This window comes from Alteromonas sp. KUL106 (genome assembly GCF_009811415.1).
GTDB lineage: Bacteria > Pseudomonadota > Gammaproteobacteria > Enterobacterales > Alteromonadaceae > Alteromonas.
This window is the reverse complement of record NZ_BLIG01000027.1, coordinates 1-115,343: the sequence shown is the minus strand read 5'-3', so window position 1 is coordinate 115,343 and position 115,343 is coordinate 1. Positions and strand designations below refer to the sequence as shown.

Below are 115,343 nucleotides of genomic sequence, written 5' to 3'. Positions count from 1 at the left end.
CCCGACAAAGCATGCAGTACATCATCTCTTTTCGGTTTGCTATTGCTGTGATAAAGCGCAAACATAGACATAATAAAACCGGGAGTGCAAAAGCCACACTGTGAACCATGATGCTCAACCAGCGCCTGTTGTACAGGATGTAAGTGTTTACCATCGCTCAAGTGTTCAACGAATATGAGTTGTTTGCCGTGTATCGCACTCATAAGCGTAATACAGCTATTTACCGTTCGATAATGAAGTTGATACGTCCCATTGACCGAAACTGGCTCTGCAAGTACAACGGTACATGCGCCGCAATCACCTGCCGCGCAGCCTTCCTTCGTGCCTGTTTTTTTACGATGTTCGCGTATAAATTGTAGAAGAGTGAGGTCTGCTCGCGCTTCATTAATCTCAACGATATCGTTATCTATTAGAAAGCGAATCATGCTCACACCTTCTTTTTATGTTCATTCTTGTATCCATTAATATAGCTGTATTTTTTCAATAAAAGTAGACCACATGGTCAATTTTTTGCTTATAAAAAATGGCCGAGTTATAAAAGGCCATGATTTTATGCAATGAGAAAAGGGGTTTTATACGCTTTCGCGGCCCAAACTCTTGCGTCACTAAAAAAGACAAGGCAAGTTTCGTGCAAGCTTTAAATTATTTGTATGAGTAGCGCTTTAGTTTAGGGCGTGTTGACCTTTGCTGCAAAAGTGCACAGCAAAGATCAACACGCCCTAATAAACGCTGAAGCTGAGTGACATGTATACTGTATAGCGTCGCGCTGCCAATAAATGCTAACCTATCACAAATGTATGCAGCATTTGTTGTGCGTGTGCGCTTGCAAAGTCAATTGCAAAGGAATTGAAAGAATAATGATGAAGTTAAAAAGTGTTGACGTTGGCGTTGGCGCTATGAACAGAAGAAAGATACTCCAGGCCGCTGAAAAGTGCTTTGCACAATTTGGTTTTAAAGGCACCGCGGTGCAAAAAATTGCTGACGAAGCAGGGCTGCCAAAAACCAATGTTTTATATTACTTCAAATCCAAACAAGAACTCTACGTTGCCGTTTTGGAAGAAACCCTGTCGCTGTGGAATTCGAGATTTGATAAAGCCACGGTAGAAGACGACCCCGCAGAGGTACTGGCCAATTACATTGCAGAAAAAATGGAAGTATCGCGAACACACCCAATGGCCTCAAAAATTTTCGCAATGGAAATTATTAATGGTGCACAAAATTTAAGTGGGTACTTTGACGAAGAGCATGCGCTGTGGATGAAAGGCAGACTTGCCGTCATTGATGCGTGGATTAGCGCGGGCAAGCTTCCGCCTATAGAAGGTGAATATTTACTTTACACCATTTGGGCGAGCACCCAGCATTATGCTGACTTTTCAGCGCAAATTACCCGTCTTCGCGGCAAAAAAATGACCAAAGCAGACTTTGAAGACGCAACGAAGCAAGTTGTTAAGCTGATATTGGGCGGCTGCGGTTTATCTACGCCTGAAACCTTTGAGGTGTAGCATGGTTGATTCAACGTATCCAAGAGATTTAGTAGGTTACGGACAACACGTACCACATGCAAACTGGCCGGGTAACGCAAAAATCGCGGTTCAGTTTGTATTAAACTACGAGGAAGGCGGTGAGAACTGTGTTCTTCATGGAGATGAAGCATCGGAGATTTTCTTATCGGAAATTATCGGTGCACAGGCCTACAAAGATCGCCATTTAAGTATGGAGTCAATTTATGAGTACGGCAGCCGTGCCGGATTTTGGCGTCTACACCGCCTACTCAATAAATTCGACATTCCCGTTACCGTCTTTGGTGTCACAATGGCCTTGCAAAGGCATCCTGAAGCAGTACAGGCAATGATTGATTCAGGGTGGGAAATTGCGAGTCATGCCATGCGCTGGATACACTATCAAGATATGAGTGAGGAACAAGAGCGCAAGCAAATTGATGATGCGATCATTCTTCACGAGCAACTGACGGGGGCTAAACCCGCTGGTTGGTATACCGGTAGAACAAGTCCAAACACGCTAAAGCTTATCGCCGAAAGAGACGACATTTTATATTGCGCTGATTCTTACGCTGACGATTTACCTTATTATGACTGTCACTACAGTAAGCCATTATTAATGGTGCCTTACACGTTAGATACCAACGATATGCGCTTTGCTACGCCTCAGGGTTTCAATAGTGGCGAACAGTTTTTCACTTATTTAAAAGATGCGTTCGACGTGCTGTATGAAGAAGGACAAGAAGCCCCTAAAATGCTATCGATAGGTCTTCACAATCGCATTATAGGTAGGCCTGCTCGCTTGGCGGCGCTCAAGCGCTTTATTGAATACGTAAAATCCCATGACAAAGTATGGCTAGCCACGCGAGAGCAAATCGCGCGTCATTGGCTCGACAATCATCCTAAAGGGGATGGTGACAAGAGCACTAAATAACATATACATTACAGCAATCGTTAAAACGGTTATGCGGATTGGTCTAAATTCTCGTTCGCTTTTTTGCTAAAGGATACACACTATGAAAACTAAACTCGCTCTACTTGCTCTCGGTGCACTGGCACTGACGGGCTGCTCAAAGTTAACTAAAGAAAACTACGACAAGTTAGAAATGGGCATGACGCAAGATGAAGTTGAAGCAATTTTAGGCTCGGCAGATAACTGCGGAAAAACCATGGGCACCATGGCGTGCACATGGGGAAGTGAAGACAGCAAGTTTGTGAAAATCATGTTTATGGGTGATAAAGCGGTGACGTTTACTTACGATGGCCTTAAATAACGTCACTTTATAACCGATAAAATTTATGCAATAAAAAGGTGGCTTATAAGCCACCTTTTTACGTTTATTTTCCAGCCTAAAGCAGTAGCGCATTATGGATTTATTTTAAGTCCAACAGGTAGCGCAGCAGAAAAATAATGGCGAGTGCGTAGGTGAGTGGCGTGACGTCTTTATATTTTCCCGTCCCCACCTTGATACCGACGTAGGTTATAAAACCAAGCGCGATACCCTCACTAATACTAAACGTAAGCGGCATTGCAATGAGTGTGACCGATGCTGTAGCTAGCGCACCTAAATCATCAAAATCAACTTGTCGTATTGACTCCATCATTAGAATACCCACCATAAGCAACGCGGGCGTGGTCGCCATGAGGGGGATAACTTTCATTAACGGTGTCAAAAAAAGCGACAATAAAAAGCACACAGAAACCACAACGGCTGTAAGGCCGGTTCTGCCGCCAGCAGAAACGCCGGTAGCGGATTCTACATAGCTGGTGACCGGTGAAGTTCCTATCATCGCGCCAGCAACACTTGCTGATGCATCGGCTGTCATAGCTGCGCCAATCTTCGGGAGTGTGCCCTCAGGCGTTAAAAGATTTGCTTTACGAGATACACCAATTAACGTTCCGATGGTATCAAACATATTGACGAACATAAGGGCAAAAATCAGATCCCACGTCTCAGCGAGATGGTCGATGGGGTACCAAAAATCCATTGCCATGAAGGTCTTTGAAATAGACTCTGGCATGCCTACAATCGCTGAAGGTGTTGACGTTAACGTGCCATCTTCTGTGGGTATAAAAGCACCAATGAGGGTAAGCGTGACAATGGAAATTAATATCGCTCCGGTTACGCGCTTCACCATTAATACGATGGTAAATATAATACCTATCAAAGCGAGCATAACAGCAGGCTCAGAAAGATCGCCAAGTTGCACAAAGGTGGCGGGGTTATCAACAATTAACCCAGCATTCTTAAGACCAATAAACGCAATGAATAAGCCTATACCGCACTGAACGCCAATTTTTAACGAGGGCGGTATCGACTCGGCGATTTTTGTTCGAACTCCCGTAAGTGACAGCAGCAAAAACAGTATGCCGTTCCAAAATACAATGCCCAACGCGGCTTCCCATGGCACTTCTCGACCCAAGCAAATAGTAAATGCGAAAAATGCATTTAACCCCATACCCGGTGCAAGAGCGATGGGATAATTTGTCATGAGCGCCATCATTAGCGTGCCAATACACGCTGCCAACGCGGTTACGGTAATCAGTCCTTCCACAGGCATGCCGCTTAGCCCTAAGATACCGGGATTCACGACAAGTATGTATGACATGGCTGCGAACGTTGTAAGCCCTGCAATGATTTCTGTTCTTACTGTGGTTCCATGTTCTTGCAGCTTGAATAGCCGCTCAATAACGTTGTTAGACATCAAGAGTTCTCTGTATATGTTTCACTAAGTGTTTTGGGCATTGAAAGCAATAAACTGACCAGTTAGTCAACTTGTTGGTTCGTTTTGTGCTAACTTACAATGTAGTACAATGATCAAATAGTTATCATTGTGTGATGTAACGTCACTAGCCAAGCAGCACAGGGTGCAGCCAAACGGTTGGTAAACAACATAAACGAAGTTAAAAAAACCGCAAACAAAACCTAAATGAGTAAAAGAACTCGTTTACAGATAGCATTTTAGATACATTAACACGCACCATAATAACGCCAATGCATCATGTTGGTGCGATTAAGAGAGGGGCCATGTCGCTGTCATCAATAATTAAAAACATACCAAAGGCCGAATTGCATCTGCATATAGAAGGAAGCTTAACGCCTGAACTCATGTGGCGCCTAGCTAAGAAACACAGTGTAACACTTCCCTATGCAAACGTGAAAGAGATAGAAGCTGCATACAACTTTCAAGATTTACAGAGCTTCCTCGATTTATATTACGCTGGGGCAGGGGTGTTGAGAGACGAAGAGGATTTCTTCACTTTAATGTGGGAGTATTTGACGCGGTGTTTTGATGACAATATCGTTCATACTGAAATCATGTTCGACCCGCAAACCCACACAGAAAGAGGTATAGGTTTTGACGTGTTCATGTCAGGCTTTTTGCGTGCAATGGAAAAAGCAAAAGAAGAATACGGCATCAGTAGCTATCTCATTATGTCCTTTTTACGTCATCTGTCAGAAGACGCTGCGTTTGAGACATTGGAAGAGGCCAAGCCTTACTATAAACACATAACAGCAGTAGGATTAGACAGTTCTGAACTCGGCCACCCACCGTCGAAATTCGAACGCGTTTTCAAGAGCGCGAAATCCTTGGGTTTCAAAGTTGTGGCCCATGCCGGTGAAGAGGGGCCCGCGTCATATATCTGGGAAGCGATTGAACTGCTTGATGTGGACCGCATAGATCATGGGGTTCGTTGTCAAGAAGACGAAGCCTTGATGGCGCTTTTAAAAGAAAGACAAATACCTCTGACCGTATGCCCGTTAAGTAACCTAAAACTCTGTGTGATTGATGATATGAAGGAGCACAATATTATCGAGCTTTTAAACGCGGGGCTGCTAGTGACAGTAAATTCTGACGACCCGACATACTTCGGTGGGTTCTTAAACGATAATTTTGACGCGCTGCATCAATCACTCAATTTAGATGAGCACACGATCAGGACGCTAGCGGCCAATAGCTTTAAGGCGAGTTTTCTTCCTGAACAGGCAAAAACGGAATTTATTGACAGAGTCTTCAACGGCTAATATGCGTCTTCAATGGCTAATATGCGTCTTTAACGGCTAATATGCGTCTTCAACCGCTAATATTAGCCTTAATAGGCTGAAAAGCGCTTTTATTGGTCAACAAATATTACAAGCGACAATTGCATCGTAAACAAAACGAGCCTCGTTTATCAGGTGAGGCTAAATAAACACTCGGTTGGGGAATGCAACCCGGTTTTTGAACGATTAATTTTCGGGGCGCATTACCTTGATCGTTTGTGAGATAAGCGCATGAAGTTCGCGCATATCTTCATGTAGACTATTGGTGTCATCCTGCTTTGCTTTCATTTCAATCGCCGCCGCTTTCCCACGAATAGCATCCGCACCCACATCGCCAGATGCACCTTTCATGGAGTGACTAGTAAACCTTACCGCTTCGAGGTTCATCTCAGCCACTGCTTTTATAAGCGCGTCATGTTTTTGTTCTATTTGAGCCAAAAACATATCCACAATACGGTTAAGCAGTCCTTCGTTTCCACCAAGCCGACTTATTGCCGCATCTCTATTCCATAATTGTTCTTTTGAAAGCGTCTTGTTGTTATCTAAAGTATGCATTCTCATCACCAAACAAGTTACTTGCCATAATCTTTGGTTATTTGAGCGACCCAGTCAATCTTTGAATAGCCAATATTGTTAGAAACTTATCGAAAATAGACTAAAGATTAACGCACTTTTGAGTATCATTGATAATACGTAACATGACCATGCCTGAATTAGGTCATATTGAAAACTTAAACGACTAACGGTTTATGTTTCCGGTATATTTTTCATTAATTAGTGTTACACTGCTAATCGTTTTCATTCACTCTTCAACAAATACCCAAGGCCAAATCGAATTTCTTCTTCGGCACATACGATCTAAACTAATGAATGTACAAGAAATAAAGCCCTACACGCAATGTTCCGTTCTCATCGTTGATGATGAGCCGATCAGTCGCATGTTGTTAGAGTCTATATTGGAACATGTCTTTTATTGCGAAACGGTAGATTCTGGTCAAGAGGCGCTGTCATACTGTGCTAAAAATGCACCGGATTTGGTGCTGTTAGATATGAATATGCCTGATATGAATGGTTTAGAGGTATGTAAGGCGCTCAAACAGTCACCTGTTACAAGTCAAATACCTGTCATTTTTGTCACCTCGACCATGGATGTCGAAAGCGAAAATGCGTGTTGGGAAGTTGGCGCTTCCGACTTCGTATTAAAGCCTGTCAATGCATCTACGCTAACACATCGCATAAAAACCCATATTCAGAATAAGCTGCGTACCGAGTTTTTTGAAAATATGACGTTTCACGATCAGTTAACGGGCTTATACAATCGTACGTATTTAACGAAAGAAATCCCTTTGCTAATCAAACAAGTCGCAAGAGATCAAGATATGATCGGAGCAATAATGATCGATATCGATTATTTCAAGCTCTTTAATGACAACTACGGGCATTTGGAGGGAGACCTTTGTTTGCAGAAAGTTGCAAAAATTATCGCAGACACCGTAAAACGCCCGAAGGATGCAGTTATTCGTTTTGGTGGCGAAGAATTTCTAGTGATTTTGCCTTATAGCGATTACCAAGGAATTAAGTTAGTCGCACAGCAGATTGTCGAAGCGGTAACAAACGCTGACATTCCGCACGCTAAAGGCATTGATGGACGTGTATCAATCAGCGCTGGATTCGCAGTTTGGAAGGCTAAAGATGTCATCGACGACGATTATTCATCGCTTATTGAGGATGCAGATGTTTCCCTTTTTGAGGCCAAGGAACTGGGTAGAAATCAAGCAAAAGGTTAGCGCTTCAAAGGCCTTTAAGCATATGTCTTCATCTATGTGGATTGGTATTACCTATCCTATTGTTTAATATCCTTCATAGGCAAGCCAAGCTATTATCAATTCACGAGGGTATCTCATGTCAGTGGTCATTTGGCGTTTATTGGCTACTTTGAATAATAAGTGTTAAGCGTAGGAATAGGGCAATGTTTTATTTTGACGAGCAGTCGAGTGTAAATATTAAGCTAGAAGAGCAGCTTAAAATGTCCTTATCTAAACTCGTCCAGCGCGGATGCGATACTTTAGGTGTTTTCCAAGGTTTACTACTGCAAATCGAGGATGATGCCGTTAACATCCTTATTAAGGCGTCGTCTGCTTATCCACCTAATTTCAAGACATTGCCTTCGTTTGCGTCTAGCATTTCAGTTAACAATAGTTTCCCATCTAACAGCGTAAAGGCCACGTCGGTTTTCAAACAGTGGTTCACCACGTATTTTAATGCCGAAAAGTATATTCGCGGCCGCGTTCATCATTTTGATGGACGACAAGTTTTTCTTGTGTTTATTAATGCGTGTCCAGAACAGCCTGCTAACCTTGATAAAGTCATGCTGCTAGACGACTGTTTAGGCGTCACGTTAGAAAAATATCAGATAGAGAGAGGGGAGAGCCATCAAAATACCCTCTACGAGAAGTTACAAAGCGTTGCGAGCATTGGAACGTGGGAAGTCGATGTTCTCAATAATACGCTCTCTTGGTCAACACAAACGCGGCGTATCCATGAGGTGAGTGATGATTTTAAGCCTACGATGGAAGATGCTATTGGTTTCTACAAAGAAGGCTTTAATAGAAATGAGATTTCTCGAATCGTATCCCATACTATTGAGACTGGGGAGCCTTGGAGTGCAACACTCGAGTTAGTGTCTGCTATGGGGAATTCCGTGTGGATTGAGACCCACGGTATGGCGGAGTTCAAAAACGGCAGGTGTACTCGTTTGTTCGGTACTTGTCAGAATGTGAATAAATCAGTTCAGCTTAGGCTGGAACTTGAAGCCCGCCGCAAAGAGGCTGAATTGGCGTCAAAAGAACGCGGTTTGCTGCTTTCGAGAATCAGCCATGAATTGAAGACCCCCCTCAACGGTATTACAGGCATGCTTCAAGCTATTAGGTTTGAAAAGAAAGACAATGTTCGAATTAAAAAGGCTGATATTGCTTTGCACAGCGCCGACCGTCTTTTGTCTTTAATTAACGATGTGCTTGACTACACCTCAATAATAAATGGCGAGTTTTCATTGAGTTATAGTGATTTTTGCGTACGCTCCTTGGCCGAAGATATCGCTGATGTATTTAAAGGTAAATGCGCAGAGAAAGGGATAAGGCTATATGCGGTTCTGTCATTTGAAGAAAAAACCTATGTAAAAGGAGATGCAGCAAGGATAAGCCAAGTGCTCACAAACTTGCTTTCAAACGCTGTTAAGTTTACTTCTAAAGGCTATATCTCTATTCAGGTTACGTTAAAGCAGCAGAGTAATGTTCCTGTTCTGCTGGCGTCAATTGAAGATTCAGGTGTGGGTATGAACGATGAAATATTGTCGCGAATATTTAGACCTTTTCAAAACACTACCGCTAGCGCTTCGGAAGAACTAAATGGCAATGGCCTTGGGCTGTCGATCGTTAACCAGCTTATCGAGAAGATGGGGGGCGAGCTAGAAGTTCGTTCAAAAGTAGGCAAGGGAACATGTTTTGATATAGCAATACCTGTTGAAATGGCGTCGTTAGATAACGAAGCTAAAAACGATGTAGAACTTTCATCTGAACTCTTAAATGTGCCGCTTAATATACTTGTCGTTGACGACAATGATATTAATCGTTTGGTATTGGGTTCTATGCTTGAAAGGTTTAATTACGTTCCCGATGAAGCTGAGAATGGCGAAGTTGCCGTCGAGATGGCGCGCGCTAAACGGTATGATCTTATTTTTATGGACTGTGCAATGCCTGTTCTAGATGGGATGAGCGCGACAAAAATTATTAAGCAAGAGGGGCTACTTTCTCGGTTTGGGCGCGTTGTTGCGGTAACCGCGAATACTACCGCACAAGATAAAATTAGCTGTAGCCAAGCGGGCATGTCAGATTTCCTGTCAAAACCCGTTGTTCAAAATGATGTCACCGCACAACTTAGCATAGCCCTTAAGGCGAAATCTATCACTGCATAGTGACGTCAATTATTCAGCAAAGAAAGCGGTGCTTATTCTCATTGTGCCTTGGGAGTTGAGTGTTGTACTTCTTCCCAATGTTTAACAATGTAGTCGGTTACCTGAGAGCCCACGCGATAGGCGGCTTCAATTGCTGCCCCCATTGCGGCATATCCGTTGCCCGAACTTTCCCGCTTTAAATTGTCGGCGGCGCTCAAACTGGGTGGTTGCATCGTAAAATTGCTCGCAGTACGTAAAATAAGAAGTCGCTCTTTATCAACAAGTCCAGCGTTGTCTAGGTAAGTTAAGCTTTGAAGCGTGGCAGAATCTTCCATTCCCGATGTAACGAAATTTCCTTTCCCGTTCGTCCAGTAAGCTACCCAATCATTCGCCCATGTATTGAGCTTCTCGCCGTGCCAAAACGTTGAGGCAGATAAATGTGAGCCCATAGAGACATTCGGCAACCCCTTAGCTCGTGGAGAGTTTGTATACTTTTCCCTTAACGCATCCATTGCATCATTGTTTAAAAGTTCAGTATCTTTTGTAAGCGTAAAAGCCCATTTTGCGAGGGAAATATTGAGGGCGTACACTTCGCCATTAGGGCTATTGTTTATATCTACAGCGTCCGCGTTTTCATAAGGCGCATGGGTAAATAGGGGAAAGTAGCCGGTGGTCCAATTTGCCGGAATTTCACGTGCGTCAATGTGATGGGCCAAGTCACCATCTACCACGTAATCTGTCCAAATGGCACTGCCAATGGTGTTGTCGGCAGGGTCAACACCTGCAATACCCGCCACCAACCAATACGCTTCGCTGAGATCGAAGCGTTCATCCAAACCCAGCGACATTATAGCTGCAGATGCCCGCGCAATCCCCATGCCTGTTACTATGCCAATTACACCTGTCTCTTTGTTGGCGTAAATGTCATGGTAACCGTGAGGAAGTGCATATTGTGTTGTCAGCGCCTGTCGCGTTTTCCATAATTGAAATTCGCCCGGCGCATCGCCCTCGTCTTCACCAATTTCAAACATACTCACAACAACCACCTTCACTTTCAAAGGGAGCATGTCATGTGACTTAACTTCAGCTGACATTGATGTTAGTGAAAAGCAAAGGAGGGTGGTTAAAATAAGCGAAGTTTTCAGGTTAGTAAGCCATTTTTGTAAAGCAATATGCATGGAGAAATCCTAAATAAAGAACGCCGTATTGAAGTGACCTTCAAGGCGTGAGCAGGGCGCTTAAATGAAAGAGGATAATCGTAATGCTAGGAACTGTAAAAAGTTGTCGTGTTACAGCGTATGCTGTAACACAACAACCTGCTCAGGTCTTGTACCTAGAACGAGTAAGAGAACCTCGCGTTGAAGTGACGGGGTAGTTCAGGAAGCACAATTTGGCTACCGAACAAGTCAGGGAAGTTAGAACGGAAATAACGTTCGTCAGTTAAGTTCTTAACCGTCAGGTTTAACGCCCAGTTTTCAGCTTTGTAAGATAATCCAGCGTTTACAAGCGTGTAAGCTGGAAGTGTAACTGCCGCAGAGTAGCCTGAAGCCACTTCATCCACATCTACCACACTCACGTTTGCAGCATAGCCGTTTTGGAAGTCATACGTTGCGGTTAGCGTGTAGATGTTTTCCGGTATACCAGCCTTTCTTCCGTCAGAATTGGTTTGCCCTTCACCAACTAGGTTTAAACCTACAACATTTCCGCCGAATATTAATGAAGGATCATCGAGCGCAACTAAATCGTCAGCGCCTAAGAAACCGAACTGATTGCCATTGGCTAGTGCCGTTAAGTTAATTACTTCGATATTCGTGTAGCCAGCAGATACAACTAGGTTTTCATTAACCACCCAGCGGAGCTCAAACTCGGTGCCTTGGTTATTTGTTGTATTGTTCGTTACCGTATTTTGCGTATTAAAATCGGTACGCTCTTGCTCGAAGAATGAAAGTGCGAAATAAAGGGTATCATCAACAAGTGAGCCTTTAACCCCGTACTCTATTAATTCAGACGTGTCGAATGCACCGCTACCGCCAGGTTGATTAAGTTGACCAACGCCAATCTCAGCACCTTGGCCTGCAACCAGCGTTGCTTGCTCCGCTGCGGTGAAGTACGGAATAAGACCGAATTCAAATTCATAAGAAATACTTGCATTCCAAGACCAACCATCCACGGTCTCTTCCGCGTAAACAGGTGTTTCATCACCGGTAGCGCCTAAAAGTAAGTCCGTGCGTGACGTGCTTTCGATGTCAATGGTGTCATATCGTAAACCAAGTACTAGGTTCAAACCCCAGTCCCAGGTCAAATCGGTCATTGCAGCAATACCTAGGTCTAGGTAGTTACCTACGTCGTAGTTATCGTAGTTTTTGCCCGAACGGGTCGATAAAAGGCGTCGATCAAGTGCCGATGAAGGCATCGTCAGATCGCGACGATTGAAAAACTCGTAGGTAAAGTCGTCGCCGTGCTCAAATTCGGTGTAGCGAACTGAAGGTGAAAATTGAAACTGCGCTAACAACCCGTCGTTTTCGTATTCTGTAGCAAATATCAGTTTATCTTCTACTACCCAGCTATCGTGGAACTGTGAGAAACCATACGCATTTTCGTTGATATTGTCGTAGGCATCATAGAAAAGCTGGTTGCGAATTTCCCAGTTGTCTGTGTAGTAAATAGTATCAAAATAAAGCGTGATGGCTTCATTACCGAGCTGATCATCGGGCGCTACGAGTGTTTGGCTTCCGCTCAAGGTAGTGATACCAGGGTTCTCTAGAGCCATAAGAGGGTCGAAAAAGTCCCCTGTCACTGAATCCAGTGGAACCGCAGGTGTGAAAATAAAGGGGGAGATTTGACCCGCAACGGCAGCGTACTCTTCGTGACTAATTTGACCATCGTTATCAGTATCAATAGGTTGTGCGGTACCTGTAATGTAAGTGCCATCGTCAACAAGTTCTTGCGTTAAACGGTTCCAGCCAGCGACTTGGTTTCCATCGTAGTCATGGTACATACCGCCGAATTCAAAACGTAGGCTATCATTAATATCAATGTTGAAAGAAGCCTGAAGCACGGACTGATCGGTTTGTGTATTCTCGTAATAGCTATCTGAGTTTTCTAACTCACCATAAATGTAATAACCCATTTCTTTTCCAGAAATGCTCGCAGGACCGCCAACTTCAGCCGTAAGAATACTCTTATTCCACGTGCCCGTTGTATAAGACATCGCACCTGTTGGGGCATCTAGATACTGACCACCCGACGCGCGCGCTGATTTGGGGTTAAAGTTTAGATAGCCGCCGATTTTAGCTGGGCCATAGATAGGAGAAGCTGGACCGCGAACTATATCAATTCGGCTTGAAGCACCAATGGGGGTAGGGTAGTTACCTGGGTTATCTAAACGTCTCATGCCGCGAAAATAGGTTTCACCCGGTGTACCACGGACGTCAAGTGAACCAGCTACACCAAAGAATGATTGGGTAAAAGTACCTGGTGCAAACGCTACCAGTTCGTCAATATCAGAAACGTTAAAGCGCTCCATCTGTTCTTGAGAAATCGTCGATGCAGAACGAGGAGTTTCAAGAATAGATTTACCGAATCCAAAAACAGATTCTACGTCTTGACCCGGTAAACTACCAAGTGAGCCAGTTACCTGGATTTTCTCGACGTCTTTCTCTTTAACCTCTGTCTCTTCTTGCGCAAACGCCTGAGATGACAAGGCTACCGCTGTTGTCATCGCTAAAGCTTTTGCAAGAGGAGATAATACGAATGTAGTGTTTTTCATGGTTTCCTCATTATTTTTAGTTGCTCTTTTTTAGAGCTTTATTCACGCGATATTTCTATTGCGTCTTGCTGTATGCAACAGATTTAGCAGGAAAAGTGCCAACTACTTAACCAGTTGGTCAACTTTTGCGCATGCATTAAGTTGCTGAATTATATGGATTTTAAAATATAATGTTGTTCTTATATTGTTATTTAAATGTTAATAGATAAGGATTTTGCGATATATGCACCTTAGTGGTGATTGCTATCGTACTTTTGCACCATAAAGGGATGGCGATTCCTTAGTTCGTTGCTTCATATCCAACATGACGGTTGTAGGGAGAGGTATCTTTACGGCAGGGCTCGTCTCTTTAACGCTTTTTACATGTTTGCCAGGTAAGGTTAGGTCTAACAAAACGGCCGTTAGTCCTGCTGAAGTCACTGGCGATAGCAGAATGTTTTCAAGCCAGCCAGGAAGCTGCGACAGTGCCTCTGGCACCATCATTACACCAATGGCCATACCTAAAGCACAGGCCGTAACTAAGCTGCTGCGTCTGTCAAGGGCATAGCTAGCCAGTAGTTTTAAGCCACCCACGGCCACCATGGCAAACATGACCAACGTTGCGCCTCCTAACACAGGTTTAGGGATGGCCTGTAAAACACCGCCCACAATAGGAAAGCAGCCAATGAAAACAAACAGCCCAGCGACGAAAAAGCCTACTTTACGACTGGCGATGCCGGTAAGTTGAATCACGCCGTTGTTTTGCCCGAATGTGGTGTTGGGGAAGGTGTTAAACATGCCGGCCAGCAGTGAATTAACACCGTCACCGAGAATGCCGCCTTTGATGCGACGTAAATACACAGGACCACTTACGGGTTGCTTACAAAAAAGGCTGTTTGCCGTAAGATCGCCCGCCGTTTCTATTGCACTAAATAAGTAAATAAGTGCTATAGGAAGAAATAAGTTGATATCAAAAGCAATGCCGAATGCGAATGGGGTGGGAATTGCCACTATAGAAAGTGAAGACAAGTTGCTGAAATCTAGACCTTTAGTTAGAGCGATATAGACCGCGCCCACAGCCATACCAATAAAAATAGCGCTCAATCGAAGCCAGTGATTAGTCGATGCATTTAAAAATACAATAATGAGTAATACGCCCAGGCCCACAAACAAATTGTCAGTACTAGCAAAGTTTGCGGCATTAAAACCGCCTGCAAGATCTGTCATACCCACATTGATTAAGCTTAGACCTATCGCAGTGATCACAATTCCAGTAGTTAGCGGGGTGATAATGCGTTGTAGACGATTAACGAAAAGACTGAACACAATTTCTACCATCGCACCCGCCATCGTTAGCCCAAATAGCAGCGCAAGCACGTCTTCTGACGTGCCGCCATTCGCCTTAACTTGGTTTCCAGCCAAAATCAATGCACTGATAAACGCGAAACTGGTACCTTGAATAGCGACAAGTCCGCTGCCCACTGGGCCAATTCGCTTAGTCTGAATTGCAGTGCCAATGCCGCTTACAAACAATGCCATACTAATGAGATAGGGGGTGTATTCGGTTAAACCTAGTGATGAGGTGACAATGAGCGTGGGCGTTATAACACCAACAAAACTGGCCAACAAATGCTGAAACGCGGCCGTTACAGAAGGCAACAGAGCTGGATTGTCGTGCAAGTCGTAGATTAACTCGCTGTTGCTAGAAGACATGCAAATTCCCTTATTTCATACAAGAGATAAATAATATGAGGAACAGTGCAAGATGTTGACCATTTGGTCTGAGTGATTTATTTACTTTAAGTTATTGATTTATAGGAGTTTAAGGGTCTTTTTTGTAAGAGGTTGATTGCGTGGATGACTTGTAAGCCCAATATTGGTGCTTAAATATAAAAAATGCGCCAATTTAGCGCATTTTTTATGTCATCTATACATCGATATCTTCTGAGTGCTCTATAAGGTCACCCCTTCACCTAAGGTAACAAATATCGAATGGCGCACCTCGTTGTACATGGCACGTGAACAATGGCCTTCACCCTCAGTGTCTTCCAGCAACAAAACGTCGCCCGCACCGAACACGTGGCGCTCGCCATTTGACACGGTAAATTCAGCACGGCCTTTTAAAATAAAAAGTAGCTGACGGGCAGGGGCTGGATGCCATTTAAAGTCGTAGTCTGCGGGGGTTTCACGAAATATTATTTTATCTGCACCAAACTTCTCTGAAAGCATTCCGATAGGGCCGCCGTCTTTGAGCGCGATCTCCACTTCACCAAAGTGACTCTTTCCTGCTTCATCGTTGTAAATCCTTGTTATTTTCATTATTAACCCTCTAAAACTATGGTGGTTCAATATTGAGCAACAGACATCAGAACGTGCCTTCCCCAAAATGCTGATACATGAGGCCTTTGACGGCAGGTGTATGTTTATCCTGTTAAATGGTATCAAACGCTGTCTAACTAACGTGAGAACTACCCATGCTGTAGCTTGCTAATTGTTTTGTGAAGTACAGACAGACTTGCTGCTACATCATCGTGGGTTATCGATTCAGCAGGGTGGTGGCTGATGCCCCCTTTACAGCGAGTGAACAACATGGCAACCGGACAAATATCAGCCATGGCCATGGCGTCGTGCCCCGCACCCGATGCGAGTACCCGTGGTGAGATTTCACTTTCCTGAACGCCGCGCAGCAGCGCGTTTTTTAAGTATTCATCGCAATGTACAGCAGGCGCGCTATGGGTCTGTTCCCGACTTAGCGTTAGTTGTCTTGTTTGTGCAATCTCATCGAATTTTTGCAATATTTCTGCCAATACAGAATCTCGCAAATTATCGTCTTCACTTCGAATATCGAGAGAAAAACGGGTGCGACCCGAAATGACATTGACGCCGTTGGGTGCATTCTCAATTTTTCCCACTGTCGCTACTACACCAGGGCGCTGAAGGCTTATTGTTTCAACAGCGAGTACCATTTCTGCGCTGGCGCAGAGGGCATCTTTTCGCATCGACATTGGCACTGTACCCGCGTGACCAGCCATACCCTCAACGGTAAAATTAAAACGTTTTGCGCCCGCAATTGCACTGACAACGCCCACCGGTAAGTTTTCTTGCTCCAAAACAGGGCCTTGCTCTATGTGAAGCTCTAAATACCCCAAGATATCCGTTCGGGAAATAGCAGCGCTGTTCACGGCATCAAAGTTCAAACCAAAGTTCGCCATGGCTTGTTCCAGGTTTATCCCGTTTTCATCTTTCAAAAAGCGCCATTGATCTTCCCATTTGCCGGTGAGCGCACGACTACCCAAGAGTGTGGTGCCAAACCGTGTACCCTCTTCGTCACAAAAGCCGACGATGTCGATGTGAAAGGGAAACTTGGTTTGTGTTCCATCAAACATAGCAACGAGAGAAATAGCTGCTACTACGCCTAACATTCCGTCGTACTTTCCACCGTTTGGTACGGTATCTAAGTGACTACCTAATATCAGACGAGGGGCATTTGGCACGCTAGATGTATAGCGCCCCCAAATATTACCGACTGCGTCTTGCCACGTTGTCATGCCTGCTTCAATCATCCAGCCCGAGGCTAGCTGATTTGCGAGTCTATGCTGTTCGCTGAGATAACGTCTGTCTAAGCAGGCAGGGTTTTGGCTTAACGTGCCTAATGTTTCACATCTCGCCATAACCTGAATTGCTAATTCAGCAAATTCACCCATTCGTCACTCCTGCCGACTTCGCGTCTGCGTACACGGCTAATGCTGCATCTACGCCTTTCCCTGCAGTGGCATTGAATCCTTGCATGCGCAACACGGTTTCAAGAGATTGAAGGGTATGAAGCACTGCGTCCTCACGGGCGTTGTAGCCCATCGTCCCAATGCGCCATATTTTGCCTTTTAACGGGCCAAAGCTAGTGCCTATTTCAATGTTGAATCGCAAAAGAAGGGTTTCGCGCACCTCTTCGCCTTTTACGCCGTCTGGGATATGAACACCCACAACGTTGTACATTTTGTGCTTTAGGTCGCCAAAGGGCACAAGCCCCATCGCTTGAACACCGGCTAGCATGGCATCACCAGCCACTTTATGTCGCGCAATCACGTTTTGCTGGCCTTCTTCTAGATGAAGGCGAGCGCACTCGCGCGCACAATACAGCATACTGGCTGCTTCGGTATGATGGTTTAAGCGCTCTTCTCCCCAATAGTCCATGATCATGGGTAAATCAAAGTAGTTTGAGCGGATCTTTGGGCCACGGGCCGCTTGGTGATGCGCGTCGCGAATACCGGCTTCAACATGATGGCGAGTACGCACTGTTTTTACGAATTTGTCGCTAAGGGTGATTGGTGCGCTGCCTGAGGGGCCACCCAAACATTTTTGTAGGCCCACCGATACGGCGTCTAACTTCCAGGCATCAACATCAAGAGGGTTTCCGCCAATTGAGGCCGTAGCATCACAATAGAATAAAACGTTGTGCGCCTCACAAATCGCACCAATTTCTGCCAAAGGTTGGAGCATCGTAGTGGAGGTATCACCCTGAACAATAGCCAATAACTTTGGCTGCACCTCTTTAATCGCCGCTTCTATTTGCTCAGCGGTGAATACTTCGCCCCAAGGCACTTCTATGGTGTGTACTTCGGCATCAGCACGTTCGGCGATTTCAGCAAGCAAATGGCCAAAGCGCCCAAAGATAGGCACAAGAACTTTATCTCCCGGTTCTATTGCTGACACCATTACGGCTTCAATACCCGCGCGCGACGTGCCATCAACCAAAAAAGTTTGCTGGTTTTTCGTATTGAAAACATCGCGGTAAAGCTGCATGACTTCATTCATGTAACCTGTCATTACAGGGTCGTATTGCCCCACAAGCTGTGTAGCCATAGCGCTTAAAACACGTGGATAGCAATTGATGGGGCCAGGGCCCATCAATAAACGGGGAGGTGGAGAAAGTGGAGCGAAAGTTTTGTTAGACATTCCAGTAGACATCTGAGTACTCCTAGATAAGCACTTGCGCTAGCATACGCAAGCCAGTAATGATCAAAACAACAGCGAAGATTTTCTTGAGTAATCCTGCATCTAGTTTATTTGCGATACTCGCGCCTACGGGAGCAAACAGCACCGTTAGCGGCACAATGCAAGCAAACCCAAGCAGATTTACGTAACCGTAGGTAGCGTAAGGCGCATCCGCAGGGGTAGTGCCAACAAACAGTAAAGTTAAGGCGGCAGGGAGAGAAATGATCAAGCCCACCGCTGCCGCAGTGCCCACCGCTTTGTGCGCAGGGTAATTACAAAACGTGAGCGTTGGCACAGTGAGTGTTCCGCCGCCAATGCCTACCATAGCGCTAAAGAGTCCTATGCAGGTTGCCATAAGCGACTGTCCTGCGCGGCCCGGTAGCCCCTTAAATAGGGCATCTTTTTTGCCAATGAGCATATTAATGGCTGACAAGGTCGCGATAATGCCAAACAGTAAGGTAAGAAACGTGGGGTTAACGGCCGTAACCGCATAGCTTCCGGCAAGCACGCCAATTAAGATGAACAAGGCCCAGGCTTTTAGTAAAACGAAGTCTACATTGCCTTTGCTGTGGTGAGCACGAATAGAACTCACCGAGGTGGGAACAATAGTAGCAAGCGATGTTGCCGTTGCTATCACCATAGCGCTCTCGGGGGAAACCCCTAACGCTTGAAATAGAAAGAACAGTACCGGCACAATAACAATGCCGCCACCTACACCAAGCATACCTGCTAATAAACCAGCAAATACGCCAGTACCTATTAACGACAATATAACCGTAAGGTTATCCAATAAAAACTGCATGTAATTTATTACTCAATTAAATGTTTAACGAATACCTGTCACTTACGCACATGTAAAAAAAAGTGCGCTAGCGGTAACCTAAATACGCTTTACCGTCGCTGCGTGGGTCGCTGGCACCGCTGACTGTTCCTTCTGTATCGCGAATAATCGCGCCGGCGTGGCCCATAAGTTCGTTGCATGGATCTACGGTTACCATGTCATGGCCCCGTGCAACCAAGCTCTCGCCAACGTATTCAACAAGGTCTCGTTCTGCTTTTAAGTTATGGCTTTGGTCGCCCCAAGTTCTACCGAGCAGCCAGCGGCCAAGCGAAATCGCTTTCGCTATCGGTTGGCCATGGTAAACGTGGCGAGCAAATAAAGCGGCTTGTGTTTGCGGTTGCCCTTCACCCCCCATCGTGCCGTAACTCATTCGACGTCCATCAATCAATTCAGCAAACGCTGGGTTTAACGTATGAAACGGTTTTAAACCGGGTGCTAAATACTGATTACTGTTTGGATCGAGTGAGAAAGACGTGCCGCGGTTGTTCCACACAATACCAGTTTGTGGGCTTACTACGCCTGAGCCAAATTCCCAGTAAAGCGATTGAATGTAGCTCACCATGCGCCCCTGCGAGTCACAGCACCCCATCCATATTGTGTCGCCAGGTTTTGCTTCATAAGGCCATGGCAGCGCCTTATCTAAAGAAATGTGCTTTGCCATCGCGTCTAGCGCATCGTCACTCAAAAGGCTTTGTAAATTGACAGGCGTGCGCGATGGGTCGGTGACGTTTGCGTTACGCGCAATAAAAGCTTGCTTTGTGCACTCAATCAACAAATGCACCATATCTGCATCGGTGCTGCCAAGGTGCTGAACTTTATCGTATAGCGCTAAAATAATTAACGATGCCACACCTTGGGTAGGAGCAGGTAAGTTATACAGTTTGCCTTTGCTGGTAGATACCGACAGGGGCTCTACAATTTTCGCCTCGTACTGCTTAAAATCCTCAAGTCGAATAGGGGAGCCTGCGGCTTCTAAATCATGAGCAAGCTTAGCAGCAAGCTCACCGTGATAAAAATCATCTAAGCCTTTTTCAGCCAGGTGCTTCAACGTTTCAGACAGTTTAGTGAGCTTAAGAATTTTACCTTTTTTGAGGGCTTTGCCCTTTATCAAAAACTGAGCAAAGTTTCCATCAGTACTTAATTCATCGAACGTTTTGTTACTGGCGTCAACCAGGCTCTGTGTTACTTCAATTCCCCAGTTGGCTTGGCTTATAGCGGTATCAAATAGGGTGCTTAACGGCATTGAACTTTGCCAATCTTGGCTTATTTCAAGGGCCTTTTGCCAACCGGCAACGGCACCCGCCATGGTCAGTGCAGACTTACCGCCTCGACTTGGAATGGCATCTAGGCCGTCGTAAAAAGAGGGGGTGGCGCCTTTGGCGGCGACACCTGATGCATCAATACCTATAGGTTTTTTGCCCGGCTCACTGATAAGCCAAAACCCATCGCCGCCCATGCCATTCATATGTGGGTATTCAACCGCGATAGAGGCGGCAGCCGCGACCATCGCTTCAATAGCTGTACCGCCTTTCTCTAGTATGCTTAAACCCACTTGAGATGCTGCAAAGTGGGGCGCGGTAAACGCAATGTTGGGTTTTTCACTCATTGTTATTTCCTTCGAAAATTCAGCAACGACAGCCATCTTTCTAAAAGCGCTGCGATCGAGCCTTCCATCTACACGCTATATTCGTGATAGAGCGCAGTGAATGGGACCAACGCAGGTCTAGCGAGAGGTTAACTTTTCCGCTAACGCGAGAAGTGCAAGATCGTTGCCTTTTTTGCCCACAAGCGATAAACCGCATGGGGCGTTATGTAGGGTGAATAAAGGCAGATGAAGCTGGGGGAGTCCTGCAAGCCCCGCTATTGCTGTCAGCGCAAGAAGCGCATTCCTATCATTCGCCAGTGTTGTTTCATCGGCATCGCAACGAGGTGCAACGCCTGGTGTTGTAGGGATAACCAATACATCTATTTCGTTAAATAGTGTATTTACATGGTTAATCACCACGCTTTGTTGTGCTTTAGCTTGCTGTATATCGTGTGTCGTTATGGTTTTACACCAATCTAAGCGCAACATAATATCTTGGGCAATATCGGGCTGAGTTTTCTCAATCCAATCGCCATGTTGCTGCCAAATCTCAGCGCCCTGCAACGTGCGAAATGTGGCAGCGGTTTGCAATAGTGAAAGATCTAATTGCTCGGCTGATAGCGCAACATGTTTGTGATGCTCTGCAAGCTTATCAAGCCACGGTTTGCAAAGTAAACCATGTGCTGAGCCTGCAAATAAGTGCGTAGCAATACCAAAGCAAGGTTCATTATCAATGGTGTTTTGCATTGCGCTGGTGTTATCTGCATCAGCTAAACACACCTTTGCGACTTTTTGCAGTGTATCCAGATCTCTTGTCATCCATCCAATTGTGTCGAATGAGGGCGCAAGCGGTACCATGGTGTCGCAAGGTATGAGTCCGTGCGTGGTTCGCAGGCCCCAAAGGCCCTGATAACTCGATGGAACGCGAATGGATCCCCCCGTATCAGTTCCAAGTCCAATGTCAGCAAGGTGCGCACTGACGGCCACCGCCGAGCCCGATGATGAGCCGCCTGGAATATGAGCCGGAGCAGCGGGGTTAACCAGCTGAGCGTAATGTTTGTTTTGGCCGTGCAGACTGTAGGCTAGTTCATCGGTGATGGTTTTACCCTTAAACTTGGCGCCAGCAGCAAGCATAGTAGCAACGCAGCTATTCGTCGTTTCTGGTATCGGATGACTGTTTTGCCAATCTGGGTTGCCTGCCGCTGTTGGCAACCCTTTTATATGAAATAAGTCTTTAACAGCAAGGCTGAGCCCGTTCAGTAACCCGTCCTCTGAAAACGCATTCTTTGGGTTATCGCTATCCCCGCGTGACGTCGTTTCTAACGCTTGAATTGCCTGCTTAAATTGATTGTTACAGGGCTTAATGACAAAAGGTGAGCTCACAGCGCTTTCTTATCTATTATTTTATTGTTTATGCATGTCTTTATGAAACATATGTTTCATTGTAATGTCAAGGAGAAACGATCGTTACTTTACAAAATATGACGCTCAGTAAGAGGTTTGAGCGTGAGTGAGAGACAGAACATAAAAAGGGCACCGCGGGCATGCAAGCGGCGATTAAACTCAAAATCCGTTAGGATTATTGGTAAGAAAAGCGATTTCTTCTTGCGTAGACTCACGACCTAACGCCGCGTTTCGGTGAGGATATCGACCAAATTGCTCTATGACCTTCTGATGCCGTTGTTCGAATATGAATTGTTGCTCAAGCCCCTCTTGCGAAAATAGTTCTAATGCAACATCGTGAATTGCAAGTGATTCGCTGTGCATGAAGGGCATGTAGAGAAAGGCACGCTGTTGCGGCGTAAGCACCTTATCGGCTTCAACGCTTACAGCTTCTTGCGCCAAAACCAACGCTATGCTATCCGCGGCGTATGCATCGGCATGACCGCGAAACATATTTCGGGAGAATTGATCAAGAAGAATTAGTTCTGCTAGGCGCCCGGTAGGGGTTGCGCGCCACGGCCATAGCTCACCATTTAACGCTGCAGTTCGCAGTTTAGTGAACCGTGAGGTGATAGTTTTATCCAATGCTGGGTCTTCGCTAAACCATTGCTCGGGTGAAAGTTCTCCGAACCAAAAATCTAACACGCCGCTAGCTTCTTCCATGACCACTTGTGTCTTATCCATATCTACTCCAACAACACGTTCAAAGCAGTAAAATTAGGGGTTGCCCTTTTTATACCTATCTTTTACCTAGAAAGTTCCATCTTTTACCTAGAATGTTCCACTTTCACTTGAAAAATAAAAAATACCTGCTACGAACTCTTATTTGCAACAGTATTGCGCAAAAAATAAACAAAGGGAAGTGTCAGCGTTGAGGATTTTCTAACTCATCCATTTGAATATAGATGTCTGTAATGGCATCGACACGGTCTGCAGCAGCGCTGCCAAGTGCCTCATAGGTTAAGTTACATAGCGAAGCAACAAGGCTCATCGGTGCAGCGTAGCTATCGAAGGGGGCGTCTCCACCGATGTGTGTGACCAACAAGTGGTCAACATCTTGTCGGTAGCCCTGTCCAGTCGGGTCAGTGATAAGCACGGTCCTACAATGTTTTATGCTGTTTAAAACGTACTTAAACTGGCGCGTTCTGCGACGAAATCCAAATAAAACAACAACATCATTTTCCGTCAAGTCGACTATATCTTCACTTAATGTTTGTCCAGGTTGAGGCAATACGCGTACTGAGGTACGAATTTGTTTTAGCTGTTGTCTAAAATGAAGGGCAATAGGGTAGGCGTTACGAAATCCTATTAACGTAACTTGATGAGCGTTAGCAAGAATATCGGCTATTTCATTTAACGCAGCGGGCGTTGTGCCTTCAAACGTATTCGCTAAGTTTTTGCTATCGCTTTCGTGCTGCAAGACCCCACTTGAAGGGCTAACCACAGGTACACCTTGTTCCCTAAGCTGCATCAGTGCGTCTTTAGCTTGCTGATGCGAATCGAAACCTAACTGACGAAAAAAACGACTTACCGTTGCCTTTGATGTACCTGTTTTTTCGGCAATTAACGATATGGATTGGCTTAGGACTGCAATAGGGTTTTGCTGAATATAATGCGCAATCGATTTGCCTGAGGGAGACAGTGAGGCGTAATGTTTTTCAATTTGTTGTAAAACGTCGCTAGGGCTGCTTTTTGTCATTAGATTCGCCTTATACATCTTGTGCAATTATTTCACGACTTTTGTGCGTTGTACAAACACTACGTGAGTTTAGCGACAAGGCTAACCTTTTTTCACAAGACTCAATCGTTTTTTCACTCATCCTCGTCATTGATTAACCTCTATTCTACGCAAAGCTTGAGTTAAAATTCATTGAAATTAAGAGCTTACTTATCTGCTTTGGTATATAGGCTAAAGTCGCAAACAATTAATGCATTGTCGCTTCCATTTTGGCACTACACTTTCATGTGAAGAATATTCATAAAACTGTCATTAATTTGTTGTTCTGAAATTGCCTTTTAAAAAAAGCATATCTTAGATAGGGGGAAGTCATGGCAAAGCTGTGGTCTGAATTGCTCTTGCTTTTTGTAGCGCTTCCCTTGGCTGTGCTTTATTGGATAAAACACTTTGCAAACTACCTCATGCCAATCTTGGGCATTATGGGTCTTTGCTGCTTGGCTATCTTGTTAGCAGATAAACAATTTAAACGCATTAAGTTGTGGCATTGGGACGATTATAAAACTCATTTGAAAAGCACACTCAGGCTATTCTTGCCATGGGCGAGTTTACTTGCGCTAGTGGTTTACTTTTTAAAACCAGAACTGTTTTTGCACTGGCCTATGAATCAGCCCTGGATGTGGGTAGCTACGCTGCTCATTTACCCTATAGTATCTGTTATTCCCCAAGAAATTATCTTTAGAACGTTTTTCTTTCATCGCTACAAGCGCATCCTGCCATCTAAATATGCGAGATGGGCGTTAAGTACTTTTCTTTTCGGATTAGCGCACTTGGTTTACGGCAACTGGGTTGCTGTGGTGGTATCTTGGATTGGCGGTGCCATTTTTGGCTATCGCTATATGCACACGAATTCAACGCCAGTGGTGGTCATTGAGCATACTATCTGGGGAAGTTTTCTTTTTACCATAGGTTTAGGATCTTATCTCGTTATCGCGGCGTAGAACGTTGCATACCGTTTTTTTGCACTTGCATTGGAATTACCTTTTCGCATGCCGCGAAGATGGACTGAACGCGGTTTCCGCCTACGGCTATTTTAAGCCCGAAAAAATATGCTAATGCATTAAGCATCGTACCAAGGAACTAGGTTATGTTATCAACGTTATTATCAAGTCAGTGGCTTTCGCTCTCACGCTTCTCTACATTTGTACAAAATGCTGAAGGGGGCGGCATAACCAGTTTATCTAGCGCCCAGTCTTTACTCGCTGAGCTTTGGAGCAATTTCATCTATCGATTACCCGGGCTAGGCTTGGGAATTGTTGTCATGCTCGTGTTCGTGCTATCTGCACCCTATATAGCGAAGGTGTTAGTGAAGCCACTTACCCGAACAACGACATCGCCGCTCCTGCGATCAGTTATACAGCGAAGCGTTAGCTTAGTTCTCATTTTACTGGGTATTTATTCATTTTTGTTTTTAGCAGGATTAACGGGGTTTGCCATTGCCGTTGTCAGCGGTACAGGCGTCGTTGGGCTTATACTTGGTTTTGCGTTTAGAGATATTGCCGAAAATTTCATTTCAAGCTTGCTTCTGACCATTCAGCGTCCTTTCAAAATCGGTGATATTGTGCAAATTAACGACTTTACGGGCATTGTCCAAAAGGTCACCGCCAGAGCCACAACACTGGTTGATTTTGATGGGAACCATATCCAAATACCTAATGCGACGATTTACAAAGGGGTCATTAAAAACCTAACCGCCAACCCCCTTATGCGGGGACAATTTATTGTTGGTGTGGGCTATGACTCAGATATACAGCATGCACAACACATCGCCCGTCAAATTACGATGGCTCAAGACAATGTGTTACGCGACCCCGAGCCACAGATTCTTATCGATGAGCTTGGACCGTCTACCTACAATGTCAAAGTTTACTTTTGGGTTGATGTAGAAAAAACCAGTGTAGTGAAAATGTCATCGGTATTAATGCGCAATATAACGCTCGCCTTTCTGGATGCCGGTATTAGTATGCCAGACGATGCCAGGGAGATTATCTTTCCTCAGGGCCTTACTATAAAAGGGGGAAACACAGCAAAAATTGAGGGCATTAATGACGAAGATGGCGAATCAGACACGGTAGCGTCTCAACTGTCGGCGCAAAAGAAAACCAACAGAAAGCTCAGCCATGGCGATAAAGATGACAGCGCCATCAACAATCAAACCGAAATCGAAACCGAAAACGTCACAGGCAATGCCAATGCGACGTCAGCTAATTCGAATCAAACCAAGGCTAAAAAGCAGAACAAAGAGCAAGAAAGAACAGCGCCAAGTGCTGCAAAAAATCATGCTAATGCACAGCTAAGCCAAGATGATGTAACCTCAGAAGCACATGAAATTAGAGAGCAGGCAAGAAACGCGAGAGACCCTGAAGCCGGGGAGAATATTCTTTAAGCGATAGCGGTTTTTGCGGATTGGTATTAAAAGCAGCCGTTGTATTAGCCGGGTGCGACAGGTGATAAATTACAACGGCCTAAAAAGGTTTGCCATAGATTCACGTGTGCTTGCATTGCTTCACTGTATTGATCAAAGCCATCTTGGGCTTGCGATTTAATGTAGTCTTTTAGGTCGTTATGCAGCGAAGGGTCATTAAGCCAAGCTTCCCACAGGGGCATTAGCTTGTAGTGGTATTGATTAACTAAGCTGCCAACAGGCTGAATTTGTTCAATAAAAAAGAGATAAAACACATTGCGAAGGATCTCTGCTTGATCACTGGCTCTACCATTTGGGCAGCTGACAGCGGAAAGCCGGGCGCGAAGCATCGGGGTAAGTTCAGACAAAGCAAAGGTCAGCGTCTGCTGGGTTTGCCATAGCGTAGCCGGTAAACGGGCAGAGCGAATTATTTGTAGCTGTTCCTCGAGTTCACTGCTATCGATTGGACTTTTCAGGGTATCTGCATTGTGTAGCGACGTTAGATAAAACAGTGCGTTTATGCTTGATAACGCGTCTTTGTTATTCTCAACAGAAAACACGCGCTCGGGCGTATTAAGGGCTAACCGCAATTCTTGGCTCCCTTGTATTACATTTCCCCAGGTTTTGGCGTAATCAAGGGTTTTCTGCTCCCGCCACAACCCTATCGTATTAGCAAGTTGCGTGTTGGCCTTGTTTTCCTGTTTTTTCAGTGCTGTTTCACACTCTTTCAGTACACTAAGCAATTTACTCTCATGCACTAACCGTTGGGAAGGGAGTTGGCTTTTGCCTAACGATGTATTTCGCTCTGCCACTACCGTTCCTAACTCACAATCTTGCAGCGCGTAGAATTCACGCAAATTAATGCTAATTCCTTCAATGTTATGCTTCAGTGTGGCGGCGTCGGTTAGCTTAGGGAGTGGCGATACCACTCCATCTTCGAATGAGGCAGGAAGTGACATGTCGAGTACCCGCGAAAGACGCTCTGCATAGTCTTCCAGACTGTGTTTAACCGTATTGCCCCCAACACAGCCCATCACTGAAAGCACGATGAGAGTCATTACACTCCAGCGGCAAGCTTTGTTTTTCATTAAGCCATTCATGCAGACGCGCCTGTATAGAGACTTCGTCCACCGTCAACAAAAATAATCTGTCCTGTGACGTAAGACGCTGAAACCAAAAATGACAGGGTTTGAGCAATATCGTCAGGCTTACCTAACTCGCCTAGTGGAATACTCGACAACAATGTGTTTTTCTCTTCGTTTTCCATTTCTCGCTCTGGCCATAGGATGGCGCCAGGGCCTATGCCATTAACGCGAATGTCAGGCGCTAAATCGATGGCGAGCGATTGTGTAAGTGAAGCAAGACCTGACTTTGCCAGCAAATAAACGCTGTGTTTAGGCAAGGGGCGTTCAATGTGCATGTCTACCATGTTGACAATGCAGCCTTTTGATTGTTTAAGCGCAGGGGCAAGAGCCTGAGATAAAAACAAAGGCCCCTTAACGTTACTGCCAACTAACGATTGCCAGTCGTCTTCAGAGATATTGCCAACCGGAGTAGGGTAAAAACTTGACGCATTATTAACAAGCACATTTAGCTGTCCCCACACATTCACCGCATTAGCGCTCAGTGCCTTTACCTCTTCGCTATTGCATAAGTTAGCCTGTAAACAAGTTGCAGAGTCAGGACGGGCGCTATTGAGTCTTTCTACAAGTGCATAAGCGTCACTTTCTGATTGACCATAGTGGATGATTACGCGATAGCCTTCGCTGTGTAACCGCGTTGCCATAGCGGCACCAATACGCTTCGCTGCCCCAGTAATGAGTGCAACAGGGCCTGAGTCTGTCATCATTAAAAATGCTCTCTATTTTAAATCTTGAGTTTGGCGTTTCTACAGAGACTTAGCCCCTGTAGATGTCCTCTATAATCTGTTTTGCTTGGACAATGTAATGCGCGCCGAATAATAACCCGTGATTTAAAATATGGTAAAGCTGGTAGATTGGTTTTCTTAATGCGTAATTTTTTTCTATCGGTGTGTGTTCATGGTAGCCATCAAAGAAAGGTTGGGGAAAGCCACCGAAGAGCTCTGCCATGGCAAGATCGGTTTCTCCATCCCCGACATAAACCGCTGGGTCAAATAAAACGGGCCCTTTACTGTTAAAACCCGCATTTCCAGCCCATAAATCGCCGTGCAAGAGTGATGGGTGAGGTTGATGCAGGCTAAGCAGGTGCCGAATATGCGTAACAATTTCGTCGATGTTGCCGTCTTTCTTACTCCATAGTCCCGCGGTAGCTAGCCGTTCCAGCATACTGCCAATACGCTTTTCAGCGAAAAAATCTGCCCATGAGGCCATACGACCGTTGGTTTGTACGTTCGCACCAATATAATTATCATGAGGCCACCCATAGCTCGTATAAGCGTTAAGGGCGTGAAGGGAAGCTAATTGCTGACCTAAAACAAAATAGTTCTGGGCGCTTGGTTCGATAAAGCGAATGTGAGAGAGCACCAAATATTCCATATTCGGTGTACCGTTAGTGGTAATACCGTGACAAATAACGCGCGGGGTGGCAATGATTTGTGCGTTCGCTATTGCGCCTAGCCCTTCAGCTTCAAGGAACAGTTGCTGCGTATCGTCGTAGCGCCTTGTCTTAACGAAATAGCGGTGTTTACTGTCTTTTATAACAAAGCTTTCGTGAGTATCACCGCCGCTAACGCGCTCCGCCTTCTGGCAGCTAAAAAACTGCTGCGTCTCATTTGAAATATGCTCGCTAATAAAATGCCACATATACAAGGCTCTGTAGTCTTCGTTTTTAAAAAATGACGTCTGTTTCCCATTGTCTGCGACTCAGTGTTTTCTGATATCAACAAATACAAAAAAAAGCATCAAATAAGCATAGCGTCAGAAAGGCTTATCGCATTTATCTGAATTATGGAATAAGAAATCGATAAATGCACAAATACGAAATCAAATTATTCATTTTTAAACGCTAACCGCCATTATTTGGCGAAGAATGTGTTTCGATGATTGAAGTTGTCCGTTCACTAGTTATAATCCACCTCTTGCTTTTGCTAAGAGCAATGTACGAGTGCCATTGCGCACGATTAAATTTTTCAAAAAAATGCATGTGGCGCAGAGTAGGCGTCACCACTGTAAAGGAATTAAAATGCCTGTAATTACCCTTCCTGATGGAAGCCAACGCGCTTTCGATAACGCTGTTTCTGTACTAGATGTTGCAAACGATATTGGCCCTGGTTTAGCCAAAGCAACCATTGCAGGAAAAGTAAACGGTGAGCTGGTTGACGCCGTTGATATGATTGACGCAGACGCACAACTTCAAATTATTACTGCAAAAGACGATGAAGGTTTAGAAATTCTTCGTCATAGTTGCGCGCACTTGTTAGGCCACGCTATCAAACAACTTTGGCCTAACACCAAAATGGCTATCGGCCCAGTAATCGACAACGGTTTCTATTACGACGTTGATATGGAAGAAAGCCTGACCCAGGAAGATTTAGCCAAATTAGAAAAGCGTATGCTTGAATTGGCGAAAACCAATTACAACGTGGTTAAGAATAAAGTGAGCTGGCAAGACGCTCGCGACGCGTTTGAAGCGCGCGGCGAAAGCTACAAAATGGAAATCCTTGATGAAAACATCAGTAAGGACGACCGCCCAGCGCTTTATCATCACGAAGAATACACCGATATGTGTCGTGGCCCGCACGTGCCCAACATGAAGTTCTGCCATCATTTCAAACTGATGAAGGTAGCAGGCGCATACTGGCGTGGCGACAGCGACAACAAAATGCTACAGCGTATCTACGGCACAGCGTGGGCTGACAAGAAGCAGCTCAATTCTTACCTACAGCGCTTAGAAGAAGCTGAGAAGCGTGACCACCGTAAAATCGGTAAAGCGCTTAATCTGTTCCATTGGCAAGAAGAAGCGCCTGGCATGGTGTTTTGGCACAACGATGGCTGGTCAATTTACACCGAGCTAGAAAGCTACGTGCGTAAAAAGCTGCGTGAATATGGCTACGACGAAGTAAAAGGCCCATTAATGATGGACCGCTCGCTGTGGGAAAAATCAGGTCACTGGGACAAGTACGCTGAAAACATGTTCACCACCGAGTCTGAAAAGCGTGAATATGCGGTTAAGCCAATGAACTGTCCGGGCCACGTACAAATATTCAACCAAGGTTTGAAGTCGTACCGCGACCTGCCGCTTCGTATGGCTGAGTTTGGCTGCTGTCACCGCAACGAACCATCGGGTGCGCTTCACGGTCTTATGCGTGTTCGTGGTTTTACCCAAGACGATGCTCATATTTTTTGTACAGAAGAACAGATCCTAGATGAGGTAAGTGGCTGTATTAAAATGGTGTATGAGACATACGCTGCATTTGGTTTCGAAAACATCAAGGTTAAGTTGTCTACTCGCCCAGAAAAGCGTGTAGGTGCTGACGAGATTTGGGACAAATCAGAAGCTGCTCTTGCGGATGCACTTAAAGCCAATAATATTGAATTCGATTATCAACCCGGTGAAGGTGCGTTCTACGGCCCTAAAATTGAATTTACCCTGCACGACTGCCTAGATCGCGCTTGGCAGTGCGGAACGGTACAGCTTGATTTCTCAATGCCAGGCCGTTTGGGGTCAACGTATGTGGCTGAAGACGGTGAACGCAAAGTACCGGTAATGATTCACCGTGCTATCTTAGGTTCTCTTGAGCGTTTCATCGGTATTTTAACCGAAGAATTCGCAGGGTTCTTCCCACTTTGGTTGGCGCCTCAGCAGGTTGTAGTAATGAACATTACTGACAAACAAGCTGAATATGCATCAGATTGTGTAAAAAAACTGCACGATTTAGGGTTTAGAGCAAAGTCTGACTTGCGAAATGAGAAGATCGGCTTTAAAATCCGCGAGCACACATTGAAGCGTATTCCATATATGCTGGTTGTAGGCGATAAAGAAATGGAAGCGGGTGAGGTAGCAGTGCGTTCTCGCCGCGGTGACGACCTAGGCAAAATGCGCCTGGAAGACTTTATTGCCATGGCTCAACAAGAAGTTGTAGAAAAGACAATTAAATAGTTGAGCAATTTGTGTATAATGCACAACAAGGTGTCTGCTTTTGGTCCTATTTTCCGATTCACAAGAATCACCCAAAAGCAGGCAAAAGAATTAAATGTTTGGAGGAATAGCACATTAAAGGCGCTAACAATAAGGCTCAGGGCGACAAAGCCCGCATTAACGATGAGATTAAAGCCAGAGAAGTAAGATTAATTGGCAAAGACGGTGAACAGGTTGGTGTGGTTTCGCTAGCAGATGCTACGCGTGCCGCTGAAGAAGCGAGCCTAGATCTAGTAGAAATCAGTCCGAATGCCGAGCCGCCAGTCTGTAAAGTTATGGACTATGGCAAATTCCTCTTCGAAAAAAGTAAAGCTCAAAAAGAGCAGAAGAAAAAACAGAAGCAAATTCAGGTCAAGGAGATTAAATTTCGCCCTGGCACTGATGAAGGCGATTACCAGGTCAAACTGCGCAACCTGCGTCGCTTTCTTGAAGGTGGTGATAAAGCCAAAGTTACGATCCGTTTCCGCGGACGTGAAATGGCGCACCAAGACATCGGTATCGACCTACTAAACCGTGTTAAAACGGATTTGGAAGAAGTCGCTACATGCGAGTCTTTCCCACGTCGTGTGGAAGGCCGTCAGATGATCATGGTGCTAGCCCCAAATAAGAAGTAGTAACGGTCTAAAGTTTTAAGGAATCTGCACCCTTAAACACCTTGCTGCTAAACATTAACCGGTATGACGTGACTGCAACACAATAAATACCGATATTAACAATGCGGAGTTTTAGCAATGCCTAAAATGAAAACTGTAAGCGGTGCCGCCAAGCGTTTCAAGAAAACGGGTTCTGGCCGCTTTAAAAGCAAACAGTCTCACTTACGTCACATTTTGACTAAGAAGAGCTCTAAGCGTAAACGTCACCTTCGTGGCAAAAAACTGGTTCATGACTCTGATACCAAATTGGTTCAGCGCATGTTGCCTTACGTATAAGACTTAGGAGACTGATTAATGGCTAGAGTAAAACGCGGCACTATCGCACGTGCTCGTCACAAAAAAGTCCTCAAGCAGGCAAAAGGTTATTACGGCGCACGTTCACGTGTTTATCGCGTAGCGGTACAGGCTGTAACTAAAGCTGGTCAATATGCTTACCGTGACCGTCGTCAGCGCAAGCGTCAATTCCGTCAACTATGGATTGCACGTATCAATGCTGCTGCTCGTCAAAATGGTATGTCATACAGCCGTTTCATTAACGGTTTGAAGAAAGCGTCTGTTGAAATCGATCGTAAGATCCTTGCCGACATCGCAGTACATGACAAAGCAGCTTTCAGCGCACTAGTCGAAGCGGCTAAAGGCGCATTAGCTTAATTATTAACTAATTAAGTTTAAGTTCTTTCGGAAAAAGGCGAGCAGGATGCTCGCCTTTTTTCGTTTCTGGGTTTAGATACAAAAAAGCAGAGCCAGAGCTCTGCTTATATTCAATTACCTTGGTGCGTAGTGCTTTTATTTCTTCTCTACGCGGCCGTAGCGGTCTGAAAATCTTACTATGTCATCTTCGCCTAAGTAAGCTCCAGATTGCACCTCTATAAGTCCTAGAGGGATTTTTGCGGAGAGCTGCGTCAACTATAGGAAGTAAACGAACTCGTTCTCTGTTGCCTGCTCAGCGTTAACCGTTAGGCGAGCAGTACTGAAAGGCAGCGAGCGGTTTTTGCTATTTAAGATAAAAGCGAGAGATATTCAGGCATAAAAAAAGCGACGTAACACGTCGCTTCTCTACAGATTTCACAACACTGTCTAATACGCGTTTTTATTAATAAACCCGTTGAATACTGTCATGAACACGATTTTGATATCGAACCACACCGACCATCGGTGAATATAATCCAAGTCATACTCTACGCGCTGCACCATTTTATTCACTGTTTCGGTTTCGCCGCGTAAACCGTTGACCTGAGCCCAACCTGTGATACCCGGTTTAACCTTGTGGCGTAACATGTAACCGGTGATTATCTTTCTATATTGCTCGTTGTGTGCCACTGCGTGTGGGCGAGGGCCAACAATCGACATACGCCCTTGTAGAACGTTAATAAACTGGGGAAGCTCGTCTAAAGAGGTTCTTCTTAAAAAACCACCAATCTTAGTTAAACGGGCATCGTTTTTAGTTGCCTGTTTTACGACAGCGCCATTATCTTGCGTGGTCATAGAGCGGAATTTATAAACGGTGATTTGTTTACCATCTAGCCCATAGCGCTTCTGTTTAAATATAACAGGCCCTTTTGAGGTAAGTTTCACTGCCGCGGCTATGCAAAGCATAGGAATAGATATCAGCATAAGTATCAGCGAGCTTAAAACAATATCTTCAAAACGCTTTAAAATATCGCTTGCGCCTTGAAAGGGCGTATCGTAAACACTAAGTGCTTGTACATTGCCGACAGTCTGCCAGCGAGCGTTTAGTAGGTTGTACATAAAGAAGTTGGGAATAACGTACACATTCGCTGTGGTATCACTACATTGCTCTAAAATTGAGCGAATTCTGTTCTCTGCGCTCATTGGCAGCGCGATATATATGTAGTCAACCTCATTGCGCTTTGCCATCTCAATTGCAGCGTCAATGTTGCCTAAAACTGCGCCTTGCATATCGTGTGGCAGTCGCTCTGGCTCACGGTCATCATAAAGGCCATTGAATTTAATCCCTAAATGTTCATTCTGCTGTATCTGAAGTGCGACATTTGCACCTAGCTGGGTGGCGCCAATGATGATTGAGCGGCGAGAGTTCAAACCACTTTTGCGTATGCGGAAAAGAAATTTACGCATTACAAACCGCCAAACAATAAGGACAACGAACGACGATGCAAACCAAAGTAATATGGCCGGTGGAGGCGTTTTAATTTCCTGAACAAAGAAATAGCCCATAGTCATTGTGCCCAAGATGCTTAGTGCCCATGTTATGGCTGCTGCGCGGAGCATTTCGGGGGTTCGATGGCCACGCCAAGAGCGGTAAAGCTCTACGCCTTCTGCCGAAATTTGAAAGCATATTACGTTCAAGAAAAGAAGAATAAGACTCGTGGTATCTATTTGTGTGCCGTAGTAGGCAGCAGACGAATAATAAAGAATGGTGACGAGCGAAAGGTCAATCAGCCTGTATATGGTTGAGAAACCACTCTGGTTGCGTACTACTAATCCGCCATTGGTATTCGACTCAACCGGATGAGCCTTCAATACTTTGTTAGATTCTACTCTATTGTCCATTTAGGTGATCTCTAGGTGAAAAATGATGTCCGTAGCGAATGTTATTAGCCGATAAAGCAAGCCAATCCGTATGTGTAGAAAACATTAAAGACAATTTCCAACTAAAATGTTACTGCAAAAATAGTGCCCAGATAGCCTGGATACACCCTCAAGAGGGTTATAATCGATAGATTTGATTCTTCCTCGCCCACTTTTTTTGTTAGCGCGGATTAATATAATAACAATATTCGTCTCATATTGTAATTTTATTACAAAATCTAATTTATTTCGTACTAATATGGTGCAAAACGAGTAGAATAGATATCTATCGCTTTTCATTAATATCTCAAATGCGATAGCATATAACACAGTTTAAATTGTAGACATATAGCTGAAACAATACATGGGTATCTTCTTGTATTGCGAGCCAACTAACGAGGCGAGTAGGAATTCACTTTGAAGTCGTCGATAGGGACTGACGTCAAATCAGAGGGCTTTACAGCATTTACAGCAAAGACATTTAAAAACGGCACACCTATTGCTGGCATTAAGTCGCTTTCTAAAGTTTCGGTAATAATTAACAAAATAATGTAAAGAATGCACTCGGTCAGTGAGGCGCGTGCACAACGCGTTCAGTGCATATGAAGAAAACCATATATCCATGTTCGCAGCAATTTTACACACAAGGTCATCGAAGGAAGGAAAAAACATGTTTAAAAGGACCAAAAGCATCATAGCATTGTCGGTTATTTGCGCCGCTCCGAGTCTATATGCCCAAGAGGCCGGTCGAATTCAAGCTGGACAATTCGATTTAATTCCATCGTTTTCATCGTCGATGGCATATGTGGATAATGTTGCCTATGCCAGAGATGGTAATCCGAAAATTTACAGTTGGCGCGCGATGTTCTCACCTGAGTTAATTGCCGCGACAGAAATTGATGGGAATCCTGTCCAAATGGGCTATCGCTTGGAGAGAGGCGTGTTCTTTTCAAGCAGTGCCGATGATTATACCGATCATTTTGCAGAAGCTTCTGGGCAATTCGAACTCAATAGTAGGCACCGAGTTAATGCAATAGCCCAATTTGAAGATGGGCATGAAGAGCGTGGTACTGGATTTTCTCTTGGCCTTGGTACTGCTATAACAAGCCCAGATAGATACATAAGCACGGTGCTTGGAGGCGAATACATGTACGGTGCTGTCACATCTGATGGCATGATCACCTTGAGAGCAAATCGTGAAACGCTTGATTACGACAGAACAGAACAGGCTTACTTGATCCGCGATCGAGTCAAGAATTTAGTGGGCGCTGAATTTGGCTATCGTATTGGTTCAGCAACCACAGCACTCCTCGATGTTTCTCAAACGTTTGTAAGATATGACAACCAAGTAGGAATCGCGACTCGTGACAGTGATGAAATTAGGGTTCTTCTAGGGTTGAGATGGGAATCAACTGCTGCTACAACAGGCTTTGCCAAAGTTGGTTATAAAGAAAAGGACTTTGATGCGCTAGAAAGAAGCACGTTTTATGGTACAGATTGGGAAGTCGGTATCGATTGGCAGCCACTCACATATTCTACATTCCGTTTCTCAACTAGCGCAGATACTAGGGAGACTAACGGTGAAGGTAACTTTATTAGGCACAGAGGTTACGAGTTTTCCTGGAAGCATGATTGGCTAGATCGCCTTAGTTCTTCGATTAGAATTTCCCACGCAACCGACGAATACGTGCTAACCGACGAAGTTCTTGAAAATAGAGATGATGAATTCATGAACTACATGGCATCATTGAATTACCAGGCTCGTCGGTACTTATCTTTTTCACTATTTTATCAGCTAGCAGATAGAGACAGTAACCGAGAGTCTATTGGTTATGATAGAAACATGGTAGGTATTTCAGCAGAGGTTACGTTGTGAAGCTTGGTGTAGTTGTTAGTGTCTTTTTTGTATGTTGCTTGTTGCTTGTTGGGAAGGTAATTGCCCAAGAGGGCAATTTAAGCATGAGCCAATATCAACTGGGCTCTGGCGATAGAATACAAATTAGTGTTTTTGGGCAGGACGATCTTTCGATGGAAGTGCGCTTACCCGATGTTGGCACTATTAATTATCCTTTCTTAGGTGAGATTAAGCTTGTTGGTTTGACTGCGGCCGAAGTTGAGCAGTTGATATATGATGGATTATTAGGTGATTATCTTGTTAATCCGTCAGTGTCTGTGGCAATTGTAGAGTATCGCCCTTTCTTTATAGATGGTGAAGTTAAACGCCCTGGTGGCTATGCATATCAGCCTGGACTTTCTGTAAACAAAGCCGCAGCGCTTGCAGGCGGTTATACAGAACGCGCAGCGCGAGATAAAATTACGATTATTCGTGAAAAAAACGGCCAAACGAACGAGTTCACTGTGACTGTGAGCGACATGATTCAACCGGGCGACATTATCACCATTAATCAACGTTTCTTCTAAATTACGTAGCGTGCAGGAATAAAAATGGCAGTAAATAGCAGGGAAGAGCTTAATGTAGGTGTGTTTGAAAACGAAACCATCGACATTGCTCACTATTTAGGAATTATTAAGCGTTACGCATTTCGTATTGTTTCACTAGCAATCGCGTTCACTATATTGGTCGCGCTATTAGTAATGCGAATGACCCCCATGTTTACATCGACTACCACTATTTTGGTAGAGGCTGACAAAGCAAACGTTGTTTCAATTGAGGAAGTCTATGGCTTAGACACTAAGCGCAAAGACTACATGCAAACACAATATGAAATTTTGCAGTCGCGACAAATTGCGGAACGTACAGTTGAAAGTTTATCGCTTTATAATAACGCAGAATTTATGCCGAAAGACGAAGAACCCACTTTCGTCGATGAGCTAAAAGCAAATATTGTTGAAGCCCTGCCGTTTCTTCCACAAGAAGAGCCTAAAGAGCTAACCGAAGAACAGTTACTCGCTGCTAAAAAGCGTAAAGCAACATCATTATTAATGAGAGCGCTTACTGTTGAGATGGTAGATAACACGCAGTTAATGAGAATTACAGTCACTACAGAATCGCCATCGCTATCAGCTGAGTTGGCTAACGCCGTAGCCGATGTTTACATTGAAAATTATCTGCAAGCAAAGCTGGATATGACGGCAAAAGCGACCTCATTTCTTACTGATAGTCTTGAGGGGCTAAAGAAAAAGCTGGATGTGGCTGAACGCAACTTAGCAAGGTTCTATGAAGAAAATCAGGTCGTGAACATTGATGGCGTGGTAGGCTTGGCTGCTGAAGAACTTGAGCAATTAAGTAAGCAACTACTTGATGCCCAAACGGCGCTTAAGCTCAATGCAGTCATTTATAAGCAAACGCGAAACGATGTTTCCTTAGACGACATTGCTCGATTACCTGAAGTGCTTAATCACCCGACAATACGAGATGTTCGCCGAGACGAGGCTAAAGCGATGACGCGTGTCAGCGAGTTGAGTAACGTGTATGGCCCTAAACATCCGCGTATGATTGCGGCAAACGCAGAGTTGTCTTCTATCAGGGAGACATTGAACGGACAGATACGTGATCTGATCACAAGCATTACAACGCAATACGAAGTATCAGAGGATAGAGTTGCGCAGCTTGAAAAAGAAGTATCCCGTGCAAAAGCTGAGTTTCGCGGTTTATCAGCACTTGATAACCAACGTAGAGCGCTTCAGCGTGAAGTTGATATCAATCAGCAGCTTTATAATTCGTTTTTCACCCGTTTAAAAGAAACCGATGAGTTAGGTGGTTTTGAATCGGCTAACGCACGAGTACTTGATGAAGCGCTTCCTAATTATATCCCTTCAAAACCGAACAAAAAGCTGTTGATTGGCGCAGCGTTTGTATTCAGTGTTGGTTTTGGTGTGTTTTTAGCTATCGCGATGGAAACGCTAAACAGCGGAATACGCTCGGTTGAAGACGTTGAGCGTAAACTCGGGCAACGTATGCTTGGTCTAATACCGTGGTTGCCTCATAAGAAAAAAACCGACCTTCCTGTGCGCTCTTTCTTCGATGGGAAAAAGCACCAGTTTGCAGAGTCAGTTCGAACTCTACGTACCAGCTTGTCTCTATTGAATCTCGATAAAGAGCAACAGGCAATTATGGTTACATCCAGCGTACCTAAAGAGGGTAAAACGACAGTTTCAATTAACCTTGCGTTTGCATTAGGTCAGTTGGACAAAACTATCCTTATTGACGCTGATTTACGCCGTCCTAGTGTAGGAAAGCAATTCAATATTCCAAACTATCAACCTGGTGTGGCAAACCTCATACTGAAATCTCATACATTCGATGAGTGTTTAGTAAGAGATGAAGAATCGAAGATCGATATTTTATCTGCAGGCACAATTCCTTCGAACCCGCAGGAACTATTGTCTGATAAAGGCTTCGTTGAGCTTATCGAAGCGCTCAAAAAAGAATATAAATACGTTGTTGTAGATACTGCACCAACGCAAGCGGTAAGCGATTCTATGGTGATTGCAAACTCTTGTGACTCTGTAATTTACGTTGTACGTGCTGATAGCACCAGTGAAAAACTGATCAACAACGGTCTATCGCGTTTCTTACAAGTAGGTCACCGTCTTGATGGCGTGGTACTAAATCAAGTAGACTTACGCAAATCAGGTGCAGCACAAAGGTACGCGGGTTTTTATGACCAATACGGATACACGAGTCATAAAAACAGCTAACAGTAATTATTGATAGATTTACATAGTCATATTTTGCCTGGCATCGACGATGGTGCCAGGTCTCTTGATATTGCTTTAGAAATGGCCAAGCAGGCCGTTGATTGCGGTGTTAGCCATATGGTGTGTACTCCTCATATTCATAGGGGGTATTTTGACAACACGCTTAGTTCTATTGCAGAGACCTTTCACCACTTCCAACATCACGTTGGTGAGGCGTCTATTCCGCTTTCACTTTCATTTGCTGCTGAAGTACGCGTAAACGAACTTATTCCAGTTTGGTACAAGCAAAACGCGTTACCGTTTTTAGGTAGTTACAACGACAAGCAAGTCTTGCTGTTAGAGATGCCGCATAGCCATGTTCCCCAAGGGCTTGAAGCACTCATAAAATGGTTACTTCGAAACAACGTTCAACCGCTTATTGCACATCCCGAGCGCAACAGAGAGTTACTTGCAGAGCAACATAAATTTAGTTGGTTGCAACGTCAAGGTTGCCTCTTTCAAGTTACTGCGGGTGCTTTAACCGGGCGTTTTGGGGATAAGGTAAATGATTTCGCGCTTTCTCTTATGGAAAAAAGGGCATTTCATGTTGTCGCTTCAGATACTCACGACCTTGAGCGGCGACCCAATGACATGAAAGCGGCGTTCGACGTAGTACAAAAATACGATGTCAATTTTGCACAGGATGTGTTTATTACCAACCCTAGCGAAATTGTTAACGGTACAAGTACTAAGCATGAATAAACATACTTTCAAGGCGCTAAAGCTCCCATCAATTAACGCAATTAATAAAGTCTTGGTACTAAGGGCGATAATCTTCTTTCTAGCCTTGTGGAGTTTTATATGGAGCGCACAGCTTTTTATTGCAGGAAATGCTTATTACAGTGTTAAAAATAGCATATCCGCATGGCAAAGAGCGCCAGAGAAAGCTTCGAAAGAGAAAATTGAACAAGCGCTAGGGAAAATAGATAATGCCCTGCGTTACTTTCCTGAAAACGCGCTTTATCATCAAATGAAAGGGCAGTTACATGAATGGATGGCGTTTTCTCAAGTAGAGTTAACACAAACGACTGGCCAGCAAAGACCTGCTGACGCCAACCTCAGGCAAGCAGCATTTAGTTATCAAAAAAGTTTACAGCTTAGACCAACGTGGAGTGGAAGTTGGATAGGCCTTGCATCAGTCAAATGGAAGCAGGGTGAGGTAGATGAAACGTTTTATCGCTATTTAGAGCAGGCGGTTAGCGCAGGGCCTCAAGATGCGATAGTGCACAAATTTTTTGCGGAATTTGGTTTGGAGATGTTTACAGCCAGGTCGATTCATTACGTTACTATTCAAAAAAAGCTAAAGCACCATCTAGACCTTGGGCTTCAAAACCCACTCAGCAGAGACTTTGTAGTTGAAGCGATTGAAAAAAATCAGGCAAGTGATGTAGTTTGTCGCTGGTTGCGCGCTTCAAGTTATCCAGTACGAAAGCGAATTCCAAACTGCATTTCTTACAAATAACACATTACCGACCTAGTGGTTCGCTTTAATCCAATCCCATAGGCCCAAAGAAAAATCTTCAAAAAGGTTAATGCCAAGCCAGCTCTTTAAAATATATAGCAACATCAACCCCAGCAATAACGACATACACAAAAATATGAATACAACGGCAGCCATCATAATTCTGCCAATGCGACTCTCCGCTCTAGAAAGGTCCCGTTTGTCCCTGCCAGCTAATAATACGAAGTAAAAGCGACTTGATAACAGAGAGAAGGTGCCCCGTATATCTACTTTGTGGTTTCCCCATTGCCTTCCCGCTAGTGCCGTATTTAAGTGAGCCAACTGTTCCTCACTAAAAGAGTCAGCCACTTTTTTTGGCATGCGTTCAAGCATGTGCTGTAAATTCGGTTCTTCTCTCGCTGGACGTTTAATTTTAAGTACCACGGTTGGTCTCTCTAACACACTAAAACGGAAATAAGGTAGATAACAGCAGCAACCGAACTCGCTATTTTGTCATGGTATGTCTACCCATTGAGATATCTCTGCTTAGGGCACCAAGTGCCAAAAGCACCACAAATATTGCGGTATTGGCGGGCGCTTGAAGCGGGAAATCTACACTACTGTGAAGCGCCATACCAATGATTGCCATTACACTAGCAAAGGCCGCGCCTCTTGGCAGCGGATGTCGGCGATTACGCATGGCGCTGAGTGCGTTTTTCATACAAAGCACTACGAATAGAGCTAATAGAAATGCACCTACCACACCAAACTCGATGATGAATTGAAGATATTCGTTATGGGCATGGTCATAAAAATGTTGGATGGTTTCGTTTTGAACTTGTGGATAAACAGTATAAAACGTGCCGCCCCCGGTTCCTAGTACACCATAGTGACCAATGAGCGGTAACGCATCCACAATTACTTCATCTCTGCTTTCTTGTGTTAGATCAGTTTGTTCTAGGCGCTGTTGAACCTGCTTCAGACCAAATAAGCTGCTAACAATCAAAACGTCGATCACCAACATGCTTATGAACAATAATACATAACTTTTCTGGCGCGGTTTAAAGTAGAGCAAACCGAGCGTTGCAGTAATGGTCATTGCAATAAAAAACGCGCTGTTCCCCATTCTAGAACGGGACATAACCAACGCAATAACCATAATGATAATACCAATACGAAATAACACTTTGTTACTTAACCAGAAACTTACTATTCGGCGTAGACGTTCACGATGAGTGCCACTTGAGTGACTGCGAAGACTTGCAATCATGTAACCTATCGCAGCGCTAAGGCATAGCATTAAAAAGTTGGCATAGTGATTTTTATAAATAAAACTACCGGTAGCAATGTGGGAAACGGGGTGTTTAAAAATTAAACTGTATTGAATGCCCGAAAGCACTTCCACCGAGCCGTAGATAGCTTGAAAAATACCCGCTGCACTTAACACAACGAGCGTATATTTTATACGCTTACCTGAGTTAATAAGGGTTAACGAGGTGAAAAACAAAAAGCAATATGCTAGTGATTTAAAAAAAGTCATATCGCTTTGGCCAACATCAAAGCTTAGTGGGAGCCATTCAGCACTGGTGTTTTGTCTAATATCCTCGCCCAACAAGTAACTTAAACGTTCAGGACGGACGGCTTCTACAAGCCAGTAGGGCAGTGGGACAATAGTAAGAAGTTGCCAACACAGAAACCCAAGCCATAAAAAAACGAACAGTTTATATTTGAGGTAAAGTGATGGAAAAAGAGATGAGTGTGTAATGACTAAAATGCCGCCAATGAAAAAAAGCGACATTTGCATTAGAGCCCAAGCCCATGGGCGATTAGCACCAAGCGAAAGGGGTAACCAAAATAACGTAAACAAAAGAAAACCGAAAAGAAACTTTTCGGCTTTCTGGAAACTATGCATAAACAGCTACATCGTTAACTAATTGAATATAAGCGGGTATTAATTCAGTTTGCTGAAACTGTTGTATCGCCACCACCTGCACCCGCAGCGCCAGTGCCTACACCTAATGGAGAAACTGTATTTCCGGCTCCACCCGCCGCAGTAGCGGTAAGTGTACTAGGGTCGACGCCCGCATTAATAACCGCAAGCAGCGCATCTTCTTCACTGATCACCTGCATTTGTAAAGCGATGTCATAAATTTCATTCGCGTTTTCTGGAAACATGAGTATAGCAATTGTAACCACCTCAGATGGTTGATCAGGAAGCTGAGCGAAACCTGCAATAGCCAACTCAAAACCCGTGGCATTATCGTTCAATAATGCAACAAGCGATTGGAACGCTTCTTGGTTTGATGATAAGTAATCTAGCCCACTCGGATCAAAAAATAACGCCTCAGATAACACTGTTTGGCTTGTTTCAGTAGCCGCAGTTTCTATTTCAGTGCCGTTTTCTATTTCACTGACTAAAAGACTTCTAACCTGCAAACCCGGCACTATACCTTCTTGTGCGTAAGACAAGGGAGCAAAGGCGACTAAAGCAACAAACAATAAAGACAAAATAACATTGCTACGCATAACTCATCCTTCTATTAAAAACATCGGGCTAGCATCTCGCTGGCACCATATTTCGCTATTGTACAACAAGTGAGCGTGGAAGATCTCGCTTTTGTTGTGCGTCTTTTTAAATCTCTTAATTAAAACTGCCATAGCTTGGGTTTTGCAAAATAGAACCCCTGTTGAAAGTTCACGTTTAACTTCGTTAAAGCGACAGATTCCGCTTCATTCTCAACAAGTTCTGCAATAATACTAATGCCTAACCCGCGCGCTATACTTAATAGGCTACTCACAAACAGTTGGCTATCTTGGTCGGTGTGAATATCTTTAGTAAGTTTGCCGGAAATTTTTACAAAATGGGGTTGTATAGCCCTTAATCCTGCGAGTGATGCAAGATTGTCACCAAAATGCTCTATAGTTATTCGGCAACCCAATTTAATTAACGTTTTGCAAAAAGAAATTGCGTCGTCTTTATGATGAATAAGCGCCGAGTCTTCAATTTCAAACACCAAATGAGTGCGTAGCGCTTCATGTTGGTTCAACAGTCCTATAAGCCATTGCCTGAATGAGGCGCTGGCTAAGGAAGCATTTGCAATATTAATAGCTATGTTGCGCGGGTCTTTTTGAAGTTTGAGAAGGACAAGTTTAATAACAAGCTTATCAACTTCAGGAATCAAATTTAGCCTTTCTGACGCTGGTATGAGTTGCGACATGGGTATCGCATTTCCGCTCTCTTTATCTTTAAAACGGCCAAAAGCTTCAAAATAAGAGGGCGAATTGCTTTCGATACTGACAACCGGTTGAATAAGAATGTCAGCGTACTGTTGCGCTAAAATTTGATTTAGTTGCTCTTTCCATGCGGTATTGCTGTGAATATGTGCCAGTTCAGATGCGAATTGCCAACCGCTTGACTGTTTTGTCGCGGCCATCAGTGCACTATCAGCGTTTTCCATTATTTCTGAAAAAGACTGTTCATCATTAAATTGCGTCACGCCCATCCAAACCGCTTTGCTACCATCTTTAAGAGGGTTGCAGCGGCTAAGTACCTGATTTAACCTTGCTATATGCGTTTCGCATTCAATTTTAGTCATGGCTTCGGTAACCAAGGCAAAATCGGCGCCCGATATTCGAAATAAATAGGCCGACTCTTCAATCTTATCAATAAACGCCTTAAGTTCATCGGCGACGGTATTTACATAAAGGTCTCCATCTTGTGCGCCCAACGTGGTGTTTACAATGTTTAATTGTGCCAGTCGAATGATCACCACATATCCTTCATCTGATGTGGCCGTTTTGCTTAACAATGCGTTCATATGCCGCGTGAAAGCATTTCTGTTTTGTACACCAGTAAGGCTATCTTCATAGGCCTGAACTCTAAAATGCTCGGCTTTTTGGGTTAACTCTTTAAACATGGTTTCAACAGACGAAGACAGCCTGTTTACGGCCTGGGTTATAAAGGAAAGTTCTTTCGTAAAAGGCGTGTAGTTAATGTGAGAAAACTTTTGGTTTTGAATGTCTTCAATTTTATTAACCACAATGCGTAGAGGTTTCGTTATTGCAGTAATAATAAAAAGTAATGCGATGTACGCAAAAACGAAGGCAGCAAAAAACATAAACGCGCTTTGCTTAACACTCTCCCATAAGGTTTCATTGGCAAGCCCAGGGTGACTTTGAACGGCGAGTTCGCCGGCCATCGTCCAGCCATCGTTTAGTTCGGTTTTTTCAATAGGGGGAGTAACTTCAACGATGTTGGTAAACCAGCTAGGCACAGCATCGACCGTTTTAGGATTGCGCCGCTCAATGAGTAAGTTGCCTTCCATGTCTGTAATAGTGATGTACTGATAGAAGCCCCTGTCAAATATGGCATTTACCATAGTTTCGGCCACAATTAGCCCACTTTCATCTGCGAGATACGGGGTAATGGATAGCCCCAGAGATGTGGCTGTATCTTGCGCGTGTGTGGCAAGCTGCTCGTTTACATACTCTCTGGTTAGCTTCACGTTTATAATGAACGAACCGGCAAATACCAGTATTAAAAAAACGAGTAAGCTTGTACTTAGTTGGGTAGATAGTCTCATTATTCTTCTTTATCTCCGTACATAACGCGGTCTAGCCGCTCTACCATGTCATCCCACATTTTCATTGGGCCGCCAGTTCTTAATTTACGGCCAGTTCCCATTGCTTTCGCAGCCCACAAACCGCTTCCGTTAAAGCTATAAATGGGTGACAAATCTCTTCTTTTATTAGCAGGCAAAATGCGCCTATTTATATTATCTAAAACCAGTGGAATAGAGGTTGGGGTTTCATAATACGCCAATACCATATGAGGTTGGCGTAATTCTAATGCTGTGACATACATTAAACGTAATTGAGCTTCAGGAATGCCAAGTTCAATTAAAGAGAAGTATTTCGCTATGGTGTAATCTTCACAGTCGCCGGCACCGGTGGAAATAAACTCAATCGGCGTTGCCCAATAATCTTTTTGCTGCCAATGAACAAGGTCGTCTACAAAATCAAAGCGGTTGAAGAAACGGTTTATCTGATAAAGCTTTTCATCTAACTCTTCGCTTTGTAGTTCATTAATGAGTTGTCGCCATTTGGCTACATTTTCTTTGGCCTCATTACCATAAACTGAATTAATGCGGGCATAAACCTGTTCGGTGAATACGGTTTTTTGTTGCGCAATAGGCGATGTAATCGCCAATAAAGTACAAACTACAACAACGGCTGTCCGAACAGCGGTTATTGCGCTGCGTGCAGTGAACAGAGCGTTAAAAAAAGAGCATGAACGTTTCTTTTGGTGCAAACCGTAGGTACTTTATGCAATAGATTAAGGCAAGTGTAAAAAATCTTTCACTACTATGCGATATCATAGCTTGCCTACCGATAACACAATGATGGCAAACTTATTAGTAACTTGAAAGGCATTTCAAATGGCAAAACGGCTTTTTATCATGAAATGATCTTATTGGCATAATTTATGTTTGGTTTGTTTTTAACTAGGTTTTAAGCATATAAATACAAGGCGCGGGTTATGAAGTTGTGCGCCGTCTGGTATCATTGCCAAGCTTTGTAGTAATTTTACAACGAAAAGGAACTTTCATGGAGTACTCAGCGCGTCCAGCGGTGTTTATCATTAATTCACTTGAAGGCGGTGGCGCTGAACGAGTAATGGTTAAGCTATTAACCATAATGCAATCGTACTTTGTTGCTAAAAGTGTTCCTGTACATCTTATTCTTCTTGATAACCTTCCAGAATCACAGGTTTGCCCTGAATATGTGAACAAAATAGTACTGAATTCAGAAGGCAGCTTAGTTTCGGGCTACAAACAGTTAAAACCAGTTTTAGCAGAACTAAACCCTAAATATTGCTTCAGCTTCTTAACAAGAAGCAACTTCTTAAACGTTACCTTGGCTAAACGGCTAAAATTTAAAGCCATAATTAGCGAACGGGTTAACACCACAAGCCACCTTTCAGGAGGGCTTAAAGACGGGGTAAGCCGGTTATTAGTTAAATTACTTTACAACAAAGCTGACAGCGTTGTAGCCGTTTCTGAAGGTGTAAAAGCCGACCTTATCGATAACTATGCAGTATCAAGAGATAAAATTTCGGTGCTGTATAACCCGTATGATATTGAGCAGCTTCAGGCTCAGGCATCGGAAAGTATGTCGGATCTACCAGTAAAGCCCTACATTATTGGGGTAGGGCGCTTAGTCAAAAATAAAAATTTTTCTTTACTGCTTAACGCCTATGCTAAAGCAAATATAGCAGAGGATTTGGTGATACTGGGCGTAGGTGATGAAGAGGCGAACCTTAGGGCACAAGCTAAAGAACTTGGAATTGAAAACAAAACGCAGTTTCTTGGTTTTAAAGCAAACCCATACCCTTATTTAAGCAATGCCGAATACTTTGTAAGTACGTCGAACGCTGAAGGGTTCCCTAATGCCATTGTTGAAGCCATGTGTTTAGAAAAAGCAGTAATAGCAACTAACTGTGAATCGGGCCCCGCTGAAATTATTGCGGAAAAATACCCCTACAAAGTAACTGGTGCGAGTAAGGAAAAAAACGGTATTCTTTGCGAGTTGAATAATGCAGAAGGTGTTGCCAGTGCGCTGAACTCATTTAGTGACCAGGTTATTCGGGTTTCTTACGCTGCAAAAAGTAAACGCTGCGCTGAGCAATTTTCTTACGCTGCCTTTCAACAAAAAGTAATAGCCATTATTGAAAAGGTTAGTGAATAGACATGTTTGAAGGGTTAAAGGTAGTTGTTGGCCTAATAAGTTTTATTATGGTGTATCGCACCATAACAGGGAACTGCAATAAGTACCTAGCGTTTGCTATTTGTGCTATATGGTTGCGGTTCTTTTTATCGGCGTTTCATACTATTACATACCCTTCATTGGTTGCGGGTTTTTCGATAAATGCTTTGGGAAGTATTGGCGTAGCTGGCTTAGGTTTGCTACTTATTCCCACGTCTGCTTTTTTACTCAAAAAATATTTCCCGTTTTTTCTGTTTTGTCTTTGTATCGCTATTAGTGGCTTTGTAAATATGAAAATACCAGGCACAATTAATGTGTTGGTGAAATGGTGTTATTTTTTGGTACTTGCCAGTTCGCTCGTAATATCAATTAGGTTACAGGGACAAAATACAACATTGAAAAAGCTGCTTGTGGCTTTTACAATGCCAGTTGCGTTACAAGTTCTCTCTATAGCTTTAGGGCAAGTAAAAGCAACTGAAGCAGACGGTTCTGCTAGTTATATCGGTGGGTATAACCATGAAGCCGCTTTTTCTATGGTAATTGTAAGTTTTATTTTTGTAATAGGGCTCATTAATAGAGGAACTTTGTCTTTCAGAACGGCTTTGTTCAGCCTTTCGTTATTACTATTAATTTTAGTAAACTATAGAACATCTATTCTCACCATAATCCCTATAGCAGCAGTCTTTTATTTCACGCTAGCCGAACAACGCCTAGAGCCTTCCCAAAAAGCACCAGTGATGATGGTTATTGCTATCATATTATGTTTTGTGTTTATCGCATTGTCTGTTTCGATGCGTGAGAGGTTTTCTGACATAGGACTTTTATTGGGTAACTTAGACTTGATGTTAAAAGCCCCAATATACTTCTCAGACTCTGAGCGCGATATTATGTCATCCCGAGTTTATATATGGAGCCAATACATTGATGCTTTCCGTAATGCCGAGTTACTTAACCAACTACTAGGGTTTGGCCCTGATTCTTGGAAAGGACGTTTCAATTTATACGCTCATAATACTTTTGTTTCGTATCTCTACGAGTACGGCGTACTTGGTTTTGTAAGTTTCATTTTTGTCTGCATAACTATCCTCATAAATGCACTCAAGCTATCAGACAAAAAGTTGTCGAAAGTTATTGCGTTATCATTCGTTGGTTTTTTAGCAATGAATATGGCGACTATGCCACTGTGGAATATCGAAGGGCTTATATTCTTTTCAATCTTAAATGCTGTTCTTATTGGTTATAAGAAGAAACCCAAACATTGCAGGTATTCTTCAGGTAAACGGGAATTACTTTATGCGAATTGAGAGTAAATCGGATTATAGAATGTTTCTAAATGAAGATTTGAAATCACTAAATATAAAACCTTCACTGAAAAACAAATTGACCCATGACATCTGGTCTTTTCAAAAATGTTTGAGAAAGTTGGAGTACTTTTTAAATTGCAAGAATGGACTACTAAGCAAAGTTTATATTGCTTATTTACGACTCAAAGTTCGAAGAAAAGGAAGAAAGTTAGGTTTTTCAATACCTCCAAATGTCTTTGGGCCAGGCTTATCAATTGCACATGCTGGCACTATTGTTGTTAACTCGAACGCACAAATTGGCAAAAATTGTAGAATTCATGTCTGTGTAAATATTGGTGCGGATGTAAGAGACGGAATGAAAGCGCCTAAAATAGGTAACGACTGCTATATAGGTCCGGGTGCGAAAATATATGGTGGTATTGAACTAGGCGATAATATCGGCATTGGAGCAAATGCTGTCGTTAACAAGAGTTTTTCAGGGAATGTAACGATTGCGGGAATGCCAGCGAAAGTGATTAGTGATAATGGCCCAAAAAGCTATAGGGATATCAAATAAATGAAAATAGCAGTTGTAGGACTTAGAGGTATTCCAAATATCATGGGGGGGATAGAGTCTCATTGTCAGCAAATTTATCCTAGGATTGCGAACGAAGGAGTTGAAATCACCGTTATTGGCCGTAGCCCTTACTTGGAAAAGCGGAAAACTGAGTACAAAGGTGTTTCAATTGTTGGTTTGTGGGCAATCCAAAATAAATTTTTAGAGACCTTTCTTCATACGTTCATTGCCATTATTTACTCAGCCATATTTATCCGCCCTGACGTACTTCATGTTCATGCAATTGGGCCAGCGATTTTTACACCTTTTGCACGCTTACTCGGCTTGAAAGTGGTAGTAACCCACCACGGGGCTGATTATGATCGTCAAAAGTGGAATGCATTAGCTAAGTTTATTCTCAAAACCGGAGAGAAAATGGCGTGCCACTTTGCAAATAAAGTTATTGTAGTTGGTCGCTCTCTAACATTAGAACTTCAAAACAAATTTCCGAAAAGAAAGAACAACATTATTTTTATTCCAAATGGAACGCTTGCTAATTTTGGTTTTGATTGTGTAAAAAGTGATCTTCCTAAAGATATTTCTGTTTCATCTGACGGTTATGCTTTAGCTGTTGCTAGGCTGGTTCCTGAAAAAGGACTACACGATCTAATTAAAGCCTTCAATCACTCAGAAGCTCCTTATAAGCTTGTTATTGTAGGAGATGCGGACCATGACGATGAATATTCACGGCAAATAAAGAAAGAAGCTAGTGAGAATGTAGTAATCGCTGGTCGACGCAGTGGTATTGAGCTTCAAAGCTTATACAAGTTTGCAAAAGTTTTTGTCTTGCCTAGTTATCACGAAGGACATCCAATAGTGGCGCTTGAAGCGATAAGTGCAGGTACAAAAGTGATTTTATCTGATATCCAGCCGAATTTAGACATAGCACTTCAGACAGATTGCTATTTCAAAGTTGGTGATGTCGACTCTTTAACTAGAAAACTAAACAACCTCGATAAATTAAATTTACACGTTGAGCAATCTGAATTCCTTGCTAGATATGATTGGAATGCAATTGCGATAGAAACAAAGAATCAGTACGCAAGTGTTCTTGGCTTGGTACATGGAGACAATGGCACGGTATGATGGTAGGTCAAAAATTAAGTGTAATTTATATACTTTCAGAGAAGTCGTCTGGTTCTAGTTTCCTTTTTCGTAGCTTAACGGATGCTATGAAAATAAAAGCTTACCCAGCTACAAAACATTTCGAGTCAGAGACACTTTATTGGACTAAAGCAGCTTCAGTTTTACAGTTACCACAACTAAAAATGCTCGCCAGTTCTGTGCCTTATACCGCCACAAGAGCAAGAGCTGAGATTGTAGAATTTTTAGAACAGAATTTAGGTTTTTTACCGCCCCATGACGATGACAGGGAATTAATATTTCGAGGTTGGTTTGAAATAATAAAGAAATTTGGTCCATCGTTTATCGAAAAATCGCCGCACCACTTATTGCAGAAAAGTGCACTACGGCTTATGAAAGAATTTGAACTAGAATATAAAGACGTTTTAAATTGCCATTACGTCTGTATAGTTCGTAACCCCAAAGATGTTTTCCTTTCACAATTTAGACGATGGAACGTAAAACCAGTGGAACTTGAGAATCAATGGATCATAAATTACATGAATTGGTTTTCTTTCTCTTCAAGTTCACCTGAAAACTGTACCTTACTGAAGTACGAAGATTTAGTGTTGAATCAGTCAGAGATTACCAGCCGAATATGTAGCACTTTAGGTGTTGAGTCGCAAACGACTTTTAAAGAGAGTTCTAGAAAAAGTAAGGCATCCAAACAATCTTCATTTTTTGGTCACTCCTTTTCAGAATCCATTTATCATTTAGCTTTTTTGTTAGGCTACAATAAGCAAGATATAGCTGGTCAGTCAAATTTAAAATGGTCGATTTACCATAAATATATTCGTTTTATTTACTCGCCAGCCAAACGATTATATACGTCATTGAGAGGGATCTAATCATGGAATTCAGTGTTGTTATTACAACTTACAATAGACCTGATTACTTAGAGCTTTCACTAAAAAGCGTATTAGAACAGCAAGTTCAACCAAAAGAAATTATTATTGTCGATGACAATTCTTCGAAAAGCTACGCAAGCGTGTTGTCTAAATTTGATGACATCAGGATAAGATATATTAAACAGCCTTTATCCGGCGGTGCAAATGTAGCCAGAAATAGAGGAATTCATGAGTCAAATGGCGATGTTATAGCCTTTTTAGATGACGACGATATTTGGTTGCCTGAATATCTCGCTCATCATCGCGAAAAATATCTTAGTGGTGCGGAAGCAGTAGTTTCTGGTTTCAAGCACTTAGGTAATGAATCTAAAGTAAAAGTAAACAAAGATAGCAAGATTACTAAATCTTCGCTTGTAAGAGGAAATCACTATTGTGGAATGAGTGGCTTCAGTGCAAAGAGGGAATTGCTTTTAGAAATGCCTTTTGATGAAGCGCTTAATAATGGCCAAGACTGGGATATGTATGTTCGGCTATATGAGCGAAATACTTCCTTTGTTAACATCAACATTCCTATATTTCTCTATAGGTTTCAAAATGAAGATGGTATCGGTGCTAAAGTTCGCAAGATGAAACCAAGTGATATTGAAAAACGCTTGGGGTCTGCAAAAAAACACAAAGACTTTTTGGGTGATTATTGGTTTAAAAAGCGCATTTGTGAGCAGGTTTTATTTTCGCTAAAACATAAGAATTCAAAGGTCGCCTGGATCAAAAAAGCAATTGAGATTGCTGGATACAGAGCAACATTGATGTTTTTCTTAAGCGGCGTTAAAAGGAAGTTATCCACTAGATTGGAAACTTTCTGAAAGTTATTTTTACAGCTGAAATCCAACTTTAGGAAACGAAAATCGTCATGATATCAGATATCGCTATATCTGTGATTGTTCCAGTATGGAACGATAGCTATCGAGTGTTGAAGTGTATTGATGCTTTGAAAAGTCAAACTCTACCGAAAGAAAAATTTGAAATTATCGTTGTAGATAATGGTTCGCAAGACAATACCTTTGAGGTGCTGCAACAATTAGAGGGGATTACCGTGCTTCAAGAGTGCACTCCGGGATCCTATGCAGCTAGAAATAAAGCCATATCGGTAGCAAATGGCGCTATTCTAGCTTTCACTGATTCCGACTGCCTACCAGAAAAAACGTGGCTTGAAAACTTAGTATCGTGTATAAATTCTGACGAGAATATAGGTATCGTAGCGGGTGAAATAAAGTTTTTCGAAGCCGAAAATGATGATGTCGAGCGCGAAGCTCTAGCTTTTGAATCGATGTTTTCTATGAATCAAAAAAAATATGCCGAAAAAGGGCTTTGTATCACTGCAAATTGGTGTTCTAAAAAAAGTGTGTTAGAAGCGCATTCAGGTTTTAGGACGGACTTAAAGTCGGGTGGTGATCACGATATGTCTAGAAGAATCGTAGACAGTGGATTAAAAGTAAAATATTGTGAAGAAGCCAAGGTATATCACCCTGCAAGAAACAAACAAGAATTGCTCAAAAAAAGGCGTCGTGTCATCGGTGGTTCATGGGATAAAAGCAACGGAAAATTTAAAACCTTCACTTTACTAAAAAATTCGTCCAAGTTGTTTTTAAAACGTTTGTTTAAAGCGATTTCAATATCAAATTATTCTGTTTATGAAAAAGTACTAATTATCAAAATGCTATTTTTAATTTTAGGGGTTTCTATTTCTGAAGTTTTGAAGCTCACTTTAGGAAAAGAAAGTTCTAGAAGTTGATTGATAATGTACCTGGATATTATTCTAAATAAAATTAGGTAGTTTAAAAATGAGAAAGCTAATTCTTCATATAGGTCTACATAAAACAGGAACGACTGCAATCCAAAAGCACCTAATTTCAGTTGAGAATGAGTTAAACCATAAAGGTTGGTATTTATTTCGCGAAAGAAAAGATGGTAAACAATCAAATGTTGGTAACATTAATACTTGGATCGAATTTGAAGGCAGCGGAGAGGATTTTCTCGCTGTCGTGGACGATGGCCTCTATGACACGTTAGAAAGAACTTCTGGTAACATTATTGCTTCTTGTGAAGAAATGAGTTGGTTGAATGACAAACAAGTAAAACAGTTAAAGCAACGCCTGTGTGAAATATTTTCAGATATTAAGATAATTTGCTACGTTAGAAAACAAGATGAACATTTTCTTTCGCACTATAAACAAGGGTTTCGATACCCACATTCTAGCGCCCGTATGTTCTATTCTTTTTCTGACCCTCTAACCCCGGTTTGGCAAAATTATTATAGAAAGTACCTAGATTATTTTGAAAAGGCTGAGTCATGGGCTTCGAGCTTTGGTGCTTGTAATGTCATCTTTAAGGAATTTAATAGAGCGAAGTTGCATGACGGTAATTCTGCTGTCGATTTTTTGAAGGTATTAGGCTTTAGCGACGATAACAGTTTTTCTTCAGTTGAAAGAAAAAAGGTCAATGAGGCTCTCAGTTTTCATCATTGCATAATTAATCATGCAGTGTTCGAAACGAGGTCTGAACTTTGGTATGAACTAGGCGGACAGAGTTTCACTCAGCAGTTACCGCTGGACCATGTGCTAGGAAACAAGGAAGCTTCTTTTAATGAACTAAAGCTAGAAATAAAGAAACAATTTGCTCAATCAAACCTGTTACTTAAAAAATATATTTCAGACTTGAGTGATGACTGGTTAGTTGAAGAGGACGGTATATCTCAAAGTTTTCCTAAAGTTGAGCCCAACCAAAGCGCTTTCTACAAAGAAAGCCTGATATCACTGATGTCGTATTTTGACGAATTGAGTTTGCTCGACTTTTTGAAATTCAAATTGAGAAAGATTAAAAATCAGAATGGTTTCAAAATCAGAAAACGTTAAATCATAATTTTTTTAAAAAAAAGTATTCTTTAACTCATTAAAAGCTTTAGGTTGTATTGATATCGTTGCAGCCCCATAAAAAATAGCTCCAATAACACATTGCGTCAAAAGCATATAATTCTCTTTTACGTAATCACTTAAGTAGCTTTCACCTGCAAGCATAGCAATTACCATTGCGATGCTTGCTACCGAAGGGAAACTCAAAGCGAGCAGAAACTTGGTATAAGTAATTTCCAAAATTCTAAACGCATTCCACCAAGTGATCATTGCTGATAGTAAATAAGCAGTAAAATATCCAATAAATAGTCCTTCAATTCCAAACTGTATCCCAATCAAGAACCCTATAATTTGGAGTGGTTGGTTTATGATGTTTATTTTGAATTGGAGTTTCGACATTCCTAACGCTAAATATATAGAACCTGTAATGGTTGCTATTGACATGACTAAGCCTATCAAGCAAAAAAAGCTTAAATAAACACCCATGTCACGCCATGCCTCGCCATATATCACTACAACAAAATCTTCAGCAACTACCATTAAACCAAGCATGAGGGGAAAAGTTATAAATGAAATACTTCTTACAACTTTTAGGTAAACTGAAGCTACCTTTTGTTTGTCATTTTGCATTTTGCTCATTACTGGAAACATCACGTTAGCCAATACACGAGAAATATTATTTATCGGGAACAACATTAATTGATAAGCCCTAGTATAAAGGCCTAGAGATGCAGAATCTAAGAATTTACCAACTACAAGCTTATCAGATTGCACAGCGGTCTGCCTTAAGCACTGGGTTAAAAAAACGTAAACTGAAAACGAAAATAGCGGTTTGAAATTGGCCGAATAAAATTTTAACCTAATGGGCAATCTTGAAAAACGTAAAATAATCAATAACCGTAATAACGCTAGAATTACTTGTTGCGCCACCAAACTCCAATAACCGAAATCCAAATAAGCCAGTGCAATAGCAGATACCATCGCAACAACTGATGAAACCATTTCAGCCATTGAGATGAGCTTATGGTTTATTTCACGAGAAAGCTTTGCCTTAGGAACGCTTGTTAAAGAATTAAATACAAAAACAAGCGAGAGGTACTTAGCAATTAATGCGATTTTTTCTTGGTGATAAAAATTTGCTAGATTTTCAGAACAAAAGTACAGGAGAGATGCAACTGTAAATCCCAACAAGAGACTAAAACTCATTGCTGTACTGTAGTCGCGAGGGGTAGGGTCATTGTCTTTCTGTATAATTGCAGAAGATAGCCCAAAGTCACTAAATACTTGAGCAAGAGCGACAAAAACAAGCACCATAGCCACTAAGCCAAAGTCTTCAGGAGTCAGTAATCTTGCTAGTATAATACCAACCGTAAAATTAAAGGCTTGAGTCGCTACTTGTAACGCACTAGTCCATTTTAATGCACTTACCGCACTGTTATTTTTTGATTTATCCATTTGCTTGTATCTATCGTAAGTAAGAAGCTTTAAGAGGGGAATGCTTCAAATCAAAGTAAATTCTATATTTTCGTAGAAGTTTATTCTGAGAGTATTAGTAAGCATCGAGTTAACAAGTAATAAGGTAAATTAAAAACCGTTTCATTCTATGTTACAGGACTGGCCCAACAAATAGAAACCAAAAGGTGTATGTTTGATAGAATAGTTGTCAAAATATTTTACATCTACTCATGTTGCTTGGCGTGAAGTGAATTTAATTCCATGTATTTACTTTGTTTTTTATTGTTGGCCTGATAGTTGCTTTCTAAGTAGGTAGAATTCTATGTTGAAGTTAGGAAACAAAAATGAAATTAATTAAAGGGGCGATTCTCGCGCTAGCAACAATGATGACGGTAAACGCAAACGCTGCGTTTATCGATTTTACTGGATATTCAACTTCCAGCATTGCTAACCAGCACCACTCGGGAGATGCGACTCCAAGTGCTGATGGTTCAGAGTTGCTTTTGGACGGAAATCTATGGGTTTATATCACTGATACTTTTGAAATTCGTTCAGATACTATGCTTTATTTTACGCTAAATACATTTGGTGCAGAAGCAGAAGTATATGGTTTGGGTTTTAATAACGCCAACACAGTTACACCTAACACTTTTTTCCAGTTAGGCGGTAGCGAAACTTCTAGACAGAATCAGATTGCATCCTACACATTTGGTGATGGAGAAGTAGACTTTGTAATCGATGTTGGTTCATTTTTTACGGGTACGTTCAGAAATTTTGTGTTTATCTTGGACGCAGACAACGTTACCGGAACGAGTGCGACGTTCAGTAACGTAGAGCTTTGTTCTTCTGGTGATTTGTGCATTAGCACGCTTAATTCGTCTGTGACCACTGTCGATTCACCTTCACCAAGTGTTCTTTTAGGTATGTCGTTACTGCTTCTTTTAAGCGGTCGTCGAATTTTAAAATAAGATTATGGTTATAGTTAAAAACCGAAGTCGCTTTCGAGCACTTCGGTTTTTTGTTTGAAGAGACTTAAAATTTAATTGGCTTTTATAGTTCTTAAAGTCAAAACTAACATCCCCACCTGTCCTTAGCGTGTGCCAATACCTGTAGCTTCTTTTAAGGGCATAAAATTTAAGTTGCATCGGATGCAGTACGTTGTGTCATTCTTCATATTTTTCTTTGCAAATCATGCCGACGGAGTTTTTCAGTTATATGCTATTAGATCTGTTGTGTTCAGATTACTTTTAGGTCCAATGTTTTCGTAATTAATTGCGCTAGAGAATTTACTCCGGATTTTAAGTAGCGTTTAGGCTCTCGGAGTCACACTGTTAGTAAACACAGTATTGCGCTGCCTATGTTAGGCTTTTGACATAAATATCTGCGCGCATACCGCTGCAAAAGAATTTAATTTTCATGTATACATATTGGGTTGTTTCGTGTTGAGAAAGCCTTTGAGCTACACTTTTTTGCATGAGTAGCTAATATTATTCGAGTTAACTATTAATAAACTCAAAATTAATTGCTGTTCATGCTCAATAGGTTAACTGACGTTTTAAATGTCAATAAATTGCTTATTATTATGGCCGAAAGCAACCCAAGATTATTTATTTGAGAGGATGTCTGCTACTAGTTTCGATGCACCGTAAACTGATAAATGATCGTCATCAAAATATAACGCTCTACCGTCTTTCAAAGCATAGCAAAAGCTACTGTCGCAAAAGTGTTCGTATGGTTTGATAAATACTACATTTGAAGGGTATTCTGAATCATCAAAGTGGTTGATGATCGCTTTATTTCTTTCCAGATACCAATTTGTTTCGGTACCCCTCAAATTTTCGAAATCTAAGCCTTTGGTATATGCACTATCTATCATTTTAGTTATCGTTCTAGGAAGCTCTGGGACTGGATAAATTACTATAACGTGCTTTTTGTGTTTGGCTAACGCGATAATGGCGCGGTCTAAACTTTCGAGCACCTGTAGACTAGTCTGCGTGAGTCTCGCTGGCGGTAGCGCTGGATACAAGTGGTTGTCGCCACCATGAATTTGCGATGAGTAGCGATGAATGAATACCACATTTTCTATAGATTCATTCGTATTAACGTAATCTACTACATCGTTGTACCACCTTGCGCAGTTAGAAAAATCACGTCCCATTCCATATGATGGCCTACAGCCAGAAAAGCTAAATTGTTTCACTCCCTCTCCCTGTTCAGAAACTTTATCAGCTAAAGCGTATGCAATTTCTACGGAGTGACTATCGGCTAGAGTAGCCCATTTTATGCTCTTATCTTCAAAATACTCGCAGGAGTCGTTAGGCGGAATATATTTGTTAGTGTGGCACAGATCTCTTAAAGGGCTAGCTTTTACATCGCTAATAGCCGTTTGATATTCATTCGAAGAGCGACTGATAATACCATCAGTTGAAAAGACTATAATTGAAAGCGCCGCTATAAAAATCGAGCTTTGAAGTGGTTTATTCTTAAAACAACTTTTAAAAGTTGAATTGTGATTTTTCAGCTTTAATCGCTCAATGTATTGATAGCTAATGAAACCTAAAACCCCCGAAAATGCTAGGCCAAATACCGTATACAGTGGCCCAAGTTGCATTTTGTAGATAACTACCACCACGGGCCAATGCCAGAGATAAATTGAATAAGACCAAGATCCTAATTTTTGGAGGACAGAGTTGTTAAGTAGTGAAAAGTTATTTTGATTTGATGCAATAATTAAACAAGTACCTAACACGGGGAGTATAGCAGCATAGCCGGGCCAGGCTATGTTTTCTGAAAAGGCAACACACGACAAGAGGATAAGGCTAATACCTACATACTCAAAACACTTAGTTGTTTTCGATTGCACTTTTGAGCCAAAGAAGTACGTCAGTCCGCCAGCGAGCATTTCCCAAGCTCTCGTAGGTAAAGCAAAATAAGAAAGTTCAGGGTTACGCGAGCTCAACCACATGCAAAGACCCAAACTACTCAAAGTTGCTGACGCCAGTATCAATGGAATAAACTTTCTAGCGAACAGTTTAAATATAATGACCATTGCGACAGGATAGATTAGGTAAAATTGCCACTCTACAGAAAGTGACCATGTGTGTAATAACCAATTTTCTAGAGAGTCTTCAGCGAAGTAGCCGGACTCTTTGTAATAAACAAGGTTTGATATAAATAAAGAAGAAGCTAATATCTGTTTAGCTAGTTTTTCGTACTCGACAGGCGTGATTAAAAATAATCCTAGAATGAGTAGTGTAAAGCATAGCGTTAGCAATGCGGGTAAAATTCTATTTGCTCTAGCCAGGTAAAAATCCCAAATATTGAACCTGTTAGCATCGAGTTTTGTAATTATGATAGAGGTCATTAAATAACCGGAGATAACGAAAAAAACGTCTACCCCTACAAAACCACCAGGTAAACTTTCAGGTATAAAATGGTAAATCACCACTGATAGGACCGCTAAAGCGCGTATGCCGTTAATATCGTAACGAAAAGTCATGCTATTTCTTTTTCTAGTTCAAGCTTGCTATTTTTCTTAGTCTACATTAAAGCCTCATGATTATTCACTATTATGTTTGTTATATTAAACGTTAAAACTTTCTATTAGTAACCGAAACTAGTGTTAATTGAATCCTCAGTGCTATTTAGCTTGCTGCCGTTTTTTTCAGCAATGGTTTAAAGCCATGATCATATATATGAATTAAGCCATTATAGTTGCTTACTTCATATAGAAAGCGGCCATCAAGAGACCGTCTAATCTGTAGCTGGTAATAATGCATCTTTTCGCGAAAAATTAGGAATTTTATATTCATCAGCTTTAAACAGAGTTGGGTTCTGCATGCTTTTAAGTGATCTTATGTAATCTAGATCATGAGTGTAGGGATGTTCGATAACATTATCAAAGTCAACCTCTAGTCGAGTACCCATAGCCGCCTCATTGTGACAGAGGTCGTTAGTTGACGTGCTGCCTGAATACTTTTCTTTATCGAGAATACAGTAACCTACATTATTATCTTTAAATTGAGTAAAGAAGATATTGTTTTGCGTAGTAACCCAAAATGTAGTGTCGTTATCAACTCTGGATGCAGCAATACCGTTACGTTTAACGTCAATCACATTTTCGAATATAAAGGTTCTGCCCGCTGGCCTAGAAATTAATCCGCCTGCTTTTATTGCAGTCCACTCTTTGCCTGTTTCGTCACCTAGATTATGTATGTAGTTATGAAAAAGGTAGCTAGGGCCTAACATATTTGGCGCTATGCTTATGCCAGTATAGCCTTGCTCCATTTCATTGTCGTACACCAACACATTTTGTTGTCCGCCATCTATTTCTATTAGATCGTCATTTGCATACGCTAAGTAATTTCCGTAAATTGCTGAGTTTTTAACGAAGCCACCACGTCTTTCGAAATTTTTTCTGCCCTCAATAACATCATTGAACCTATGATCTGGCGCGCCGTAAAGGCGATTATTTCTAATAATGAATTCACCTCGGTAGGCGTCGCTGTCGTGGTATGCCCAAACTTGTAGCGCATTCGCACCTTTAGGGTGACCGACTGCCCAGCTATTTGCACCCAAGTTAGGGCTATGTACCTCACAGTCTTCAATTACCGCAATACCACTTCGTTCTAGATAAATACCGGAATCGTAATTAATGGGGGAGTTACTAGTCTCGCTCGAGTATGCTACGCCGCCCCTAATGTCTACAGCTACTCTACCATAACCAGAAACATTGCAGCCCTTAATCCAAACATGGTGTGCTTTCTTTGCAAATATACCGTATCGCTGTCCTCCCTTAACAGTAAGGTTTTCTAGCATCACGTATGAATTGTTACCAATATTCACAGCTGCGAGAACATCGCTACCAGCTTCAATAACGGGGCCATCACCAATAATCTTCGCGTAGCCATCTTCGCTACCTTCTATATTTAGCGCTTCTAAATCCAGTTGGCCACCAGAATAAATTTCTGAAAGGTAATAAATTTTATTGGGGTCGATAGGGGGGGTGTTGGGCTTTGTAGCTGTTTGAAATGTATGCTCCACTACGTCGCCATAAACATCCGTAATGGTCACTTCTATATGGTACGTAGTGTTTGCTTCTAGATACACTATGCTTCCAGCGAACGACCCGTAAATGGGCTCCCACGCTAGGTCTAACCCCTCACGCCAATATGTATCATCATCAGCCCTAAATTTAACGGCGGCAGTACTTTCCTCATCCTGGCCGTAAATAACTAACCCTATCGAGTTGATAAGCGGGGTAGCGGTATCTTCAAACCCAGAAGCCGATGCGGCAAAAACCAATGAAGGGTCTAGCCCCGCAGTTATGGCAGACTCGTAAATATCGTTTTTGCTTAAGCCCGAGTAAGTTGAAATTATTTTCATCCACTTTGCAGTATCAATGGGATACAAAGCAAATAGAGCGGAGGCTTGATTAGAGGTTATATTGGCAAACCGCGCTTTCTTTTCTTCTTCACTTATAGATGGGCTAGGTATTAACACGTGTTGCCTATACAACTGGGCTATCTCGTCTTCGTACTTTTCAACAACGGTTGATAGGTTTTTCGGGCCTTTATAGTTAGCCAGTAATGAGCTTACGGTTTTATTGTCGCTTGTGTTCGTATGAATATAGTTATACAAAATATCACCGGGTTGGTCCCCCTTTGTATAATATTTGTTCATAGTGGCACAAGAAAGCATTAAAAATGGCAGTAAAGCAATTAAAGTGAAGCTAAAAATAGTTGGCTTTGAGTTAGCAGAGAGCATGGTATATCCCTATAGATTGAAAAGCATGAAAAGAAAACTAGGGCTGTTTTAAAAGGGTAGTGCTAACGCTGTTACGTAGCAAGTTGAACATGGGGATTTTTACGCTAAGCTTTTATAGTACCTTTTATTTCATGTCGTGCATGTTGCTATTCGCTACCTATTGAAGTTCAACAGTATTAGATCATTATTTTATACAAGGGTTCTTGGAACTTACTTTTTTCAAATACGAAAACTAAGTCGTTGTACTGTGCAGAATAGAAGAGAAATAAAGAACAAATAGAAGTCAGTGGCTAGTGCTAATTAACTAACCTCTTGACTCACTTGTTTGATACGTTTGATAAATCTGAGTAAACCGCCAACACTTGGCTTACCCAAAGCAAGGTCTTTATCTAGCATGAAACTGGTGATGCGAAGTCAAGCAGCGCGTTGATGAATAGAGTATCGTCCCCAACCATTAGAAAAGACAAATGCGAAGTAGAACTCCTGAGTAGACACGTCGTCCACAGAAAACCCACAAATTTTCGCCATTATCAGCTATATAGGGTAGCGGTAATGTCAGTCACTCGTGTAAACTACCGCTTTTATTTCAGGCAAGCCTTAGCGCACAGAATACTTCTTCCTATGCTTTGGCCATGCAGTCATCATGTAAATTGAGGAAAACATGGAGCTTGACGCCATTATCAATCAGGCACAAAGCCAGATTGACGCTGCAGAAGATGCAGCCACATTAGACCAAGTTAGGGTCGAATTCATGGGTAAGAAAGGTAAACTTACCGACTTACTTAAAGGGCTTGGAAAGTTATCGAACGAAGAACGTCCTGCCGCGGGCCAAAAGATTAACCAAGCTAAGCAAGTTATTCAGCAAGCTATCTCTGCAAAAGGTGAGTTTTTACGCGCTGAAGAGCTAAACAAAAAGCTAGCAGAGGAAGCGGTAGACGTAACCTTGCCTGGTCGTACAGAGAAGCCAGGTAATTTGCACCCGGTTAGCCGCACGATTGCGCGTATTGAATCTTTCTTTGGTGAGCTTGGCTTTTCAGTTAAGACTGGCCCTGAAATTGAAGATGGTTTTCACAACTTCGATGCACTGAACATTCCTGCGAATCACCCAGCGCGTGCCGATCACGACACCTTCTATTTTAACCCAGACATGATGCTTCGTACGCAAACTTCTGGTGTTCAAATTCGCACTATGGAAGTGGAAAAGCCGCCATTGCGTATTATCTCGCCAGGGCGCGTGTATCGTAACGACTACGATCAAACCCACACGCCAATGTTCCACCAAGTGGAAGGTTTAATGGTTGATAAGAACGTGAGCTTTACCGACCTTAAAGGTATTTTGCACGACTTCTTACATCACTTCTTTGAAGAGTCGCTAGAAATTCGCTTCCGTCCGTCTTACTTCCCGTTTACTGAGCCTTCAGCTGAAGTAGACGTTATGGGTAAAAACGGTCAGTGGCTTGAAGTATTGGGCTGTGGCATGGTGCACCCCAATGTACTTAAAGCGGTGGGTATCGACCCAGAAGAGTACACAGGTTTTGCCTTTGGTATGGGCGTAGAACGTTTAACTATGCTTCGTTACGGTGTTAACGACTTGCGCGCGTTCTTTGAAAACGATCTTCGTTTCCTTAAGCAGTTCAACTAAGGCAGAAAGTACACATGAAATTCAGTGAAAAATGGTTAAGAGAGTGGGTTAACCCGTCGCTGTCGGCACATGAGCTGTCTGAACAGTTGAGTATGGCTGGCCTAGAAGTAGACGGTGTTGAGCCAGTAGCAGGCGATTTTAAAGGCGTGCTAGTGGGTGAAGTTGTTGAGTGCGGTCAGCACCCGAACGCCGATAAACTGCGCGTAACGAAAATTAACGTAGGTGGCGATGAGCTACTTGATATCGTTTGTGGTGCACCTAACTGCCGTCAGGGCATTAAAGTTGCGGTAGCGGTTGTTGGCGCTGTATTGCCGGGCGATTTTAAAATTAAAAAAGCGAAGCTTCGCGGCGAACCATCTTTTGGCATGCTATGTAGCTTCTCTGAGTTAGGTATTAGCGATGACCACGATGGTATTATCGAGCTTCCAGCCGATGCACCTATTGGCGCAGACATTCGCGATTACCTTGGTCTTGATGACAACGCTATTGAAGTAGACCTAACGCCAAACCGTGCAGATTGCTTAGGTATTCGCGGTATTGCCCGTGAAGTTGGCGTGTTAAACAATCTTGATGTTTGCGAGCCTGAAGTAGCCGCGGTAGATGCGACTATTGATGATAAATTATCGATTACGCTAAGCGCCGATGATGCATGCCCACGTTATTTGGGCCGTGTGGTTAAGGGCGTTAACGTTCAAGCTGCATCGCCTCTGTGGTTGGTTGAAAAGCTACGTCGTTGCGGTATTCGCAGCATCGACCCCATCGTAGATGTAACTAACTTTGTATTGCTAGAGCTTGGCCAACCAATGCACGCGTTTAACCTTGCCAGTATTGAAGGCAACATTAACGTGCGTATGGCCAACGAAGGCGAAACACTTACGCTACTTGACGAAACCGAAGCTAAGTTACAAAGCAATACTTTAGTGATTGCGGATGACAACAAAGCGCTAGCGATGGCCGGTATTTTCGGTGGCCTACACTCAGGTGTAACGGCTGAAACTAAAGACATCTTGCTTGAGAGTGCGTTCTTTAGCCGCGATGCGATTATGGGCCGTGCCCGTCAGTACGGTTTACATACCGATGCGTCGCACCGCTACGAGCGCGGCGTAGACCCTCAGCTTCAGCGTAAAGCCATGGAGCGTGCTACTGCACTGGTACTTGAAATTTGTGGTGGTGAAGCGGGCCCTGTGGTTGAAGCAGTAGCTGAAGATAAACTGCCTAAACAAGCCACTGTTACACTTCGCCGTGAACGTTTAACTCGTGTTCTAGGTATTAGCATCGACGATGCAAAAGTAACGGAAATGCTTAACCGTCTTGGTTTAGACGTGACGCAAACAGAAGCAGGCTGGGAAGCGGTTGCGCCAAGCTATCGTTTCGATATTTCAATTGAAGAAGATTTGATTGAAGAAATTGCGCGTGTATATGGCTATAACAACATTCCAAACGTTGCGCCAAAAGCGACGCTTGCTATGTTGCCTTCGCAAGAGGCGAAACTGCCGTTAAACACCATGAAGTCGTTGTTGCTTAGCCGCGGCTATAATGAAGCGATTACGTATTCGTTTGTTGACCCTAAAATTCAAAACGCGTTATTCCCAGATGCAAAAGGTATGGTGCTACCACACCCTATTTCATCTGATATGTCGGTAATGCGCGTTAGTTTATGGCCAGGATTATTAGGCGCAGCGGCTTATAATCAGAAGCGTCAGCAACAGCGCGTTCGCATGTTTGAAACCGGATTACGCTTTATTCCTCAACAAGATGCGCCAAATGGTGTATTGCAACAGCAAGTAATTGGTGGTGTAGTAGCAGGGCGTCGTAATGAAGAACATTGGGATTTGGGCGACAGCCCAGTTGATTTCTTCGATGCAAAAGCAGACGTTGAGGCGTTATTGGCGCTTACGGGTAAAACCGGTGAGTTTCAGTTCGTAACAGGGCAGCACAGTGCGCTTCACCCTGGTATGACTGCAAAAATTTTGCTTAATGATGAAGAAGTTGGCTATATTGGTGCTATACACCCGCAGTTTACTAAATTGTTAGGTGTTAACGGCCGTGTATTTGTGTTCGAACTCGTGGTAGATGCGATTACAGAGCGCAAATTACCGTCGGCGGTACCTGTATCGCGCTTCCCATCGAATCGCCGTGATATTGCTATTACGGTTAAAGATGAAGTGCGTGTAGGGAATGTTCTTTCTTACATAGAAAATATTGGCGTAAATCAACTAGTTGCTCTAAACTTGTTCGATGAGTACAAAGGCAAGGGAATTGAGCCTGGCTACAAGAGCCTTGCTTTGTCACTTCATTTACAAGATCCGGATAAAACCTTGGAAGAAGCTGAGATTCAGCAAGCTGTAGATACTGTGGTTAGAGGTCTGGAATCTGAGTTTGGGGCCGCGTTAAGAGAGTAAACTATGGCATTGACCAAAGCCGAGATGGCTGAACACCTATTCGAGAAACTAGGCATTAACAAGCGTGATGCGAAGGATCTGGTAGAGCTTTTTTTCGAAGAGATTAAAGGCGCTCTGGAATCTGGTGAGCAAGTAAAACTGTCAGGTTTTGGCAACTTTGACCTGCGTGATAAAAACGAACGTCCTGGCCGCAACCCTAAAACCGGTGAAGACATTCCAATTAAAGCGCGTCGTGTGGTTACCTTCCGCCCGGGTCAAAAATTGAAAAGCCGAGTTGAAAACTCCGAGCCTGTCGACCAATAATCTTTAGGTCGTTACAATACGAAAAAAGAGCGGGATCTCTCGCTCTTTTTGTATTGCTTCTTTTCAAGTGCAGCCGCACCTATATTCATATGCTACTTCTTTGGAGGAAAGTGTGAAAAAAGCACTTGTTGTTCTTGCTATTATTTTTGCAGCTACTTTTTCTTGGTTTGCCTATTTGTCACTCGATGCAGACAAACGAGACCAAGAAGCAGCACAGGTACCGCTTATTACGGTAATGGAAATTCTTCACGCAAGCGATTTGCAGGAAGGGGTTAAGCAGGCCGTGAAAGATGAGAATTTCGAAGTAGTAGATTCTTGGATGGCACAAGCCCGTGAAGTAGGGCAGGCTGCCAACTTGTCGTCTGAAGATATGGATTATCTTATTTCAGAAACTGCGAAAGACTACGTGGTATTTAATGCTAAACGACAGCTGTATAACGAAGCCTTTGAAGCGCGTTATTATGCGCTGGAAGAGGTAGAAACGCTTAAAGAGCAATATCCGCAAGCCAAAGACTTGTTTCCTCGCACTGATGCACTGATTGAAAAGCGTGATGCGATTATTCAACAAATTGCTGTAGCTATCTCGGGCAACGAACAGCCTGATGAAGCAGCGCTTGAAGAAGCGCGCAAGCAGTGGTTAGTGCAGGCGGCCAATTAGGTTATGACTTAGGCTGTTACTCGCGCTGCACTCAAACACTAATTCACTAGAAACCTATACCCCAGACCAGTTTCATACTCCTTCCTACTTTTCATAATATAGATCTTTTGAAAGCTTAATTTGAAAGTGTACGCAATTTGGCGTACATTTGGTGTGCGCATGGAGTGCTGGGTGGGTTACAAGGAAATAAAAAGGCAGGTCATTTACTGTTTAAATAAAGGATACGTTTCCCATGAGCAAAGAAACGATATTGATGTTAAGAACCTATTAGCAATTGGCCAAGTGTCACTTGACGAGGTTGCTGAAATTATAGGTCGAAGTCGAGGGAACGAATATTCTTCTAGCCCCCATTATTTTGATGACCGCATTACAGTACACATAATAAAAACAAGGCGAGGCGGTCATAGTTGGTATGTTAAATGGTATTTCGTAGAGCCGAATAGCGTTTTTATTAGCGTCCATCATTAAGGGAAAGATATGAAAATTTTCAAAGTAGGTGAGTCGCAGAAAGCGGCATGCAGCACGTGCCAATCATTTGAAAATGCGACATTTCAATTAAGAGATGTTCCTTTCAGTGATGGTACTGGTGTAGTTAAGAAGGTTTTAGTTGGGGTATGTGATAAGTGCGGAAGTGTGATTGTGTTACCTCATCAATCCACGCCTGCGGTTAAACGTCAATATGAAGCAAAGCGTAAGCCTGTTGAAGGGCGTTTACCTGCGCATCTAATCGATATTCTAAATTTAGCGACAATGGAAATTGGCGCAACTACAGACTTTGTTCCAAGCATGATGAAGTACTACATTCACTCATTGTCTGAAGATGAAAAGTCAGCGAAAAAAATAGCGAGTTATCTTCAGAGTGACTTGGCAACAGGCAGATCAGAAAAGCGCTTATCGTTAAAAGGGCGTAAGATTTTCGAAGACATAGAGCATCTTAAATCACTATCGCATATAGAAAACACCACTGATTTACTGAAAGGTATTATCCTAAAGATAAACGAAGATGTGTTGATTAAAAAAAGGCTTAAACCAATCGAAAACCTTAAGAATATAATGGCGGCAGTTGTATAAACAAATACCGCGTTGTTAGTTTTTGCTAATGCAGCTTACGATATATTGGATTGTACAAAGCTAACTTACGGAAATATCCGAAAATTTAGCGCTTGTCAGCAAAGCCAAATCAGCAGGGGCCAGGGCCACTTCTAACCCACGCTTTCCAGCGCTTACGTGCATTGTAGTAAGGCTTTCAGCGCTATTGTGAATCACGCTGGCTAAGCGCTTTTTCTGGGCCAACGGGCTTACCCCACCTAATACATACCCCGTGGCAACCATTACCGCGTTTGCTTGGGCCATCTCTACCTTTTTTACACCTAACGCTTTTGCCATTTTCTTTTCACTTAGCTTGGTGTTTACGGGCACCACGGCAACGGCCAGTTTATTGGTGTCAGTGCTCACTACTAAGGTTTTAAATACGGTATCGGCGTTAAGGTTTAGTTTTTCAACGGCTTCCAACCCGTAGGATGCAGCACTAGCATCGTGTTCATACTTCAACACCGTATGCGCGACACGTTTTTTAGTCAGTAATGTGATTGCAGGCGTCATTCAACCTCTTTTTTATAAAATGTGCGGCTGTATACCGGCGCGCTGGGTAAGAGCGGGGTTGCAGCATGGGTTGCATAATCGTCAAAGCCAGCTGTAAAAAATTCTGACAATGGGTGGCCCGATTGACCGCCAGGTAAGGTTAAAATAGCGTCTTCTAAATGACTGGGGCTAACAAATAAACGTTCAGACGCACCAAAACTTGGCGCTTGAACTGCAGGCATGTAAGTGTCGCCAAAGCCATCTACTTGCTGCATGTTGAGCATGTTTCCAATTAGCGGAATTTGACTGGCGAATGGATGTTTAACAGAAAGTGCATTAACCTTGCCCCACGCCAAGGCTTCCATGTTTGCTTCTACCGGTGAGTATTTGTCTAGAAGCTTGTGTTTGGCCCGTCGGTAAGCGTCTACCAATAGCTCGTCAAAACTGTCTGTACCGGCGGGTAGCCAAGAATCAGGCTGACTGTGAATAAGTTGCCACGTAGCGGGCTCAATGCCCCTTAGCAGCGTACGGCTGTTTACGCCTTGTTCGTCTAAGTTTAAAAGCAAGCCACCAAAAAGGGTTTGTACTACCTCTTGCCTGAAGTGTTTAACCAGTGTGTAGCCAACCGAGTCTTCACAGGCGCATTCGCCCCACGTATTGAGATACGCGAGGTCGGGCTTAAATTCAATATCCTGCACGTTCAGCAAACCATATAAAAGGTGCTGCCATGGAATAAGAAAGCGGGCATGGTTATCTAGCTGTATGGCGTAAAAGTCAGTTTCACTAAAGGTATCTTTTTCAAATAGCCGGTCTCTGATTTGTTGACCCCGTGCGCCAAGCGCATAGCCGCCATCACCCCATACTTTAAAGTCGTCAGCAGAAATAACTCTGGCATTTGCGGTCCATATTCTTCCCATACTAGGGTTAGATACTATGGGCAAGTTTGCCGCGCGCTGTGGCGCTGTATCAGCCACGTCTTGTTCTTTCACGGCCGTGAATGAGGCTTGCTGTCTGTGTAAAACAGCCCCACCTGGAAGCCATGCTGCATTGCCGCTTTCATCTACAATGACAAGATTTTGTGTTGGAATAGCAATACGCTTGGCAACGTTAATAGCCGCTTCAACTGTGTTTGCTGTACCGAAATTCACAATACTCAAGTTAGCAGCAAAGGGATGGTGGGCTACCCAGTTGAGTGCATAGCGCTTGCCATTAAGCACTTTAACCGGGCCATACGCACTTACCTCAAATTTGAATTCATGTTCGCCGTCGGGTAAAGGAATACGCTCTGTTACTGTAGTAGTTGGTGTTGTTTCATCTAGCTCAATCCAGTCTACATTATCTAGGTTGGCGTTAGTAAAACCCCAGGCAATATGCCCATTGGTACCCACCACAATGCCGGGCAAACCGGGTAGCGATACGCCGGTAACTTGTACATTGCTTCCTGACTCTTGATAGTTAAGCTGGGCGCGATACCAAATGATGGGCACGCGCAGACCCAGATGCATGTCGTTCGCCAAAAGGCCTGCACCCGTTGAGGTGTGTTCGCCTGTTACTGCCCAGTTGTTGCTGCCAATATCAGGAAGCTCAGTGCCATTATACTGTGCACGGGCAATTGCCGTATTCATGCTATTTAGGTTTCGGAGTACTTTTGCAGGCTCAAATTCTATAGTGAGGCTATGTTGGCTACTCTCTTGGCTACTTTGGCTAACGTTGTTTTCAGTGCTGGTATCTTTGCTCTCAGCCGTAGAACGAAGAAACGCCGGATAGGGAGGGATTTCAGCATCGAGCAAGGGGATTTCACTGGCATCTAAGGCCGCTTGATAGTTGCTTGGCTGCGTAATAAACCGATACATGTCGTTGCCAAACGTTGAAAGCAGTGCCTCTCTGGTTAAATCAAGCTCCACTTGAGTGCCTTGTAAATCTAAATACATGCTGTAGATAACAAGAATGCTGTCGGTAGGCTGCCACTGTTTTACGTCAACGCCTGCGGCTAGGTACTCAAATGGCGGTAAGGTGTATTCAGACAGTGCATCGTTTACACCATGGGCATAACGTTCTAGCAGCGCTTGTTGTTTTGAGGGAAGGCTATTAAAGACCGCCTTTGCCCGATTTTCAAATTGGTGAAAGCGGGCTTTTTTATCAACATCAAGTGCAATGTCGCCAACCCATTGTGACAAATTGCCCGAAGCGGCGCGACGCTGAAGATCCATTTGAAAGAACCGGTCTTGCGCATGAGCAAAGCCTAATGCATAAGCCGCATCGAAAATGTCGTTAGCGTTAATGACCGCGTGGCCTAATTTATCGCGGCTTAAATCGGTAGGCGCGTTGACATGATAAGTGGCGCTATTTCCCTCAAGCGCCGGCAAGCTTAAGCGAAGAGAAGTGTAAATGCCTAATGCTGTTAACATAAGCAGTGTTAAAACACCTAAAACCAACCACTTGAACCAATTTATCACGTGTAAAACTCCCTATTTTTCTCTATCCTAACCACAGAATAAGCAAAATTGAAGTGATGTTTTATGACACAGGTAAAGGTGGTGATGTGGGCCCGTTAATGTTGGACTGTCAGGCTGAAGAACTTCTGCCTGAAGAAAAGGAAAAATTAGCGCATCCGGTAACGGGTGGCGTCATTTTATTTAGCCGTAACTATCATGACAAACGTCAGCTTTCTGCTCTGGTTCAAGATATAAGGCGCTACGCGAAAAAACCGATTTTAATTGCGGTTGATCACGAAGGAGGCCGGGTTCAGCGCTTTCGCGAAGGTTTCACCGCAATTCCTGCCATGGGTGAAATTTTACGTCAGTCGGAACATCAAGATGAGAGTGCTGCCTACGCGAAAGCGTGTGGGCTAGCTTTAGCTTACGAGCTAAAAACGCTTGATATTGATTTTAGCTTTGCGCCCGTACTGGATATTAACGGCGTATCCCAAGTCATTGGCAATAGAGCATTTGCTGATAATGCGGATGAGGTCATTCGTCTTGCGACACACCTTATTCAGGGGTTAAAAGCGGTGAACATGCCCGCCATTGGTAAACACTTTCCTGGGCATGGCAGCGTTGCGCCAGACTCTCATGTTGCGTTACCTGTGGATGAGCGCGAATTTGATGAAATACAACGTACTGATATGGTGGTGTTCAAACGCGTAATTGAGCGCGCCATGCTTGACGGTGTGATGCCTGCTCATGTGATTTACAATCAAGTATGCGATAAGCCTGCGGGGTTCTCACCCAAATGGCTGCAAGAGGTGCTTAAAGGTGACTTAGGCTTTAATGGTGCCGTGTTTTCTGATGATTTATCGATGCATGGGGCTAGTGTGGCAGGGGGCTACGTGGAACGCGCCGAAGCTGCACTCGATGCGGGCTGTGATATGGTGCTGGCATGCAACAATCCAAAAGGTGCAGAGAGTATTCTAGATGGCATAGCGCCTCGCTATGCAAACGTAAGTAATGACGATGAAGTAAGGCAAGAGCGGGTTATGGCGCTCTATGGTCGCGTGTTGCCTGCTGGGCTTCGGGGTAAATATGAGAGCGCTGTAGACTTAATTAAGCGCTTAAGTGAACGTTAAAACATGTGAGGCAAAGCACCGGTTTACCGGTGCTCATATCTAAAGGGTGAGGCTTTGATATCACTCCTTCTTATTACAGCAACGGCTACACCGCCACTTCATCTACGCCGGCTTCAATATTTAAAAAGCGCGCGAAGGTAAACAGAAAGTCGCTTAAGCGGTTTAAATATGCATGAACCACTTCAGGTACGTCATAATGCTTAGACAGGCTAATAACAGAACGTTCGGCGCGACGACATACCGCACGGCATACGTGTGCCTGTGCCGCCGATTTACTTCCACCTGGCAAAACGAAAGATGTATTAGGTGGCATTTGGCCGGTAATGTTATCAATAAGGTTTTCTAGGTTTTCAATGTCAGCCTGCGCCAATGTGGAGCTCGCTGATATGGCAAAGCCAGCTTGAAAAAGATTGCGCTGAATATCATGGAGCATCGGTTTATGCTTCTCGGCGACGTGTGCTGCTAAAAGCCCTATTTGACTGTTTAACTCGTCCATATCGCCATAGCTTTTTACCACTAAATCGTCTTTGTCTACACGAACGGCCTTGTCTGCGTATATTTGCGTACTGCCTTTATCGCCAGTGCGAGTGTAAATTTTCATAAAGCCCTTGAATGTAAAACCAGAATATTAAAATAAAGATTAAACGCAGTGCTCTTTTGCATTGCTAACCCTTTTCTATATAACCCGAAATCTCGTGCCCCTGACACGCGCTCACTGCTGTTCGCTTTCAGCAGGGCGGTTGTATCGTCTCACTTGAACAACGAACCCGAACAATGGGTGGTCGAAATAGTGCAATTGTGTACTTATCACCCGACGTTGTTCAATGAGTGGCACCGACACCAGTTTGTATGTTTGCGACGCTGAATCGTTAGCCGCGCGGCTATCGTTTTCATTGCTGCCTTGGTTAACATCAACTTCCTGATTGCCAAAGTAGCTTAAGGGGACAGGCTGTCGATAGAACATCTCACTATCAATGTGCAGATAGGGCACGCGGTTTATGTATTTAAGAAAAACCTTTATTGTGCCGTCTATTTCCCAAATGGGAGTTCTGAATGCAACGTCGCTTGCGCCTTCTTCGTTTTGCTCGACAATCAGTGGTGTGTCCAACGCTTTAAATGCGTCATACGCGATGGGTGAAGGGTTCGCCAGGCGCATCTCGAGTTCCGCAAAAATATCCGAAACGGCAACTAGTTCGGATTTACTCGGCTGTTGCTCTTGCGCTGCATAGTTTACTGAGGGTTTAATATTTTCATCGATAGCGCCACTTTCGCTACTGTTAAGCACCGAAGCCTGGCTTTCATCGCGAAGTTGGAATTTGTTATCGACAAGGGCATTATCGCTTAACGAAAATGGCCTTGTGGCCTCAGCCGAGGGTGCGCTTTGCGTTCGCATTTCGCCATTTAAATTAAACTGCTGCGCGTAGTTTTGACCGCCGTATACCCGCACATCAAATGCGTTATTCTTTCCAAACATGACAGGCTGACGCCATGTAGTGTGAAATAAACGTTCTAAATCGCGGTTAGAGCGAATTTGACGGGAAATAGATGCCAAGGCCTGCTCGTTACTGGTAAGTAAGTGCGCCTTTGATGCCAATGGCCAGTCGTGGCCTTCTATGATGATGGGCAACGCGGCTGGAGCCGGCATGCGGTTATCAGGTTTATTGACCTTCCAAACGATAGCAGGTTGAAGCGTAGTGTTAACAACAGAGGGTAAGCCAGTACTGTCGTCATTACCTTTATTAGTGGCTGCAGCTGCAACGACGGCGGTTGTCACTTCAGCGCTAAGCCAAGGTTTATCTTCTTCGCAATATTTGAAAGCAGGAACGGTAACGGGCGATGTGCGCGTTACACCAAAAAACGCAGTCCAATAGCTAGCGATGGTTTGCGCATCAGGGGCAGGGCTTATATCGTCAAAAGAATCATCAACGTTATCAAAATCATCAACGGCATTGGCTGAAACCTCATTATCAGTCACGCTATCGGTTGCCGTTTCAAATGGCAAAGGAGAGGGCGTCTGTTGCCCTTCAGTTTGAGTAGCGTCGATGGATTGAGGTAGCGATAAAAAATCTACATCGCTTGGTGGAACGTGCAGTAACGGGTTATCCGCCCACTTTACAGCGTTGTCAGCACCACAAACGGGCAACCCTTGTTTTAAATAACTGATATCCGGGGCGATAATGTCGCTAATGAGATCTGCCTGGGCCCGCGGAGCCGATAAGTTATCAGCAAGCGAAAATTGTTCTTCTAGTTCAGTAAGCGCAACGTTACGTTTAAATGCAATGACTTCCACATCAAACCACCAATCGTCGTTGGCAAGAACTGAGGTCGACATGGTACTTAAGAAAACGGCGCTTATAGATGCAACTAACGGGCACCAGCGGGATAACTTCATGTTATCGCGACTCCTTTGCAAAATCGGCAATAATATCGCTAATAAACGCGATGCGCTCTTTAGCTGTTTCGGTCTTTTTAACCAAGCGTAGCTTTTGGCTCCCTTCAAACTTAAACGTGTTTGGCTTGGTTTGTACAAGGCTAATAATGTAGCCCGGATTGACCTTGGTAGTTTCTTTGAACTCTATGGTACCGCCTTGTGCCGACAAGTCTACTTTTAGAATGCCTAATGCATGCGCTTTGAGTTTAATTTCAGCCACTTCAATTAAGTTTTTAGCTGGCTCAGGCAATAAGCCGAAGCGGTCTATACACTCGACCTGAAACTCGTCAATGTCGTCTTGTGATGTGCAGCTAGCAAGGCGCTTATAAAGCGATAAACGGGTATTAACATCAGCAATATAATCTTCTGGAAGCAGGGCAGGAATGCGCAGCTCTACTTCGGTATGGCCTGATGTAGCATCATCCAACGAAGGCTCTCGACCCTCTTTAAGCGCATTAACAGCTTTGTCTAACATATCCATATACAAGCTAAATCCAATGCTTGCTATTTGGCCAGACTGGTCGTCACCTAATAACTCTCCGGCGCCACGGATTTCTAGGTCATGGGTGGCCAGTGCAAAGCCTGCCCCAAGATCCTCCAGCTGAGATATCGCTTCTAAACGCTTAACCGCATCTTTGGTCATTCGTTTCGGATGAGGCGTTAACAAATAAGCATAGGCCTGGTGGTGAGAGCGCCCCACACGACCGCGCAATTGGTGCAGCTGCGCTAAGCCTAAATGATCGGCCCTATCCATAATAATGGTATTCGCGCTAGGCACATCAATACCTGTTTCAATAATGGTGGTACACACTAATACGTTGTAGCGCTGATGATAGAAGTCGCTCATTACCGCTTCTAACTCGCGTTCGCGCATTTGACCATGACCGACCGCAATGCGGGCTTCAGGCACGATTTCGGCAATTTCTTCAGCGGTTCGCGCGATGCTTTCTACTTCGTTATGAAGGAAGTAAACCTGACCGCCACGCAAAATTTCACGCATGATTGCTTCGCGGATCACCGCTTTATTGCGCTGTTGTACGAAGGTTTTAATAGAAAGGCGACGGGCCGGTGCAGTGGCGATAATGGATAAATCACGCATGCCGGAAAGCGCCATATTTAACGTTCGTGGAATAGGCGTGGCGGTAAGCGTAAGAATATCCACATCAGCGCGAAGAGACTTAAGCTTCTCTTTTTGACGCACCCCAAAGCGGTGCTCCTCGTCAATGATAACAAGGCCTAAATCCTTGTACTTGATCTCGTTGGAAAGCAGTTTATGGGTGCCCACAACGATGTCGACTTTTCCTTCACCAATGCGCTCTACTACTGATTTCTGCGCTTTACCGCTCACAAAACGGCTCATTACTTCAATTTCAAAAGGCCATGCGGCAAACCGGTCTTTAAAGTTCTCGTAGTGCTGCTGGGCGAGCAGGGTAGTCGGCACCAGTATTGCCACTTGTTTGCCGGCGTTTGCAGCAAGGAAGGCCGCTCGCATGGCTACCTCAGTTTTACCAAAGCCAACATCGCCACATACTAGACGGTCCATCGCTGATGGGCTGCCCATATCATGCATTACTGCGGCAATTGCTTGTGCTTGGTCAGGGGTTTCTTCAAACGGGAAACTGTCTGCGAACGCTTGATAGTCGTCCCAGTTAATATTGTAAGCGAAGCCTGGTTTGGCGGCCCGGCGGGCATACACATCTAACAGTTCTGCCGCCACATCCCTCACTTTTTCCGCCGCTTTTTGTTTCGCTTTAGTCCACGCATCAGACCCGAGCGAGCTTACAGGCGCGCTGTCTGCATCGCCCCCCGTGTAGCGAGAAATAAGGTGTAATGACGCAACAGGGACATACAGTTTCGATTGCTTGGCGTATTCAATGCACAAGTACTCGGTGGTAACGCCGCCAGCGTCTAGCGTCTGAAGGCCTAAATAACGGCCCACACCGTGGTCGAGATGCACAACAGGTTGGCCGATAGAAAGCTCAGCGAGGTTGCGGATGATTGCACTTTCATCGGTGGCTGAACGTTTGTCGCGAAGGCGTCGTTGACTGACTTTTTGGCCTAACAGTTCGGTTTCGGTAATAAACAGCAGTTCACCTTCCGACGTTTGCCAGCGGAAGCTGTTATCAACCATACCGACCGTTATACCGATACTGTCGTGACTTGCGATGAAATCGCTGAAACTATCAACCATTTTGGGTTTGATGCCCGCTTTGGCCAGCACCGTAAGCAGCCCTTCTCGACGACCTTGGGTTTCGGCACAAAACAGTACCTTCGCCCCGTTGTCAGTGGCCTGATTTACAGTTTTAATTAAGCGCTCAGCAGGTATTTTCTTTTGCGAGTTTATTGCAATGTCATCAAGTTTTTCGCACTGCAAATTAGTCGTGCCGGGTTTCTCTTCCAACACGTTGCTTGATAGCGAGGCCCGAGGCCACTGCTTAATGGCGCCAAATAATTCGTTAATGGGTAAAAACAATGCATCAGGTGCAAGGAGAGGGCGCGCTAAATTATATCGGTACTGTTCGTAGCGCTCCTGCACATCGGCCCAGAAGAATTCACTGGCGTCTTGCACGTCACCGTGAAGTAAAAGCAAACTTCTAGGGTGCAGGTAATCAAATAATGTGGCGGTCTGTTTAAAAAAGAGTGGAAGGTAATACTCTACACCGCTTGGCATTGTGCCTTTACTGACCTGAGAAAATACGCTTTCTGAGGCATTGTTTGCATCGAATTTTTCTAAAAACTGCTGACGGAAAAGGGTGATGGCCTCTTTGTCTGTGGGAAATTCGCGCGCGGGTAACAAACGGATTTCATTTACAGCCTCGCCAGAACGCTGCGTTTCGGTGTCGAAATAGCGAATTGAGTCAATTTCGTCGTCGAATAAATCGATGCGAAAAGGCTGAACGCTCCCCATTGGGAATAAGTCAATGATGCTGCCGCGTACGGAAAACTCGCTATGGCTCATTACCTGACTTACATGCAGGTAGCCCGCCTGCTCTAGATTTCGCCTAAACTGGTCTCTATCTAGCGTGTCACCTTTATTTAGCATGAGCAAATACTTCGCTAAATAGTCGGTAGGCGCAAGGCGCTGCATTAAGGTATTAACAGGAACAATGAAAACACCATCTACTTGTTGCGTAAAACGAAACAGGGTTTCAAGACGCTGAGAAACAATATCCTGATGAGGAGAGAACGAATCATAAGGCAGCGTTTCCCAATCAGGGAAAAGCGTGATGGGGGTATTTTTCGTCTCTTCGCTCAGAAAAAATGAGATTTCTTTTTCTAGCTTCATGGCCGAGGGGGTGTCGGCTGTTATCAATACAATAGGGCCTTTATACTGGCTCAGTGCCTGGCTGATACACAAAGCGGCGCTGCTGCCCTGAAGTTGACCCCAGTGCTTATGATCTTGTGATGAGGCTTCTTTTTTAGGCGCAGGTAATGGTAGCGATAATAAAGTGGCAGTCATGACGTCCTGTTTTTTTACGTGCAAGTGTGATTTTACGGCTTATATACTGATGCAAAGGCCTTTTAGGATCCCGACTTTCTCTCTTTGGATCGTTTTCTTAGCTGTTGGGTTTGAATGTGCAAACTTGCGCGAACCAAAAGCTCCTGATCTTGCTCTCGTATTGAACTGAAAATAAAAGCGATATGGTAGCTATCTTCAATCTGCTCGCAAGTAATAACTTCGCCATAACAAAAAATAGCAGCAGCTTCGGCATCAAGAAAAAGTTTAAGTTCAGCGTTAGTGCCTATTTCCAGTGCCTCTTTTGATTCAATAATGACACCGCCACCACCTAATTTTACCGTTTTGAAACGATACTCAGGCTCATCTTGTTGGTGAAGGACAAATGACATCATCAAATCTATTTTTCTTGATTGATGATTCAGATATTCAGCCAATGTTTCAGCATGGTCGCCAAGGTTTCTTAGCGGTCTAATTGCTTGGGCTTCTAAAGCGGCCATTTCGCTTGCAATACGAAAGGCATAAGGCATCGACTCTTCCAGCGCTTCTTCATCGGGTACGTCCTCATTACTATCTAAAGGGCGTACGTTTGCATTAATACAATGCGCTATTGAGAAGTATTCATCGAATTGGGCTTGTTTTTGTTCTAGGCTTAGTTCGCTCACATCATTCCTCTGCCACTAATTCTTGTGCAGCCAGTAGCTTACACGTAGTATAACCACTTTACTATTTTGGGCTTAGCCCGTCATCTCGCCTTTGGGCTACTTATCTGAATTTTTTATTCATTAAGCATAGCCAAGCCGGGCCAGATTACCGTATTACTGAAAAGCAAGGCGCCATGTTTTATCCTCTTTCTGCATTCATTGCCTATCGTTATGCCAAGTCTAACAAGCAAAGCCAAACCAGTTTTGTCTCTTTCATTAACCGATTCTCAGTTGCTGGCATTGCATTGGGCCTTATGGCACTCATCATTGTGGTATCTGTAATGAACGGCCTAGAGGGGCAGTTGAAACAACGCATTTTAGGCATCGTCCCTCATATCGAAATTACAGAGACACCCATTGCTAGCGCCCGCGAAATTACGGAGACACCCAACTCTAGTGTGCGCGAAACTATAAAGACACCCACGCAAAATAGTTTAGAAGTTAGCAAGACACCCACGTCAATTAGCAGCAATATTGGCGAGACACCCACGCAAAGCAGTGTAGCGGCAAACGAATCGAAAGACGCTAAAAAAGATACAAAGACACCCATCTCAAACACGATAAAACCGCATCAACTTTCCTTAGGTGAAATTAGCAAGACACCCATCACTAGCGTTGTCGCCAACATGGCTTACCGTGAAGCCGAAGCTGTGGTTCAGTCGCGCTCAGAACTGCGAGGCGTACAGATTCACGGCATTGAGCCAGAGGTGATGTTGGAGCACACCTTGGTTGCCAGCCATATGGAGCAAGGAAGGTTTAGCGACTTAGCTGAAGGAAGTTTTACAGCAATCATTGGTCGTTCGCTGGCGATTAAACTAGATGTGAGAGTGGGCGATAGGTTGCGCGTAATGGTGGCTGGGGCCAGCGTTTATACGCCGTTTGGCCGCATGCCTAGTCAACGACTTGTCACTGTTGTGGGTGTCTTCGATATGGGGTCGCAGATGGACGACAAAGTGATGTATATGAATCTTCATGATGTAAACCGTTTAATGCGTGACCCGAAAGGCACTGGACAGTCACTTCGCCTGTTTTTGAATGATGCATTTAATTACCTTTCGGTTGTAAATTATTTAACTGATACGATGGGTGTCTCTGTTAACGATGTTAAAACCTGGCGTGAACGCCAAGGGCCACTCTTTGATGCGGTGAAGATGGAGAAAAACATGATGGCGCTTATGCTGCTGCTCATCATCGCCGTTGCTGCATTTAATATCGTCTCGGCACTCGTGATGGTGGTAACAGAAAAACAAGGGGATATTGCGGTACTTCAAACCCAAGGTATGTTGCCCAGAACCATCATGTGGATTTTTGTGCTCAATGGTTTATTTAACGGCATAAAAGGCGCAGGCATCGGACTTATCTTAGGCATTGTTATCACCTTTCAGCTAAACAACATTTTAGATGTGATTGGCTCACCTTTAGCACTTGCCGCAGATGGAAGAGGCCTGCCCATAGAAATGGATGCAGTACAAATTGTTAGCATTACTTTACTTTCGCTACTGCTGTGCGTGTTAGCCAGTGTATATCCTGCGCGAAAAGCGATGAAAATAGCGCCCTCACAAGCGCTTCAAAACGAATAATTCCCTGAATTAGCCGTGCAAACTAGTGCGAAATTCACTATACTCGCGGTCTTTAAATTTTGCCCAGTGAGACGTCATGAATAAAAATTTTATCACCTCGCAATCGCTTCTACAGGATTCCTTTCGCTTAGCGGCAAAGGTGTATGAAGACGGCTTCCGTCCCGACTTTATTATTGGTATTTGGCGTGGTGGTGCTCCAATCGGTATTGCAGTTCAAGAATTTTTTGAGTTTAAGAACACTTCTACCGACCACATTGCGGTACGCACATCGTCTTACTATGGTATCAACAAGCAATCTAAAGAAATCCGTGTTCACGGGTTACACTATTTGATTGAAAACGCTAACGCTGATGACAAATTATTGATTGTTGATGATGTTTTCGATTCAGGCCGCAGCGTTGATGCGCTAATCAAGCAAATTAACAAGCTAATGCGTTTGAACATGCCAAAAGACATTCGCATTGCGTGTCCGTGGTACAAGCCTCAAAACAACACCACTGATATCGTGCCGGATTATTACGTCAACGAAAGTGACGAATGGCTTGTGTTTCCTCACGAGATAGCGGGACTAACGGAAGAAGAGATCCGTGAAGGGAAGGGCGAACTTTCTGATATCATGGATATCCTGTTTGAGAAAAAGCCGTAACCCACTACGGCTTTTCACTGACTGTATTTGAGCCGCACGTTTGTGCGGCTTTTTTATTTTCTACAAGTGCTGGGAATGAAAGGGTAAACGTGGTGCCAACGTTTACTTCGCTTTCAACGTTAATGGTTCCTCCCATCGCTTCTACAATGGAAAATGAAATATAAAGCCCTAAACCTGTGCCTTTGCCCGTGGGCTTAGTCGTGTAAAAAGGCTCAAACATTTTCTTCAGCGCGTGCTTTTCTATTCCACATCCTGTGTCTTCAACAATTATCATCACACTCCCATTCTTTGGCTCGTTAAAAGATGTGATGGTGAGCGTATCTCCTTCTTCCATCGCCTGCGCTGCGTTTACGAAAAGATTAACAAGTACTTGATTTAGTTTACCTGTTTTACCCTGTATGGGTGAAACTTCCCCCAGTTTCTGTTGAATGTTGATTCTGTGCTTGAGCTCGCTGTTCACTAACCGCAGTGCATGGTTAACACAGCTATTGACATCTATTGTCTCATCATCGGGTATATCAGCATCGTGCGAGAATGAGCGCAAACTTGTGATGATGTCTGTGACTCTTTTCAATCCATCTTCAGACTCATTGCAAATGTCTTTAACTTCGTCTGCCAGAGAGTCTAGTTTATGCTTTGCTTGCCACGAGATAGCCTCATTTTTTAGTTGGGCCCGTTGTTCCTCATTTTCACTTTGCGCAAGCTTATCGACTATGCTTTGCATACTCGATAACGCAGGTACCACGTTTTTCAAAAAGTGAATATTGCTATTGACAAAGGCAATGGGATTATTGATTTCATGAGCGACGCCCGCCGCTAACAAACCTAATGAAGCCATTTTTTCAGAGTCGATTAAGCTTTTTTCTACTTGCGCCTTTTCCTCTTTAAGCCTAACCGTTTCCAGCGCCATCATCTTAGCCTGCATGCCCATGGCGATTTGTTCTGTAAAAATACGGTAACGGTTAGCCATCTCGACATATTCTTGTGTGTAATACCCCAATGACTGATGACAAAACACAATCACGGCATGTTGTTGATGAACTTTAAAAGGGCAATACAATACAGAGGTAACAGGTGAGTCGAAGCGAGCGAGGTGCTGTTGCCATGTCGGCTGATGTTGAATATTAAACAATGCGACGGGTGAACTTTTTACTGCGCGGGAAAGCGTATCATCAATATCCCAAATGGTGTCTAGCAGGGGCGAATAGGTACTGTTTATGCACTTCATCCGCTTTGGCCCATTATTCTCAAGCACAAAGCATACTTCGTAATTATAGAGCCCTTTGAACACTTCAAACATTTTAGAGTAAAGTTCTTGTTCATTTTCAGCCGTGAGCAATGCGTGGGTCCCTTCAAGCAAGGCGTCGGTTTCTTTTTTGTGAGCCTCTGCCTGCTGCTTAAGGCGATAAACAAGGGCAAGATCTTCTAAAACGTTTTCGTAATCTCTATTCATTTAGAAAACACTATCGCTGATATCATAAGGTTTCCGTGTCTGTTCTTGCCATCAAGAAAACGACCTTGCTCGCCAAAGGTGAAGGGACCACATATTGGAAGTGAAGCGAACTCCGCTTGCAGTGAGAGAAGCATCTGCTTGATCTCGTCTCCGACCATGAGTCGACAGCCAGCACAATAAATCATGAGCACACCCACGGGCTTTCTGTTTTCAGGCAACAACATAATGGCATTATTAATAACCCGCTGAGCACGAGAAGTAAGACTTGCGATACTTCCTTCCATTAACACTAAAGTATCGTTTTCTTTCACCTCAGAAAATACGTTAAGCGTGCCGTTTTCATCGACTGAATCAGGGTGGCACAGAAGATAATTAATCGCACCATCTTCTAATTCGACTGGGCGACCTAACGGGGCAGACGATGTAAGCCCTAAAATCTGCCCCCCTTTGAGTTGTTCTTCAATGAGGTTATTCGTTGCTTGGTTATATACATGGCTTGCTGACGAACCATTGAGTTCAACAAGTTGTCTGCCATGGGCTTTAGATACACGAAACTCAGTCTCAGTAGGCATATAGCCTGAGCTATAACTCATCCCCAGAGGGGGGGATGGATACATGGCGACGACCGCCACGGTTTGTGGGCCGTATGCGTTGTGCGTTACCGTATTCCAGCTACCTTCTACGGTATTATCTGCCATTGAACCACCAAAGACAGGGACGTTTTCACCCACGACGCTGGCAAAGCCCTCTAGAATTCTTTCCTCTTCTCCTGGTGGCAGCGCGCACCAGATTAAAGCAGGGCTTTCATAAGGACGACCTGCGTCCTCGAGCGCGCTCAACAGCGCACTCGCGCCGGCTTGGAACGGACTGTTTTCGCTAAGATTGGCACTGCCTACGCCATAGGCTCCTTCACCGTCAAATACACAGAAAAAAGCAAGGTCGCAGCCTGCTTTAACGGTCTGACTATCGCAAAGCAGGGCGCCTAAACAAGAACTAGATACAATAAAAGGAAAATGAAATGCCGCCAGTGAGGTTTGAATCTCTGAAAAAGGCAGCGTAGAATTTCCATAGCCAATCACTAATGATGGCAATTTTTCAGCGAATACCTCAGCGACCTGATTCGCCACATCCGCGTGATCAGCACATTGTATTTCTACTGTATTTATCTGCATTTTTGCCTACCTTTTCATCTACATAGTAAGAGTAGACGATTGTGAGAGAAAATTTATTAACTATTAGTCGTAAAAATTAAGTTAAAAAATTGGTCACTGTTACACGATGAGTTTGACCATTTTTTTAATCGTCATCGCTGGCGATAAGACGCTTTGGTGCAATGAAAAGGTCGATATTGCTATCACTAGACCTAAAGCAATACGCGCTAATTATCGAGATAAAACTTGTCGTGAAAGGTATAAACCCACGTTGGTTGATAAATAACCAGTAAGGTTATCGCCATGCCGTTAAGTAAGGCTTCAGGAAAAACTAAAAGAGGAACGAGCAGGATGTAGTTGTCAAAGACGATGTCCCAAGAATACACGCCCTCTGCGTAATAGAAAGCGCCTAATGCGAGTGTCTTCAGTGCGATAGAGAGTGCGGCAGGGAAAAAAGCGCAAACAAATATATAAACAAAAAGCTGTCTCGGTATGTGGTGAAAAGAGAGCATGTAAAACAGGTAGGTGATACCTATTGGGAGTACGGTTCCAAGCAATGCGTTGACACCGAAGTTTTCCCATATGCCGTAACCAATAGCATGGGCCCCAAGCAATGCTAAGAAAGACGCAATAATCGCGTTTCTAAAACCAAGCATTAATGTGAGTACGGTTAGGCCCAGAAAATGAACATCTAGGCCTTCGTAAATCCCCGCTTTGAAAAGCCACAGCACAAAGAGTGAAGCTGCAGTGCCAAAAATGAGGTGTTGTTGATGCTTGTTTTTGGCAAAGTGAGCTAAGTCGATGTGCCGAATAGCGCCCAACAAAAAAGCGCCATAAGCCAAAAAAGCTAATACTTGCAATGTACTCACATTTACTCCTCGACTGTGGCTTTTACGCGATTTCTAGGGCAGTTAATTTTTATATTCAGCCCAGATAGGGGCATGGTCTGAGGGCTTTTCAATTCCCCTGAGTTCGTAATCAATTCCCGCGTCAGTAAGGTTTGTATGAAGTGGCTTTGTAGCCAAAATGAGATCGATTCGTAGACCACGGTTGTCGTTAAATCCCTTCGAGCGGTAGTCAAACCATGAAAATCGGTCGTTGGTGTCTGGATTTAACGTACGAAAGCTGTCTTCAAAACCCCAAGCCATAACAGTATTTAGCCATTCACGCTCTTCAGGTAAAAAGCTACATTTCCCCGTCTTTAACCAGCGTTTGCGGTTTTCTTCGCCGATGCCGATATCTAAATCGGTATGAGAAATGTTGACATCGCCCATGACGATGATCTTCTCATCCGGAGTGTGATTTTCGTTTAGATAGTGCATTAAATCCTGATAGAACTTACGCTTAGCTGGATATTTTGTTTCGTGCTTTTCGTTTTCTCCCTGGGGAAAATAGCCGTTCAGTATTGTGACCGGCTCTCCCGCATCATCCGTGGTTTTAAGCATGATCATTCGGCGCTGAGCCTCTGCATCGTCAGACGGGAAGCCCATTGAAACTGAAAGTGGTTCTTTTTTTGCCAAAAAAGCGACGCCATAGTGGCTCTTCTGCCCATGAAAATAGACGTGGTAGCCCATGGCTTCAACGGCTTCAACTGGAAACTGCTCGTTATGAACCTTTATTTCTTGTAAGCCAATGACGTCTGGTTGGTGGGCATCAATAAGTGCTTGTAGTTGATGTAGGCGCGCGCGGATGCCATTTATATTAAAGGAAATTACTTTCATGTTTAGTTAGTCGGTTGTTTCAAATTGGTGCGAGTTTATCAGAAAGCGATGACGCCATTCATGCCGAATTTCCCTAATATTAATCTATTCAGTCGATGGTATAGATTAAGTTTATTTATAGCTTAGGTTGAAAGCGGGTTTTCGCATCGCTCAGAAGATATATCCTTCATAGATGCGGTTGCTTGAAACTGCATTCCCAACTTGATCAAATATTCGAACCAAGCCTTTGCATCCTCTACGATATCGTCAATAACTCGTTCATTCTCTGAAGCAAGTTCAGGTAACAATGCATCGACATGTTGTTTGAAAGACACCCACGATTTCGCACATTCGGCCATCGCACAATAGTAATGAGTTGGAATATCGTACTCCATGCCGCTCAACCTTCTAGCGATGATATTTGCGCCCATGGATGAACCCAACCATACGTAAGCTGCGGCTATCGCAACGGTTGTTGGAGAATGAAAAGCGGGGAGTAACTGTGATTTGGTATGGGTGTCTTTGGAAGCTTCATCGTTAATAGTTGCGCAGATGCGAACGCTATCGGTTTTTTTATGATGGGTGTCTGTATAAGAGGTTTGATGGGTGTCTATGTAAGTACTACCTTGTTTTGCGCTGAATAGATGGCTGTCTTTTTCTAGTTCAAGGGTGTCTTTGTCTAGCGCAGTTAATACAGCGTTACTGTCGATCATCGACGCTATTTGAGCCAGACGTGTGTCTGCGTGTTCTGCCTGTTTTAATGCCTGGGCAGAAGACTTATGAAATTCCTTCATAATCGTAAGCACCGCGTAATACGCCGTTTTATTAAACAGATTGTTTTGGTGATAGATCGAAAATGGGAAAGTATTTTCTAGGGCAGTATGGCTTGGTTGGGTGTCTTGCTTAAGAGCGGTAAAAAGGTTTCGCATAGCGTACAGTTCTTCGCGTTATATTTGCATGGGCGTTGTTGATTCAATGCAATTTGATTATATGTGTTTCAGTCACGGGGTAATCGTGGGTGTCTTTGTTAAACGACTTTATCATGGGTGTCTTTGTAATGGGTAGGGCATGGGGTATTTTTTCGCGTTTATTGCATTGCACCTAATCATGGTGCGGGTATACTTGCGGCAAATTTTCAGATAGGAAAAACACGTGTTTCCAGAAACCATTGCAGACAAATTAAATGATGCTGTCATCGAACAAGCGATGAAGCTGAGTGCAGAAGAGCGCCAAGAGTTAGTGGTAAGCTACATCGCGAAATCCAATGAAATCTGGTTGGTTCAAGGCACTGAAGGCTTCGTAATGTTCGAAGACGGAGAAAACGTACAATTACCTGTCTTTCCTCATAAGGATTTGGCGCAAAAGTTTGTAGCCATGAATGACATAGACGGTCAATGTGTCAACATCGCGTTAGAAGAGTTTAAGCAGACGTGGTTGCCTGGTTTGGATAAAAACGGTGTAGAGCTTGTTATGTTTCCTACTACAAGCGATGTTGAGAACTTAGTGATGACCGCTGAAGACCTTGCTGCAGAATTAGGCGGTAATTAAGTCGGTTTTGAAATGATGTCTGAAGATGCGCTATTACCTCTAGCACGGTCGCTAGCAGAGACGAAAGGTTGGGATGATTTTACTCGAACGCTGATGTTGACGGGTAAGGCGCTAGCACCTCTGCCAGAGGAGGCGCGAACAGATAAAAACGCGGTTGAAGGCTGTGAAAGTCCTGTATGGATTGCTTTTTCAGACAGTGAAGCCAGAGTAATGGCATACTCTCCAAGTAAAGTTATTCGCGGTGTGCTTGCTGTACTGCTCGAGAAAGCGAATACGTTGACGAAACAGCAGCGTAAAGAGTTTGACTATGCGCAATATTTATCTCGCTGTCAGCTTGAGCGTTATTTAAGCGAGTCTCGTGGAAACGGCATAAAATCAGTCATAGCCAAACTCAAAAGCTTCTAGTGAATTTGTTTAGTGCTACATCATTTGTTTTTTGCTTCAATCCACTGACTCATATACTTACTGGCGCTTAGTGTTTGGTGCCACAAGAGGCTTTGCATAAACAAGGTTTTTCTATGAGCCTCAATATCACTTGTTATTTTTACCATTTTATCGACCAGCGAAATGTCAGGTTGATTTTCACTAAAGGTAATAAGCATTTTTCTCGCCTGCGTGCTCGCTGCTTCCCACATATCCTGGTTGGTATATAGCGTCACGGCTTTATTCACATAATCATCAATGACACTTGATTCGGTGGTGTTGGTGCTACAAATAGCGCCTGGCCATAAATTGTGCTGCGAGAGCCTTTCTGCGTCTTCATCCGTGTTTGTAGGAATGATGCCCTCTGCGCCCACCCATGTTGTAATCGACGGTGTGGCGCAGCGCATTGCGTCAAGCAATTTTCCTTTTATGCCTGCGCCAAAGCGTAAGGGAGCGATTAAAACTCTAGCATTTTCCATTAGCGACACGACATCTTCAGCCCACCCTTTTACCAGAAAGCCTTGTTTGTCGTTGTGTAACTGCGTTGCCTTTTTAGGGGGGTAGGCACCGTAAATATGCAGTTCCGCGCCTGGAAGTGCTTTTTTAATGGCGGGCCAGATGCTTTGCTTAAGTTGCAATACTGCGTCCCAGTTGGGCGCATGTCGAAAGTTTCCAATATGAACAAAATGTGCTCGTGTTTCAAAAGGGATAGAGCGTGACGGTGTTTGTCCCACAACGAGAGGTTGGTAATGTAGTTGCGTGTTGGGGACGCGGTAATACTCCGTAAGGAGCACCATTTCGGCCATAGATATTACAAGTGTCAGATCGCTTCTTAGTATCGCGGCTATTTCTCTTTGCGCAAGTTCACTATTTAAATCTGCTTTTTTAGCGTCGCCATCTAGCTTAACGGCACTGTGTCTAGCCTGGCGTAAGCTATGTAAATCTTCTGTGTTTAAGATTCGCAGCGCATTCGGACAGCTTTCTTTCACTCGCCACGAAAATTGCTCTTCTGTCATGTATCGGTCAAAAATCACAACGTCTGGCTTCAAATTTTCAATGAGCGTATTGAATGAACTGCAGTTTAGCGCCACCGCGTAAGTATCTACACCTAACGTAGTCAGGTCTGTTTTATGCTCGCTTTCTGCTGCGGCCGTTAGAAATGATACGTTGAAGTCAGAGGCTACACAGCGGGTGATAATCGATTGCATATTTTGGCCCGCAGCCGATGAGTTTGGCTCAGGCCACACATAGCCAATAATTACGACATTTAACATAATGGTGATTTTTACTTTTTTTAAAAATTAGCGTTGAAGCGCCATAATGATAGTGAGGTCTATGCTAGCACAATTTCGGGGTCTAGTAGGGAGAGTGAAAAAGCGACACGCCCTAGAAAATCTAATTCTTTTAGGTAATTACCCTAAGTTTTTCTTTGTTTTACAATTATAAGTATGGAATTTGGTACGGCACGCTATAATTAGTAGCGACTAACCTTTATAAAAAATGGTGTTAGTCGGTCAATGTTATGGCGAACAGGTTATAAACTGGAAATGTAGTTTAAAACACGGCGCTGATAATACTTGCCTGACTAAGAAAATAGACTTTTTAAGTTAATGAAAAGTAAAGAAATCATACTTTTTTACTAGAGAATCTTTGTTGACCAACCTGATTTTTATGCCTATACCTACAGACAAGAGGGCGAACGGAAGTGCCTCAAACGCTACATTGACAATGGCGGCATTAGTGAGAGTGCACGAATGAATTTAGAAGAACTAGTTTCGAAAGCGGAAAATCTCTTCGTATTACCAGACTCGGTGACCCGGCTTAAAGCTTGTATGGACGACGAAGCTTCAAGTATTGAGGATATCGGCGATATCATTGCTTTCGACCCCTCGTTAGCGGCGCAGCTTCTTAGGGTTGCGAACTCCGCTTTATATCGTTTCCCGAATAAGATTGACACCGTAACGCGAGCAATTCAAGTTGTCGGAACACGTTCGACCTACGACTTGGCGCTAGCCTATGGGGTAAGCAAAGCGTTTAGTGATGTAGACGGTCAGCAAATCGATTTAGACAAATTTTGGGAACAAAGTGTCTCGTGTGGCCTTTTGGCCAAATACTTTGCTGATATGCGCAACATTCGCGAACCCGAGCGCCTTTTCGTTTCAGGTTTGCTGCATAATATTGGTGAGTTAGTGACAGTTTCTTTGTTACCTGAAGCCGCCATACGTTGCCAGGCATTCAATACGCGTGTAAGCCCATCTGAACTCCAATTTGGGGTTTTAGGTTTTACTTACGCAGAGTTGTCAGCAAAACTCATTGAGAAATGGGGCATTCCCAGCTCAATACATGTCCCTATTGCTAACATTCACAAGGGACAGGAGGATGAATTGGAGACTGAAGATAAGATAGTTCAGCTATCTTACGTGTTGGCGCTCGATAATGTTAATCCAGAAATCTATCCAAGCTATCACAACCTTAAGCCTGAACTGCATGAATCGCTGTCATTGAACCGCGAGGATTTAGAAGACGCATTAGACATTACCAATCTCCAGTGCATATCAGTGATCTCCTTGTTCAACCCTCACGCATTTATGTTGTATTAACTTGAAGCGCACGTTGCGCTTCAAGTGAAATCCACGCGCTTAATCGAACACGGCGACGGTTTGCCTGCTTATCGCAATGACCTCGTTGTCCTTATCCCAAATTGTTGCTTCTGTATGGCCGTAGCCATCTGCAGCTTGCCTTGTATGAGCCTTATAGCCGAACCAGTCAGTAGGGCTTACAGGTTTATGAGGGTGAATAAACTCTAGGTTCCAACTTACGGTACTGGCGGGGGCAGGGAGTTTCATCATTTGAAGAAGGGTTGGCGGCCAAGCATCGATCATCGTGATAATGTGAGCGTCTGTAATGACTTCTGGTGCGTGCTTAAAGCGCATAAATCCATGGTAGTGACTGGTCTTTCTGCGAGTAAAAGGTATGCCGCCATCTTCAATAGCTAAATCAAAATAACGCAGGAATTTCGGCGTAACTTTTGGAATTTGAGGTATAAATTTAGCTTTATTGGGAAGAGGCATGTCATGTCTCTCTGTATTTTCAACGAGAATACTGGACTCTCTGCCCACACCAAAACACGCTTGTGAAAAAACACAGCTTTTACCGTCTTGTGTAGCATGCGCTGTGAATTGAGACACGTTCTTACCCGTTCTAAGTAAAGTGACCTCAATGGAGAAAGGCGCTTCTAATGATAATGGCCCAACAAAATTGGTGGTGAACGAGCGCAATACTCTATTATCAGTAACCTGCTGCTTTACTGCACTATACAGCATGCCCGCAGAAATTCCGCCGAAGGCGGTGCGGCCTTGCCCCCATGTTTTTGGGATAATGAGCCCGTCGACGCGCCATGTATTGTCCGACGTTTGTGATAATTGGGGAATATTGAGCAATTCGTCTACTGTCATGCTTACTTGTCTGGTCTGATGAGTTGGTTAAATATTATCGTACCCTAAGCGCTGTAGAACGGAAAGCCTGACTTAGTAATTTTCGTTATGTTTACAAATAAGTAACAATTAGTTGTCTATTTTTTTACCTAATGCGTAGACTGGGGTTATCGTCACTTAAAAGGACTGTTATGGCCCAAACTCACGTTGAAGGTGTTCCTGCTGCTCAGGCTGGGGTATCTAGAAGTTACCGGAACTACGTTTTATTCATATTGACCTTGGTCTATGCGTTTAATTTTATTGATAGACAAATTATCGGGATCCTATCCCCGTTCATCAAAGCAGATTTAGGCTTGGATGATGCTCAGCTCGGATGGCTGAAAGGTATCTATTTTGCTCTTCTCTACACTGTTATGGGGATACCCATCGCTTGGCTAGCTGACCGCTATAGCCGTGTGAATATTATTGCTATTTCGCTTACGCTGTGGAGTGGATTTACGGCAGCGTCGGGTTTAGCTGCCAACTATATGCAGCTTGCCATCGCGAGAATTGGAGTCGGTATTGGCGAGGCTGGTGGGAGTCCGCCGTCTCACAGCATCATTTCAGACCTTTTTCCCAAAGAGAAACGGGCTGGCGCGCTTGCCATCTATTCGTTGGGTATTCCATTTGGCGTCATGCTAGCCTTTTTTGCTTCTGCTTTTTTTCTACAAGGTGGTTCGGCTGACTGGCGTACCGTTATGTACAGCGTAGGTATACCGGGCGTTATTCTCGCTATTTTACTTAAGTTTACAGTGAAAGAGCCGTCTAGAACGGTATCTGCGCCAAGCGAAGAAACCGTTAGCAAACCGAGCGTAAAAGCGTCGCTAAAAACCTTACTTAAAATACCTACCTGGTGGGGAATGGCGCTGGGTATTTCATTTGGTTCTTTCGGAAACTACGCCATTTCAACGTGGGTTATTGACTATTATGTTCGCGCATTTGCAGGGTTAGATATCACATTACTGCTTATTGTATTTGGTATTATTAACGGCACAGCTTATGCGCTTGGTGTATGGTTAGGTGGTTATATCGCTGATCGCTGGGGCAAGCACAACAAAAAGGCCTATGCGCTACTTCCTGCTATCGCGCTTATCATTGGCTTGCCCGCTTTATACATCTCTCTTCAAGTACAAGATTTGTGGGTGTCTGTTGGATTAATGGCGCTTCTTTTGTTCACCAGTGGTTCCTATTTGGGCCCTAGTTTTGCTATGGCGCAAACCCTGGCTCCGCTCAATGTAAGGGCAATGTCTACGGCACTCTTTTTCTTTGTATTAAACATAATTGCACTTGGCGGAGGTCCTACGCTAACAGGTATCATCAGCCAAGCATTGGTGCCCACTCTCGGCGAGACAGAAGCCCTCAGGCAGGCACTTATTTATTTGGTAGTACCCTATGCGATATCCATTGTCGTGTTTCTTTGGACAAGCACGAAAATAGTAAAAGATTGGGAAATGGCAGAAGCAAGGGGCTTGTAGTATTATCCTTACTTTCTCCTAAGGGGCTGATTTTAAGCCCCTTATTTGTTTACGTTTGAGGGAGTCATTGGTGTCTTCGACAGAGTTAAGTTTCCATTTTGCCCATGCTAACGGATTTTCCGCGGGATGCTATAACGCTATGTTTTCTGCACTGCCGATCAATTTTAATCGACTTCATGTAGAGCGCTTTGGTCACGATCCCAACCTGCCTGTTAATGGTAACTGGCGAAACCAAGTTAAAGAGCTAATTAAACATGTAAAAAAAGAGAATAAGGACCCTCGTGGCGTGTTTGGTGTAGGGCACTCATTTGGCGCGGTCATCACTTACATGGCAGCGTGTGAAGCCCCTGAGCTGTTTAGAGGAATTATATTGTTTGACCCACCGTTGGTGGTAGGCCCACTAAGCCACTTCTTTAGATTTGCAAAGCATACACCGCTTATAAATAAACTAACGCCTGCAAAGCTCGCACAAACGCGAAAAACGAGTTGGCCGAAAAGTACTGATATGGAGGCGTACTTTCACGGTAAAGCCTTGTTTAGAGATATGGATAGGCGGTGTGTAAGAGACTACGTGAAGTCGGTTACCGCAGTAAATGGTGATGCTATATCACTGACCTTTCAGGCTGACGTCGAGGCTGCGCTGTTTAGAAACGTACCGCACAACCTTGGGAAGTATAAGGGGAAGTTATTGTGTCCTGCGGTATTAGCCACGGGCAGTAAAAGTAAGGTATGCAAGCCAGAAATGTATTCGCGGCTGATGAAGCACAATAACATCGAACATGTCGTATTAGATGGCGGACATATGTTTCCTTTGGAACACCCGGAAGATGTCGCTGCGTTTATAGAAGAGACACTGACGAAATGGAATAATTAGCTGAACATTCGATTTTGGCGCCGATGCGCCAAAATCAAAGATAAGACGTCTTATTAAGACTTTTTGGCATGGCTAAACCCACCCACGGGTTGGCCAAGCATTTCTCTTGTGACAAGAACAACACCTTTTTCTGACACCCTGAAGCCACGCGCTCTATCCTGTTCGTGGTCGTAGCCAATAGTCGTACCTTCGGGAATGACGCACCCGCGATCGATGATCACTTTCTTCAATTTGCAATGGCGTTTAATTTCAACATCAGGAAGTATCACAGCTTCTTCAATAAGTCCATAAGAGTGCACGCGTACATTCGAAAAACAAATTGACGAGCGTAGGGTGGAGCCTGAAATTATGCAACCACCTGACACGACAGAATTTATTGCTTCACCTCGTCTATCGTGGTCTTCCCATACAAATTTGGCGGGAGGTAATTGTTCCTGATAGGTCCAGATTGGCCATTTTCTGTCATACAGATTGAGTTGAGGAACAGGCGCGACCATTTCCATATTCGCTTCCCAAAAAGAGTCTATGGTGCCCACGTCTCGCCAGTAAGCGTTGTCGCTACCGCTTTGTTCGAAGGGAAAAGCGTAAACGGGGTGGTCTGCGATAATAGAGGGGATGATATCCTTTCCAAAATCTCGTTGAGACCCCATATTCTCTGAATCTACCCTTAGTTGCTCGAAGAGAAATTCGGTATCAAATACATAATTCCCCATAGATGCGAGACATCGAGTTGGATCATTGGGAAGAGGTGTTGGGTTAGCTGGTTTTTCTTCGAATCCGTTGATGCGATAATTTTCGTCTACCGACATCACGCCAAACGCGCCCGCAGCCTCTTCAACAGGCACCGACATACATGAAACTGTCATTTTGGCGCCTGACTCCTTGTGTTTAGCCAGCATATCGCCGTAGTCCATACGATAAATATGGTCGCCCGACAGGATCATGACATATTTTGGGAGTTCATCTCGGATAATATCAATATTCTGAAAAACGGCGTCGGCAGTACCTTCGTACCAGTTATCTGAAAACCGTTGAGACGCAGGTAAAATTTCGACGGATTCTCCAAGCTCTTTTTTAAAGTGGCCCCAACCTCTAACGAGATGTCTTATGAGGGAGTGAGACTTGTATTGCGTTACAACACCAATTCGCCTGATGCCCGAATTAACGCAATTCGAAAGAGGGAAGTCGATAATTCTAAATTTACCACCAAAATAAAGTGCTGGCTTGGCACGCCAGGTGGTGAGTTCGTGTAACCTTGACCCTTTACCTCCGGCGAGGATAAGCGCATAGGTATCGCGTGTTAAGTTACTGATGTAACGTGAACTCTGATCTGCCATTTCCTATAAACTCCTGTCAAAAAGCGATAATTGAATATCGATAGAAATATAATAAAGAAAGCGAAGTGTTGCGATTAATAGCGCTATACATTGGACCCCGAATATGAGGCACGTTTTGATAACATAACTTCATATTACACAAGATATTTTAGAATGACAGTTTGATTTATAAGCTTTGTGATGAAATGGTAAAATTATTTAAATTTATGTTTTCGCCTCTGAAGCGCCGCCTCGCTTGACCGCTTTACAGATGCTTTACAGAGACACCCATTTCAACGCCCGTCCATGTCCAACTACCTAAACAAGACACCCAACGATAATCGGAGTATCTCAACACCACACTCGCCTCTCAAAGAGACTTCGCATAAGAACTTTACAGAGACATCCATGATAATCATTTGAGCAGACGAATATCGAACTACAGGACACTAATTTCATAAAAACAAGTCGGTTAACCTCAAGTATTAGTTTAAAAAATCTCTCGTTACCTCTCGTCTATTAGGTTGGAAAAGATCGTGCGCTTGAGTAAATTTTCTGGCCGACAAGGTATACGCTATCGCTGAAAATCAAAGCTTCATCAATGAACACTAAGCTGAAAACGGCTTTTTTTGGTTAAGCGTTGTTTAACCATAGCCGTTGGATGTCTTGCTAGTAATCTAGAAATGGCTATGTGTTTGTCAGTCATTAATCTTTAGGTGACAAATGTTAATCAAATGTTATATTTGGGCGATGGATATAGTCTTGGAGTCTCAGATGAGTGCATTAAAAAAACTTTTAGTTGTGGTTGGCGTTTTGATTACACTTTTTGTCGTTACAAGCTTCTTCATTTCAAAAGACTACAGCGTTGAAAGAACAATCGTTATTAATGCCGAGCCATCCGAAATTTATCCTTATATTGTTGACTTAAAAGAGTGGAGCAAGTGGGGGGTATGGTTTAAACGAGATCCTAACATGGAACTCAATTTTTCTGGGCCCGATAGGGCTATAGGCATGCGCTCTGAGTGGAAAAGTGATACAGAGGGCAACGGTGAAATGGAAATCACTCAGCTAGAACATAACAGGCGAGTACTTTATCGTCTATATTTCCCAGACTATGATATGGGCTCCACGGGTGCATTTGAAATTAGGCCTACTTTAAACGGTTCTGTTGTTACGTGGCGGGATGAAGGTTCGGTAGACAACAACCCTATCAATCGTTACTTCGCGTTGATGATGGACGGTATGATAGGGCCTGACTTCGAAATGGGGTTAGAGAACCTCAAAACCCTTGCAGAAAAAAGTTAATTAAGTAACACGAACTGATCTGAGAAGAATAGAGCAAAGTACAAGAGACAAAGAGTCTAAACCCAATAAACATGAATCAAAAAAATCGACTCGTCTCAGGCTTATCGTTAAACAAATTAGCTGACCTTCTAATATCTGCAAAAACCACTTTAACAGCACTTCTTGTAAGCGTTGGCGCGCCTGTTTGGATGATTGGCTGGCTAGTTCCCATACGTGAGTCTGGAGCACTTCTTCCCCAAGTACTTATCAGCATTTATTTGCGAAATCACCCTGAAAGACACAAAGTATGGCGGCTTGGTATGATAGTGCAAGCCTCTTCAGTGCTTGGCATTATTTTTTCGGTTACGTTATTTTCTGGCTTTCTCGCTGGGACCGGGGTTTTGTTATCCCTCGTAATTCTTAGCATGGGGCGTTCGGCATGCTCTTTAACTGTTAAAGATATTGAGGCAGATGCTGCGAAAAAAGGACAAAGAGGCAACTTAATTGGTATCGCTTCAACTGTTTCTGGATTAGTAACCCTTTGTATTGCAATTCCTTTAGTTATTTTCGAAAACATGCTTTCCTCTAATTTGCTTCTAATGGTTCTGTGCGCAAGTCTTTTATCTTTTGTTCTGACGTTGGTCTGCGTTTGGCCACTTAAAACTCGCGTAGAAACGAGTGATAAGTCTGACGACACTTTCAGCGTTCATTTCGACTCCACGGTGTATAAGTTTATTTTTGTACGAGGATTGTTCGTCCATTCAGCGTTAGTAGCACCTTATTTTATGATAGAACGTGATGGCGATGTTCAGGAGTTACTACCCATTTATATTGGTGCTGAAGCATTAGCAGCGTTGCTATCGTCAATTATCTGGGGAAAAATTGCGGACAAGAGCGCAAAGCTTACCCTTCAGATATCCGGAGTGCTCGCATTAATCGCATGCGTTGGTCTTCTTGCCTTAGAAGCTACTTCTATCTTCATTTCAGCTCTTTTATTTTTTGTATTATCGGTTGCGCACGCGGGGGTTAGAACGGGAAGAAAAACGTACAGCCTGGATGTGAAAGATGGTCATGAGAGAACAGAGCTTGTGGGGTTTTCTAACACAGCGATCGGAATTATTTTGCTTGGTTTTGGTGGGCTTTACGCTGCACTTTCATCTGTTCTTACGTTCACCGTCGTTTATTTAATGGCGCTAATGCTTGTGTTCGCCATTTTAGCAACAGCCATTCTACCTAATGAAAAATAGAAAACTAACAGTCAAAGCATGATGCTGCAGACTTGAATTTCGCCATCCGTTTTCGCTTTGTGTTTTGCTTGAATAGAAGCATAGATTCACTGTCACCGGCAGCAAAGGAAAACGTGTTTTCAAAGTTTGTGACAATTTGGGGCCACTTGGACTGCTCTACACCGAGCTTTTTAACTATGGCGCTGAGTTTGGATGTTTTAAATGGTGAATGGGCGTCGTGCATTATGTCTATTGAGCATTTAAGTAACGCGCAGTAATCGGGCAAAGTAAAATTCAAAGTGCGATTGATGTTACCGAATGAGGCATTTTTGAAGGCTAGCAGCCCTTTTACATACTTATTCTTGGCATTGTAGCGTAGCCTTTTGTGTATACTGGTATAAAAAGAGTTTTGTAAATCTGTGGCCATTTTCGCTCGTACAGGATTTAAATCTACGTAGGCCATGCAAGACAGGAGTGCTTTCTCGGTCAACAGGGCCTGTGAACGGAATCGCCCTTCCCAAAATCGCCCAGTACAGTTGTCTTCTTCATTAGCTTTTCTTGCAATATACTCGTTTAGGTTTCTCATAAACCAACTAATATCGTAAAGCCTTTTCCGATAGACTTCGGCTGTGTTTTTTATCGTTTTAAGTTCACTCTCATTTACTGAATCACCTTTCAAGTACTTTCTAGTGAGCAGAGTTCCCTTATGCATTTTATGCCATTGCACCAATACATTGTCGGTGGACCAGGCATGAGCTGCTTTCTTATCAACACGTAGCACAATATGTACATGATTGCTCATCACTGCATAAGCACAGATATCAATCGCAAAAATCTTTGCCAGAAATAAGAGTCTCTTTTCGACCCATGACTTTCTGTGTTCATAGCTAACATCGCTTTTTGAGTCATACCCGCACAGGTAGCTTCGACGAACGCAGCGTGAAATACAGTGATAGTAAGGGGTGTCATCGAGACTTATTAATGATTTTCTGCTTTGAGCCATTTTACACGTTGGAAAAAACTTACGGTCGCACGACCATATCAGGGGGAGCAGAGCCCTGTAACCTGACTTAAAGAATGGTTTAAGTACAGATGCAGCGAAAATAGGAAATAACGTAAACATCCAAGGGTGATACACAGACACCCATTGCTTATTGCTCTAAAAAGACATCCAATGAAAATACAGCTTTGAATACTGTTATGTTACGAAAGCTGCTGTATTTAAAATAATAACGCCCAAAATAGGCAAGGGAGAGGTTTACCCGTAAAGCTGGTGGTGGATGTCTACTTATAAAGTGACGTTATGTTGGATGTCTCTTTAAGATGACGTATTTGCACGCTTTTACGTAATTGAAAAGCGTGCCTTTTAGTGTCTATAGTCAATCACCTTGTCAAAAGTGACGTATTTGCACGCTTTTACGTAATTGAAAAGCGTGCCTTTTAGTGTCTATAGTCAATCACCTTGTCAAAAGAGCATTTGCAGCTTTCGAGACAGGGGGGCGGCCTAAGATGTCAGAGATATATGAGGAAGCGACAAGCAACTTATTCATATCAATACCTGTTGAAACACCCATGCCATTTAGCATGTAAAGCACATCTTCGGTCGCAACATTCCCACTTGCTCCTCTTGCATATGGACAGCCCCCAAGACCAGCAACCGCAGAATCAACTGTAGATACACCATATTCCATGGCTGTGTATAAATTAACGAGTGCCTGTCCATACGTGTCATGGAAATGTGCAGCTAGTTTGCTAACGTCGACCTCTTTTAACACATTCTCTAATAGAAGGCGTGTTGCTCTTGGTGTACCAACGCCAATGGTGTCACCTAAAGAGACCTCATAGCAGCCCATATCAATCAAAGATTTACTCACTTTTGTCACTGCTTCTGGGGAAATATCCCCCTCATACGGGCACCCCATTACGCACGAAACATAACCTCTAACTTTTATGTCATGTTTTTCAGCCATCTCAAAAACAGCTTCAAACCGGCTTAAGCTCTCGCTGATTGAGCAGTTAATGTTCTTCTGGGAGAAAGACTCTGAGGCGGCACCAAACACAGCCACCTCCCTAACTCCTGCTTCAATTGCAGCCTCCAGCCCTCTAAGATTTGGCGTGAGGGCAGAATACTGGATGCCATGTTGAATATTGAGCGCTTTGAAAACATCATCAGAGTTAGCCATTTGCGGCACCCATTTAGGGGACACAAAGCTACCTGCTTCTATGCGTTTTAAACCAGTATTCGAAAGTAATTCGATAAGTTTTATTTTTTGATCGGCCGTTAATGTGCTTTTTTCATTTTGTAAGCCGTCACGTGGACCAACTTCAACAATGCTCACTTCTTGTGGAAACATAATACTATGCCTCTTTCGCTTCTTTAGAAGAAAAAGCTAATAGCGTTGAGCCACCGTCAACTAACTCGCCCGGCTGGAAAAAGAATTCTTCAACCGAACCGTCGTAAGGCGCGGTGATGCTATGCTCCATCTTCATTGCTTCCATCACCAATATAGGTTGCCCTTTTGTCACCGGCTGATCTTTTTCTACCAAGTGAGCCACGATAGTCCCGTTCATCGGAGCGCTAAAGTTCGCATTGTCTTCGTTGCTATCGTCATCGCCTAGCGACGGCGAAATCACGCTAAATTTAGAGTGGGTGTCTTTGTTAAAAAGGGTATATTGCCCGTCGTTTGTCGAAAATGAATATGTCGTTTTATAGCCATTGACAGTGGCATGCAAAACGCCCTCAATTATGGCACCTGTTGCGATGTACGTTTTTTCGCCAATCGATATCTCCCAACTGCTTGTGGTTAAACTGCTTTGATGCTTCACTTCAACAAGTATTTCTTCATGACCAAAAAGCAAGGCGATGGATTCACGATGTTGACTATTTGCTCTCCATGCCCCCGCATTTGACCAAATTGCTGGCGTCTTTCCAGCTACACAGGCGTTTCTCTTTCTGCTCAACATCACCAATAATATCATCGCTGGGATTTTATCTTGGGTGTCATCACTAGCGGCTGAGTTAAACAAAGAGTCATGATGTTTTTCTACGAATGTGGTAGTAAGTTCGGCAGAAATAAAGGCTGGATGTCCTGCGACTCGCTTTAAAAATTCGATGTTTGTACTAACGCCATCAATATAATATTCACCTAAGGCACTAATTAGACGTTTTAAAGCGACTTCTCGGTTTTCGCCCCATACTACAAGTTTTGCAATCATAGGATCGTAGAAAACACTCACTTTATCACCTTCGACCACACCTGTGTCAACACGAACTACGTCGGTTTCTCGGGGCGTGCGAAGTAACGCTAGGGTGCCGGTGGAAGGAAGAAACTCGTTATCTGGGTCTTCCGCATAAATACGGGCTTCGAATGCGTGTCCCGTTAACGTGAGCTCGTTTTGTTGCTTCGGCAATGGTTTGCCTTCGGCTATGACTAACTGCCAATATACTAAATCTTCACGAGTAATCATTTCTGTGACAGGGTGCTCAACCTGCAGACGTGTATTCATTTCCATGAAGTAAAAAGACTCGTCTTCATCTAACAAGAATTCGACGGTACCTGCGCCTACATAGTTAATCGCTTTAGCGGCTAAAATAGCGGCTTCGCCCATTTTTTCTCGTATCGAAGAAGACATATTAGGCGCAGGAGCTTCTTCTATGATTTTCTGATGTCTTCGCTGTACTGAGCAGTCGCGCTCATAAAGATAAACTCCGTTACCGTGGGTGTCACAGAAAACTTGGATCTCTACGTGACGAGGACGAGTGAGATACTTTTCGACCAACATATGGTCGTCGCCAAAGCTAGCCATCGACTCACGTTTGGCGGCATTTAAGGCTTGAGAAAACTCATTTTCGTTCCAAACTTGGCGCATCCCCTTACCGCCGCCCCCAGCAGCAGCCTTAAGTAACACTGGGTAGCCCATGTCATCAGCTGCGCTTTTTAACACAGCCTCGCTTTGTTCATCACCGTGATAGCCAGGCACTAAGGGTACGCCTGCTTTTTCCATGATGTGTTTCGCGGCAGATTTAGACCCCATGGCTTCAATAGCCGACGCTGGTGGGCCTACAAAAATAATATTATTTTTTGCACAAAGATTTGCAAACTCGGCATTTTCAGAGAGAAAGCCATAGCCTGGATGAATGGCGTCAACGCCAAGTTCTTTTGCTTTTTCAACGATTAGCTCGCCACGCAGGTAACTTTCTTTTGAGGGAGAGGGGCCAAGGAAAACAGCTTCATCTGCCATACTTACATGCTGTGCATTTTTATCGGCTTCAGAATAAACGGCAACAGTTTTTATACCCTGAGCGTTGGCTGTCTTTATAACGCGGCATGCAATTTCACCGCGGTTTGCGATTAATAATTTATTAATTTTCATTTTTCACCTCTACCCAGGATGCACTGCGTTTTTCTAAAAAGGCAGATAAACCTTCTTGACCTTCTTCTGACGTTCTAACTTCAGCAATAAGTTTGCTGGTTTTAGAAAGAAGACTGTCGTTAATCTCTTGCGTAGACACCCACTGCACTAGACTTTTTGCTTTTGCTACCGCTTGAGGGCCATTTTTCAGAATATTCGATACAAGGGTGTCTATGGTGCTGTCTAGTTCATCCTCGGTCACTGATTCACTGAGTAAACCTAGTCTTCTTGCGCGACGGGCAGAGAAAACCTCAGCCGTCTGGAAGTAACGTCGGCTTACACGCGCTCCCATAGCCTCCACAACATAGGGGCTTATCGTAGCTGGGATGAGGCCAATTTTGACTTCACTTAAACAAAATTTACTAAGCTTGCTACCAATGGCAATGTCACAACAGGCAATTAAGCCTACTGCACCACCAAAGGCGGCACCCTGTACTCTGGCTATGGTTGGTTTTGGCATTTTGTAAAGGGTTTGCAGCATTACCGCTAATGCTAGCGCATCGCTTTCGTTTTGCTCTTCGGTATAACTGGCCATTTTTTTCATCCAGTTTAGGTCAGCACCCGCACTGAAGCTTTTACCTTCAGCTCTGAGAATGAGTGCTCTAACTGAGGGATCGTCACCTGCTTTTTTAAATACTCGGGTGAGCTCGTTGATCATCTCATCGTCGAAGGCATTGTGCTTTTCTGGTCTGTTCAAGGTAACCGTGGCAATTTTTTTTTCATCTACGCTGTAAATAACTGATTGTTCCATAATTCAAGCTCCTACATTCTAAATACGCCAAATTGAGTGTCCTCAATAGGCTTGTTGAGAGCAGCTGAAAGCGACAGTCCTAGTACCAATCGAGTGTCTGCTGGGTCGATAACACCATCGTCCCAAAGCCTTGCAGATGCATAGTATGGGTGGCCTTGCTTTTCGTAAGTATCGATCACAGGTTGTTTAAACGTCTTCTCGTCTTCTTCGCTCCAAGATTCGCCAGCTCGCTCTTTCTGGTCGCGTTTAACTTGCGCTAAAACTCCTGCGGCTTGTTCACCCCCCATAACGGAAATGCGGGCATTAGGCCACATGAAAAGGAATCTCGGGTCGTAAGCTCTTCCGCACATACCGTAGTTTCCCGCACCAAAACTTCCGCCAATTAAGACAGTAAGCTTCGGCACGTTAGCGCATGCTACTGCGGTTACCATTTTCGCGCCGTGTTTCGCAATACCACCATGTTCATATTGCTTGCCTACCATAAAGCCGGTGATGTTTTGTAAAAAGACGAGCGGTATTTTTCGCATAGCGCAGAGTTCAATAAAGTGCGCACCTTTAAGCGCACTTTCACCGAAAAGTATGCCGTTATTGGCAACAATGCCTACGGGGAATCCAAAGATACGCGCAAAGCCGCAGACAAGTGTTGTGCCATAGAGAGATTTGAATTCATCAAATTCTGAGTCATCGACGATACGAGCAATGATTTCACGTACATCATATGTTTGACGACTGTCTGCTGGCACAATGCCATAAATCTCTTTGGTGTCGTAACGTGGAGGTTTAGCTTCTGCGACATCGGCAATCTCAGGCTTTTTCCTATTGAGCCTCGATACTGCATTTCGAGCTAACGAAAGCGCGTGATGATCATTATTGGCAAGGTGATCTGCAACCCCTGAGATGCGAGTGTGTACATCACCGCCACCAAGTTCTTCAGCACTAACAACTTCACCAGTTGCTGCTTTAACGAGAGGTGGTCCGCCCAAGAATATGGTGGCTTGTTCTTTTACAATAATGCTTTCATCAGCCATCGCTGGAACATAAGCTCCGCCTGCAGTACAAGACCCCATCACAACGGCGATTTGGGGAATATTCTTTGCAGACATATTTGCTTGGTTGAAGAAAATACGACCAAAGTGCTCTCGGTCGGGGAAAACGTCATCTTGGCGCGGAAGGTTAGCGCCCCCTGAATCCACTAAGTAAATACAGGGTAGATTATTCTGTTCGGCAATGGTTTGCGCTCTAAGGTGCTTTTTAACAGTGAGGGGATAGTAAGTGCCCCCTTTGACTGTGGCGTCGTTGGCGACAATCATGCACTCGATACCAGCGACAATGCCTATCCCTGCAACTACGCCTGCGCAAGGTACGTAGTCATCATAAACTTCCCATGCTGCTAGTTGACCAATCTCCAAAAAAGGGGTGTCAGGGTCAATCAGCGCATTGATTCGGTCGCGAGGTAAAAGTTTCCCTCGTGATACATGGCGTTCGGCGGCTTTTTCACCACCGCCCAGAGAGATTTGTTCAATTTTTTTTAAAAGATCATCTACCTGAGCCTGCATATGTTCGGCGTTAGCGATAAATGTTTCAGATTTCGTGTTTATACTTGAGCGAAGAACGGGCATAACCCCTCCTTGTGTTGGGCAACGGCGAACTTGCCGCATTAACCATTGTTAGCATGACACCCATGCTTGTAGACGCTGTTGCAATGGGTGTCTTTGTAATGTATTCGAGCTAGTTGTTTATTGAACGCTGTAACAGTGGGTGTCTTGCAAAGTTCTTTCAAAACCCAAGCTTCTAACAAGCCTTGTTTCAAGACACCGCCAGGTCTTCACTATTTAGATTCGTTAAATAGTTCACGACCTATAAGCATTCTGCGGATTTCTGATGTACCCGCACCAATTTCGTAAAGCTTGGCATCACGTAATAAACGGCCCGTTGGATATTCGTTAATGTAGCCATTACCACCAAGTAGCTGAATAGCGTCTAACGCCATCTTGGTTGCAAGCTCCGCTGAATAAAGAATGGCACCCGCCGCATCTTTTCGCGTTGTTTCACCGCGATCACATGATTTTGCAACAGTGTAGACATAAGCACGTGCGGCGTTCATTTGGGTGTACATATCGGCCACTTTGCCTTGAACTAGCTGAAATTGGCCTATAGATTGACCAAACTGCTGACGATCATGTATGTAAGGAACAACGATATCCATACACGATTGCATAATGCCGAGCGGACCTCCTGACAAAACCAATCGCTCATAATCTAACCCGCTCATTAAGACGCGTACGCCTTCTCCTTCTTTGCCAAGAATATTTTCTGCGGGAACTTCACAATCTTCGAAAACCAACTCACACGTATTTGAAGAACGCATACCCAATTTGTCTAATTTTTGAGCACGACTAAAACCAGGAAAATCTCGTTCAACAAGAAACGCTGTAATCCCTTTGGGGCCTGCTGCTGGGTCAGTTTTCGCGTAAATCACGAAGGTGTGTGCGTCTGGACCATTAGTGATCCACATCTTGTTTCCGTTGAGGATATATTTGTCACCGCGCTTTTCGGCTTTCAACTTCATGCTGACAACGTCTGAACCTGCATTGGGCTCACTCATTGCCAATGCACCTATATGTTCGCCACTAACCAATTTAGGGAGATATTTCTCTCGTTGCGCATCGTTCCCGTTTTTGTAAATTTGGTTTACACAGAGGTTAGAGTGAGCGCCATAACTGAGACCAATTCCGCCAGAAGCTCGGCTCACTTCTTCCATTGCAATGGTATGTGCGAGGTATCCCATGTCAGAGCCGCCGTATTGCTCCGAAACGGTAACGCCTAAAAGGCCCATATCACCAAGCTTTTTCCACAGTTGATTTGGAAATTGATTGTCAGCATCTGCTTGCTCAGCCAGAGGCGCGATTTCGTTTTGTGCAAATTGGTAGACCTGGTCACGCAGCATTTCGATGTCTTCGCCAAGTCCAAAATTTAAAGTAGGGTAGGAGGTATTCATGCGATCTTTCCTCGTTTTAGTTCTGCGAGTTCTTCTCGGCAGCGGGCTTCCACGTCATCCAATTCAGTCATTAACATCTGGATGTCCTCTAACTGTTGCTTAAGCACTGCTCTTTTCTGTTCTGTCATTTCAAGCATTGCTTCCAACTGCACCGCCGAATTAGGGTTAGTGTCGTACATGTCGAAAAGTGTTTTGACTTCTGCCAAAGAAAACCCAAGACGCTTACCCCGTAGAATCAGCTTTAACCTCACTCTATCTTTGTTAAGGTAAACACGGTTCTGCCCTGTTCTCGTAGGCGACATCAGGCCTTGCTCTTCATAAAAACGAATAGAACGAGGAGTGATGTCAAACTCTCGAGCGAGTTCGCCTATTGCATACGTTGGTTCTTTGTCGTACTTGTTCATTACATGTACCTTGTCTTTAGCGCTATTAACACCTGCCATTTAACTTGGGTGTCATTGTAATTAAGTCTTTTGTATTAAGTGGGTGTCACTTCAATATCACTATTGCTCTAGCGTGTGTGGTTCGTAATCGCGCTATATTTAAACGTAGTGTTTGGTTGACACTTACTTAGTACAGGTTTACGTTAACGTTAATTACATTTTACGTTAAGGTAAAGTAACATTTTGCTAACGTCAATTTTTCATGGTGAAGGCAAGACGTTGTAGCTATTGACAGTGTTTACTTTTGTATACATCTGCAAAGTTTTTTTCACGTAACACGTTATTTATTAATACTTTTAAGGGCACGAGCATGAGTAATGAATCGGTAGTGATTGTCGCGGCTAAACGCACTCCTATGGGTGGTTTTAACGGTAATTTGTCTTCGCTAGCTGCAACCAAACTTGGGGAAGTTGCGATCAAAGCCGCCTGTGAAGGGGTGGATGTCTCCGCAATTGATGAAGTTATTATGGGTTGTGTATTGCCAGCTGGTCTCGGTCAGTCGCCTGCACGCCAAGCCTCACTAGGAGCCGGGCTTCCATTAGGTGCAGGTGTAACAACCATCAACAAAGTGTGCGGCTCAGGCTTAAAAGCAGTAATGATGGCACATGATCTCATCAAAGCGGGCAGTGCCAGTGCCGTGGTAGCTGGTGGCATGGAAAGCATGAGCAATGCTCCTTATATGCTACCCAAAGCAAGAACAGGCTACCGCATGGGGCACGGTCAAGTCCTTGATCACATGATGCTTGATGGTCTCGAGAATGCTTATGATGGCAAAGCTATGGGGTGTTTCGCGCAAGATACCGCCGATGAAGAAAATATCTCTCGTGGGGAAATGGATGAGTTTGCGTTAGGCTCATTGTCTAAAGCTAATGAAGCCATAAATAGCGGTACTTTTGCAGATGAAATCGTACCGGTTACCGTTTCCTCTCGCAAAGGTGATTTTGTCGTTGACACAGATGAGGGCCCGAGTTCGGCGCGTCCTGAAAAAATTCCTACTTTACGACCTGCGTTTAAAAAAGACGGCACCGTGACAGCGGCTAATTCTAGTTCAATATCCGACGGTGCAGCGGCCCTTGTCGTAATGAGTGAGGGAAGAGCGAAAGAATTAGGCTTAGCGCCGCTTGCTAGGGTCGTTGCACATGCAACACATAGCATCGAGCCTGAAAACTTCACAGTTGCACCGGTTGGGGCTATGGAAAAAGTGCTAGACAAAGCAGGCTGGACAAAAGAAGACGTTGATCTATTTGAAATTAACGAAGCCTTTGCCATGGTTACCATGCTGGCGATTAAAAAGCTTGGGCTTGACGAGAGTAAAGTGAATATAAAAGGTGGGGCGTGTGCATTAGGCCATCCAATTGGAGCATCGGGTGCGCGCATACTCGTTACCCTTCTTCATTCTCTTAAACAAAGAAGTGCCAAAAAGGGTATCGCATCACTCTGTATTGGCGGTGGTGAGGGAGTTGCTCTGGCCGTTGAAATGCTGTAAGAAAAAATTCGGCTTACATGTAAAAGATTTAATCAAAGGGTGTCACCAATTTCGTGGCACTCTGTGGTTTAATGAAAGAAAAAAATAATAATCATGAAAACGACAGCCAAAATCACTGCGCTCGGTGCGATAGTTCTAGCCATCGGCATTTGCCCCAAGAGTGTTATTGCAAAACCCCTTAATAGTTCCAGCGTTAACACCCCTCGTTCTGACCTACCCTCGGCTGCTGGTGAGAAAATACCGGCGTCTCTTGCTGTTTCATCATCCTCAGCTTCGCTATCTATCAGCGACACACACATTAACAAAGCTAACAAAGACACCCACGATAAAAATAACAATAATCATGACACCCACGCAAAAAGTATCGGCGCTGAACGCAATGAAATTGCAGTTAATCCCAGTGAAAATTTAACACAAGTGCCCTATGGTGCATTGGGTGTCTTGCCAATGCGAGAGCATGATGAGCAGTTTAATTACGGCTCAGGGCCATTGCAGCAGGTGTATGTATGGCACGGACGTGATAAGCAAGCTAAGACATTCAGTCGCAAAGCGCTTGTATTTGTACATGGTGGTTGCTGGTTAAACGCTTATGGCTACGAGCATGCGAAGGGAATGTACAGTGCGTTGGCAGATTTAGGGATGGGTGTCTACGTAATGGAGTACCGTCGAGTTGGCGATGACGGCGGAGGTTGGCCGGGAAGTCTAATTGACGTTACTAATGCAATAAATGCGTCATTGGAACGTATTAAAGTGGAAGGTGATTATTCACAGACATACATTGCAGGTCACTCTGCGGGTGGACACTTGGCCTTGCTTGCAGCTCAGCAATTATCTGAGCGTTTCCCAAGCTATGGGGTGAAAAGAGTCTTTGGGCTGGCGGCCATTACTGATATTCAATCCTATGCGTTAGGAACAAATAGCTGTCAGACTGCAACCGAGGCATTCATGAAGGGTAAGCCGACTGAAAATCCAGACGCTTACCAGAACGCTGCGCCAAGCGCGAAGCACATAGATACGCCAATTGTATTATTGCAAGGGGATGCAGATAGTATTGTACCTGTTCAGCACGCTACAATGGCGGGGGCAGAAAAACGAATAATAAAAAATGGTGGCCATTTTGATTGGCTACACCCAGAATCCACGTCTTTTGATGCTTTACTTGAGGTTATTGGTGAACATGATTAATAAGGTTTTTTCCGCAGAGCAACTCGATAACAAAGACCCTCTTGCCAGAAAAGTAGAAGCATTTTCTCTGCCAGATAACACTATTTATCTTGATGGTAATTCGCTTGGCCCACTACCTAAGTCAGCCGAAGCCCGCGCAAATGAAGTGGTTAAACATCAATGGGGGCAAGACCTCATAACAAGCTGGAACAAACATCAGTGGATTTCTCTACCTCAGCACGTAGGCGACAAGATTGGACAGCTTATCGGCGCAAAGCGCGGACAGGTGATTTGCTGTGACTCGATTTCTATTAATTTATTCAAGGTGCTGAGCGCTGCATTAAAGATGCGTCCCGGGCGAAAAGTCATTGCCACCACTCGCGATAACTTTCCAACAGACATTTATATGGTTCAAGGTTTGCTGGAACTCTTAGGGGATGAATACAGCGTGCGATATATCGATGAATCGAATATTGGTGCTCAGTTATCCGATGATATTGCTGTTTTGATGCTCACTCAGGTTAATTTCAGAACCGGCCTTAAATTGGACATGAAGAGCATCACTGAGCAAGCACAGGATAAGAATATCCTGACTTTATGGGATCTTGCCCACAGTGCGGGCGCGTTTCCGGTTTGTCTAGATGCTAGCAATGTTGATTTTGCCGTTGGCTGTACATACAAATATTTAAACGGTGGTCCAGGAGCGCCCGCATTTATCTATGTCGCTGAACGTCATCAAGCAAATTACAAACAACCGTTATCTGGTTGGATGGGGCACAGCGCTCCCTTTTCATTTTCCCCCGATTACGCGCCTGATAATTCAGTTAAGCAAAATTTATGTGGTACACCCGGCGTTATCGGAATGAGTATCCTAGATGCAGCGCTCGATGTGTTTGAGGATGTGTCGCTAAAGGCTATCGATGAAAAGTCCAAGAAGCTTCAAGCCTTTTTTATTGCTGAGGCAAAACGATCGGGCGTTTTAGAACATTTCACGCACGTGAGCCCACCTATTGATGTAAGAGGGAGTCAGCTGGCGCTCGCTCATGATGAGGCCTATGCGATTTGCCAAGCATGGATAGCCGAGGGCGTGATCGCCGATTTTCGCGCCCCTAATATTTTGCGTGTTGGGTTTGCGCCTCTGTACCTGAGTTTTGCCAACGTGGAAAGAGCCGTACAAAAACTGAGTGAGATTATGGTTGAGAAGCGCTATGAAAATGCTGTTTTTCAGCAAAAACAGAGCGTTACCTAAGCGATAATACCATTTAGCAAAGATAATTACCCCCACAGCGAGACTTAAAATGTTCGTAATCGCGACGTGTTTCCGCAGGTATAGTGGTGCTACATCAAGGTGACACAACAAAGAGTACGGACACTTTAAACTCGCCTTTCTGAGTGGACGATTATCTATGTGGATTGGTATTAGACACGTTCTTCCGCGATTTAATTGCATTTTGATTGATAACGCTTAATACTTCGCGGTTGTCGTTGTTTTTGGTAAGTATTTGGGTGTGTGGTTGAAAAAAATAGAAAAGTGTTGTCTGGTCCGTTTTTTGTTTATAGGGGTGAGCTTTTTTAGCGGGCTCCTAAACGCTGCTCCTGAAGAACAGGTTTCACCCACATCTCCTCAAGAAGTCACTTATTGTATCGACCCTAACTGGGCGCCTTATGAGGCGATTAGAAACGGAATACACGTGGGTATTTCGGCCCAATACATGGATTTAATCGCCGATATTGCCGATCTGAAATTCACACTTGTGCGAACGGACAGTTGGCAGCAAAGCCTAGAATATGTTCAACGAGGGAAATGTCAGCTTATCCCTATGTTGAATACGTCCGATTATAGAAAACAATTTTTAGATTTCAGTATGCCGTATTTTGAAGCGCCCAACGTGCTTGTCGCTAAAGCCGGCACGCCCATGCTTCAAGGATATTCAGGCATTGGGAATCGCACGGTTGGCATCGTTCAAGGTTATCGGCAGGTGGAATATATCTCTCGTCACTACCCGGGACTGCGTTTAAAACTTATACCCTCAGAAGAAGAGGGCTTGAAGCAGCTTGAAAACGACGAATTTGATGTCATGGTGGGCTCATTGATGAGCGTTAATATGCATATCAATAATTTGAAGTTGGAAGATTTGAATATTGTTGGCTATGCAGAGCCATTCGATTCTCTGGCCTTCGGCGTCAACAAGTCTTACGGTCACTTAGTCGAGAAATTAAATTTTGCCATTGAGCGTATTCCAGAAACTCGAAAAGTACAAATCTACAAGCAATGGAACAATGTCCAAATCCGCTATAGTCGCAATTATTCCGTGATGATTTTGGCAACCATTATCGTTTTTATCAGCTTACTTTGGCTCACATCACGTAATCGACATGTGGGCCGTTATAAACGAATAATAAGCCAGAAAAACGAAGAAATATCCGCGCTGCAGGCAACGTTGCTAGAGAAAAACCGAACATTAGGTTTCCTCACTGCCCACGACAAAGTCACTGGATTGTACAATCGTAACCATATGATTCAGCGAGCGGAGGAGGAGATTTCTCGGTTCAACCGTTTTCATACAACTGCATCACTGATTATTCTTGAGTTAACGCCATCGCAAGAGGGTGGGCTCCCGCTTGACGCGGCAGCGCGGGAGGAAACACTTCGAGCTGTGGCAACGCATTGTCTAAATACAGTGAGAGAAGTCGATGTCGTGTCTAGATTTAACGGGGAGCAATTTATCATTCTATGTCCCCAAACGGAGTTAGACGCAGCCCAAATTCTTGCAGAACGCTTGCTCGCATGCCTTACGGGTCACTATCAATTAAGTGACAATTTTAATGTGGCAATGGGGTTGTCTGAGTTAAAAGAATCTGAAGAGTTTCCCGAATGGATGGAGCGTACGACTAAAGCCCTATATCAGTCTAAGCGCCGTGGGTTTGGCAACGTGAGTGTGGCTCAATAATCCGCTCTGACGGCATGACTCATTGTGTTGGTGTGTCGTGTGTTTTTTGCATTCCTGCATTCCCTCAATTTATACCGAATGACTTGTGCGTCCGGGAGGGGACAAGACAGTGCGCTACCCAAGGTAATCGATAACCTTATATCGATTGCGTTGAGCAGCACATTAAAGCATAAGACTAGACGATGGGTTCGTAATGCCATTGGTGGGAATCGTAGTGGATTCGAGCACGATCGTATTCCCTCTCAGAGCGCCAGTTTCGGTTGTTTAGCTTGGCCGATACGCCGGGATATAGGCGCTTGTTAGCGATAAGTTTTATATCTGACTGATAGCTTTCTTTGGCCGTTTTCACTTCGTTGGCTTTATTTTCCAACCATTCCAGCAAAGCACTTTCATTATTAAACAGTTCAACTGCTTCAGCCGCTTTGCGCTGAAGTTCTTTCGGAATTTTTTTACTCTGAATAAGGGTTATTTTTTCTTTATGCTTCAAGTTATTTTCACGAATTTGCCGCAGCAGTTCATCTAACGAATCTTTTCGTTCTAACAACAAGTTAAAACCGGGGCTGAAGTCTACTTTTAAGGTACTGCCAGACACCGCGCCTAACGTGCCCGCTTCAACCCTTTCCTGACTGATAATTTCGCACGCAAAAAGGTTGCCCATTGGTTTGTCAATTTGCCCAACGATAACCGCGCCACCGCAGCGAAGACGGCTATATGCAAGCTGCCGTCCTACGGTTACATTGCCACTGCACTGAACATCAATACCTTGACCATGCTGAATGTGGATACTGCCGGCTGCGATGAGTTTGCACTGATATTCGCCTTGAGCGTCGTTCACTTTGCCCATCGCGCCTTCGGTGATGATAATGTCACCGCCTGCTTCGATATACGCTGACTCAACAAAGCCATTAATGGTTACGTCACCAGCGGCTTTGATTTGCATTTTCTCAGTGACATCACCATTAACCAACACTGCACCCTCGTAATTAACGTGGCCAGTACCTACGTTCACACCGTTGCAAATGAAAGTGTCATCGATATTCATGATCTGGTCGCGATATTTGGGCATTCCAGAAATAGAAGACATAAGGAGATTGGCGTCGTTGTCTGAAACAACGGTGCCGCTGCCCATTTTAAAGTCAACCCACTCACCAGACACCGCAGGAATTTTATTACCCTTAACGTCAAAACCAGAGCGACCTTGTGTGGGAGCTGTGCGTCTTAGAACGGGAGTATTGGCTTTCACACAGATCACTTCACCCAGATTTCGCATATCAACGCGCTCGCCATCGTTGGTTTGAGGCTTAAGCACCCGCTCTAGCGCATTAGGCACAAGTGGAATGAACTTGGAGTTTCTACCATTGCGAGCGGGAAGCCCTTTTGCCACCGTTTCTTCAAGAACGGTACCAGGCTCAGATTGTTTGGCAGTGTTGAGCATCGAGGTTATGATTTTGGTACTTAGGCCACGAACCACTCTATTTTTAATCGCCAAAGATTTAATTGTGCTTAGTGAAGGAAGCTTACCGCCATACGGTGTGGTCAGGATAAGGTTCGCCTGCATACCGTCTTCTGGTACCCTGAACTCAACCTCTGCATTTTTGCGTTCACCTATGCGCTCCTGAACGATAGTACCATCACCGGTTTTAAAGTAGTGATTTGCAGTGTCACAGGCTGTTTTTAAGGCCTTTTCTGAAACGTAAAGTCGTTTTGTTTCTCCACTCTCTAGCTGTGTCCTAACCTCTCTTATATCCACCTCTGACGTAAATTCAGACGGGTTTAGCATGAGGTTTATGTAGGTTCTAGATTTATCGAAACTGATTGTTACGCCATTCATGACTTCTTTTTCCCTTGCGCACGTGAATTATTATTATCGGCAGCATAAACGCTTTCCTTGACCCTGATTCAAAGATTGCCGTCCTTGTCTTGGCTCATTTAATTTATGACGTTATAAAACCTCCGTCAAAGGTTTTCGGCATATTGATAAAGGGCACGCAGAATAGCTTGCTTGTCGGGATTATCACTGTGTTGATGTGCAAGTGATTCCAGCCTCATCAAGTAGGTCTCCATTGTAATGGACCCATGAAAAGCAGGGTCCGTCAGGCGTGCTTGACGATGATACTGCCATTTTGTCATCTCATCAGCAGTCAACGTATGTGGATAATTCCGTGCTCGATATCGAAAAAGTTGCTTTTTTAGCCCTTCGTGTTGGGTTTTATCACTGAACGTGGCGAGGGCTTCTGGCTGGGCTTGAATGACGCTGTCACACCAGCGTCTGTCTTCGTCGTTTAAAAAGCCGCCACTGTACAATGCATGGTCGATATCGTGTTCTTTATCGTGTTGTTCACTCTCGTATAGACCAATGAGTTTGCTGGCAAGTTCTGGCGTGTTTGCCAGCTTTTTATAATTATCTAAGCAGCGCTCTCTGTTTAAGCCTAATCGCTGCGCATTATCCTCTGTCATCGCTTTCGCGGTGGTTATAAAAGGGGAACGATTTACGTGAATAAGCTTAATGCCCGGCCGCTCTCGTGGATCGTCAAACGTATCAGCCGGCGCATACAGCGCTTGTTTAATCTCTTCGGTGGTGTCATTGATTAAACTTTCGATATCGTGAGACAGATCGATGACAATAAATGCGTTTGAATTAGTGGGGTGTTTAGCGATGGGCATTACCCACGTACAGCATCCTTGAGAAGCGGGTAACTTAGAAGATATATGCAACAGTACAGATGGTTTACTCAAATCAATTTGTTGCATTACCGTATGTTTATTTCGCAACGAGAGTGCATATTCAAATAAGCGAGGCTGCTTCTCTTTGATAAGCTTAGCCAGCGATATTGTGGCATACACATCGTTTAACGCATCGTGAGCGTTGTCGTGGCCAATGTTATTTGCAGCAGTGAGTGCCTCGAGTTTAAAGCTTGGCGCACCATCCTCGCGCAACGGCCAATGTATCCCATCCGGCCTTAATGCATAGCAGGCCCTTGCCACATCAATAATATCCCACCGGCTATTTCCGTTGCGCCATTCTCGTGAATAGGGGTCATAAAAGTTTCTATAAAATAGATAGCGTGACACCTCATCGTCAAAACGAATGCTGTTGAAGCCTACGCTACAGGTATTCGGAGTAGACATTTCTTGATAGATTTTGGCTGCAAAATCTGCCTCGTTTGAGCCATCTCTGATCGTTTGTTGAGGCGTTATTCCCGTGACCAAACACGCCTCTGGATGAGGTAAATAATCGTTGGCAATCGCGCTCATTATGTTGATAGGTTTGCCAATAATATTTAAATCCATATCCGTTCTAACGGCTGCGAATTGGCAAGGGAGATCTTTTTGTGGGCTTGTGCCAAAGGTTTCAAAATCGTGCCACAAAAATGTAGGTGTATGCATAACCACCGGTGCGTTTTCAATGAAATATTACACGCAGTGTACACTGCGTAAAATACAATACCAAATGCTGGCGGTTATATAGTCAGGCCGCAAATCACAAACCGTTGAAAGAGAGCGGTGAAATTATGATGTAACGCCTGTAAATTAAATCTGCAATGCTGTATTAAATTTGATACGCGTTTGCTTTCATTCGTGCCATGAAACACCCTAGCTTGTCCTTTACTAATGTGTCATTTTAGTGATTAAGCATTGGCAAGTGTTGTTTTAATAAACGTCAACGCAAAGGCAATACACTCAGCGATTCATTTTTTCAGGAGTACATAGATTGAATAGGACATTTTGTTTCAGACCAGTTAAAAGCGTATGCAATACCATTTTGGCGCTAAGTACAGTGGCGATGACGACAATCGCGTCAAGTGGAAATGTTTTTGCTATGGATGATGAGCAACACCCCCCCAAAGTTGCTATTGCTATACACGGCGGAGCGGGCACTATCCTGAAATCGTCGATGACGCCAGACAAAGAGGCGGCTTACAAAGAAGTATTGTCAAACGCGGTTAAGCATGGGTATACGCTTTTAATGAAGGGGGAGAAAGGGGAAGTTGCGGTGGTAGAGACCATCAAAATTCTTGAAAGCTCCCCATTGTTTAATGCGGGAATTGGCGCAGTATACACCTTTGACGGAGAGCACGAGCTCGATGCCTCAATCATGCATGGCGGCAGTAAAAACGCGGGTGCCGTAGCCGGTGTAAAAACCATTCGAAGCCCAATTGAAGCGGCACTACTGGTAATGAACGAGTCACCCCACGTAATGCTATCTGGGAAAGGAGCTGAAGAATACGCAAAAGAAAATGGCCTTGAGCAGGTCGACAATGCTATTTTTGATACAGAGTTTCGTAAAGAAGCGCTTGATAGAGTGAAGGCGCGAATGGAGCAAGCCTCGAACGGTTATGGCTCACAGCAGGGTAATGAACGCTTTGGAACCGTTGGCGCTGTTGTATTAGACCGCGACGGTAATATAGTTGCGGGCACTTCAACAGGCGGAATGACGGCAAAGCGCTATGGAAGAATAGGGGATTCACCGGTAATTGGCGCTGGTACGTATGCTGATAACGAAAGCTGCGCTGTCTCTGCAACTGGGCATGGGGAGTATTTTATTCGTTATCATGTGGCAGCTGATATTTGTGCCCGCATGAAATATCAAGAAGTAACGCTAGACCAGGCGGCTAACACGGTTGTTCACAATGTGTTAGTTGAAGCCGGTGGCGACGGTGGGGTTATTGCTATTGATGGCAAAGGTAATATTGCTATGCCATTTAACTCGGCAGGTATGTACCGCGCTAGCATAGATACCGAGGGAAACCTTACCGTAGCTATCTATAAAGA

Annotated in this window: 95 protein-coding genes and 1 pseudogene (1 of these 96 running past the window's edge); 46 read left to right on the top strand and 50 right to left on the bottom strand. The window is 43.8% G+C overall.

The annotated features are described in order from the left end of the window. Positions 1 to 425, bottom strand: partial view of a xanthine dehydrogenase small subunit gene (gene xdhA / locus GVO63_RS10365; protein WP_159579668.1) — the 5' end (the start) only. Its footprint begins 1,021 nt before the window's first position; only the first 425 of its 1,446 coding nucleotides appear in the window; the start codon lies at positions 423 to 425; its stop codon lies beyond the left edge, outside the window. Between the two features lie 432 nt (positions 426 to 857). On the opposite strand from xdhA, the gene GVO63_RS10360 reads away from it, so the two are divergent. The 3 genes from GVO63_RS10360 (at position 858) to GVO63_RS10350 (ending at position 2,773) form a co-directional block, all read left to right on the top strand. Further along, a complete protein-coding gene (locus tag GVO63_RS10360; protein ID WP_159494626.1) occupies positions 858 to 1,502 on the top strand; it encodes a TetR/AcrR family transcriptional regulator in 645 nt (214 codons plus the stop codon). Between the two features lies 1 nt (position 1,503). Further along, positions 1,504 to 2,433 (top strand): allantoinase PuuE, encoded by a 930-nt coding sequence (gene puuE, locus GVO63_RS10355; protein WP_159579666.1) that lies wholly within the window; start codon positions 1,504 to 1,506, stop codon positions 2,431 to 2,433. 82 nt (positions 2,434 to 2,515) lie between these two features. Further along, positions 2,516 to 2,773: an outer membrane protein assembly factor BamE gene (locus GVO63_RS10350; protein ID WP_159494628.1), complete on the top strand. Its 258-nt coding sequence runs from the start codon at positions 2,516 to 2,518 to the stop codon at positions 2,771 to 2,773. A gap of 100 nt (positions 2,774 to 2,873) precedes the next feature. On the opposite strand, the gene GVO63_RS10345 is transcribed toward GVO63_RS10350, so the two are convergent. Continuing rightward, on the bottom strand, positions 2,874 to 4,205 hold the full coding sequence (locus GVO63_RS10345; protein ID WP_159579664.1) for an NCS2 family permease: 1,332 nt from the start codon (positions 4,203 to 4,205) through the stop codon (positions 2,874 to 2,876). Positions 4,206 to 4,528: 323 nt separating this feature from the next. Here GVO63_RS10345 and GVO63_RS10340 point away from each other — a divergent pair, with 323 nt between their 5' ends. Continuing rightward, the gene (locus tag GVO63_RS10340) at positions 4,529 to 5,527 is read left to right on the top strand and encodes an adenosine deaminase (RefSeq protein ID WP_159579662.1); all 999 of its coding nucleotides are present in this window, start codon (positions 4,529 to 4,531) and stop codon (positions 5,525 to 5,527) included. A gap of 204 nt (positions 5,528 to 5,731) precedes the next feature. Here GVO63_RS10340 and GVO63_RS10335 read toward each other — a convergent pair whose 3' ends face one another. Then, a complete protein-coding gene (locus GVO63_RS10335; RefSeq protein WP_159579660.1) occupies positions 5,732 to 6,100 on the bottom strand; it encodes an Hpt domain-containing protein in 369 nt (122 codons plus the stop codon). A 311-nt stretch (positions 6,101 to 6,411) separates the two neighbouring features. Between GVO63_RS10335 and GVO63_RS10330 the strand changes: the two genes are divergently transcribed. After that, complete coding sequence (locus GVO63_RS10330) at positions 6,412 to 7,332, top strand: diguanylate cyclase (RefSeq protein WP_159579658.1); 921 nt, start codon at positions 6,412 to 6,414, stop codon at positions 7,330 to 7,332. 182 nt (positions 7,333 to 7,514) lie between these two features. After that, positions 7,515 to 9,518: an ATP-binding protein gene (locus tag GVO63_RS10325; protein WP_159579656.1), complete on the top strand. Its 2,004-nt coding sequence runs from the start codon at positions 7,515 to 7,517 to the stop codon at positions 9,516 to 9,518. A gap of 38 nt (positions 9,519 to 9,556) precedes the next feature. Here the strand turns inward: GVO63_RS10325 and GVO63_RS10320 are convergent, their stop codons facing one another. From GVO63_RS10320 to GVO63_RS10270, 11 genes are all read right to left on the bottom strand, one after another. Then, a complete protein-coding gene (locus tag GVO63_RS10320; protein WP_159579654.1) occupies positions 9,557 to 10,675 on the bottom strand; it encodes a purine nucleoside permease in 1,119 nt (372 codons plus the stop codon). 155 nt (positions 10,676 to 10,830) lie between these two features. Further along, complete coding sequence (locus GVO63_RS10315) at positions 10,831 to 13,266, bottom strand: TonB-dependent siderophore receptor (RefSeq protein ID WP_159579652.1); 2,436 nt, start codon at positions 13,264 to 13,266, stop codon at positions 10,831 to 10,833. Positions 13,267 to 13,509: 243 nt separating this feature from the next. Further along, positions 13,510 to 14,958 carry a uracil-xanthine permease family protein gene (locus GVO63_RS10310; protein ID WP_236552118.1) on the bottom strand — a complete coding sequence of 483 codons (1,449 nt, stop codon included), beginning with the start codon at positions 14,956 to 14,958 and terminating at the stop codon, positions 13,510 to 13,512. A 240-nt stretch (positions 14,959 to 15,198) separates the two neighbouring features. Beyond that, positions 15,199 to 15,564, bottom strand: coding sequence for an AraC family ligand binding domain-containing protein (locus GVO63_RS10305; protein WP_159494636.1), 366 nt, complete (start codon positions 15,562 to 15,564; stop codon positions 15,199 to 15,201). Positions 15,565 to 15,713: 149 nt separating this feature from the next. Next, complete coding sequence (locus GVO63_RS10300; RefSeq protein WP_159579650.1) at positions 15,714 to 16,949, bottom strand: allantoate amidohydrolase; 1,236 nt, start codon at positions 16,947 to 16,949, stop codon at positions 15,714 to 15,716. Continuing rightward, on the bottom strand, positions 16,942 to 18,210 hold the full coding sequence (locus tag GVO63_RS10295) for an alanine--glyoxylate aminotransferase family protein (RefSeq protein ID WP_159579648.1): 1,269 nt from the start codon (positions 18,208 to 18,210) through the stop codon (positions 16,942 to 16,944). The genes GVO63_RS10300 and GVO63_RS10295 overlap by 8 nt, the downstream gene beginning before the upstream one ends. Positions 18,211 to 18,220: 10 nt before the next feature. Next, complete coding sequence (locus GVO63_RS10290; RefSeq protein ID WP_159494639.1) at positions 18,221 to 19,039, bottom strand: sulfite exporter TauE/SafE family protein; 819 nt, start codon at positions 19,037 to 19,039, stop codon at positions 18,221 to 18,223. A gap of 67 nt (positions 19,040 to 19,106) precedes the next feature. After that, complete coding sequence (locus GVO63_RS10285; protein WP_159579646.1) at positions 19,107 to 20,684, bottom strand: gamma-glutamyltransferase family protein; 1,578 nt, start codon at positions 20,682 to 20,684, stop codon at positions 19,107 to 19,109. Between the two features lie 117 nt (positions 20,685 to 20,801). After that, positions 20,802 to 22,046 carry an amidase gene (locus GVO63_RS10280; protein WP_159579644.1) on the bottom strand — a complete coding sequence of 415 codons (1,245 nt, stop codon included), beginning with the start codon at positions 22,044 to 22,046 and terminating at the stop codon, positions 20,802 to 20,804. A 180-nt stretch (positions 22,047 to 22,226) separates the two neighbouring features. After that, complete coding sequence (locus tag GVO63_RS10275) at positions 22,227 to 22,790, bottom strand: DUF924 family protein (RefSeq protein WP_159579642.1); 564 nt, start codon at positions 22,788 to 22,790, stop codon at positions 22,227 to 22,229. A 181-nt stretch (positions 22,791 to 22,971) separates the two neighbouring features. Beyond that, complete coding sequence (locus GVO63_RS10270) at positions 22,972 to 23,805, bottom strand: MurR/RpiR family transcriptional regulator (protein ID WP_159579640.1); 834 nt, start codon at positions 23,803 to 23,805, stop codon at positions 22,972 to 22,974. A 350-nt stretch (positions 23,806 to 24,155) separates the two neighbouring features. Here GVO63_RS10270 and GVO63_RS10265 point away from each other — a divergent pair, with 350 nt between their 5' ends. Both GVO63_RS10265 and GVO63_RS10260 read left to right on the top strand, forming a co-directional pair. After that, positions 24,156 to 24,782 (top strand): CPBP family intramembrane glutamic endopeptidase, encoded by a 627-nt coding sequence (locus tag GVO63_RS10265; protein ID WP_159579638.1) that lies wholly within the window; start codon positions 24,156 to 24,158, stop codon positions 24,780 to 24,782. A gap of 146 nt (positions 24,783 to 24,928) precedes the next feature. Next, positions 24,929 to 26,227 (top strand): mechanosensitive ion channel family protein, encoded by a 1,299-nt coding sequence (locus tag GVO63_RS10260; protein WP_159579636.1) that lies wholly within the window; start codon positions 24,929 to 24,931, stop codon positions 26,225 to 26,227. A gap of 44 nt (positions 26,228 to 26,271) precedes the next feature. On the opposite strand, the gene GVO63_RS10255 is transcribed toward GVO63_RS10260, so the two are convergent. Genes GVO63_RS10255 through GVO63_RS10245 form a run of 3 tightly spaced genes read right to left on the bottom strand, consistent with a single transcriptional unit; the run spans position 26,272 to position 29,028 of the window. Then, on the bottom strand, positions 26,272 to 27,333 hold the full coding sequence (locus GVO63_RS10255; RefSeq protein ID WP_236552117.1) for a DUF3080 family protein: 1,062 nt from the start codon (positions 27,331 to 27,333) through the stop codon (positions 26,272 to 26,274). 8 nt (positions 27,334 to 27,341) lie between these two features. After that, positions 27,342 to 28,091, bottom strand: a complete 750-nt coding sequence (locus tag GVO63_RS10250; RefSeq protein ID WP_159579772.1) for a pteridine reductase — start codon at positions 28,089 to 28,091, stop codon at positions 27,342 to 27,344. A gap of 52 nt (positions 28,092 to 28,143) precedes the next feature. Next, positions 28,144 to 29,028, bottom strand: coding sequence for a fructosamine kinase family protein (locus tag GVO63_RS10245; RefSeq protein WP_159579632.1), 885 nt, complete (start codon positions 29,026 to 29,028; stop codon positions 28,144 to 28,146). Positions 29,029 to 29,407: 379 nt separating this feature from the next. On the opposite strand from GVO63_RS10245, the gene thrS reads away from it, so the two are divergent. The 4 genes from thrS to rplT all read left to right on the top strand — a co-directional run bounded on the left by thrS (position 29,408) and on the right by rplT (position 32,667). Then, a complete protein-coding gene (thrS, locus tag GVO63_RS10240) occupies positions 29,408 to 31,324 on the top strand; it encodes a threonine--tRNA ligase (protein ID WP_159579630.1) in 1,917 nt (638 codons plus the stop codon). A gap of 113 nt (positions 31,325 to 31,437) precedes the next feature. Further along, positions 31,438 to 31,977, top strand: a complete 540-nt coding sequence (gene infC, locus GVO63_RS10235; protein WP_105930956.1) for a translation initiation factor IF-3 — start codon at positions 31,438 to 31,440, stop codon at positions 31,975 to 31,977. A 117-nt stretch (positions 31,978 to 32,094) separates the two neighbouring features. Then, entirely contained in the window at positions 32,095 to 32,292 is a 198-nt protein-coding gene (rpmI, locus tag GVO63_RS10230) for a 50S ribosomal protein L35 (protein ID WP_012518091.1), read from the top strand. Positions 32,293 to 32,310: 18 nt separating this feature from the next. After that, positions 32,311 to 32,667 carry a 50S ribosomal protein L20 gene (rplT, locus tag GVO63_RS10225; protein ID WP_012518092.1) on the top strand — a complete coding sequence of 119 codons (357 nt, stop codon included), beginning with the start codon at positions 32,311 to 32,313 and terminating at the stop codon, positions 32,665 to 32,667. A gap of 135 nt (positions 32,668 to 32,802) precedes the next feature. Here the strand turns inward: rplT and GVO63_RS10220 are convergent. Together GVO63_RS10220 and GVO63_RS10215 are read right to left on the bottom strand one after the other, a co-directional pair. Then, a pseudogene (locus tag GVO63_RS10220) lies at positions 32,803 to 32,904 on the bottom strand (mannose-6-phosphate isomerase); the annotation flags it as partial. A gap of 189 nt (positions 32,905 to 33,093) precedes the next feature. Then, on the bottom strand, positions 33,094 to 34,548 hold the full coding sequence (locus GVO63_RS10215) for an undecaprenyl-phosphate glucose phosphotransferase (RefSeq protein ID WP_159579628.1): 1,455 nt from the start codon (positions 34,546 to 34,548) through the stop codon (positions 33,094 to 33,096). Between the two features lie 688 nt (positions 34,549 to 35,236). Here GVO63_RS10215 and GVO63_RS10210 point away from each other — a divergent pair. The 5 genes from GVO63_RS10210 (at position 35,237) to GVO63_RS10190 (ending at position 40,729) form a co-directional block, all read left to right on the top strand. Then, positions 35,237 to 36,442, top strand: coding sequence for an outer membrane beta-barrel protein (locus GVO63_RS10210; RefSeq protein ID WP_159579626.1), 1,206 nt, complete (start codon positions 35,237 to 35,239; stop codon positions 36,440 to 36,442). An 83-nt stretch (positions 36,443 to 36,525) separates the two neighbouring features. Continuing rightward, the gene (locus GVO63_RS10205) at positions 36,526 to 36,987 is read left to right on the top strand and encodes a polysaccharide biosynthesis/export family protein (protein ID WP_159494663.1); all 462 of its coding nucleotides are present in this window, start codon (positions 36,526 to 36,528) and stop codon (positions 36,985 to 36,987) included. A gap of 24 nt (positions 36,988 to 37,011) precedes the next feature. Then, positions 37,012 to 39,228: a polysaccharide biosynthesis tyrosine autokinase gene (locus tag GVO63_RS10200; RefSeq protein ID WP_159579624.1), complete on the top strand. Its 2,217-nt coding sequence runs from the start codon at positions 37,012 to 37,014 to the stop codon at positions 39,226 to 39,228. Positions 39,229 to 39,237: 9 nt separating this feature from the next. Then, a complete protein-coding gene (locus tag GVO63_RS10195) occupies positions 39,238 to 39,969 on the top strand; it encodes a tyrosine-protein phosphatase (protein WP_159579622.1) in 732 nt (243 codons plus the stop codon). Then, a complete protein-coding gene (locus tag GVO63_RS10190) occupies positions 39,962 to 40,729 on the top strand; it encodes a VpsP family polysaccharide biosynthesis protein (RefSeq protein ID WP_201281900.1) in 768 nt (255 codons plus the stop codon). The genes GVO63_RS10195 and GVO63_RS10190 overlap by 8 nt, the downstream gene beginning before the upstream one ends. 12 nt (positions 40,730 to 40,741) lie before the next feature. On the opposite strand, the gene GVO63_RS10185 is transcribed toward GVO63_RS10190, so the two are convergent. The 5 genes from GVO63_RS10185 to GVO63_RS10165 all read right to left on the bottom strand — a co-directional run bounded on the left by GVO63_RS10185 (position 40,742) and on the right by GVO63_RS10165 (position 45,911). Continuing rightward, the gene (locus tag GVO63_RS10185; RefSeq protein ID WP_159579620.1) at positions 40,742 to 41,152 is read right to left on the bottom strand and encodes a 3-phosphoshikimate 1-carboxyvinyltransferase; all 411 of its coding nucleotides are present in this window, start codon (positions 41,150 to 41,152) and stop codon (positions 40,742 to 40,744) included. Between the two features lie 61 nt (positions 41,153 to 41,213). After that, positions 41,214 to 42,620, bottom strand: coding sequence for an O-antigen ligase (locus GVO63_RS10180; RefSeq protein ID WP_159579618.1), 1,407 nt, complete (start codon positions 42,618 to 42,620; stop codon positions 41,214 to 41,216). 44 nt (positions 42,621 to 42,664) lie between these two features. Continuing rightward, a complete protein-coding gene (locus GVO63_RS10175) occupies positions 42,665 to 43,234 on the bottom strand; it encodes a hypothetical protein (protein WP_159579616.1) in 570 nt (189 codons plus the stop codon). A gap of 119 nt (positions 43,235 to 43,353) precedes the next feature. After that, positions 43,354 to 45,291, bottom strand: a complete 1,938-nt coding sequence (locus GVO63_RS10170) for an EAL domain-containing protein (protein ID WP_159579614.1) — start codon at positions 45,289 to 45,291, stop codon at positions 43,354 to 43,356. Next, complete coding sequence (locus GVO63_RS10165; protein ID WP_308469299.1) at positions 45,291 to 45,911, bottom strand: transglutaminase-like cysteine peptidase; 621 nt, start codon at positions 45,909 to 45,911, stop codon at positions 45,291 to 45,293. Before GVO63_RS10165 ends, GVO63_RS10170 begins: the two co-directional genes overlap by 1 nt. Positions 45,912 to 46,315: 404 nt before the next feature. On the opposite strand from GVO63_RS10165, the gene GVO63_RS10160 reads away from it, so the two are divergent. Genes GVO63_RS10160 through GVO63_RS10125 form a run of 8 tightly spaced genes read left to right on the top strand, consistent with a single transcriptional unit; the run spans position 46,316 to position 54,254 of the window. Continuing rightward, positions 46,316 to 47,455: a glycosyltransferase gene (locus tag GVO63_RS10160; RefSeq protein ID WP_159579610.1), complete on the top strand. Its 1,140-nt coding sequence runs from the start codon at positions 46,316 to 46,318 to the stop codon at positions 47,453 to 47,455. A gap of 2 nt (positions 47,456 to 47,457) precedes the next feature. Next, positions 47,458 to 48,777: an O-antigen ligase gene (locus GVO63_RS10155; RefSeq protein ID WP_159579608.1), complete on the top strand. Its 1,320-nt coding sequence runs from the start codon at positions 47,458 to 47,460 to the stop codon at positions 48,775 to 48,777. Then, positions 48,767 to 49,333, top strand: coding sequence for a serine O-acetyltransferase (locus tag GVO63_RS10150; protein ID WP_159579606.1), 567 nt, complete (start codon positions 48,767 to 48,769; stop codon positions 49,331 to 49,333). The genes GVO63_RS10155 and GVO63_RS10150 overlap by 11 nt, the downstream gene beginning before the upstream one ends. Next, the gene (locus GVO63_RS10145) at positions 49,334 to 50,458 is read left to right on the top strand and encodes a glycosyltransferase family 4 protein (protein ID WP_159579604.1); all 1,125 of its coding nucleotides are present in this window, start codon (positions 49,334 to 49,336) and stop codon (positions 50,456 to 50,458) included. It abuts the gene before it with no gap. Further along, a complete protein-coding gene (locus GVO63_RS10140) occupies positions 50,455 to 51,342 on the top strand; it encodes a sulfotransferase domain-containing protein (protein WP_159579602.1) in 888 nt (295 codons plus the stop codon). The genes GVO63_RS10145 and GVO63_RS10140 overlap by 4 nt, the downstream gene beginning before the upstream one ends. A gap of 2 nt (positions 51,343 to 51,344) precedes the next feature. After that, positions 51,345 to 52,205, top strand: a complete 861-nt coding sequence (locus GVO63_RS10135; protein WP_159579600.1) for a glycosyltransferase family 2 protein — start codon at positions 51,345 to 51,347, stop codon at positions 52,203 to 52,205. Between the two features lie 47 nt (positions 52,206 to 52,252). Beyond that, a complete protein-coding gene (locus GVO63_RS10130) occupies positions 52,253 to 53,134 on the top strand; it encodes a glycosyltransferase family 2 protein (RefSeq protein ID WP_159579598.1) in 882 nt (293 codons plus the stop codon). 49 nt (positions 53,135 to 53,183) lie between these two features. After that, positions 53,184 to 54,254 (top strand): hypothetical protein, encoded by a 1,071-nt coding sequence (locus tag GVO63_RS10125; protein ID WP_159579596.1) that lies wholly within the window; start codon positions 53,184 to 53,186, stop codon positions 54,252 to 54,254. 12 nt (positions 54,255 to 54,266) lie between these two features. Here the strand turns inward: GVO63_RS10125 and GVO63_RS10120 are convergent, their stop codons facing one another. Continuing rightward, entirely contained in the window at positions 54,267 to 55,706 is a 1,440-nt protein-coding gene (locus tag GVO63_RS10120) for a lipopolysaccharide biosynthesis protein (protein WP_159579594.1), read from the bottom strand. A gap of 344 nt (positions 55,707 to 56,050) precedes the next feature. Between GVO63_RS10120 and GVO63_RS10115 the strand changes: the two genes are divergently transcribed. Further along, positions 56,051 to 56,674 carry a hypothetical protein gene (locus tag GVO63_RS10115; RefSeq protein WP_159579592.1) on the top strand — a complete coding sequence of 208 codons (624 nt, stop codon included), beginning with the start codon at positions 56,051 to 56,053 and terminating at the stop codon, positions 56,672 to 56,674. Positions 56,675 to 57,309: 635 nt separating this feature from the next. Here the strand turns inward: GVO63_RS10115 and GVO63_RS10110 are convergent. Beyond that, on the bottom strand, positions 57,310 to 59,205 hold the full coding sequence (locus GVO63_RS10110; protein WP_159579590.1) for an acyltransferase family protein: 1,896 nt from the start codon (positions 59,203 to 59,205) through the stop codon (positions 57,310 to 57,312). 254 nt (positions 59,206 to 59,459) lie between these two features. After that, positions 59,460 to 61,388 carry a right-handed parallel beta-helix repeat-containing protein gene (locus GVO63_RS10105; RefSeq protein ID WP_236552115.1) on the bottom strand — a complete coding sequence of 643 codons (1,929 nt, stop codon included), beginning with the start codon at positions 61,386 to 61,388 and terminating at the stop codon, positions 59,460 to 59,462. A gap of 745 nt (positions 61,389 to 62,133) precedes the next feature. On the opposite strand from GVO63_RS10105, the gene pheS reads away from it, so the two are divergent. The 5 genes from pheS (at position 62,134) to GVO63_RS10080 (ending at position 67,548) form a co-directional block, all read left to right on the top strand. Then, positions 62,134 to 63,114, top strand: a complete 981-nt coding sequence (gene pheS / locus GVO63_RS10100; RefSeq protein ID WP_159579589.1) for a phenylalanine--tRNA ligase subunit alpha — start codon at positions 62,134 to 62,136, stop codon at positions 63,112 to 63,114. Between the two features lie 14 nt (positions 63,115 to 63,128). Then, complete coding sequence (gene pheT, locus GVO63_RS10095) at positions 63,129 to 65,516, top strand: phenylalanine--tRNA ligase subunit beta (protein WP_159579587.1); 2,388 nt, start codon at positions 63,129 to 63,131, stop codon at positions 65,514 to 65,516. A gap of 3 nt (positions 65,517 to 65,519) precedes the next feature. Next, complete coding sequence (gene ihfA, locus GVO63_RS10090; protein ID WP_012518129.1) at positions 65,520 to 65,819, top strand: integration host factor subunit alpha; 300 nt, start codon at positions 65,520 to 65,522, stop codon at positions 65,817 to 65,819. 112 nt (positions 65,820 to 65,931) lie between these two features. After that, a complete protein-coding gene (locus GVO63_RS10085) occupies positions 65,932 to 66,477 on the top strand; it encodes a hypothetical protein (protein WP_159579585.1) in 546 nt (181 codons plus the stop codon). Positions 66,478 to 66,954: 477 nt separating this feature from the next. Then, positions 66,955 to 67,548, top strand: coding sequence for a hypothetical protein (locus tag GVO63_RS10080; protein WP_159579583.1), 594 nt, complete (start codon positions 66,955 to 66,957; stop codon positions 67,546 to 67,548). 60 nt (positions 67,549 to 67,608) lie between these two features. Here GVO63_RS10080 and ybaK read toward each other — a convergent pair whose 3' ends face one another. Beyond that, the gene (gene ybaK / locus GVO63_RS10075; RefSeq protein ID WP_159579581.1) at positions 67,609 to 68,079 is read right to left on the bottom strand and encodes a Cys-tRNA(Pro) deacylase; all 471 of its coding nucleotides are present in this window, start codon (positions 68,077 to 68,079) and stop codon (positions 67,609 to 67,611) included. Beyond that, on the bottom strand, positions 68,076 to 70,514 hold the full coding sequence (locus GVO63_RS10070; RefSeq protein WP_159579579.1) for a penicillin acylase family protein: 2,439 nt from the start codon (positions 70,512 to 70,514) through the stop codon (positions 68,076 to 68,078). The genes ybaK and GVO63_RS10070 overlap by 4 nt, the downstream gene beginning before the upstream one ends. Before the next feature lie 98 nt (positions 70,515 to 70,612). On the opposite strand from GVO63_RS10070, the gene nagZ reads away from it, so the two are divergent. Continuing rightward, a complete protein-coding gene (gene nagZ / locus GVO63_RS10065) occupies positions 70,613 to 71,623 on the top strand; it encodes a beta-N-acetylhexosaminidase (RefSeq protein WP_159579768.1) in 1,011 nt (336 codons plus the stop codon). Between the two features lie 85 nt (positions 71,624 to 71,708). Here the strand turns inward: nagZ and GVO63_RS10060 are convergent, their stop codons facing one another. From GVO63_RS10060 to GVO63_RS10045, 4 genes are all read right to left on the bottom strand, one after another. Continuing rightward, positions 71,709 to 72,224: a cob(I)yrinic acid a,c-diamide adenosyltransferase gene (locus tag GVO63_RS10060; protein ID WP_159579577.1), complete on the bottom strand. Its 516-nt coding sequence runs from the start codon at positions 72,222 to 72,224 to the stop codon at positions 71,709 to 71,711. Between the two features lie 111 nt (positions 72,225 to 72,335). Next, positions 72,336 to 74,015, bottom strand: a complete 1,680-nt coding sequence (locus GVO63_RS10055; protein ID WP_159579575.1) for a CsiV family protein — start codon at positions 74,013 to 74,015, stop codon at positions 72,336 to 72,338. A gap of 1 nt (position 74,016) precedes the next feature. Beyond that, entirely contained in the window at positions 74,017 to 77,514 is a 3,498-nt protein-coding gene (mfd, locus tag GVO63_RS10050; protein ID WP_159579573.1) for a transcription-repair coupling factor, read from the bottom strand. A 62-nt stretch (positions 77,515 to 77,576) separates the two neighbouring features. Further along, on the bottom strand, positions 77,577 to 78,176 hold the full coding sequence (locus GVO63_RS10045; protein WP_159579571.1) for a PilZ domain-containing protein: 600 nt from the start codon (positions 78,174 to 78,176) through the stop codon (positions 77,577 to 77,579). Positions 78,177 to 78,349: 173 nt separating this feature from the next. Between GVO63_RS10045 and GVO63_RS10040 the strand changes: the two genes are divergently transcribed. Both GVO63_RS10040 and GVO63_RS10035 read left to right on the top strand, forming a co-directional pair. Further along, positions 78,350 to 79,795: an FtsX-like permease family protein gene (locus tag GVO63_RS10040; RefSeq protein WP_159579569.1), complete on the top strand. Its 1,446-nt coding sequence runs from the start codon at positions 78,350 to 78,352 to the stop codon at positions 79,793 to 79,795. 76 nt (positions 79,796 to 79,871) lie between these two features. Beyond that, positions 79,872 to 80,441, top strand: coding sequence for a phosphoribosyltransferase (locus tag GVO63_RS10035; protein ID WP_159492840.1), 570 nt, complete (start codon positions 79,872 to 79,874; stop codon positions 80,439 to 80,441). Between the two features lie 4 nt (positions 80,442 to 80,445). Here GVO63_RS10035 and GVO63_RS10030 read toward each other — a convergent pair whose 3' ends face one another. The 5 genes from GVO63_RS10030 to GVO63_RS10010 form a co-directional block, all read right to left on the bottom strand. Further along, positions 80,446 to 81,894 (bottom strand): ATP-binding protein, encoded by a 1,449-nt coding sequence (locus GVO63_RS10030; RefSeq protein ID WP_159579567.1) that lies wholly within the window; start codon positions 81,892 to 81,894, stop codon positions 80,446 to 80,448. Continuing rightward, on the bottom strand, positions 81,891 to 83,066 hold the full coding sequence (locus GVO63_RS10025) for an FIST signal transduction protein (RefSeq protein WP_159579565.1): 1,176 nt from the start codon (positions 83,064 to 83,066) through the stop codon (positions 81,891 to 81,893). The genes GVO63_RS10030 and GVO63_RS10025 overlap by 4 nt, the downstream gene beginning before the upstream one ends. Before the next feature lie 206 nt (positions 83,067 to 83,272). Next, a complete protein-coding gene (locus tag GVO63_RS10020; protein WP_159579563.1) occupies positions 83,273 to 83,914 on the bottom strand; it encodes an energy-coupling factor ABC transporter permease in 642 nt (213 codons plus the stop codon). 42 nt (positions 83,915 to 83,956) lie between these two features. Next, a complete protein-coding gene (xthA, locus tag GVO63_RS10015; RefSeq protein ID WP_159579561.1) occupies positions 83,957 to 84,766 on the bottom strand; it encodes an exodeoxyribonuclease III in 810 nt (269 codons plus the stop codon). 122 nt (positions 84,767 to 84,888) lie between these two features. After that, positions 84,889 to 85,674 (bottom strand): hypothetical protein, encoded by a 786-nt coding sequence (locus GVO63_RS10010; protein WP_159579559.1) that lies wholly within the window; start codon positions 85,672 to 85,674, stop codon positions 84,889 to 84,891. Between the two features lie 223 nt (positions 85,675 to 85,897). Here GVO63_RS10010 and GVO63_RS10005 point away from each other — a divergent pair, with 223 nt between their 5' ends. Further along, positions 85,898 to 86,293: a DUF2750 domain-containing protein gene (locus GVO63_RS10005; RefSeq protein WP_159492834.1), complete on the top strand. Its 396-nt coding sequence runs from the start codon at positions 85,898 to 85,900 to the stop codon at positions 86,291 to 86,293. 12 nt (positions 86,294 to 86,305) lie between these two features. Beyond that, positions 86,306 to 86,698: a SufE family protein gene (locus GVO63_RS10000; protein ID WP_159579557.1), complete on the top strand. Its 393-nt coding sequence runs from the start codon at positions 86,306 to 86,308 to the stop codon at positions 86,696 to 86,698. Between the two features lie 20 nt (positions 86,699 to 86,718). Here GVO63_RS10000 and GVO63_RS09995 read toward each other — a convergent pair whose 3' ends face one another. Next, on the bottom strand, positions 86,719 to 87,990 hold the full coding sequence (locus GVO63_RS09995; RefSeq protein WP_159579555.1) for a glycosyltransferase: 1,272 nt from the start codon (positions 87,988 to 87,990) through the stop codon (positions 86,719 to 86,721). A 480-nt stretch (positions 87,991 to 88,470) separates the two neighbouring features. On the opposite strand from GVO63_RS09995, the gene GVO63_RS09990 reads away from it, so the two are divergent. Then, complete coding sequence (locus GVO63_RS09990; RefSeq protein ID WP_159579553.1) at positions 88,471 to 89,316, top strand: HDOD domain-containing protein; 846 nt, start codon at positions 88,471 to 88,473, stop codon at positions 89,314 to 89,316. 39 nt (positions 89,317 to 89,355) lie between these two features. Here GVO63_RS09990 and GVO63_RS09985 read toward each other — a convergent pair whose 3' ends face one another. Then, entirely contained in the window at positions 89,356 to 90,171 is an 816-nt protein-coding gene (locus tag GVO63_RS09985) for an acyl-CoA thioesterase II (RefSeq protein ID WP_159579551.1), read from the bottom strand. Positions 90,172 to 90,341: 170 nt separating this feature from the next. Here GVO63_RS09985 and GVO63_RS09980 point away from each other — a divergent pair, with 170 nt between their 5' ends. Next, positions 90,342 to 91,664, top strand: coding sequence for an MFS transporter (locus GVO63_RS09980; protein ID WP_159579549.1), 1,323 nt, complete (start codon positions 90,342 to 90,344; stop codon positions 91,662 to 91,664). 70 nt (positions 91,665 to 91,734) lie between these two features. Next, a complete protein-coding gene (locus GVO63_RS09975) occupies positions 91,735 to 92,538 on the top strand; it encodes an alpha/beta fold hydrolase (RefSeq protein WP_159579547.1) in 804 nt (267 codons plus the stop codon). A gap of 53 nt (positions 92,539 to 92,591) precedes the next feature. On the opposite strand, the gene glgC is transcribed toward GVO63_RS09975, so the two are convergent. After that, complete coding sequence (glgC, locus tag GVO63_RS09970) at positions 92,592 to 93,875, bottom strand: glucose-1-phosphate adenylyltransferase (RefSeq protein WP_159579545.1); 1,284 nt, start codon at positions 93,873 to 93,875, stop codon at positions 92,592 to 92,594. A gap of 753 nt (positions 93,876 to 94,628) precedes the next feature. Between glgC and GVO63_RS09965 the strand changes: the two genes are divergently transcribed. Together GVO63_RS09965 and GVO63_RS09960 are read left to right on the top strand one after the other, a co-directional pair. Beyond that, positions 94,629 to 95,159, top strand: a complete 531-nt coding sequence (locus tag GVO63_RS09965; RefSeq protein ID WP_159579543.1) for an SRPBCC family protein — start codon at positions 94,629 to 94,631, stop codon at positions 95,157 to 95,159. Positions 95,160 to 95,230: 71 nt separating this feature from the next. Next, on the top strand, positions 95,231 to 96,385 hold the full coding sequence (locus GVO63_RS09960) for an MFS transporter (RefSeq protein ID WP_159579541.1): 1,155 nt from the start codon (positions 95,231 to 95,233) through the stop codon (positions 96,383 to 96,385). 4 nt (positions 96,386 to 96,389) lie between these two features. Here the strand turns inward: GVO63_RS09960 and GVO63_RS09955 are convergent, their stop codons facing one another. From GVO63_RS09955 to GVO63_RS09925, 7 genes are all read right to left on the bottom strand, one after another. After that, the gene (locus tag GVO63_RS09955; RefSeq protein ID WP_159579539.1) at positions 96,390 to 97,367 is read right to left on the bottom strand and encodes a transposase; all 978 of its coding nucleotides are present in this window, start codon (positions 97,365 to 97,367) and stop codon (positions 96,390 to 96,392) included. 454 nt (positions 97,368 to 97,821) lie between these two features. Continuing rightward, positions 97,822 to 98,718 carry a hydroxymethylglutaryl-CoA lyase gene (locus GVO63_RS09950; RefSeq protein WP_159579537.1) on the bottom strand — a complete coding sequence of 299 codons (897 nt, stop codon included), beginning with the start codon at positions 98,716 to 98,718 and terminating at the stop codon, positions 97,822 to 97,824. Positions 98,719 to 98,722: 4 nt separating this feature from the next. Then, positions 98,723 to 100,738 carry an acetyl/propionyl/methylcrotonyl-CoA carboxylase subunit alpha gene (locus tag GVO63_RS09945; protein WP_159579535.1) on the bottom strand — a complete coding sequence of 672 codons (2,016 nt, stop codon included), beginning with the start codon at positions 100,736 to 100,738 and terminating at the stop codon, positions 98,723 to 98,725. Then, positions 100,728 to 101,528 (bottom strand): enoyl-CoA hydratase/isomerase family protein, encoded by an 801-nt coding sequence (locus tag GVO63_RS09940; RefSeq protein WP_159492821.1) that lies wholly within the window; start codon positions 101,526 to 101,528, stop codon positions 100,728 to 100,730. The genes GVO63_RS09945 and GVO63_RS09940 overlap by 11 nt, the downstream gene beginning before the upstream one ends. 11 nt (positions 101,529 to 101,539) lie before the next feature. Beyond that, complete coding sequence (locus tag GVO63_RS09935) at positions 101,540 to 103,147, bottom strand: carboxyl transferase domain-containing protein (protein WP_159579533.1); 1,608 nt, start codon at positions 103,145 to 103,147, stop codon at positions 101,540 to 101,542. A 209-nt stretch (positions 103,148 to 103,356) separates the two neighbouring features. Continuing rightward, the gene (locus GVO63_RS09930) at positions 103,357 to 104,526 is read right to left on the bottom strand and encodes an isovaleryl-CoA dehydrogenase (protein WP_159492819.1); all 1,170 of its coding nucleotides are present in this window, start codon (positions 104,524 to 104,526) and stop codon (positions 103,357 to 103,359) included. Next, positions 104,523 to 104,930: a MerR family DNA-binding transcriptional regulator gene (locus GVO63_RS09925; protein ID WP_159492818.1), complete on the bottom strand. Its 408-nt coding sequence runs from the start codon at positions 104,928 to 104,930 to the stop codon at positions 104,523 to 104,525. Before GVO63_RS09925 ends, GVO63_RS09930 begins: the two co-directional genes overlap by 4 nt. A 349-nt stretch (positions 104,931 to 105,279) precedes the next feature. Here GVO63_RS09925 and GVO63_RS09920 point away from each other — a divergent pair, with 349 nt between their 5' ends. From GVO63_RS09920 to GVO63_RS09905, 4 genes are all read left to right on the top strand, one after another. Next, entirely contained in the window at positions 105,280 to 106,455 is a 1,176-nt protein-coding gene (locus GVO63_RS09920) for an acetyl-CoA C-acetyltransferase (protein WP_159579531.1), read from the top strand. A gap of 93 nt (positions 106,456 to 106,548) precedes the next feature. Beyond that, a complete protein-coding gene (locus tag GVO63_RS09915; RefSeq protein ID WP_159579529.1) occupies positions 106,549 to 107,640 on the top strand; it encodes a S9 family peptidase in 1,092 nt (363 codons plus the stop codon). Beyond that, complete coding sequence (gene kynU, locus GVO63_RS09910; protein ID WP_159579527.1) at positions 107,633 to 108,868, top strand: kynureninase; 1,236 nt, start codon at positions 107,633 to 107,635, stop codon at positions 108,866 to 108,868. Before GVO63_RS09915 ends, kynU begins: the two co-directional genes overlap by 8 nt. A gap of 313 nt (positions 108,869 to 109,181) precedes the next feature. Beyond that, positions 109,182 to 110,570: a transporter substrate-binding domain-containing protein gene (locus tag GVO63_RS09905; protein ID WP_236552114.1), complete on the top strand. Its 1,389-nt coding sequence runs from the start codon at positions 109,182 to 109,184 to the stop codon at positions 110,568 to 110,570. Positions 110,571 to 110,745: 175 nt separating this feature from the next. On the opposite strand, the gene GVO63_RS09900 is transcribed toward GVO63_RS09905, so the two are convergent. Together GVO63_RS09900 and sbcB are read right to left on the bottom strand one after the other, a co-directional pair. After that, entirely contained in the window at positions 110,746 to 112,401 is a 1,656-nt protein-coding gene (locus GVO63_RS09900) for a DUF342 domain-containing protein (protein ID WP_159579523.1), read from the bottom strand. Positions 112,402 to 112,526: 125 nt separating this feature from the next. Beyond that, positions 112,527 to 113,957, bottom strand: a complete 1,431-nt coding sequence (gene sbcB / locus GVO63_RS09895) for an exodeoxyribonuclease I (protein WP_159579521.1) — start codon at positions 113,955 to 113,957, stop codon at positions 112,527 to 112,529. 433 nt (positions 113,958 to 114,390) lie between these two features. Here sbcB and GVO63_RS09890 point away from each other — a divergent pair. Next, positions 114,391 to 115,343, top strand: a 953-nt coding sequence (locus tag GVO63_RS09890) for an isoaspartyl peptidase/L-asparaginase family protein (protein WP_236552122.1), incomplete at its 3' end; no start/stop codon positions are given.

Excerpts from the sequence above, each read along its gene's own strand:
- GVO63_RS10060 (WP_159579577.1), bottom strand. The coding sequence starts at position 72,224 with ATGAAAATTTACACTCGCACTGGCGATAAAGGCAGTACGCAAATATAC.
- GVO63_RS09935 (WP_159579533.1), bottom strand. The coding sequence starts at position 103,147 with ATGCCCGTTCTTCGCTCAAGTATAAACACGAAATCTGAAACATTTATC.
- GVO63_RS10080 (WP_159579583.1), top strand. The coding sequence starts at position 66,955 with ATGAAAATTTTCAAAGTAGGTGAGTCGCAGAAAGCGGCATGCAGCACG.
- GVO63_RS10310 (WP_236552118.1), bottom strand. The coding sequence starts at position 14,958 with ATGTCTTCTAGCAACAGCGAGTTAATCTACGACTTGCACGACAATCCA.
- GVO63_RS09920 (WP_159579531.1), top strand. The coding sequence starts at position 105,280 with ATGAGTAATGAATCGGTAGTGATTGTCGCGGCTAAACGCACTCCTATG.
- GVO63_RS10205 (WP_159494663.1), top strand. The coding sequence starts at position 36,526 with ATGAGCCAATATCAACTGGGCTCTGGCGATAGAATACAAATTAGTGTT.
- GVO63_RS10215 (WP_159579628.1), bottom strand. The coding sequence starts at position 34,548 with ATGGACAATAGAGTAGAATCTAACAAAGTATTGAAGGCTCATCCGGTT.
- GVO63_RS10130 (WP_159579598.1), top strand. The coding sequence starts at position 52,253 with ATGATATCAGATATCGCTATATCTGTGATTGTTCCAGTATGGAACGAT.
- GVO63_RS10330 (WP_159579658.1), top strand. The coding sequence starts at position 6,412 with ATGAATGTACAAGAAATAAAGCCCTACACGCAATGTTCCGTTCTCATC.
- GVO63_RS10290 (WP_159494639.1), bottom strand. The coding sequence starts at position 19,039 with ATGCAGTTTTTATTGGATAACCTTACGGTTATATTGTCGTTAATAGGT.
- GVO63_RS10160 (WP_159579610.1), top strand. The coding sequence starts at position 46,316 with ATGGAGTACTCAGCGCGTCCAGCGGTGTTTATCATTAATTCACTTGAA.
- GVO63_RS10255 (WP_236552117.1), bottom strand. The coding sequence starts at position 27,333 with ATGAAAAACAAAGCTTGCCGCTGGAGTGTAATGACTCTCATCGTGCTT.
- GVO63_RS10295 (WP_159579648.1), bottom strand. The coding sequence starts at position 18,210 with ATGTCTACTGGAATGTCTAACAAAACTTTCGCTCCACTTTCTCCACCT.
- GVO63_RS10275 (WP_159579642.1), bottom strand. The coding sequence starts at position 22,790 with ATGGATAAGACACAAGTGGTCATGGAAGAAGCTAGCGGCGTGTTAGAT.
- GVO63_RS09955 (WP_159579539.1), bottom strand. The coding sequence starts at position 97,367 with ATGGCTCAAAGCAGAAAATCATTAATAAGTCTCGATGACACCCCTTAC.
- GVO63_RS10260 (WP_159579636.1), top strand. The coding sequence starts at position 24,929 with ATGTTATCAACGTTATTATCAAGTCAGTGGCTTTCGCTCTCACGCTTC.
- GVO63_RS10120 (WP_159579594.1), bottom strand. The coding sequence starts at position 55,706 with ATGGATAAATCAAAAAATAACAGTGCGGTAAGTGCATTAAAATGGACT.
- GVO63_RS10350 (WP_159494628.1), top strand. The coding sequence starts at position 2,516 with ATGAAAACTAAACTCGCTCTACTTGCTCTCGGTGCACTGGCACTGACG.
- sbcB (WP_159579521.1), bottom strand. The coding sequence starts at position 113,957 with ATGCATACACCTACATTTTTGTGGCACGATTTTGAAACCTTTGGCACA.
- GVO63_RS10135 (WP_159579600.1), top strand. The coding sequence starts at position 51,345 with ATGGAATTCAGTGTTGTTATTACAACTTACAATAGACCTGATTACTTA.
- GVO63_RS10360 (WP_159494626.1), top strand. The coding sequence starts at position 858 with ATGATGAAGTTAAAAAGTGTTGACGTTGGCGTTGGCGCTATGAACAGA.
- GVO63_RS10305 (WP_159494636.1), bottom strand. The coding sequence starts at position 15,564 with ATGAAAATAACAAGGATTTACAACGATGAAGCAGGAAAGAGTCACTTT.
- pheS (WP_159579589.1), top strand. The coding sequence starts at position 62,134 with ATGGAGCTTGACGCCATTATCAATCAGGCACAAAGCCAGATTGACGCT.
- xthA (WP_159579561.1), bottom strand. The coding sequence starts at position 84,766 with ATGAAAGTAATTTCCTTTAATATAAATGGCATCCGCGCGCGCCTACAT.
- GVO63_RS10210 (WP_159579626.1), top strand. The coding sequence starts at position 35,237 with ATGTTTAAAAGGACCAAAAGCATCATAGCATTGTCGGTTATTTGCGCC.
- pheT (WP_159579587.1), top strand. The coding sequence starts at position 63,129 with ATGAAATTCAGTGAAAAATGGTTAAGAGAGTGGGTTAACCCGTCGCTG.
- GVO63_RS10345 (WP_159579664.1), bottom strand. The coding sequence starts at position 4,205 with ATGTCTAACAACGTTATTGAGCGGCTATTCAAGCTGCAAGAACATGGA.
- GVO63_RS09930 (WP_159492819.1), bottom strand. The coding sequence starts at position 104,526 with ATGAATACCTCCTACCCTACTTTAAATTTTGGACTTGGCGAAGACATC.
- GVO63_RS10335 (WP_159579660.1), bottom strand. The coding sequence starts at position 6,100 with ATGCATACTTTAGATAACAACAAGACGCTTTCAAAAGAACAATTATGG.
- GVO63_RS09940 (WP_159492821.1), bottom strand. The coding sequence starts at position 101,528 with ATGGAACAATCAGTTATTTACAGCGTAGATGAAAAAAAAATTGCCACG.
- GVO63_RS10300 (WP_159579650.1), bottom strand. The coding sequence starts at position 16,949 with ATGGGTGAATTTGCTGAATTAGCAATTCAGGTTATGGCGAGATGTGAA.
- GVO63_RS10145 (WP_159579604.1), top strand. The coding sequence starts at position 49,334 with ATGAAAATAGCAGTTGTAGGACTTAGAGGTATTCCAAATATCATGGGG.
- GVO63_RS10125 (WP_159579596.1), top strand. The coding sequence starts at position 53,184 with ATGAGAAAGCTAATTCTTCATATAGGTCTACATAAAACAGGAACGACT.
- glgC (WP_159579545.1), bottom strand. The coding sequence starts at position 93,875 with ATGGCAGATCAGAGTTCACGTTACATCAGTAACTTAACACGCGATACC.
- GVO63_RS10180 (WP_159579618.1), bottom strand. The coding sequence starts at position 42,620 with ATGCATAGTTTCCAGAAAGCCGAAAAGTTTCTTTTCGGTTTTCTTTTG.
- GVO63_RS10190 (WP_201281900.1), top strand. The coding sequence starts at position 39,962 with ATGAATAAACATACTTTCAAGGCGCTAAAGCTCCCATCAATTAACGCA.
- GVO63_RS10035 (WP_159492840.1), top strand. The coding sequence starts at position 79,872 with ATGAATAAAAATTTTATCACCTCGCAATCGCTTCTACAGGATTCCTTT.
- GVO63_RS10115 (WP_159579592.1), top strand. The coding sequence starts at position 56,051 with ATGAAATTAATTAAAGGGGCGATTCTCGCGCTAGCAACAATGATGACG.
- GVO63_RS09945 (WP_159579535.1), bottom strand. The coding sequence starts at position 100,738 with ATGAAAATTAATAAATTATTAATCGCAAACCGCGGTGAAATTGCATGC.
- rplT (WP_012518092.1), top strand. The coding sequence starts at position 32,311 with ATGGCTAGAGTAAAACGCGGCACTATCGCACGTGCTCGTCACAAAAAA.
- GVO63_RS10340 (WP_159579662.1), top strand. The coding sequence starts at position 4,529 with ATGTCGCTGTCATCAATAATTAAAAACATACCAAAGGCCGAATTGCAT.
- GVO63_RS10010 (WP_159579559.1), bottom strand. The coding sequence starts at position 85,674 with ATGCGAAACCTTTTTACCGCTCTTAAGCAAGACACCCAACCAAGCCAT.
- GVO63_RS10270 (WP_159579640.1), bottom strand. The coding sequence starts at position 23,805 with ATGACAAAAAGCAGCCCTAGCGACGTTTTACAACAAATTGAAAAACAT.
- GVO63_RS10040 (WP_159579569.1), top strand. The coding sequence starts at position 78,350 with ATGTTTTATCCTCTTTCTGCATTCATTGCCTATCGTTATGCCAAGTCT.
- GVO63_RS10170 (WP_159579614.1), bottom strand. The coding sequence starts at position 45,291 with ATGAGACTATCTACCCAACTAAGTACAAGCTTACTCGTTTTTTTAATA.
- ihfA (WP_012518129.1), top strand. The coding sequence starts at position 65,520 with ATGGCATTGACCAAAGCCGAGATGGCTGAACACCTATTCGAGAAACTA.
- GVO63_RS10110 (WP_159579590.1), bottom strand. The coding sequence starts at position 59,205 with ATGACTTTTCGTTACGATATTAACGGCATACGCGCTTTAGCGGTCCTA.
- GVO63_RS10285 (WP_159579646.1), bottom strand. The coding sequence starts at position 20,684 with ATGAGTGAAAAACCCAACATTGCGTTTACCGCGCCCCACTTTGCAGCA.
- GVO63_RS10315 (WP_159579652.1), bottom strand. The coding sequence starts at position 13,266 with ATGAAAAACACTACATTCGTATTATCTCCTCTTGCAAAAGCTTTAGCG.
- GVO63_RS10000 (WP_159579557.1), top strand. The coding sequence starts at position 86,306 with ATGATGTCTGAAGATGCGCTATTACCTCTAGCACGGTCGCTAGCAGAG.
- nagZ (WP_159579768.1), top strand. The coding sequence starts at position 70,613 with ATGTTGGACTGTCAGGCTGAAGAACTTCTGCCTGAAGAAAAGGAAAAA.
- GVO63_RS09965 (WP_159579543.1), top strand. The coding sequence starts at position 94,629 with ATGAGTGCATTAAAAAAACTTTTAGTTGTGGTTGGCGTTTTGATTACA.
- GVO63_RS10030 (WP_159579567.1), bottom strand. The coding sequence starts at position 81,894 with ATGAATAGAGATTACGAAAACGTTTTAGAAGATCTTGCCCTTGTTTAT.
- ybaK (WP_159579581.1), bottom strand. The coding sequence starts at position 68,079 with ATGACGCCTGCAATCACATTACTGACTAAAAAACGTGTCGCGCATACG.
- GVO63_RS09990 (WP_159579553.1), top strand. The coding sequence starts at position 88,471 with ATGAATTTAGAAGAACTAGTTTCGAAAGCGGAAAATCTCTTCGTATTA.
- GVO63_RS09915 (WP_159579529.1), top strand. The coding sequence starts at position 106,549 with ATGAAAACGACAGCCAAAATCACTGCGCTCGGTGCGATAGTTCTAGCC.
- GVO63_RS10025 (WP_159579565.1), bottom strand. The coding sequence starts at position 83,066 with ATGCAGATAAATACAGTAGAAATACAATGTGCTGATCACGCGGATGTG.
- thrS (WP_159579630.1), top strand. The coding sequence starts at position 29,408 with ATGCCTGTAATTACCCTTCCTGATGGAAGCCAACGCGCTTTCGATAAC.
- GVO63_RS10055 (WP_159579575.1), bottom strand. The coding sequence starts at position 74,015 with ATGAAGTTATCCCGCTGGTGCCCGTTAGTTGCATCTATAAGCGCCGTT.
- GVO63_RS10320 (WP_159579654.1), bottom strand. The coding sequence starts at position 10,675 with ATGCATATTGCTTTACAAAAATGGCTTACTAACCTGAAAACTTCGCTT.
- GVO63_RS09960 (WP_159579541.1), top strand. The coding sequence starts at position 95,231 with ATGAATCAAAAAAATCGACTCGTCTCAGGCTTATCGTTAAACAAATTA.
- GVO63_RS10200 (WP_159579624.1), top strand. The coding sequence starts at position 37,012 with ATGGCAGTAAATAGCAGGGAAGAGCTTAATGTAGGTGTGTTTGAAAAC.
- GVO63_RS09925 (WP_159492818.1), bottom strand. The coding sequence starts at position 104,930 with ATGAACAAGTACGACAAAGAACCAACGTATGCAATAGGCGAACTCGCT.
- GVO63_RS09985 (WP_159579551.1), bottom strand. The coding sequence starts at position 90,171 with ATGACAGTAGACGAATTGCTCAATATTCCCCAATTATCACAAACGTCG.
- puuE (WP_159579666.1), top strand. The coding sequence starts at position 1,504 with ATGGTTGATTCAACGTATCCAAGAGATTTAGTAGGTTACGGACAACAC.
- GVO63_RS10155 (WP_159579608.1), top strand. The coding sequence starts at position 47,458 with ATGTTTGAAGGGTTAAAGGTAGTTGTTGGCCTAATAAGTTTTATTATG.
- GVO63_RS10140 (WP_159579602.1), top strand. The coding sequence starts at position 50,455 with ATGATGGTAGGTCAAAAATTAAGTGTAATTTATATACTTTCAGAGAAG.
- GVO63_RS10150 (WP_159579606.1), top strand. The coding sequence starts at position 48,767 with ATGCGAATTGAGAGTAAATCGGATTATAGAATGTTTCTAAATGAAGAT.
- GVO63_RS09995 (WP_159579555.1), bottom strand. The coding sequence starts at position 87,990 with ATGTTAAATGTCGTAATTATTGGCTATGTGTGGCCTGAGCCAAACTCA.
- GVO63_RS10265 (WP_159579638.1), top strand. The coding sequence starts at position 24,156 with ATGGCAAAGCTGTGGTCTGAATTGCTCTTGCTTTTTGTAGCGCTTCCC.
- mfd (WP_159579573.1), bottom strand. The coding sequence starts at position 77,514 with ATGACTGCCACTTTATTATCGCTACCATTACCTGCGCCTAAAAAAGAA.
- GVO63_RS09980 (WP_159579549.1), top strand. The coding sequence starts at position 90,342 with ATGGCCCAAACTCACGTTGAAGGTGTTCCTGCTGCTCAGGCTGGGGTA.
- GVO63_RS09950 (WP_159579537.1), bottom strand. The coding sequence starts at position 98,718 with ATGTTTCCACAAGAAGTGAGCATTGTTGAAGTTGGTCCACGTGACGGC.
- GVO63_RS10325 (WP_159579656.1), top strand. The coding sequence starts at position 7,515 with ATGTTTTATTTTGACGAGCAGTCGAGTGTAAATATTAAGCTAGAAGAG.
- GVO63_RS10250 (WP_159579772.1), bottom strand. The coding sequence starts at position 28,091 with ATGACAGACTCAGGCCCTGTTGCACTCATTACTGGGGCAGCGAAGCGT.
- GVO63_RS09900 (WP_159579523.1), bottom strand. The coding sequence starts at position 112,401 with ATGAATGGCGTAACAATCAGTTTCGATAAATCTAGAACCTACATAAAC.
- GVO63_RS10245 (WP_159579632.1), bottom strand. The coding sequence starts at position 29,028 with ATGTGGCATTTTATTAGCGAGCATATTTCAAATGAGACGCAGCAGTTT.
- GVO63_RS10105 (WP_236552115.1), bottom strand. The coding sequence starts at position 61,388 with ATGAACAAATATTATACAAAGGGGGACCAACCCGGTGATATTTTGTAT.
- GVO63_RS10175 (WP_159579616.1), bottom strand. The coding sequence starts at position 43,234 with ATGCGTAGCAATGTTATTTTGTCTTTATTGTTTGTTGCTTTAGTCGCC.
- kynU (WP_159579527.1), top strand. The coding sequence starts at position 107,633 with ATGATTAATAAGGTTTTTTCCGCAGAGCAACTCGATAACAAAGACCCT.
- rpmI (WP_012518091.1), top strand. The coding sequence starts at position 32,095 with ATGCCTAAAATGAAAACTGTAAGCGGTGCCGCCAAGCGTTTCAAGAAA.